The following is a 115,343-nucleotide window of genomic DNA, read 5'->3' on the forward strand; positions in this document are numbered from 1 at the left end:
GTTGTCTTCGTCATATTCGTACATCGGGAAGTCGACGATCCAGCAGAGGCGGAACACCCCATCCTCGATCAGGCCCAGCTCTTCGCCAACCTTTGTCCGCGCGGCGCCTGCGAGCTTGTAGGCGTCGCTTTTCTTGCCGGCCGAGAAGAAGATGCCGTCGCCAGCCCCCAGACCGAGCTTCTCAAGAAGCGCCGCGAGATGGGCAGGTTCGAAATTCTTCAGCACAGGATCCTGGCTGTCGACACCGCCGCCATCGGCCTCTTTTAGACGCGCATAGCCAAGTCCTGGTGCCTGCATTTCCTTCTTCGCCCACTTGTCGAGTTCGTCGAAGAATTTGCGGGATTTCTCCGCAGCCGCCTTGGGTGCTGGGATCGCGATCACGCGACCACCCCCGCCGATGATCTTCGCGAAGATGCCAAACCCAGTCTTGCTGTCATCCTCGAAGAATTCGGACACATCCGCCAGTTCGATCGGATTGCGCAGGTCCGGCTTGTCGGAGCCGTATTTCGCCATGGCTTCGGCATAGGGGATGCGCGGGAACACTCCATCCGGAACTTTTCGGCCCTTGCCTTCCCAGTTTGCGAACTCCTCGAACACACCCGCCATGACGGGCTCGATCGCATTGAACACGTCCTCCTGCGTGACAAAGCTCATTTCGATATCAAGTTGATAGAACTCGCCCGGTGAGCGGTCTGCGCGCGCGTCTTCATCGCGGAAACAAGGCGCAATCTGGAAGTAGCGGTCGAACCCCGACACCATCAGCAATTGTTTGAACTGCTGCGGCGCCTGCGGCAGCGCGTAGAACTCGCCCGGATGGATACGGCTCGGCACGAGGAAGTCGCGCGCGCCTTCAGGGCTCGACGCCGTCAGGATCGGGGTCTGATATTCCGTAAAGCCCTGTTCGAGCATGCGGCGGCGCAGGCTGGCGATCACCTGACTGCGCAGGATCATGTTCTTATGCAGCGTCTCGCGGCGCAGATCGAGATAGCGATGCGTCAGGCGGATCTCTTCCGGATAGTCCGGTTCACCAAACACAGGCAGCGGCAGCTCGGCGGCTTCCGACTGGACGGTAACTTCGCCCGCCACGACCTCGATCTCACCCGTGGCCAGATTCGGGTTCACGAGGCCCTCATCGCGGGCCACGACCTTGCCTTCCAGCGTGATCACGCTCTCCGCACGCAGTCGCTCAACCGTGCCGAAACCAGGTGAGCCCGGATTGAACACGATCTGCGTCAGGCCGTAATGATCGCGCAGGTCGATGAACATCACCCCGCCATGATCGCGGCGACGGTGAAGCCAGCCAGACAGTTTTACGGTTTCACCGACATGGGACTTGCGAAGTTCCCCACAGGTGTGGGAGCGATAGGCGTGCATCGGAAACTTTCTCCGGAAATACGGTCCAACAGAAATAAAAGCGCGAAAGGCATTCAAGCTCTCGCAATTGTCAAGGCGATGCGATACGCAAGCGCGCGATGACTGACAACACCCTGACTCCCATTACTGAGCAGTCCGCACTGGAAGATCTGTGCGGAAAGCTCGCTGAATCCGACTTTATTTGCGTCGATACCGAGTTTCATCGGGAGACGACCTACTGGCCGGAACTCTGCCTCGTCCAAGCCTCCGCCCCCGGCGTAGAAGGCCTGATCGACCCATTGGCCGAGGATTTGGACATCGGTCCCTTCCTCGATCTGATCGCCGCAGACAACCGGGTAAAAGTGTTTCACGCCGCCCGTCAGGACCTCGAAATATTCAACCGTCTGATCGGCCACCCACCCGGCCCGATTTTCGATACCCAGGTCGCCGCGATGGCGCTCGGCCTTGGCGATTCGATTTCATACGACAATCTCGTTCAGCGCGTGCTGAAGCGCCAGATCGACAAATCGAGCCAGTTCACAGACTGGACCCGCCGTCCACTCAGCCAGAAACAACTGGTCTACGCCCTTGGCGACGTAACGCATTTGCGGGACGCCTATCTCAAAATGCGCGATGAGCTGGAACAGCTTGGACGCCTGGGATGGGTGCGCGAGGAAATGGCAGATCTGGAAGATCCCGCCAAATACGATACCGACCCCGCCAAGGCATGGCAGCGACTCAAATTGCGAAAGCCGAAGAAAGACTATGCAGCCATTGTCGTGGCCGTTGCCGCCTGGCGCGAAACCATGGCGCAAGAACTGGACAAACCACGCCGCCGGATCCTGAAGGACGACGCGATTCAAGAAATCGCCAGCCAGAAACCGCGCTCCGAGGGCGATTTCGGCCAGCTCCGCGCAGTGCCAAATGGGTTCATTCGGTCGAAATTCGGCAATGGCCTGCTCGAGGCAGCAATCGATGCCATCGACAATCCAGACAAGTACGCGCCCGAGCTTGGCCCGCGGGTCCAGAACGCCCAGATCCCCGCTGGTGCGCCCGAATTGCTCAAAGTGCTCCTCAAGCATGTCAGCGAGGAGAATGACGTCGTGCCCCGCCTGATCGCAAATGCGGCCGATATCGACCGGATCGCTCGCGGTGAGACGGGTGACGAAATTGCCGCCATGTCAGGCTGGCGTTATGACATGTTCGGGAAACGCGCACAGGCCCTGCTGAATGGGAAACTGGCCGTATCTTTTGAGGGCGGTCAAGTCAGACTGTTCGACGTCTAGGCTGCTCAGCCTCAACTAATAATGACATCCGATTTCAAACGCAGCTGGCTCGCCGTTTGCGAAAGCCTGCGCTCGACCGTATCCGAAACCATCGCCTCATCGGCTTTCGACACTTTCAACTGAAGCGTATCATGCGTGCGAACCAGTCTGGCCCGCTGAAGGATCGGCCCTGACCGACCCGAGAACACAGCCCCCAGTCGCATCGCACTCCCGATCTGGCGGGCGCGCTCATCCTGCTCCGGCGTCGTGAGCGCGACATACTCATCCGGTCTCTTGAAGTCTTTCTGGTAGCGGCATCCAATGGCATAGGCGATCAGAGCGCGTTCGCCGTGCGAGACGCCGACATAAGGCGCCCTGAGCGCTTGATCATAGGCCATGATGGATCGGTGATCCGGATGGAACCGCCCGGCACTGTCAGCCATCATGCAGGCCGCCTTCTCGATTCTTATGTCCGCGGCAGGCGATCCGAACAAGTCCGGCTCGGGGGCCAGGGCCGGCGCGATGAAATCATGCAGCGCTTCGCCGAACAGGATCTGGTTCTTGTCCAGCCGCGCGAACGCGATCGCGCCATCCATCAGCGGATCGTGCAAAGGCGCGCCCAGCGCATCCCGCAGCACGCCTTCCCGCAAGCCTGCCGAGGAAATGGTCACGCCCTCCAACCGGCTGTTGCCAAGAATTTCCTGAAGCAGAATCGCCGCGACCGGCAAATGCTTGGCGCGGCGTTTGTCGACGTTTTCCAGCATCGCCCGCGCCGTCGAACTGGTTACGCTGTCGAAGCAGAGCTTTGCTGCCTTGTCGACCTGGGATTTCGACATCTGATAGCCCTGCAGCACTTTGAGCGAATAGTCCTCGATCTGCATGTTCAGCTTTGCCACGGTCCGCCATGCGCCGCCCACCGCATAGAAGCGCCCCGTCGATTTTGCCAGCACATCAGACGTCTTGAGCTCCGCCCGTATGGTACGGCGCAGCGCCTTCAGATCAATATCCCCCTCGACCAGAGAGAGCGGGCCAAGCATCAGGCTCTCCCCGTCTGCGGCCTTGCCGCCGATTTGCTTGAACTCAAGACTAGATCCGCCAAGATCGCCGATCATGCCGAGTGGCGCATGGAAGCTCGCCTCTACGCCAACGGCCGACAAGCGTGCCTCATCCTCTCCCGACAGAACCACCACGCGCCGTCCCAGCGCCTTGGACGCCAGGCTGATGAACTCCGGACCATTCTCGGCTGACCGCACGGCTGCAGTTGCCACAGCCGTGTAATGCCTCAAGTGCAAGGCTTTCAGGATCGCGCGATACCGACCAAGAGCCTTCAACGCCGATTCAACACCAGTTGGCGAAAGCTGCCCCGTCTGCATCAAGCCCTGACCCAATCCGGCCATGACTTTCTCATTGAAGGTCGGAAGGATTGAAGCGCCCAGAACATCGTAGATCACCAGACGTACCGAGTTTGACCCGATATCGATAATTGCCGCACGTTCTGATTTGGGAAACATCAAACCTAAACGCCTTCGCGAGGTTTCAGACGTGGCGGCAGGCTGACTTCGAGCGCGCTCCCGCGTCCAGACAGGCTGGGATTGTCCATGAAATATGTGTGGGCCGAGAAAGTCTCTGTATCGGGACGCAATTCCATTCGCTCATAGACGCCGTCTTCTCCCATGATCCAACTTTGTTGTTCGTCATTCAGATTGGCGACCATGATCTGGTTCAGCACCTGACGGTGAACGGTTGGATTTTCAACCGGCACCAATGCCTCGACACGTCGGTTCAGATTTCGCGGCATCCAGTCCGCAGACGAGATAAACACTTTGGCCTTGGGCGATGGCAGAACCTCCCCATTGGCAAAACAGACAATTCGGGAATGTTCCAGGAATCGACCCACAATGCTCTTTACAGAGATATTATCAGACAAGCCCGGAACGCCGGGACGCAGGCAACAGATGCCGCGCACAACCAGAATGATCGGCACGCCCGCCTGGCTGGCCGAATAGAGCGCATCAATCACTTCGCCATCGACCAGCGAGTTCATCTTCGCCCAGACGCCGCAGGGTTCGCCCCGGCGCGCCGCGTCTGCCTCTGCCTCAATCATCCCGATGAGTTTCTCTTTCATGTCGAGTGGCGACATGGAAACCTTTTCCATCACAGGACCGACAGAGGGTGGCTCGCGATAGGCCGTCACAAAGTTGAAGAGCCGATTGGCGTCACGACCCAGCGCCGCATCCGCCGTGAATAGCGACAAGTCTGTGTAGATCCGCGCATTGATCGGATGGTAGTTGCCCGTCCCGTAATGCGTATATGTGCGCAGCTCATCACTTTCGCGGCGCACCACAAGCGACACTTTCGCGTGGGTCTTGTACTCGATGAAACCGTAGACAACCTGAACACCCGCGCGCTCAAGGTCGCGTGCAAGTCGCAAATTGGCTTCTTCATCAAAGCGCGCCTTGATCTCGACCAATGCGGTAACATTTTTTCCGGCCTCTGCCGCTTCCACCAGGGCTGCGACAATCGGTGAATTCGCCGTTGTTCGGTAGAGCGTCTGCTTGATCGCAACGACTTGCGGATCGGCTGCGGCCTGCCGGATGAACTGGACTACAACATCAAACGTCTCGAATGGATGATGAACCAGAATGTCCTTTGCACGGATCGCCGCAAAACAGTCACCCCCCATCTCGCGAATACGCTCGGGGTAGCGCGGCTCATAGGACGGGAACTGCAGGTCTGGCCGATCACTGACAATCAGTTCCGATAGCTGTGCCATTCCAAGAATGCCATCATAGAGAACGATGTCGGCTTCTTCAGCGCCGATCTCATGCGTGATCAGTCGGCGCAGGTCTTCCGGCGCACTGGATTGCATTCGGATACGAACGATCCGGCCCCTGCGACGTTGCTTCAGCAACACTTCGAATTCGCGGATCAGATCTTCGGCTTCTTCCTCGATCTCGATGTCGCTGTCACGGATCACACGGAACAGGCAGCGGTCTTTCTCCTCAAACCCGGGAAAGAGTTCATCGATGAACATGCCGATGACATCTTCCAGCGCAATGAAGCGCAAATTGCCCTTGGTGCCTTTGGGCAGGCGAATGAAACGCCGCACAAAGGCCGGCAATGGAATGATGCCTACATGGGCATCTCCATTCCCCTTGGCGACCAGATTGATCGCAATCGAAAAGCCCAGATTCGGAATGAACGGGAACGGATGCGCGGGATCGACTGCGAGTGGTGTCAGGACCGGGAAGATGTTTGACCGGAAATACTTGTCCAGCTCAACCCGGTCTTTCTTGTTCAGTTCCTTCACGCCCAGCACATGAACGCCTTCGGCATTGAGTTCCTGCTTGAGGCTGCGCCAGCGCACTTGCTGTTCGGCGATCAGGTTCAGGGAAGCCTCTTCAATCCGTTCCACCTGCTCGGCTGGGGTCAAGCCATCCTGACTGGCTTTGACAACGCCGGCCCGCACCTGTTCGCGCAGGCCCGCATAGCGCACCATTTCGAACTCATCGAGGTTGCTCGCCGATATCGACAGGAACCTCAGGCGCTCAAGAAGGGGATGGTCGGTGTTCGACGCTTCTTCCAGCACACGCTGGTTGAACTCCAGCCAAGACAATTCCCGGTTCAGGAACCGCTCCGGCGAATTCATCATCTGCTTCTGGGTTCCAGACTGTCCATCGGCCATGATGCCAAACTCCGCAATTCCATTCAATTCTACAGCATGGACCTCTGATCGGGGTCGGCCCAGCCCAATTCTTCGACGACTTCCCGGGCCAATGGCACCGACGGTGCCCGGCCCGCTTCGGTCACCTTATCATTCAATTTCTCTATAAATATTTCGATAGCCTCATAAGAAAGTTCCAGTCGGGGTACCAGATACTTAATGACCTCAGGCTCAAGCTTCAGGAAATAGCGCTCGGCAGCGGATTCCAGCCGCGCCTTGAGCATTTTTTCGTCAGGCTCCCCAATCTCGATCACCGGCAGTGCCATGAGGCGGGATTTCAAGTCGGCTGACTGGGTTTGCCATTGGCTCGGATGGTGCTTTGAAGTCAGCAGGACATGCCCGCCTTCAGCCGTTGCCGAATTGATCAGTGTCAACAAATTCTCGGATTTCTTGACGCGGTCGGCATCGTCCACCGCGACAAATCCCGACGCCAGCGCCGCCAGGCCGCGTGATTTCAGACGGGAAAACTCCTTGGCGACATGATAGCTGCCTTCAAATTCCTGACACCAGGCGCGCGCCAGAACAGACAATCCGCAGCGCGGCGGCCCCAACAGGCAAATGACAGGAAACGGCCAACTCTGCGGCGCGCCGAGCACCGCCAAAGCGCTCTCATTGGCTTCCGTCACCAGAAGCGCATCAAGCGTGGGTTCTTTTGCAGGAAAGCCGAGGCTGAGCTGGCTCGGCTTGTAGGGCCTGTTCGGGTTCGCCGGGTTCACGGTTCCCCCGACGACGACACCGCGGACCGGACAATCCAGCCATAATCATTCTCGGACAGGGAAACCCCGCGCTGCAGCAGATCGTTCTGCAGGCGCGGTGGATCGCCCGCATAGGAAAAGGCAACCATCGCCCCGTCACGCGCAATCGCGTCAATGCGGAATTCCGAGATCAGAGGCGACCGGGCCAGCGCACCGCGCAACGTGTTCCACTCGATCAGAGATGTGTAGCGCACACTCGCCGTGGCCGGGGTCCGCTCGCCGCTGCGGATCACCGAGGTACGCTTCCAGTTTTCATCGAGCAGTCCGAGCATCGCATCGACTGCGCCGTCCAGCGTTTGGGCGAAAGGCGTCGTGCCCACAGGTTCAGTGCCCGCTGCCGTCACGGTCGACACCGTGACGCGCCATGCGCCATCGCGGCCAGACAGGTCCGCCAGAATACCTCGGCGCGCGCCCATGGCAGACGCCTCCGGTGACAGTTCCATCCAGCTGCTGAAGGCGCTGTATCCGGGGCTGTTCGAGGTCACATAGGGCGACAGCGTCTCATCGCGGCCTGTTCCGAGCGCTTCGCGCCAGGCAGCCTCCAGTCCGGCCGATGACGCCAACGGGATCAACAGTCCTTTGGGGCCTTGCGTGTCAACATAAGGCACCGAGAGCGATTCCAGATGCGCCCGCACCATGCGCGGATTATAGACCATCGCCAGCGTGCCCTTGTAGCGACCGTTCCCGGCCGTCTCTTCCTGCACATCCACGGCCGCTGACAAGCGGTTCGCGAGTGCGGCATCGATTGGGATGCCCCCGGCAGACACACGGTCATCGGCCAATGTGATCCGGTCGATCAGTACCCGGGCCCCTTTGATCCGGGCTGCAGCCATGGCACGCTCACGCGCCTCGATCAGCGTGCCGGCAGATTCGTCCACTTCGATATCTGAAACCGTGTAGACATCCCGCGTATCAGCGGAGGCGCCCAACCCGAGGGCAACCAGGGCGAAAAGGGACGCAATAAGGATACGAATCATGGTCAACGGCCTCCGTTTAGACCTCTTGTAGCAAGCCAGAGCTGGGGCTGGAACCGCAAGCGGCACTGGCAGAGACGTTTTCCCCATGCTAACGCGCGAGTCATCATGAGCGATACATCCAAAACTCCCCTTTCCTACCGTGATGCCGGTGTCGACATTGAGGCAGGAGAAAGGCTGGTTGAGGCCATTGGCCCGCTGGCAAAGGCAACCGCACGCGCAGGCGTCATGGGCGGGCTCGGCGGCTTCGGCGCGCTGTTCGACCTGAAAGCGTCCGGCTATGAGGATCCTGTCCTGGTTTCTGGCACAGACGGCGTCGGCACCAAGCTGATGCTGGCTTTCGAAACCGGCATCCACAACACGGTCGGCATCGACCTCGTCGCCATGTGCGCCAATGACGTGCTCGCCCAAGGGGCCGAGCCGCTGTTTTTCCTGGATTATTTCGCAACTGGCAAGCTCGAAGCCGGCATCGCCGAAGCGGTCGTCGCGGGCATCGCCGAAGGCTGCCGCCAGTCCGGCTGCGCCCTTGTCGGCGGCGAAACCGCTGAAATGCCCGGCATGTACCCGCCCGGCCATTACGACCTCGCAGGCTTCGTCGTCGGCGCCGTCGACCGCGCCAAGGTCCTTCCCCGCATGGGCGACATGGCCGCAGGCGACGTGCTGATCGGCATCGCCTCGTCCGGCCCGCATTCAAATGGCTATTCCCTGATCCGCCGCATCGTCGAGCGTGAAGGCCTCTCCTACGAGGCCGCCTCGCCTTTCTCCGACGGCACGCTCGGCGAAGCCCTGCTGACCCCGACCCGGCTTTATTCCGCAGCCGCCCTGCCGCTGATCAAGGGCAGCCTGATCAATGGCCTTGCCCACATCACCGGCGGCGGCCTGACGGAAAACACGCCGCGCATGTGCCCCGATCATCTCGTACCCCGTATTGATAGAGACAGCTGGACGCCCGGCCCGGTCTTCCAGTGGCTTCAGGAAGCCGGCGGCGTCGAGCTGGATGAGATGCATCGCACCTTCAATATGGGCATCGGCATGGTCTTCTCCGTCGAGCCGGACATGGCCGAGATCGTGATGAACCAGCTGCGCCTGATGGGCGAGACCCCGGTCGTGCTCGGAGACCTCGCCCCCGCATGACCCGCCTGAAACTGGCCATCCTGATTTCCGGGCGCGGCTCCAATATGGAAGCCATCCTGGAGGCGGCGCGGGACCCGGCCTATCCGGCCCAGCCCGTCCTCGTCCTGTCCAACCGGCCGGACGCGAAGGGGCTGGAAACGGCTACCGCCGCCGGCATTGCGACCGCCGCCATAGATCACAAGACCTATGGCAAGGACCGCGAAGCCTTTGAGCGCGCGATGCACGAACAGCTCACAGAGGCAGGCGTCGAGATCATTGCACTGGCCGGGTTCATGCGCGTCCTGACACCCTGGTTCGTCAACAAATGGCAGGGCCGGATGGTCAACATCCACCCCTCGCTGCTGCCAAAGTACAAAGGCCTCGACACCCATCAGCGCGCGCTGGATGCGGGCGATACCGAAGCCGGCTGCACCGTCCACTGGGTCAGTCCCGGTGTCGATGATGGCGAAATCATCCAGCAGGCGAGCCTGCCCATCCTGCCGGGCGACACAGCCGACAGCCTCGCCGCCCGCCTCCTGCCAGTTGAGCACCGGCTCTACCCGGAAGCGCTGACCAAGGCCTGCGCCGAAATTCAGACACGGGCCTGAGAGCACAGAGGACTCACATGTTGCTCATCCTGACCGCCAGCATCTTTTTCCTGTGCCTCATCGCAGAAAGCATCACGTCCTGGATTTTCATCAAGGGCAGCAAGAAGCGCCACCCGGTTCTCTGGGAGCACGCCGAGCATCCGACCCTGATGGGGAACGGCGACCTGATGTCGGCCTATCCGCTGATCAGGTATCTCTGGACACGGTCGTATTCCGAAGTGCCGGATCGCGGCGCGGTGGCCTTTGCTGAAAAACTGCGCCTGCCGACGACGCTCAGCTATGCGGCCGCTTGGCTCAGTATCATCCCGATGCTAATCGCGCTGTACACCTTTCCGCAGAACTAAGTCCGCTAGCGGCTTGCCAGGTGGAAACGCGTGCGCCTCTCCACCCCCTAAACGCCCTTGGTTTCCCGTTGGCGCGGGGCTCCGCCGCCACCAATCCGACCGCCCCGAGCACGCTGCTACCTTCACAGCACGATGCCAGCCTTCTCCCTCTTCCAGCCCATGCAGGGCCTGCCCCTGCATCTCTGGCTCCTCTGGCCGCTGATCTTCTGGCGCATCCAGCGCCTGAGGGCATGGTTCCAGCAGGCCGGCAGGCCCGGCTCGCAAATGCTCTGGGTCGTTACGCCGACGGGACAAGTCGTCATCGCTCAGCTATCGGATGATCTCTCCGGACGCACACCTGCGCGTTCCGGTTTCGATTTCCAGCCCTCGCGCAGATTCCGCGAGGCCGTCCACGGCGAGCCCGTCATTCTCACCCCCGATCCGTGTCCCCGGCGGATGCCGGGGCCTCCTGCAGCAAGAGATCCCGGCTTTCGCCAGGAATGCAGGCTCTATCACCTGCCGCGTCCGGACACATGACTCCGCCAGCCTTGAAGCTGATCTGGTAACCCCCGGAACGCGCCGCCTGCCCGGCCGTTTGTGCTGCGCGCAACAAAAAGGGCCCAACCTTGCGGCGGGCCCTCTCTGAATTCTCATCTGCCCGAAGGCGTCGCCTTAGCCAGCGATGTCGGCTTCGGAGAAGAATTGCGCGATCTCGATCGCGGCATTCTCTTCGGAGTCCGAACCGTGCACGGTGTTTTCGCCGATGGATTTGGCGAACAGTTTGCGGATCGTGCCGTCAGCGGCTTCGGCCGGGTTCGTGGCGCCCATGACTTCACGGTAGGCGGCAACAGCGTTCTCGCCTTCGAGGACCTGAACGACGACCGGGCCGGAAGTCATGAATTCAACCAGTTCGCCGAAGAAAGGACGCTCACTGTGAACGCCATAGAAACGCTCGGCCTGAGCCTGCGTCATCTGGATGCGGCGCTGGCCGATGATGCGGAGACCGGCTTTCTCGATGACGGCGTTGACGGCGCCGGTCAGGTTACGCTCGGTGGCGTCCGGCTTGATGATGGAAAAAGTGCGCTGAACAGCCATGATGACATCCTGCTTGAAAGGGAAAAAAGGGTTCTGGCGCGGCCTATAGCGGGGCGGGCCCAGCGGGGCAAGCATCGAAGGCCGCTATTGCGCAGGCGGCCCGAGAGGCATAGGGGCTGGGGCCTGAATTTCGACAAGGATCCGACCCATGAGCGCGCTGCCTCCCTGCCCCAATTGCGATTCCGAATACACGTATGAAGACGGCGCGCTGCTGATCTGCCCGGAATGCGCCCATGAATGGAGCGCAGACACGGCAAGTGCAACGGACGCACCAGTCATCAAGGACTCGAACGGCAACCCGCTCGCAGACGGCGACACCGTCACGGTCATCAAGGACCTCAAGATCAAGGGCTCGTCCTCAGTCGTCAAACGCGGCACCAAGGTCAAGAATATCCGTCTCGTCGACGGCGATCACGATATCGACTGCCGCATCGACGGCATTGGCCAGATGGGCCTTAAATCGGAATTTGTGAAAAGGGCCTGACGCCTACTTGCCTGCCTCCTGCCAGCCGCCACTTGGCGTCTGCTGGAAATATCGGGTCACCAGCCCGGCATCCTTGGCCGCTTTGAACTGTTGGCGGGCCAGATTGCGCGTGTCCGTGTCGCCATCATCGAACATGACCATGCAGCGCGTATAGGGCGCATCGACAGGCGCCTTCGTCCCGTCCATCAGGAACAACGCATCGGCCTTGTTCAAATTCTCCGGCTTGCCGGCCAGCAGGATCGGCTGGCGCGCAGGATCAAGCCCCGGCGCCTCGGCCTGGCCATGCGGCAGGAAAGTCTTCTCGTCGAAAGTCCAGAGGCTCGCATCTAGCGCCGCCCGGCGCTCGACACTCGGGCTGACCGCAAGGACCCGCCAACCAACATCAAGGCATTTCTGCATCAGCGGCGCCGCAGCCTGCTCCAGCGTGGTGCGGGAGAGATGGTAGAACCACCATTCAGGCTTCGGCGCCTCTGACATCACCTAGTTCTCGTAATTGTCCGCGATCCAGCGGTCGAGCAGGCGCGGGCCGAAGCCGGACGCCCAGCTCACATCGAACGCGGCCTTCTCACCCTCAACCCAGGCGACGCCCGCAATATCGAGGTGCGCCCATTTCACGCCCTCTTTCACGAAGCGCTTCAGGAATTGCGCCGCCGTGATCGAGCCAGCGGCCCGGCCACCAATATTGCGCATGTCGGCGAATTTCGACTTCAGCAGCGAGTCATATTCTGGCCCGAGCGGCAGGCGCCACACGCGCTCCCCTTCGGTCTGGCCAGCCTTGGAGAGCTCATTCGCCAGATCGTCGCTCTCAGTGAACAGGCCGGCATGGTGATGGCCGAGCGAGATCACGATCGCGCCGGTCAGCGTGGCAAGATCCACCATTGCCTTTGGCTTGAAGTGCTCCTGCGCATACCAGAGCACATCGCAAAGCACGAGACGGCCTTCAGCATCGGTGTTCTGGACTTCGATGGTCTGTCCGGAAGCCGACTTGAGAATGTCGCCCGGTCGGATCGCGTCGCCATCCGGCATATTCTCAACCAGACCCACGAGACCGATCACATTGACCTTGGCTTTGCGCTCGGCCAGCGCGCGGATTGCACCGGTCACAGCCGCTGCGCCGCCCATATCCCCGCGCATGTCTTCCATACCCGGTCCGGGCTTCAACGAGATGCCGCCCGTGTCGAAGCACACGCCCTTGCCGATCAGGATCACCGGGTCTTCGCCTTCGGCGCCGCCCATCCATTTCATCACGCCGAGCTGGCTTTCCTTGACGCTGCCCTGACCGACGCCAAGCATGGAATTCATGCCGAGTTTGGCAAGCTCCGCTTCGCCGAGCACTTCGACCTGAACACCATACTGGCCCAGCTCGCGGCACTTCTCTGCAAAGCTGGCCGGATAGAGATCGTTCGGTGGCATGTTGACCAGATCGCGCGCAAGCTTGGTGCCTTCGGCGCCCGCATTCAACGGCACGAATGCCGCTTCTGCCGCAGGCACATCGGAGACCACCAGTGTCACGCTTTCAAGGCTTGGCTTCTGGTCATCTTTCAGCTTGGTGAAATATGTATCGAAGCGATAGCTGGCGAGCTTCGCACCGAGCGCAATGCGCGCAGCATCTTCTGCAGAACCAGCATGGACCGCGAGAGATTTGAAACCGCTGCTGGAATGGGATTTGTAAAGATTGGCACCGAGGCCTTCGAGAACGCGCGCATCGCGCTTGTCCTTCTTGCCTGCACCGATCAGCACCGCACGTCGAGCATCGCTGCCCTTGGGCAGAACGATAAAGGCCTGCTGGTCCTTCTTGCCACTGAACCGGCTGCCGTCCATGGCTTCTGACAACAGACCGCCTGTGGTTTCGTTCAGCGCGGCCGCAGCTTCGGGAAGATCCCCGTCTTCATCGACCAGAAAGGCGATGATGTCGGCCTTGGCACTTTCAGCAAATGTGATTTTCATGTGTGGATTCTCCATTTGCAGCGGAAACTAAACGTCGACGCGCGTTGCGCAACTCGTTAGCTAGGGAAATATCACCCCTTTCTGAAGGATTCTGCGAAAAGCCTGCTAATCGCCTTATGACCAAAGTCCAGACATACCTGTTTTTCGAAGTCCTGAAGGCTGTGGTCATCATCATTGGCGGGCTCGCCATGCTGGCCTTGCTGGCCCAAGGGCTTTCACGCACCGATTTGATTCTGGAAAACCGCCAGTCTGCGATCACCTATTTCTATATTGTCATGCTCGGCGCACCGCAGATCATAGCGCTTCTGACCCCGCTCGCCCTGTTCGTGGCAACGGTCTGGTCGCTGAACCGCATACACAAGGATAGCGAGATCGTTGTCGCGCAGGCCGCCGGCATGACCCGCTGGCAGATCGCTTCACCGATCATGCGGCTCGCCGTGCTTTGTCTCGTCGCACACCTGACCGTGAACCTCTGGGTCCAGCCCGCCGCTCAACGCGCCATGCGCGAAACCGTGGCGACAGCGCGCGCCGATCTGGCTGCCGCCTTGATCCGGCCCGGTCAGTTTACCTCCAATGGGGACCGGCTGACCTTCTATGCGCGCGAACAGGCCGGCGGCGAACTGCGTGGCGTGCTGATCTCCGACATGACCGATCCGGAGAACCCCACTGACATTCTCGCGCGCAGCGCCGCGCTGATTGAAGTCGAAGGCAGCCCAACACTCCTGCTGCGGGATGCGACCAGCCAACAGCTCGACGCAAACAACCAGCTATCGATCCTGGAATTCGACCAATACTTGTTCGATCTGACTGACTTCATGAAAGAGGACTCAGACCTCGTCCTGAAGGCATCGGACAAATATCTCTATGAATTGTTCTTCGTGGACCGAACCAATTATTTCGAACTCAAGGAAATAGACTCCCTGCTGGCGGAAGCGCACAGTCGCCTGACCACACCCTTGCTGAACATCGTCATGACGCTGCTGGCGATCTTTGCAGTGCTCGGCGGGGATTTCAGCCGCAAGGGCTACAGCAAGCGGATTGGCTGGGCGACCGGTGGTGCCATCGGCGTTCTGATTGTGCAGTTGGTATTGCAATCGGCCGCCGCGAATGATCCGGCGCTCAATGTGCTGCAATGGCTCGTCCCGCTCGGCATCATTGCAATCCTCAGCTATATCTATTTTGCGAGAGGGCGCCACCTCGGCAAGGTCGATCGCCCACCACTTGAGTTATTCCGGAACCCGACCGGAGCCACCAGCTGATGCCTCTATTTTCCAAGATACAGAGATACATCCTGAAGGAATGCCTCATGGGACTGGCCCTTGTGCTGGGCATCCTCCTGCTGGCCATTCTCATGATCGATGTGGTCGAGCAACTGCGCACAGTGGGCGGCGATGTACGCCTCAGCATTCTTGGCGCGCTCAACCTGTCCCTGATGAAACTGCCGCAAATTGTCGAACAAACCTTGCCCTTTGCGCTGCTGATCGCCTCCATGATGGCCTTCACCCGGCTCAATCGTCGGTCGGAATTGTCCATCATCCGCGCCAGCGGCATTTCGGCGTGGCGCTTCCTGACCCCGGTCATGGTCCTCGGCGTGGTCCTCGGCCTGTTCACAATGATGGTGCTCAATCCGTTTGCGGCGAAACTGACCGAGTCCTTTGAGCAGACGCGCGACCGCCTGCTCAATGAAGGCCGTCCGACCCTTTCGGTTTCCGATACAGGCATCTGGTTGCGCCAGGGTGACGAAACCAACCAGATTGTCATTCACGCCAAGCGCGTCGCCGAAGGCGGGGTGAATCTTCAGGATGTGAAGATGATCCAGGAAGAGCGCCTCTACGCAGATGGGCGACCGACCAATGACTACGCCTTTGCCCGCCGGATCGACGCGGATAGTGCGATTCTGCGCAATGGCTTCTGGCAGCTTGAAGGCGTAATCGAAAATGTTCCGAACGCTCCACCCGAGTTCAAGGAAAATCTCGCCATCCCCACGACACTGGACGCGGTGACGCTGCTCGACAAATTTGCATCTCCCAACACGATTGGCTTCTGGCAATTGCCGCATTTCGTTCGCCAGACCCAAGCCGCCGGCCTGGACGCTTCGCGCTACAAGATGCGCCTCAACGCGCTCATGGCCCTGCCGGCCCTGTTTGTGGCGATGGCGCTGATCGGCGCCGTTGTGTGCCTGCGCCTGCAGCGAATGGGTGGAAATTCACAGCTTCTGGCCATCGGGTCGCTCGCAGCGGTCGGGCTGTATTTCTTCACTCAATTCTCTTCCAGCCTCGGGGCAACAGGTGCGGCGCCCCCCGTGATCGCAGCATGGAGCCCGCCACTCTTTGTGCTGTTCTGCACGCTCACCTTCATCGCCTATCGGGAAGACGGCTAATTACAACCCGGCCTTGACAGGGCCTGTCTCCCGACCCCATCTCTCGCCGCCTTAAAGAGGTAAGCGCATGAAACTTGTCGTCGTCGAGTCGCCCGCAAAGGCGAAAACCATCAACAAGTATCTCGGCAAGGACTATAAGGTCCTGGCGTCCTACGGGCATATCCGTGACCTTCCCTCCAAGAATGGTTCGGTCGATCCGGACGATGATTTCGCGATGGTGTGGGAGGCAGATTCCAAATCGTCCAAGCGTATCTCCGAGATCGCAGCGGCGTTGAAAGAAGCCGACACGCTGATCCTCGCGACCGACCCCGATCGCGAAGGCGAAGCCATCAGCTGGCACCTCGTGGAAGCCTTGCGCAAGCGCCGCGCCCTGAAGAAGGACACGCCAGTCGAGCGTGTCGTCTTCAACGCGATCACCAAGAATGCAGTCACGACCGCAATGGAACATCCCCGCCAGATTGATGGCGAACTGGTCGATGCCTATCTGGCGCGCCGCGCACTCGACTATCTGGTCGGCTTCAACCTGTCGCCGGTCCTGTGGCGCAAATTGCCGGGTAGCCGGTCGGCTGGCCGCGTCCAGTCTGTGGCACTGCGCATCGTTTGCGACCGCGAGAACGAGATCGAGATGTTCCGGCCGCAAGAGTACTGGAATGTGGCGGCTAACCTGCGCGCACCAGACGGCACCGACTTTGAAGCGCGCCTCTATAGTCTCGACGGCGAAACGCTGAAAAAGTTCACGCTGGGCAACAAGGGCGACGCCGACAAGGCGCTGGAAATTGTCCAGATCGGCGGCTATTCCGTCACCTCGGTTGAGGCCAAGCCGGTCAAGCGCAATCCACCCCCACCCTTCATCACGTCCACGCTGCAACAGGAAGCCTCCCGCAAGATCGGCTTCAACGCCAAGCGGACGATGCAGGCCGCCCAGAAGCTCTACGAAGAAGGTCGCATAACGTATATGCGTACCGATGGCGTAAACATGGCCGAGGAAGCCTATGCGGCAGCCCGGTCCATGATCCAGTCGAACTATGGCGCGCGTTACCTGCCGGAAAAGACCCGCCGCTATTCTTCGAAGGCCAAGAACGCCCAGGAAGCGCACGAAGCCATCCGGCCGACCAATTTCGACCTTCGCCCGGAAGATTATCATGGCGATGGCGACCTGAAGAAACTCTACACGCTCATCTGGCGACGCGCGGTCGCCTCGCAAATGGAAACCGCCCGCTTCGAGCGCACCACCATCGACATGACCTCCAAGGACAAGCGCGCGGTCCTGCGCTCGACCGGTCAGGTCCTGGTGTTTGATGGCTATATCAAGCTCTACACCGAAGGTCGCGATGAAGGCGATGATGGCGACGATGACGAAAATCGCCTGCCCAAGATGGAAGAAGGCCAGCATGCGGACCTGCTGAAGGCCGAGGCCAGCCAGCACTTCACCACACCGCCACCACGCTTCACGGAAGCCTCACTGGTCAAGAAGCTTGAAGAGCTCGGCATCGGCCGCCCGTCTACATATGCGTCGACCCTCTCCACGCTGGAAGATCGCGACTATGTCCGCATCGAGAAGAAACAGCTGATCCCCGAGGACAAGGGACGCCTCGTGACGGCGTTCCTTGAGAACTTCTTCCGGCGCTATGTGGAATATGATTTCACCGCCGGGCTCGAAGAGAAGCTGGACATCATTTCTGATGGCAAGCTCGACTGGAAAGCCTTTCTGAAGGAATTCTGGCAGCAATTCGCCGCCGATATCGACGAGACGAAAGACCTTCGTGTCTCAGCGGTTCTGGACGTTCTCAACGAGGAACTCGGAGCCTATGTGTTCCCGCGCCAAGATGCGGACGGCAATCCGATCGAGAACCCGCGCCAGTGCCCGCTCTGCAAGGAAGGCGAGCTTTCAATGAAGCTGGGCCGCTTTGGCGCTTTCGTCGGCTGTTCACGCCATCCTGAGTGCAAGTTCACCCGCCAGTTCAGCGCAGATGGCGACGCCGCCGCAGCGATCAATCCAGACGGCAACGAGTTGGGTCTTCATCCCGATACCGGCGAGATGATCTATCTGAAGACCGGTCGGTTCGGTCCCTATGTCGAAATGGCGAATGGCGAGAAGCCAAAGCGTGCTTCGCTGACCAAGGCCGAAAAGGAAAACCCGCAGGACATCACGCTCGACCGTGCAGTCGAACTGCTGATGCTGCCCCGCGAAGTCGGCAAACACCCGGAAGACAACGAACCGATCCTTGCCAATTTCGGTCGCTTCGGCCCCTATGTTCAGCATGGCAAGACCTATGCGAACCTCAAGGATCCGAACGATGTCTTCACCATCGGCCTGAACCACGCCGTCACACTGATCGCCGACAAACGCGCCAAACAGGGAGCCCGTGGCGGAGCCGCCGCTCTGAAAACTCTCGGCGATCATCCGGATGGCGGCGCAATCGAAGTCTTCGAAGGCCGCTATGGGCCATATGTGAAGCATGGCAAGACCAATGCGACCCTGCCCAAGGATGTGACACCGGATGCGGTCACGCTGGAACAGGCCATCGAGTTGATCAACGCCAAGGCATCCAAGGGCGGCAAGAAGACTCCCGCCAAGAAAAAAGCCCCTGCCAAGAAGAAGGCGCCTGCGAAGAAAAAAGCGCCTGCCGCAAAAAAGGATTAATCCATAAGGCAATGAGCTCAATCGACGGTCACCGGAACACTTTCGGTCGGCCTCCGGTTGAGGGATTGGCCTGCCAATAGTTTACTGTTCCCGCCTCGCGGAATTAGGGGTTGCATCATGCCTGTTTTAGAGAAATTGGCATTCTTGGGAGCGGTTACGCTCGCCTCGGTTCTGATCGCCCAAGAACTGGACAAGACGATTGCGGCCTTGGATCGACCGTCTGAAGTGATCGATCTGGAGGAAATCCCGCGCCCGTCTCCGGCCCCGGATATCCCGCCAACGCTCATGTCGCTTGCGCCAAGCCCGACGGGGTTTCTGGATACGCTGACGGCGTGCAAGGGGATGGCGCCGAGCATTGGAGCGAATGTCGATCAAGACCTCGTAGTCACCGACTATAAGCGCTTTGTGCTGGCGGAGGGCCATATACGGCTTGCCACCGCCCCAGTCGGCGGCGGATGCCTGTCATCCGTCTTCGGCCCCCGGAACGGTGGCCTTCACAAAGGCCTGGACTTCTACAGCCTGGATCCGGTGCCCGTATTTGCCGCCGCCGATGGCAAGATTCGCCGGCAGCGATACCGACGCGATTATGGCAACATGATCGTCCTGGAGCATGGCCGCGGCGTGTTTACGCGCTACGCGCATCTCGAAGGGTTCGCAGACACGCGGGAAGGCGATCTGGTCACAACCGGCCAATATCTTGGTACTATGGGGAATACGGCCAGCTACCTGATACCGCGCCACCTGCACTATGAAGTTCTGGTCGGCACATGGGGCGCACACGCCGGATCCTTCGCCCTTACACCCGTAGACGTGATGTCACTGCCGGAAGCCCCGTAATAATGCAGCCTTCGATAGGCAGAATTGCACACTAGCCTACGTGCCAGGAGCGGAGAATGATCTAGGATGATCACAAAACATTCTCAAATTTCTATTTAGACTATTTTTCGTTTCCCCGATAAATTATTCAAAATTTGGAGGGAAACATGCAACCTAGCCAACTCATCCGCGCCACAATTATATCGCTACTTCTTTGCGCAACACCCGCACCCGCTATGTCGCAAACTGTATGTTTGGGACTCAACTGCCCGCCAGAAGATGATTTCAGCTGGTCTACCGATGATATGTTGGACAGGTTCTTCAACGAAGACGTAATAAACCTGCGGACAAATAACGGTCAGGGATTCGGTTATGGCACCCCTGACTACCTGCATTGTGAAAAGGATTGCGACTTTTGGTATAATTCGGCAGTGGCCTATTGCCGAATTCATCCCGACCCAGCGTCACGTGCCTCTTGCTACTCAGCAGCTATAAACGCATATGGGAATTGTGAGCGGAAGTGTAGAAGCGATTTCTAGAGGTTTATTCCTTGAATACTGAGCATACATCGGAATGGCCTTGTATTCAGGTTCAGGTAAGTGAACCGTATAAGCACTCTGAGCACAATTATGCATGCCAAGTATATATACGGACTGGCAGGCTTGAAAAAACAAAAGAAGTTTTCGGTGACACTACCGACAATGCTGTGGCGTGCGCTCGTATATTATTAAGATCGTTTTTTTCCGATTAGACTGGCTGCATAAAACCCCCGCGCATTTTTCTGCGAGTCCCCCTATATGGGCGGTATGAGTTTCCCAGATAAGAAAACAGTGCTCGATTTCATTCGAGACAATCCGAACGCAACGACCAAACAGGACATTGCCCGCGGCCTGCACGTAAAAGGCCGCGAACGCGCCGTGCTGCGCGAAATCCTGAAGGAGTTGGAGGCCGATGGCACGCTGGAACGGACAGGCAAACGCGCCTGGTCCCAGGCGGATCGCCCCCCTTCGACTGGCGTTGTCCAATTCACCCATACCGACGAAAATGGCGATCTGATCGGCAAGGCGCTTGGCGACAATGGTCCGTTTGGGCCGGACATCATCTATTCCGGCCTGTCCGGTAAGCAGAAAGGTGAGGCCACCGAGCCCGGCGAAGGCGACCGCGCCCTGTGCAAGATCACCCAGGTCGATGGCGACTGGCAGGCCCGGGCCCTGACCGTGCTGGAAAAACAGCTGACCAATTCGCTCGTTGGCATGTATTCGCAAGGCCCCCGCGGCGGCAAGGTTACCCCGGCCAATCGCAAGGAGCGCCGCGAATTCCTGATTCAGGACGCTGACCGCAATGGTGCCGAGGATGGCGATCTCGTGGTCACAACGCCCAAGCCACAGGGCCGCCGGCAATATGGTCCCAATCTCGGCGTGATCCGCGAAGTGATCGGCCATATCAGCGATCCCCGCTCAGCCAGCCTGCTGGCCATTCATGCCCATGGCATCCCGGTCGACTTCCCTGAAGCGGCGCTGGAACAGGCCCGCAATCCAAAACCCGCTGCGGCGGAGCGTGAGGACCTGACAAAAACCCCGCTCATCACCATCGACCCGCATGATGCGCGCGACCATGATGACGCAGTATTCGCCGAACAGCTGGATGATGGCTGGCGCGTGATCGTCGCCATCGCCGACGTGGCGGCGTTCGTCACGCCAGACTCGCCGCTCGATCGCGAAGCGCTGAAGCGCGGCAACTCGACCTATTTCCCGGACCGCGTGGTCCCGATGCTGCCGTTTGAACTGTCAGCGGATGAATGCTCCCTGCGCGAGGGCGAGCTGCGCCGCTGCATGGCGGTAGAGATGATCTTCGACAAGTCGGGCTCCAAGCGCTCGCACCGTTTCATTCGCGGCATGATGAAGTCAGCAGCCAAGCTCTCCTATGAGGAAGCTCAGGCGGCGATTGACGGCAAGCCGGGCGGCAAGGCTGGCGACATGCTGGAAACCGTCCTGAAGCCGCTCTGGGGCGCCTATGCAGCGCTTTCCAAGGCACGGGACGATCGCTCTCCGCTGGATCTCGACCTGCCCGAGCGTCGCATCGTGTTTTCCGAGGATGGCGAAATCGAAGGCATCATTACCAAGGAACGTCTCGACGCCCACCGCCTGATCGAGGAATTCATGATCCAGGCGAACGTGGCAGCCGCTGAAACCCTGGAAAAGCAGAAAAGCCCGCTGATCTATCGTGTCCACGACACGCCCACAGATGCGAAGATCGCCGCCTTCGCCGAATTCCTGCAGACCATCGACATGAAATGGAATATCGGCCAGCGCCCGCAGACCGAGAATTTCAACCGTCTGCTTGGCGATATCCGCGATGGCGATTACGACCAGATGGTCACCCAGATGGTGCTACGCACACAGGCTCAGGCGATCTATTCGGAAGAGAATCTGGGCCATTTCGGCCTGAACCTTATCCGCTACGCGCACTTTACTTCACCGATCCGGCGCTATGCTGACTTGATCGTGCACCGCGCGCTGATCGCTTCGCTCGGGCTCGGCCCGGACGGCCTGTCCAAGGACATGTCGGTACGGCTGGAGGAGATGGCTCAGCACATCTCAGATACCGAGCGCCGTTCCATGGCCGCTGAACGCGAGGCCACCGACCGCTACCTTGCCATTTTCCTTGCGGATCGAGTTGGTAGTGAATTTGAGGGACGCATCACGGGCGTCACTGGCGCAGGGCTATTCATCGCGCTGGCTGGCTCAGGTGCAGACGGGTTCGTCCCGATTTCATCTATCTCCGATGATTATTGGGTGCATGATGACACCGCCATGCAGATTTATGCGCGGGGATCAGGCAAGACCTATGGTCTCGGTCAGATCGTTCGGGTGAAGCTGAAAGAGGTTACCCCTCTTCAAGGTGGCCTCCTGCTCGAAATGCTATCCGACCCGATGCCAGCCCCGGAAGGGCGCCGGGAGGCACGCGAGCGCCATGATACAGGCCGCGGTCGTCCCCCGCGCAGAAAGACCGGCCCCGGCAAGCCAACGGGTAAGCGCCCCGGCAAAGGGAAGTTCAACAAGAAGACGCTGCCCAAGCACAAGCGCAAGAGCCGGAAATAGTTTGGACATGAATTCGAATCCGCACTCAGATACGCTGATGGGCTCCGCATTTGACAAGGAAGATGATGGCGATGTCATCGAGACTCGCAAACGCAGTCCCCGCCCGAAAGACGCCGCCACACTCATACTGGTCCGCCGGGACGCCGCCGAACCTCGCGTCCTGATGGGTAAGCGCTCGGCGCGTCATGCCTTCATGCCAGACAAATACGTCTTCCCCGGTGGCCGTGTGGACCCACAGGATGGCAAGGCCGTCTCCTATTGCGAACTGGACGCCCAGCAGGAACGTCTCCTGCGCATCCAGACGCGCCGCAAGCCGCGTGCCTTCGCCCTGACAGCCATACGCGAAACATTCGAGGAAACCGGCCTCTTGGTGGCGCGCGACGCCGAGATGCCAGACAGGCACCCAATCGGCTGGAAACCTTTTCATGAACTCGACGCAGCGCCTCACCTGTCCCCATTGACCTTCATCGGCCGAGCCATCACGCCGCCCTATCGACCGAAGCGATTCGACGCGCGATTCTTCATGGCGAACGCCGAAGATGCTCTGATTGATGAGCGTCCGCCCGTCGACGGCGCGGAATTGTCTGACCTGCAATGGGTCACCCTGAAAGACGCACTGGCGCTCGATTTGCCTAATGTCACCCGGTTCATGCTGGGGGAAATCGAGGAAAGACTGGACAAGCCGTCGCTGAATCGGGGCCCGCCCTTCCTGCGCTGGACCCGCAGCGGACATTCGACCGACCGCCTCTAGCAGCAATGGCGCTTGACTTCCGACGCGCACATCTCCATTAAGCCGCTTTCCAGTTTCAGACGCTAACACAAGCGAGCATTCGTCATGGCCAAACCAGCCACCATCAAGATCCGCCTCAATTCGACGGCCGACACCGGTTTCTTCTACGTGACGAAGAAAAACCCACGCAACATGACCGAAAAAATGGTCAAGCGTAAGTACGACCCGGTCGCGAAGAAGCACGTCGAATTCAAGGAAGGCAAGATCAAGTAAGATCCTTGTTTTTCATGCATTGTTCGAAAAGCCCGCTCCACTAGAGCGGGTTTTTTGTTGCCTATTCTTCCGGCACGCCATGATGCAGGTCTCGTGTCTTGCGGATACCGGGGAACAGGACTGACCAAGCCGCAGCCACGCCGACGGCCGCATAGCCGCCCGCTACGACCGTGAAGACCGCGCCCCATTTGGCGGCCATGAATCCGGCCCGCGCCTCGCCCAGTTCATTGGACGCGCCCAGGAAAATCGAGTTCACGGCATTGACCCGCCCGCGCACTTGGTCAGGTGTCCAGAGCTGCAGGAGAACTTCGCGGATATAGACCGACACCATGTCGAAGGCTCCAACGAAGATCAGCGCGACGATGGATAGCCAGACGACATTCGAATACCCGAACACGACGGTGGAAATCCCGAAGAGCGCGACCGACACGAATAGTATCAGGCCGGCATGATCCTTGATCGGAAACGCCGTGATGATCGCCAGCATGATGAGTGCGCCAATGCCGGGCGCCGCGCGCAACAAGCCAAGCCCCTCTTCACCAATTTCCAATATGTCCCGCGCATAGATCGGCAGCAACGCCACGGCGCCGCCCAGCAACACAGCGAACAAATCCAGAGAGATCGCGCCCAGCACAACTTTCTGATTGAACACATATTTGAACCCGCCCAACAGCACGTTGAGTGTCGTTGGTTCGCGCTCGATACGCTGGGGAGGTTTCGGGATCGAGAAAATCAGGATGGCCGATATGGCAAACAGGCTGACAGCCGTTCCATACGCAAACCCCGCCCCGACACCATATAACAATCCACCTGCCACTGGTCCGAGGATCGACGCCGCCTGCCAGGATGATGCAAGCCAGCCCACAGCATTGGCGAAGTCTTCACGCGGCACCAAATTGACCGCAAGACTCGACGAAGCAGGCGTATAGAATGCGCGTGCGACACCAAAGACAGTGAGGGTCGCGAGAACGATCAGAGGATCAAATCGTCCCGTCAGCGCGAGCGCCAAAATCACCCCGGCGCATACCAGTTCGACGCTGACTGACGCTCCCATGACATTCCGGCGACCGAGCCGGTCCGATGCGACACCTGTCACCACGACCAACAACAGGGCTGGCAGGAACTGGACAAGGCCGATCCAACCGAGAAGCGCCGCGTTCTGGGTAACATCATACATCTGCCACGCCACGGCGACAGAAACGACCTGCGCCGCAAGCGATGTCATGAAGCGAGACAGGAAGTATCTGCGATAGGAAGAATGGCGAAACGCCGAGAACCGGTCATTCATGAGCAGCGCCTTGCGACGGGCGGCGGCTCAAGTCAATCAGGCAGCAAGACTTTCGACTCTGTTCCGGCCAGCAGACTTGGCTTGATAGAGCGCCGTATCCGCGCGCTTGGTCAGATCAGCAATCGTATCATGAGCGCCGTTAATGGTGGAAACGCCAGCGCTCAGCGTAATGGAAATTTCCCGCGCACCACTGTTCACTATGAAGGGCTCTGCCGCGACAGATCGTCGAATTCGCTCGGCTGCTGCGCAAGCGAGATCACCCGGCGTATCTGGCATAATGACCATGAATTCTTCGCCACCCGGGCGACAGACCACATCCATGACGCGGCTATTGACCTTCAGGCGCTTGGCCACTTCCTGCAGGACTTCATCTCCGACATCATGGCCATATGTATCGTTCACTGCTTTGAAATGGTCGATGTCGGCCATAACCACCGATACGGGTCGTCCGCCCATCTGGGAGCGCTGGATCAATTGTTCCAACTGGTTGTTCATGTACCGACGATTGTAGAGGCCGGTGAGCTGATCGATGACCGACAATTCAAGACCACGATCCACGCGGTCTCTCAATGCCTCGATATAGCGGGTTCGCCGTGCCTGCGTCCGGACACGAGCCAGCAATTCCTGCTTGTCGACGGGTGCAAAAATGACATCGCTTGCACCCAGATCAAGACCTTTTCCAGCCCTCGGCCGATCATCCGGATCGCAAATCAACAGAATTGAAATCGCGCGTGTCGCTTCATTCATCTTGAAGTGCGCACAGAGTTTCAGAGCGTCATAACGATCACTGAGCATGGACAGGACGAGAATATCCACGCCAAGCTCATTCAACCCTTTCATGCCGCCCGCCTCCAGCAGTGTAATGGCCGTATGACCACCAGACCGCAGGGTTTCAGCGACGCGCGACGATGATCTGGGATTGTCATCCACCACGAAGAGGCGTGCTGGCTGGTCTTTGACATTGAGACTTTCGTCGCCATCAATGCCCGCTCGCAGGCCGCTGGCCTGACGTTGGCGAAGCTCTGACGCAACAGCATTGTATCGGGTGATGGCCCCCATACGCGCCATCAAGGCAAAGTCATCAACCGGCTTGGTCAGGAAGTCTTCCGCCCCGACGTCCAGGCCCCGGACGCGATCCTCGGCATCATTCAGGGCCGTAACCATGACGACGGGTATATGCGCAGTGGCAGGGTTTTCCTTCAGGCGGCGGCAAACTTCATACCCGTCCATACCGGGCATCATCACGTCCAGAAGGATAATGTCAGGCTCGCTACGCTCCACCATGTTGAGCGCCTCGATCCCGTTTTCAGCCAGCATGACCGTATAATATTGAGCCTCCAGCTTGGCTTGCAGGAGGCGTCGGTTCGCTTCGATGTCATCTACGACGAGGACGCGTGCTGTCACGCTGCCTCCTTGGGCATCAATGCCTCAACCGCCTTGATGAAGGTTGCAATCTGGATGGGCTTGGAAAGGTACCCCTCACAGCCAGCTTCACGAACCCGCTGCTCATCCGCGCGCATGGCAAATGCCGTGACGGCCAGAACCGGAATGTGCGCGACCTTGTCATCGTCCTTGAGCCATCGCGTGATGTCGAGACCTGAAACTTCCGGCAGCTGGATATCCATGATGATGAGGTCCGGCAGTTCCTGGCGTGCAATCTCGACAGCCTTGGCACCATCGCGACATTGGAAGGTTTCAAAACCGAAAGCATCCAACAAGTCACAGAAAAGGCGCATGTTGAGTTCGTTATCCTCAACAACCAGAACTTTCCTGGTGTGCGACTTCGTCATGATTGAGTTGGTGCCTCTGATTCGGGACGATTCTAAGAGCTCTTTTGCCAGCTACACCCGAAATCGTTAACACTGGTTTACGTGTTTGCGTCCCATTGATTGCCGCGGGCGCCGGAACATGGCATGAACACGGGGCCATGTACACGCTCTGCAGAGACTGTTTTCACCTTTCAGACGACGACAGCGCTGCCTGCCCTCGCTGCGGGCGGCATCGTGTAATCCGCAATAAACACATCACAACGCTGGCCATCGCTCATCTCGATTGCGACGCCTTCTTTGCAGCCATCGAAAAACGCGACGATCCCTCCCTGAAAGACCGACCAGTCATTGTGGGCGGCGGAAAAAGGGGGGTCGTATCCACGTGTTGTTATATCGCGCGTCTCTATGGCGTCCGCTCGGCGATGCCGATGTTCAAGGCGCTCAAGGCCTGCCCGGACGCCGTCGTGATCAAGCCGAATGGCGAAAAGTACCGGCTCGCCGCCCACCAGATGCGCGAAAAGATGCAGGCGCTGACGCCCATGATTCAGCCCGTCTCGGTCGACGAGGCCTATCTGGACCTCAGCGGCACGGGCACCCTTCACAAGGCGCCGCCGGCCGTGTCCCTCGCCCGGCTTGCAGCAGAGATTGAGCGCGATATCGGGATCACTGTCTCGATTGGCCTGTCGACCAACAAATTCCTGGCCAAGACCGCAAGCGAACTGGACAAGCCGAGAGGATTTGCTGTCATCGGCGCAGACGAAGCCGAAGCCTTACTCGCACCGAGACCCATTGGATTCATTCATGGCGTGGGCCCGAAACTGGCCCAGAAACTGACCCGGGATGGGTACGATACGATCGAAGACCTCCAAAGAACGGAGTTGAAGCAGTTGATCGGGCGCTATGGCGAGACCGGAATGTGGCTGAAGAATCGGGCGCATGGCATCGACAACCGGCCGGTCCGGAATGATGAGGAGCGCAAGTCGGTCAGTTCCGAGACCACGTTCAATGACGACATGTCAGACCCGGCCTGGTTGGAAGACCAGCTCTGGCGCCTCTGCGTAAAAACGGCAGACCGTGCCAAGGCCACGGGCCTTGTCGGCAATGTCATCACGCTCAAACTCAAGACCGCTGAGTTCCGGACCCTTACGCGGCGCATGTCCCTGTCAGAGCCCACCCAGCTGGCCCAGACCCTGTTTCGGAATGCCAAAGTGTTGCTGGCCAAGGAAACCAATGGCCGGACACGCTTTCGTCTCATCGGAGTTGGTATTTCCGACCTGTCAGAGCATCGCTCGGACGCTGTCGACCTGCTCGACCCTCTCGTCGCGAAGCGCGCGGCGGCAGAGCGCGCGTCGGACCTGGCCCGGCAGAAGTTCGGCGCCGAAGCCGTGATCACAGGCCGGTCGGCGCGGGTGAAGAACGCGCCCCGGTGAACGGCGTTTGCGCACCGCCCCTTGGCGGTCTAGTGAAAACGCAACACCATTTTCAAGGAGCGCGCCATGTCGACCCCCGAAACCCGTCTTGATGAACTCGGCATCGAACTGCCGGAACCCATGAAACCGGTCGCCACATATGTCCCCTATGTCATCAGCGGCAACATGCTGTTCGTGTCCGGTCAGGTCAGCGCGTCCGCTGACGGCCTCATCAAGGGACGCCTCGGCGAGAACATGGAACTCTCCGCAGGTCAGCAGGCCGCCCGCTTCTGTGGGATCAACCTGATCGCCCAGTGCAAAGCTGCCATTGGCGACCTGTCCCGTATCAAGCGCGTGGTAAAACTCGGCGGCTTCGTGAACGTCGCGCCCGGCTTCACAGACATCCCGCAAGTCATCAATGGATGTTCAGATCTTATGGTCGACGTATTCGGCGAGGCTGGTCGCCATGCCCGATCGGCTGTGTCATGTCCCGAACTGCCTCTGGGCGTCGCCGTGGAAGTCGATGGCATCTTCGAGATTGCCGACTAGATGGCACAGGCATTCACGCTCACGGACTTCGCCTACGCACATAGAGGCCTGTGGTCCGGACGCAAAACACCTGAGAATACGATGGCGGCCTTTGATGCGGCGGCACAGTACGGGCTCGGCATGGAGTTCGATATCCGCCCCGATTTGGATGGAAACCTTGTCGTTTTCCATGATGACACACTGGACCGCCTTGCCGGGCGCCCTGACCGTGTAGAGGATCTTACGTCGGACGACCTGCAGGACATAATGATCGCCGGAATCCATGGCTTGCCGACCTTCGAACGCCTGCTTGCAAGCTGGCCACACAAGCTGCCCCTGCTGACAGAAATGAAGCTGGACGGACGCACGGACCCGGCAGATCTCGGCCGCCGAACCGGTGCGTTGCTTCAGAACTATGCAGGACGCGCAGCGGCGATGAGCTTTTCGGAAGAGGCGGTACGGGCCCTCCCATCGGACGTGATGCGCGGTCAGCTCATTGGACCGTCCCACAAGATTGGCACATCCGAGTTCGAAACAATTCTTCAACGCGCATTGTCAGACGGCATTGACTACATTGCCATCAACATCGCGGACGTCGATGGCATCCGCAAACGCGTACCGGAAGACCTCCCGATTGTGTGCTGGACGGTACGGACGCTGGATGAGGTTCGGCTGGCCGTTCATGAAAATGTGGCCATCATCTTCGAACATCTCGCTCCGGGACTGGTCTCGGCCTACGCCTTGCCCTAGATTCAGAGCATGGATGACACCGCGCTGAAATTGAGTTTTGCCTCAGCCATGGCGGAGGTCGATCCGGAGGAATGGAACGCGGTCGCCAATCCAGCCGGGGTGCGCTTCGATCCCTTTCTGAAATGGGAATTCCTGGACGCGATGGAAACGTCTGGCGCGGCCACTCCAAATACGGGCTGGATGCCGCGTCATGTATTGATCCGCGACGCAACTGGCCGACTCAAGGCTGCGATGCCGCTCTATGGCAAAACCCACTCACGCGGCGAATTCGTCTTTGACCAATCCTGGGCCGACGCCTATGAGCGCGCAGGCGGAGCCTATTATCCCAAACTGCTTGGGGCCGTGCCCTTCACGCCGGTAACCGGTCGTCGCCTGCTTGTGCGTCCGGGCCCCGATGAAATACGCCTGCAGACGGCGCTCCTGTCCGGCGCGATCCAACTGGCCGAGCAGAACGAGCTATCTTCATTGCACATCAATTTCGCTTCACCGGCAGAAGCCACAATGCTGTCGGAGACGGGCCTGCTGTTGCGCACCGACCAGCAATTCCACTGGCAGAACCGCGACTATGGCTCGTTCGATGATTTCCTTGCCGACCTCTCCTCGTCCAAGCGAAAGAATCTTCGGAAGGAACGCGCGAAGGCGCAGGAAGGATTGGACTTTGTCCACCTGCGGGGCGACGACATTACCGAAGCTCATCTCGATGCGTTCTACATATTCTACATGGACACGGGCACGCGCAAATGGGGCTCGCCCTATCTGACCCGAGACACTTTCTCACTCTTGCGAGAACGGATGGCCGACGATCTCCTCTTTATCTTCGCCATGTCAGACGGAGCGCCGATTGCCGGTGCCATGAATCTAATCGGCTCCGACACACTCTATGGCCGCTACTGGGGGTGTACCGAGCACAGATCAATGCTGCACTTCGAGACCTGCTACTATCAGGCCATCGACTACGCCATCGAGCGCAAGCTGGCTTTCGTCGAAGCAGGTGCACAGGGCGGACACAAGCTGGCCCGTGGCTATACGCCCGTCACCACCCATTCCACCCACTGGATAGCCCATCCCGGCCTTCGCCACGCCATAGCCGACTATCTGGAGCGCGAACGCGAAGCGGTAGAATCCGACATGGGCTATCTCACCGAACGAACACCCTTTAAGAAGGGCGAATGAGCGAGTCTGCCGTCCTCAGGAACTATGGCCGGGTCGAAGAGGCCCTCATCGTCTGTGCAGCGTTGCAGTATGCAGGGTTCGACGCCTCTATCGACAACTACAATCATGCGACCGTGAACTGGCTGTTGGTTCCGGCCCTTGGGGGAATCCCTGTCCGGCTTCCGACATCGCAACTGGAAGACGCGAAGGCATATCTCCGGGAAATGGTCGAAACCGCGGAGGACCGTCTCGTAGAAGCGACGGGGGAAGCCCCGGATCCGGTACGGAGAAAATATTGGCGCGCCTGGGCTGTGGCCGCCTTGTTCATGCTCGACTGGCTCTCGTTATTTGTCCTGTGGCGCTTCCTGAGAGCCACATATCTGAAACTACGGCATCCCTCCCCACACAAACTAGAAAGTTCGTCCTCGTCATGACTCTTCACGCTGCCTATGATCCCGACAATATCTTCGCCAAGATCCTGCGCGGTGAAATGCCCGCCGTCAAAGTCTATGAGGATGACGCTGCACTCGCTTTCATGGACGTGTTTCCCCAGAGCGAAGGTCACACGCTCGTCGTGCCGAAGGGCGTGGAAGCGCGCAACCTGCTCGACATGCCGGCCGACAAGCTCGGCCCCTATATGGCAGCTGTGCAGAAAGTGGCGCAGGCTGTCGAAGCTGCCTTGACGCCCGATGGCTTGGTCGTGACCCAGTTCAATGGCGCCCCCGCCGGACAAACTGTCTACCATTTGCACTTTCACATCATTCCGCGCTGGAAGGATGTGGCGCTCGGGCGGCATGGCTCGGGCGAAATGGCAGATACAGCTAAACTCGGCGTGCTGGCCGATCGCATCAAGTCCAAGCTCTAGGGGTTAGAGCCCCAGCTTCGCTTTCAGGATATCGTTGACGGCTTTCGGATTGGCCTTGCCACCGGAAGCCTTCATCACCTGGCCCACGAACCAGCCCATCGTCTTGGGCTTTTCCTTGATCTGCGCGACCTGGTCCGGATTGGCAGCCATGATGTCGTCGACGATCTTCTCGATCGCGCCGGTATCGGTTACCTGTTTCAGGCCGTGCTTTTCGACAATGTCAGAAGCTTCGCCTTCGCCTTCGATCATCCGGGTAAAGACGTCCTTCGCGATCTTTCCACTGATCGTGTCATTGGCGATCAGTTCGATCAGGCCGCCGAGGCTGGAGGCAGATACGGGGCTGTCGGCCAGCTCAATGTCCTGCTTGTTGAGATAGCCGAACAATTCCTGCGTCACCCAGTTCGCCGCAAGTTTCGGATCGCGGCCTTTGGCAACGTCCTCGAAGAAGCTGGCTTTTTCGGCGTCGGCGCTGAGGACACCCGCATCATAGCGTGACAGCCCATAATCGGTTTCAAAGCGGGCGCGCTTCTCGTCTGGCAGTTCCGGCAGGGTCGCACGGATTTCCTCGATCCAGGCCTGCTCGACTTCCAGCGGCAACAGATCCGGGTCCGGGAAATAGCGGTAATCATGCGCGTCTTCCTTGGAACGCATGGAGCGCGTCTCGACCTTCACCGGATCGAACAGGCGCGTTTCCTGGTCGATGGAGCCGCCATCCTCAAGGATCTCGATCTGGCGGCGCGCTTCATACTCAATGGCCTGCTGGATGAAGCGGAACGAGTTCATGTTCTTGAGTTCGCAGCGCGTGCCGAGATGGCTGAAATCACCCGTTTCACGGAATTTCTCATACTGGCCCGGACGGCAGACCGACACGTTCACGTCGGCGCGGAGATTGCCCTTCTCCATGTCGCCATCACAGGTGCCGAGCGCGATCACGATGGCGCGCAGCTTCTTCACATAGGCGGCCGCTTCGGCAGGTGTGCGGATGTCCGGCATGGACACGATTTCCATCAGCGCGACGCCGGACCGGTTAAGGTCCACATAGGTCGAGCTCGGGTCCATGTCGTGAATCGACTTGCCAGCATCCTGTTCCAGATGGAGCCGCTCAATGCGGCACGGGAAAGCATAGGCATCGCCGCCATGCGCGGGCTCGACATCCACCTCGATTTCGCCTTCACCGACAATCGGGTGCGCGAACTGGCTGATCTGATAGCCCTGCGGCAGGTCGGGATAGAAATAATTCTTCCGGTCGAAGCGGGAATAGGTGTTGATCTGCGCCTTCAGGCCGAGGCCGGTACGGATAGCCTGCTCGACGCAATACTTGTTGATCACGGGCAGCATGCCGGGCATTGCCGCATCGACCAGCGACACATTGCAGTTGGGGTCCGCACCAAACGCCGTGGACGCGCCAGAAAACAGCTTCGCATTGGACGAGACCTGAGTATGGACTTCGAGGCCCATGACCAGTTCCCAATCGCCGGTTTCGCCCTTGATGACATATGGTGTGCGCGCGGACATAGTGTTCCCTGCTGGCAGTATGATTTGGCGCTGTTCTAGCCGCCGGAGCGGCGCACTGTCGAGCCGTCAATACCATTCGATAGGCGCCAACCCTTCCAATTTTCGGGATATGGGCGAATAATTCCGCTCGTGGAGGAAAAAGGGAGTGCCGGAATGATTTTCAAGATGATGATGGATGCCTCGGGCGAGGATGAAAAGCCGGTGGTTCGCGGCTTTCTCAAACATCTTGTCTTGGGATTCGCTGGCGGCGTGGCTGTGGGCTCCATCCTGCTGGGGGGTATGTTGCTATCTCTCCAGAATATGGACCTCGACATGCCCCTGTTATGGATTTTCGCGATGATGCTGCAATGCGGCCCCGTAGGCGGCTTGATCGGGGTTGGCATCTACTTGTCGCGGGTCACACAGCGGGATTCTGATGAGGATGTTGACGACAAACCAAGTCCCGGCGGTAATGCGCCGGAAGAAGTAGAATTTGACCAGGTTGTCATTCGGCCAAACAGCAAGTCCGGCGGAGCACTCAAGCCATCCAAGGCGTGAGGCCTAATCAAGCTTACCTGACTCTTTTGCCCGCCGCACCCGCTCGGCACGCGCGGCCATGCGGTCCTTGATGGGGGCAGATTGGGCAACACGGACAGGACCTTCGCTTTCGGCCGCTGGTTCAGGTTCTGGGGTGTCTTCCAGCTTACCTTCCTCGACCAGTTTCTTGCGCCGTGCGGCAACCCGTGCTTCGCGCGCCGCCTGCGCCGCGCTCTTGCCGCCAAACAGGCCGGACAGCTTTGACTTTCCGGCACCGCCCGGCTGGGGGTGGTCCTCTAGTCGCCGCTTTCTGCGTGCGATGATTCGGGAAATTCGAAACGAGACGTAGCCAGCCACGAGGAATGCCACGAGCAGCATGGACCGCATTTCCGGGGCAAACAGGCTGTAGCCATATTGCGCCATCATCGCCGCCATCAGGGCGAGGCAGAAGACAAGCAGGACAGCAAAGAGAAGGAGAAAACGGGTGATGTTCATGCCCCCGAACCTACCACCACTTCTCCGCCTTGGCCACGAAACCTGCTGCGCGTTCCAGTTCGCCGCCGACGCGGAAACAGGCCGTCTCGTCGAGCGCCTTGCCGATTACCTGTAGACCGAGGGGCAGGCCGCTTGAGGACAGGCCAGCGGGCACGGAGATGCCCGGCAGGCCGGCAAGGTTGGCCGTCACCGTGAACACGTCATTGAGATACATCTCGACCGGATCGCCGCTTTTCTCGCCAAACGCAAAGGCCGGGCTCGGACAGGTCGGCGTCAGCACGGCATCACAGCTCTCGAACGCCTCAACAAAATCATTGAGGATCTTGGTGCGAACTTTCTGGGCACGCAGGTAATATGCATCGTAATAGCCGGACGAAAGAACATAAGTGCCAATCATCAGGCGGCGCTGGACTTCAGCTCCAAAACCGCCAGCCCGCGTGTCTTCATAGGTCGCGGTCAGGTTCTCCCCGGCTATGCGCGCGCCATAACGCATACCATCATATCGAGCGAGGTTTGAGGATGCCTCAGCAGGCGCAACGATATAATAGGCTGGCAGCGCATACTTCGTGTGCGGCAGACTGATATCGACGATTTCGGCGCCTGCAGCTTTCAGCCAGACAATGCCTTGCTCCCAGAGCTTGTCGATCTCGTCGGACATGCCCTCCATCCGGTATTCTTTCGGAATACCGATCCGCATGCCCTTTACGCCCTTGGACACATCGCTGCGCCAGTCTGGCGTTTCGACGCTCAATGAGGTCGAATCCTTGGGGTCGTGACTGCACATGGCTTTCAGCAGGATGGCGCTATCCTCGACCGTCTTGGAGATCGGGCCAGCTTGATCGAGCGAAGAGGCAAACGCGACCATGCCATAGCGGCTGGCGCGGCCATAGGTTGGCTTGATGCCGACCGTACCTGTGAAGGCGGCTGGCTGGCGGATAGACCCGCCCGTGTCGGAAGCTGTCGCCGCGAGACAAAGGTCTGCTGCAACGGATGCTGCCGACCCACCTGACGAGCCGCCGGGTGTCAGGCCTTGATTGTCGCCCTTGCGGCGCCACGGGTTGATCACGTTTCCAAACCGCGAGGTCTCGTTGGAGGAACCCATGGCGAATTCGTCCATGTTGAGCTTGCCCAGCATGACTGCGCCTTCATCCCAGAGGTTCTGGGTGACGGTGGATTCATAGGTTGGGGTGAACGCACCCAGGATGTTGCTGCACGCCGTCGTGCGCACACCCTTGGTGCAATACAGATCCTTGATCCCGAGCGGGGCGCCTTCCAGCTTGCCGCCCTCGCCCTTGGCCAGTCTCGCATCGGACGCGTCCGCCATGGCGAGCGCCTTTTCCGGCGTTTCGACCACATAGGCATTCAGCGTCCGCGCGCCTTCAATGGCGTCGACGAATTGCTGGGTGATCTCGCGCGAAGAAAACTCCTTGGCTTTCAAGCCATCAAGCGCTGCGGCGAGGGTAAGTTTGGTCAGTTCGGTCATCGGACATCCTGAGAAGAAATCTGCCCGCCTGCTATGACGGCTTGGCACAAAAGTTCAAGCCTTCGTGAGCCTTCTTGTCAGTTGCGCGAGAGTGGCGCAGGCTCGGTTCCAACGCCAAATTCAACGGAGACCCATCATGCGTACCCTCATGCTCAGCCTTGCTGCCCCCGTTATCCTGGCGGCCTGCGCCACTTCAGAGACACAAGAGGACCGACCACGCGGCGTCGAGCGCTATGCCGACGATCCACGACTGGGCGAAGAGGTGAGCAGCATCTGCTTTGCATCCACCATTGATGGTTTTGGCGAAACAACACGGGACACAGTTGTGGTGCGTGACGGGCGCGACCATTTCCTGATTGAAGTGTTTGGCGCGTGTACGCCGCTGGATGATGCAATGCGGATCGGAATGGACGCGACCGGCAGCTGCTTGCGAAAGCATGACGCGCTAATCGTGTCCGACTCCATTTCTGATTTCGCAGAGACCACGCCCTTTTCCAAGCAAAGATGCCTGGTGAAAGGAATCTATGCATGGGACCCAGAGGCAAAGGCGGAAGAATCCGAAGAAGAATCTGGCGAGGAAGACGCTGAATCCTGATGGCGGCGGCTTCGGCATGTGGTAATCATGCCTATGGAAAAAACCGGATACGCCTCACCCGTTGAGGTTCGCCAATCTCCCTTTCACGGTCGCGGCCTGTTCGCGGCCGTTTCCTTTGAAGCGGGCGACCTGATCGCAACCTATCCCCTCCTGGTCCTCAGCCAGGATGACACCGCCGCCATTCGCGGTACTCAGGTCCATCATTATGTCTTCCATGTGGATGAAAATGAACAAGGACAAATGCGCGCCGCGGTCGCATTCGGCCTGATCTCGATGTGCAATCACAGTGTCGAAGCCAATGCGGATTTTACCGTCGACCCGGCTGCACAAACTGTGACGCTAAGTGCCCGCACCCCCATCCTTGCCGATGCAGAAATCCTGATCGATTACGAAGAATTCGCTGACCAGATTATCTGATTGCTACCAGCGGCCAGACATCCGATTCCAGCGCCACAGAAGGTGGGCGGTCACATGATACAGGCTGCGGGATACCAGATTCAGCCCAGGCAGATTGCCCAGCCAGGCCAACCATCCATAGCCGGGCGTCCGCTGCCATATCTCAGCGACCGCTGGCCATCCTTTAACCGCGCGACCATCCGGCAAGACAACATGCAGTTTCAGGCGAACGTCGTTAAGGGAAATGCCCCGATCGCGAAAACGATCAGGTGTTTGAGAAACATCTACATAATCGACAAGGTCTGAACCTGTTCGGGTTCGCCGTTCGAAATGGCAAATTCCCTCCCGACAGACAGGACACACACTGTTGTAGAGAACTGTCAGCCGTTCCATAAGCGCGTTGTACAGCACTTATGGCACGATGGCACTGCGGCGGGCGGCTTATTCCACGGCCTTGGGCACAACGAAGAAACCATCTTCGGTGCGCGGTGCGTTTGCCAGAACCTGATCCTGGATATCGCCATCTGTGACGATATCTTCACGCATGGGCAGCGTCGTCTCAACCACGGAGGTCATCGGCTCCACGCCGTCAATATCGACCTCGTTCAACTGGTCGATCCAGCTGAGGATGCCATTCAATTCCCCAACCAGTTCCCCGACATGCTGTTCGCTGACGGCAATGCGCGACAGGCGGGCAACCTTGCGGACATCATCCTTGGTGACAGACATGAGCGAACTCCAACGCGTGAAAATGAACCGCCCGAATACGCCATAGGCAACACGGCATCAAGGCGCTATGTGGGCTATTCATGCCCATAACTGATCCTGACCATTTCCCGAAAACCGGCGCCCTGATCGGCATTGATCCCGGGACGAAGACGCTCGGTATCGCGTCGGCGGATGGCCTGCGGATGCTGGCGAGCCCGGTCGAGACCATTCCACGCGGCAAGAAGCTGGCTCCTGTCCTTGATCGCTTGTTCCACCTCTATGATGATCGAGTGGCTGTCGGCATTGTCATGGGACTTCCGCTTAACATGGACGGGTCCGAAGGCCCACGCGCACAATCTGTCCGCGCGCTGGCCTGGCACATCATGAAACGCCGCGACGTGCCAATCCTGTTTCAGGATGAACGGCTCTCAACAGTAGAAGCCGAAAATGCGATGATCGAGGCTGACCTTTCTAGGAAACGACGCGCCGAACGAATCGATGCCTCAGCTGCTGCGGTAATCCTGAATGACGCCCTTCAAAGACTGGCTCGAACCTGATGTCAGGGTTTCTCTACGCCCTCCTGCCCGTCATCGCGATCGTCACGCTCGGCCATGTCCTGTCTGCCCGCAATTGGATTCCGACCGATAGCTGGCGCGCCATCGAACGCCTTTCCTATGTGGTGCTCTTCCCGGCGCTCATCCTTCGCACCTTGGCCAATGCACCATTCGAAGAAGCGCCCTGGGGACTCGCTGCCGCGCTGATCTTCGCGCAGTTCGCCCTCGGTGGCATAGGATGGCTCGCCCGCTTCCTGCCCAATATGCCTGGCCCGGCCGTCGGCTCTGTCATCCAATCCAATGTTCGCTGGAATACGATGATCGGCCTGTCCATCGGCAGCCTCCTGTTCGGTGAAGAGGGCCTCGCGCTTGTCACCATCGCCGCCGCCGTGATGATTCCCACCGCCAACATTCTATCAGTCTACGCGCTGATCGCACACGCGGATACTCCGCACGGACCAAAACCCAATCCGTTTATGGCATTGTTCAAGAATCCGATCGTCATCGCGTGCATTGGAGGATTGGCACTGGCGGGCGCTAGCGTCACGCTGCCCCGTCTGCTCGATGACAGCCTCCGCATCCTGGGTGACGCGGCCCTTGCCCTCGGCCTGCTCTCTGCTGGCGCGGGCGTCGATCTGTCCGCCCTGAAGCGCGCCGGCTCCCGCACACTTACATGGTCGCTCGTCAGGCTGCTGGGCCTGCCAGCCTTCGCGGTAGGCTTCTGCCTCCTGCTCGGCGTAACCGGTACACCGCTTGTCATCGCACTGATCTGCGCCGCGACCCCGACAGCGACCAGCTCATATATCCTCGCCAAGGAACTGGGGGGCGATGCGGCACTCTCGGCCAATCTGATCGCCGTTGAAACAGTGCTCGCCATGGTCACGATCCCCACGCTGTATCTGCTTCTCACGCTCTGAACCTCTTGCCCCAACTCCGAAACGCGCCTAAACCGCCAAAAATCGAAAGGGCCTCCATGAGCAAGGCGGCATATCACTACTCCTTCGACCACGAGCATTTGCTGGGCATTGATGGCCTTCACCCGCTCGATCTCACTCATATTCTCGATCTGGCAAACGACTATGCCGAAGCGACACGGACGGGCCAGCGGGCAGATCCGGTCTTGTCTGGAAAGACAGTCGTGAACCTGTTCTTTGAAAATTCCACTCGGACGATGAGCAGTTTCGAGATTGCCGCCCGCCGATTGGGCGCCGACGTCGTATCGATGCCAGTAGCACAGTCTTCCGTGAAGAAGGGTGAGACACTGATCGACACAGCAATGACCCTGAACGCCATGAAACCGGACGTGTTGGTGGTCAGGCACTCGGCCTCGGGCGGCGCAAAGCTGCTCTCCCGCAAGGTCGATTGCGCCGTGATCAATGCCGGGGACGGCACGCATGAACACCCGACTCAGGGCCTGCTCGACACGCTGACCATCCGCCGCAACAAGGGCCGGATCGAAGGGCTCAAAGTCGTCATCTGCGGCGACATTGTCCATTCGCGCGTCGCGCGCTCTACGACGATGGCGCTGCACCTGCTGGGCGCCGAAGTACACCTGTGCGCACCGCGAACACTCATGCCATCGGGCACGGAAACCTGGGGTGCCGCCTCAGCCACATCCGACTTCGACAGAGCCCTTCAAGGCGCAGACGTCGTGATGATGCTGCGCCTCCAACTCGAGCGCATGGATGGCGCGTATTTGCCAAGCCGCCGCGAATACTTCCGCTATTTCGGCCTGACACAGGAACGGCTTGCGCTTGCAAAGGACGACGCGATTGTCATGCATCCCGGCCCGATGAATCGCGGCATCGAGATCGAAAGTGCCATTGCTGATGGTGAGCGCTCGGTGATTACAGAACAGGTGGAAATGGGCGTCGCTGTGCGAGAGGCCGTGCTCCATTTGCTGGCAGGAGGCCGCCCATGAGCCTGTCCATCTTCAACGCGCGCCTATTGGATCCGGCATCCGGACTGGATGAAATCGGCGGCATCCTGATCGAGGATGGTTTCATTACCGCAATTTCGCCAGGCGCTACGGGCGCCGTTGGCAATGCAAATGAAGTCATCGACGCAGGCGGACTTTGTCTCGCACCGGGCCTAATTGATCTGCGTGTGAAAACGGGTGAGCCAGGCGACGAGCAAAAGGAGACGCTCGCAACAGCATCTCGAGCCGCCGTTGCGGGCGGTGTGACCAGTCTCGTCGTCATGCCGGACACCAAGCCAGTCGTGGATGACGTCGCACTGGTCCGTTATATTTCAGATCGTGCCAAAGTCAGCGCGAAAGCCCGCATATACGCCGCCGGCGCACTCACCGTAGGCTTGGAAGGTCACGCCATGGCCGAGATAGGCATGATGGCGGATGCTGGCGCGGTCCTGTTCACCAATGGTGATGCGCCCATCTCAAATCCCTCCATACTCAAACGCGCGATGACTTATGCGGCCAGTCGCGGTGCCATCGTCATGTCTCGCCCGGATGATTGCGCGTTGAAGGGCTCTGGCGTGATGAATGCCGGGGCCTTCGCCGCCCGCAAGGGTCTCGCCGGAATTCCAGAAGAAGCTGAGTGGATCGGCGCGGCGCGCGACCTGATGCTTGCGGAAGCAACTGGCTGCACCCTGATCCTCGATCAAGTATCAACCCCCCGCACACTGGAACTGGTCTCAGATTCCCGCGCCCGGGGCGCCAACGTCTTCACGACCATCGCCGCACATTCGCTTTTCTTCAACGAGATCGACGTCGGCGACTACCTGACCTATTGCAAGGTCAATCCGCCCTTCAGGGACGAGGAAACACGCCAGGCCATGATTGCTGCGTTGAAGGCAGGCGAAATCGATTCCGTGGTGTCCGCACACGACCCGCAACCCCCGGAAGAAAAGCGCCTGCCATTTGGTGAGGCGAGCTTTGGCGCGGCAGGCCTCGAGACCACGCTTTCGGCACTACTCAGCCTTGTTCATGATGGCCCGCTCACCCTGCTTGAAGCGCTCGCGCCGATTACCTCCAAGCCGGCGGACATGATCGGGTTGCCTGAAGGGCGACTGGCTGAAGGGGCGCCTGCAGATGTCATTCTGTTTGATCCAAACAAACCCTGGCTCTGTGAACGTGAACACCTTCTTTCCAGATCAACCAATTCGCCTTTTGATGGGCGGCGCCTGCAAGGCCGTGTGCTGCGGACATTTGTGGGTGGAGTGCAGGTTTTTGAGCGATAGCCCAGACTGGCCTTGCCCACCGCCGGTTCCATTCGTAGAATTTTCAATTGGGAATTGAGGAGATCGACATGACAGCTGAGCTGGCATTCCCCTTGGCCGCACTTTGCGGCTATCTCGCCGGTTCGATCCCGTTTGGCTTGCTCATCACCCGCGCTGCAGGTCTTGGCGATATCCGATCCATTGGCTCCGGCAATATCGGAGCAACAAACGTGTTGCGTACTGGCCGCAAAGACCTCGCGCTTGCGACGCTGCTTCTCGATAGTCTGAAGGCAGGCCTACTGGCGCTAGCATTTGGAATGCTTGCCAGCAGGGAAGTCGGCTTCGTGGCCGGCGCATTCGCCTTTGTCGGCCATTGCTACCCAATATGGCTCGGATTCAAGGGTGGTAAGGGGGTCGCGACCTATGCGGGACTGCTGCCATTCGTGTCCCTGCCCGGTTTCTATATCGCCGCACCGGTTTGGCTCGGCCTGTTTGCAATTACCCGCATTTCTTCTCTCGCCGCGTTGACCGCTGCGACATTGGTGCCGCCCGGCGCATGGCTGCTGGGCGAACGGAACATGTTCATCATTGGCGGGCTCGCGCTGTTGTCGCTCTTCGTGTTCTGGACTCACCGCGCCAATCTAAGCCGCCTATTGAAGGGTGAGGAGCCCAAGTTCGGCTCCAAAAAAACGGTAGACCCGACCACATGAGTCCGGCGCGCGCGCTCAATGATGCAGAACGCCTGGATTGGGTGAGGCTCGCGCGCACCCCGAATATCGGCCCGGTCACTTTCTTCCAGCTGATACGCAAGTTCAAATCAGCGGGCGCAGCGTTGGACGGTCTACCGGAGTTGACCCGGAAGAGCCGCAGAGGCCGTGAACTCGTCCCCCCGGATGTCTCCGATATCAAGCATGAGCTGGACCGGACCCGGAAGTATGGCGCACACATAATCGCAAGCTGCGAACCCGCTTATCCGCCCTTGCTTAAGGCACTCGATCCCCCGCCGCCCGTCCTGACAGCGCTCGGCAAACTCGATCTGGCCGCCAACCCCACAGTGGCCATCGTCGGCGCGCGGAATGCATCCGCCGCCGGACGAAAGCTCGCCCGCGATATGGCTTCCGCGCTTGGCGGCGCCGGGTATGCTACGGTTTCCGGTCTCGCCTTGGGCATAGATGGCGAGGCACATGCCGCCAGCCTGGGCACTGGCACAATTGCTGTGCTGGGCGGTGCGGTGGACCATGTCTACCCGCCCCAGCATGACCGACTCTATGCCGAAATCGCGGCGCAAGGACTCATCGTATCTGAAAGTCCGTTCGGATATCGCGCCACAGCAAAGGATTTTCCGCGACGCAACCGCATCATCACCGGCTTGTCGCGAGGGGTGGTCGTTGTGGAGGCCGCCGAAAGGTCTGGCTCCCTGATTTCGGCTCGAATGGGGGCAGAGCAAGGCCGTGATGTCATGGCGGTGCCCGGCTCACCGTTAGATCCCAGATCAGCCGGGACAAACCATTTGATCCGGCAAGGCGCGACGCTCGTGCGTCATGCCGACGACGTTCTGGAAGTTTTGGAAAGTCTTTCCTTTTCAGGCGTGTCCGCGCCCAGAGAGTTGTTCGAAGGATCGCCAGAGCATGATTTGCCAACCGACTTGATTGAGCGAATCCAGCAAGCCTTGTCGCCCCATCCCATGCCCCTCGATGAAATCGCAAGAGCAGCCGGGGCTACACCGGCACAATGCGCCGCAGCCTTGATGGAACTGGAGATTGCTGGTGAGGCAATCACCCTTCCCGGTGGTCTGGCATCCCGCGCGGTTTGAACCGAGCTGTGCTGTCAGTGCATCGGCAGAAACATGAAAAATCAGCCGGAATGGTCTCATGGCTGGACGATTCCCGCCTTCCTCTCTAAGCCTCCAAAGGGAAATGAGTGTAGGCGGAACGCGGCGCGCGTTCGGTTCGACGCCCGAAAACAGCTGTAAGGGTACGCGTTTTGGCAAAATGGCATCATGTTGCAGCTGCACTTGGACTGGCAGCTTCTCTTCCTTGGTACGCCATCGCCCAGGAAAACACGGGCGCTCCGCAACCAGCCGAGCAGGATGAGCGGGTCGTTCTCGAAGCCGACTATGTTTACGAAGTTCGAGATGAGAACAAACTTGTTGCCGAGGGCAATGTTGAGGCGCTGTATCAGGGCCGCATCCTGCGCGCTGACAAGATCGTCTACGACCGCACGACCGAGAAAGTCCGGGCCAGTGGCAATGTCATTATCATCGATGAAACCGGCAGCCAGCAATTTGCAGACGAAATCGAGGTCAATTCCAACCTGGAAGACGGCTATGCAATCGGCTTTTCAGCGCGGCTGGATCAGGGCGCAACGGTCGCCGCCAATTCTGCGATCCGGCAGTCAAATGGCGTGAACGCGCTGGACCAGGTGGTGTATACCGCTTGCCCGGTCTGCGAAGAGGACAAGACACCCACTTGGTCCGTCCGCGCCCGCCGGGCTGTCCTTGACCAGGAAAGCCAGATGATCTCGTATCGCGATGCCGTGATCGAAGTCGCCGGCATTCCCGTATTTTATTTTCCGTTTCTGGCTCACCCCGATCCGTCATCTGACCGACGGTCGGGTCTCTTGATCCCCTCTGCCGGTAACTCGTCCAAACTCGGCTGGTTCTACCAACAGCCCTATTACTGGGCCATTTCGGATTCGTCCGAGCTGACGATCTCGCCCATGGTCACGCAAAATGTGAACCCCATGCTGGAACTAGATTACCGCAAGAAATTCTATTCTGGCGCGATCAACATCAATACGAGTTTTACCAGCGAACAGAATTTCGACAGTGACGGCGAACTTTTCGGAGAAGAAAAATTACGCGGACACGTTTATGGGAGCGGTCTGTTTGCTATCAACAACCAATGGAAATGGGGCTTTGGTGTCGAGCATCAGACAGATGACCTCTATGATCGCCGATACGATCTGGACGGGCAAGATGAACAGCGCGGCCTCTATGCCAGCCAGCCCCGCCGCCTCCTGACGCAATTGTTCGCCATCGGCCAGGGCGACGACTATTACACTGACGTCGCCCTGTTGAAGTTCCAGGGACTGCGCGAGAATGACGACGATGGCGAATTGCCCACCGCCCTACCTGTGTTCTATGGCGAGAAGTATTGGGACCTTGGCAATATGGGCTTTGCCAGCGTCAACGCGTCGAGTGCCATCCTTAGTCGGGATTTGGGGGAAGACAGTCACCGGGTCAGCGTTGGCGCGGACTGGACCGATCTCAACATCTTACCCGGCGGCTTCACATTCGAGCAATTTGCCGAAGTTCGTGCCGATTATTACGGTTTGGACGAAGACGTTTCCGGTGAGGAAAGCGTCTCCCGCGCCGTTGGCAATATCGGGGGCAAGCTGGCTTATCCCATGATCCGGCCCGGGAAAGTCATTGATATCATGGTCGAACCGGCAGTCATGGCGGCGTGGGGCCTCTCCAACGTCAATGATGACGCCATCCCGAACGAAGACAGCCTGCTTTACGAGGCCGACGAAGCCTCGCTGTTCGATGCCAACGGCTTTGGTGCCTTCGATCTCTATGAAGGGGATGGAAAGCTCGCGGCGGGGATCACTACTCGCGCGGTTTGGAAAAGCGGTCCCAGCCTCAGCGCAACGGTCGGTAAACGATGGCGGTCCAGACCAGATAATGCGTTTGATCCGGTGAGCAATCTTGATGGGACATCATCGGATTGGATCATCGCTACGACGGCAGATCTGGGCGAATTGTTACGTGTGGATGCACGAGCTCGCCTGGATGAAGACGGGTTTAGCCTAAATAGGATCGACGCGAAATTATCTTCATCTTACAAACGGTTCCGCGCTATTGCGCAGTACTACAAAGTTGACGAGCGGATCGCAATCGTGGGCGGTGGAGACGAAGGCGTGTTGCTACGCGGCGACATCAAGGTGACCAGCCAGTACTCGGTCTTCTTCGGTCAATTGAGAGATATCCAATCCAATTTGAATGCTCGGCAGGAATACGGCATCGCCTTCGAAGACGAGTGCTCGCGGTTTGAACTGGTCTATATGCGGTCGGAATTACAGGATCGTACGCTGGGACCGGAAGAAAACATCCAGATTCGATTCTCGCTCAAGACCATCGGCGACTTCGGCTCCAGCGAGTTCGATTGATTCGGGGTATGAGGGCGCGATATTGCCCGATGTCATATCCTAAATTTCCGTAAGAATTCAGGGATGACTGCCCTGATGCGTTGCGCGCGATTGCAGGACTTGTATGGTCCGGCAGTATAATTGCCACGGGGCCCGGCTGGGCACTCAATGGAGGCCATTCATGGTTCGTCAGATTTTCGCAGCTGTCCTTCTTGCAGCCATGCCTGTTGGCCTTGTTGCAGCAGCGCAGGAAGCAAGCGCACCAGAACGGCTGGCGCTGGAAGGTGTCGCCGCCATCGTAAATGACCAACCTATTTCCTATTCAGATGTTCGCCAGCGCGCACGACTACTGCTGCTCAGCCTCGGTGGTCAGCAGCCGTCCCAGGAACAGATTCAGCAGATCACAGGTCAGGCTCTTGAACAGCTGATCGATGAGCGCCTCCAGCTGGAGAAGGCCGCCGAATTCGAAATGGAAATTGCGCCGGAAGAGATCAACGGGGCCGTAGACGACATGGCGCGCCAGTCCGGCGCAACGGGTGATCAGCTGAAGCAACAATTGCTGGCCGCTGGCGTGAACCCCACCAGTCTTGAAGAGCAGATGCGTGCCGAGATCGCCTGGAGCCGCGTGATGAGCGGATTGTACGGCTCACGTATCCGCATTTCGGACAACCAGGTGGAAGACCAGCTTAACCGCGTGCGCAGCTCCCTGCAGCAGACCCAGTACCGTGTTTCCGAAATCTTCCTCTACGCACCGGATCCGGAAACCAAGGATCAAGCCCTGCAAGCCTCCAGTTCGATTATCGAGCAGTTGAATCAAGGCGCCGATTTTCGCATTGCGGCACAGCGTATCTCTTCTGCGCCAACTTCGGCCACAGGGGGAGATATGGGGTGGATCACAATAGGTGACCTTGACCCTGTGCTCGCACAAGCCGTCGAAGACTCAGCTGGACCCGGCATCGTCGGTCCGCTCGCAGTCGAAAATGGAATTTACATTCTGAATATTGCCAGCAAACGTGAGCCAGCCAAACTGACAACCAAGGTCGACCTTATTCGCCTGCAAGTGACAGACGGCGATGAAGCCGTCCTCACAGAAGCCATGGAAGCCATCTCCAGCTGTGATGATGTTCAAAGCGTTTCCAATTCGAAATCGAACTTGCGGCATGCTGACCTGACAGACATAAACGTCGACGAGCTGGGCACTGAGGGCAAGGACCTCGTGCTTGCGGCAGACGTTGGCCAGCCCACAGAAATCTTTGCCGCCGGCAGCGGCCTTGCAGTCATGTATGTCTGCCGCCGTGAGGATGGTGCCGAAGCCCTGCCATCGCGCGATGACCTCAAGAGCCGCCTGAAAGATCAGGAACTCAGCATGATTTCGGAGCGAGAGCTGCGCGACATGCGCCGCGAAGCGACGATTATCTATCGCTAGGCCTTGCATGGCCGGCTGTTTGGGTGAAGACCCCCTGAGTGACCGATAAAAGCCGAACTCCACTCGCATTGACAATGGGCGACCCTGCGGGTGTAGGCCCGCCGATCACAGTGTCGGCGTGGAACGCGCTAAAGCATGATCCGTCTTGCTGTTTCTTCGTGATTGGCGCGCCACGTTTGTATGCTCGGGACATTCCGGTGCAGGAAATTTCCAGCCCGGCAGACGCACAAGAGATATTCGCTCATGCGCTACCCGTCATTCCGTTGGAAGGGGTACCGGACATCCAGCCTGGACAGGCAGACGACCGCGCCGCCGCATCCATCATCAAATCCATCGAACTGGCCACCACCTTGTGCCTTGATCGCTCTGCAGACGGCATGGTCACCAATCCAATCAACAAGGCGCTGCTCTATGGGACGGGCTTTCGTCATCCGGGCCATACAGAATTCGTGGCCGCGCTGTGCGCGGAAGGCTCTCAGACTTCGTACCTACCGGTCATGCTGTTGACCGGAGGTGGTCTGCGCGTCGCACTCGCAACCATTCATGTCGCTCTGAAAGATGTGTTCAGTCATCTGAACACCAAAGACCTCGCCACACTTGGAGAAATTGTGGCGGAGTCAATGCGTGCGGACTTCGGCATTGCCTCGCCCCGCCTCGCCTTCACCGGATTGAACCCACACGCTGGCGAGAACGGTACGATAGGGCGCGAGGAAGTCGATATCATCAATCCTGCAGCCAGCGCCCTGCGCGCCGCCGGCATCGACATGTCAGACGCGCGGTCAGCTGACACAGTGTTCGCCGAATCTCTGGACGGACGGTTCGATGCCATCATCGCCATGACCCACGATCAAGGGCTCATTCCGGTCAAGACGCTGGACATGTGGGGCGGCGTCAACACGACGATTGGCCTCCCCATTGTACGCACCAGCCCCGATCACGGCACCGGCTATGATGCCGCCGCGAATGACACAGCTCGGCCTGACAGCCTGATCGCCGCAATCCGCCAGGCCCGAATGATCGCTAATAACCGAAAGAAAATTTCATGAGCCGTGACGAGACGCCGCCAGGCCTGACACAGGCAACTGCGCGCAAGGCGCTAGGTCAGCATTTCCTTTTCGATCCGGACATTCTGAAGCGAACGGCACTGGCCGCAGGACCGATAGAAGGCCGGACAGTCATCGAGGTTGGCCCAGGTCCGGGCGGGCTCACGCGCGCCTTGCTGGACAATGGCGCCGCCAAGGTCATCGCCGTGGAGGCTGATGAGCGATTTGCCCAGGCACTACAATCATGGCCAGAAGCCAAAAGCGGTCGTCTCCACGTAATCCTGAAAGACGCACGCAAAGTTCGCTGGGAAGAAATGCTGGCAGAACTTGGCGGCACCACACCAGCCATGATGATTTCCAATCTTCCTTACAATGTTGGCACGCCATTGCTCGTAGCCTGGCTGAAGTCAGGCCCCTGGCGTGGCGAGATGGCCCTGATGTTCCAAAAGGAAGTGGCTGAGCGCGTGTGCGCCAAACCGAATACGGATCAATATGGTCGCCTCGCCGTCCTGACCCATGCGGTTACCGATCCCCATATTGCCTTCACGCTGCCGCCGGGTGCGTTCCGACCCCCGCCGAAAGTGGACAGCGCCGTAGCCGTTCTGCACCCGTTGCCGCCGGAAAAAGTCTTTCCCCATCTCGACAAGCTGGAAGAAGTGGCCGGTGCGGCGTTCGGACAGAGGCGGAAGATGCTGCGAGCGGGCCTGAAACCGCTTGCCAAGCGTCATGGGCTCAAAGCGGTGGAATGGCTCCAAAGCCTCGACATTGACCCGACGGCCCGTGCCGAGACGCTCAGCCAGGACGAATTCCGGCGGATGGCCGCCTCCCTCGTCAAATAGAAAACGGCGCCCCGGTTTCCCGGAGCGCCGCGTTTTAGACAATCTGTAACCAACTAGTCGCGTTCAAGATCGAACCGATCGGCTTCCATGATTTTCGTCCAGGCCGCGACGAAATCGTGCACGAACTTCTCTTTCGCATCATCCTGGGCGTAAGTCTCCGACAGGGCCCGCAGTTGTGAGTTCGAACCGAAGACGAGATCAACTCGCGTGCCGGTCCATTTCACTTCTCCGGTATTGCGATCACGTCCTTCGAAGACATCCTGCTTCTCAGTGGCTGCTTTCCAAGCGACGCCCATGTCCATCAGGTTCACAAAGAAGTCGTTCGACAGCGTGCCGGGGCGATCCGTGAAGACGCCATGCTTGGAATTTGCATGATTGGCGCCGAGTACACGCAGGCCGCCGACGAGAACCGTCATTTCTGGTGCAGTCAGAGTCAGCAACTGCGCCCGATCCAGTAGCAATTCTTCAGTCGGAACCGAGAATTCGACCTGAAGATAGTTGCGGAAGCCATCGGCTTTCGGCTCGAGGAAGGCATAGGATTCAACATCCGTTTGCTCCTGCGAAGCATCCATACGGCCCGGCGTGAACGGTACCGAAACATTGATGCCCGCATCCTTGGCGGCCTTCTCCACGGCAGCAGAACCACCGAGCACGATCAGGTCGGCCATCGACACCTTCTTGTTGCCTGTCTGGGCGTAATTGAAAGCGCGCTGAACGCTTTCGAGCAGACCGAGAACCTTGGCAAGCTTTTCAGGTTCGTTGACTTCCCAGTTCTTTGCCGGGTCCAGGCGGATACGGGCGCCATTCGCACCGCCCCGCTTGTCGGAGCCGCGGAACGTGGAAGCTGCGCCCCATGCCGTCGAGACCAGTTCGGACACAGACAAGCCCGAAGACAAGATCTTCTCTTTGAGATCAGCAATGTCACTGGCGTTCACCAGTTCATGGTCAACTGCCGGAATTGGGTCCTGCCAGAGCAATTCTTCGCTTGGAACTTCCTCACCAAGGTACCGAACGGCTGGCCCCATATCGCGATGGGTCAGCTTGTACCAGGCGCGGGCGAACGCGTCTGCAAACTGATCCGGATTTTCGTGGAACCTGCGAGAGATCTTCTCGTATTCCGGATCCATCCGCATGGCCATGTCGGCCGTGGTCATGATGGTGATCTGCTTCTCGGACGGATTGTGAGCCTTTGGCGCCATGTGCGCCTCGTCTACATCCTTTGGCTGCCATTGGAACGCGCCAGCGGGGCTCTTCACAAGTTCCCACTCATAGCCGAACAGCATATCAAAATAGCCATTGTCCCATTTGATCGGGTTTGGCGTCCATGCGCCTTCGATGCCGCTGGTGATCGTGTCATCGCCATGGCCAATACCGAACTTGCTCTGCCACCCAAGCCCTTGTTCGGCGATGTCGCCGCCTTCAGGCTCTGCACCAACCATCGCCGCGTCACCCGCACCGTGGCACTTGCCAAATGTGTGACCGCCAGCAGTCAGCGCAACAGTTTCTTCGTCGTTCATGGCCATCCGGGCAAATGTTTCTCGGATGTCCTTTGCCGAAGCCAGCGGATCAGGATTGCCGTCCGGGCCTTCGGGGTTCACGTAGATGAGGCCCATTTGAACGGCTGCGAGCGGGTTCTCGAGCACACGCTCGCCGCTATAGCGGCTGCCGGGCTTATCGCTGGTGGCCAACCACTCTTCTTCCGTGCCCCAATAGATATCTTTCTCCGGCTCGAAAATGTCTTCGCGGCCGCCGCCAAACCCAAACGTTTTACCGCCCATGGATTCAATGGCGCAATTGCCCGCAAGGATCATGAGATCGGCCCAGGAAATCTTGTTGCCGTACTTCTTCTTGATCGGCCATAGCAAACGGCGGGCCTTGTCGAGATTGGCATTGTCCGGCCAGCTGTTCAGCGGCGCAAAGCGCTGCGACCCGGAAGTCGATCCACCCCGGCCGTCACCTGTGCGATATGTACCGGCGCTGTGCCAGGCCATACGGATGAAGAACGGACCATAATGGCCGTAGTCCGCAGGCCACCAATCCTGGGAATCCGTCATCAGCGCGAAGATGTCCTGTTTGATCGCCTTCAGGTCGAGTTTCTTGAATTCCTTGGAATACTTGAACGTCTCGCCAAGTGGATTACCGACCGGCGGGTTCTGGTGAAGGATGCTGAGGTCTAGCTGGTTGGGCCACCAGTCGCGGTTTACGCGCCCTCGCAGCGAATGCATTACGGGGCACTTGCCCTCTGGAGCTGCGTCATTTCCGTCCATATTCATCTCCCTGGATTGGTCTGGCCTGAGAGCAGTCCCTCCCGGAACAACCCTCCTGATTTCACGGTCGCCGAGAGAACATCAGCGCGGAGTAGGCGCAGTCCTTTGACGACAGTCTTGAGGCTACGCAATCATTTTGAATAGAACCAATCAATAGAAGCCTACTCCGGTATCGATATTTTCTATGCATTGAATTAGTGGTACAAAATCAAAGGCCCCGGCACTTTCGCACCGGGGCCTTCCATAAAAAATTCATTCAACTAGTGGCCTGCGAGGACCGCGAGCATGAGCAAGGCCACGATATTTGTGATCTTGATCATCGGATTCACGGCCGGACCGGCAGTATCCTTGTAGGGATCGCCAACCGTGTCTCCGGTTACAGCGGCCTTGTGAGCTTCTGAGCCCTTTCCGCCGTGATGACCATCCTCGATATACTTCTTCGCATTGTCCCAGGCACCGCCTCCGGACGTCATCGAGATGGCCACGAACAGGCCTGTCACAATCACACCAAGGAGCATCGCCCCAACCGCCGCGAGGGCCGCGCCTTTGCCGGCAATCGCAAAGATCACGCCGAACAGGACAATCGGTGACAACACTGGCAGGAGTGACGGGACGATCATTTCCCGGATAGCGGCCTTCGTCAGAAGATCGACCGCCCGGCCATAATCAGGCTTCACTTCGCCTTTCATGATGCCCGGCATTTCGCGGAACTGTCGACGAACTTCCTCAACCACCGCTTGCGCAGCGCGTCCGACGGCCATCATGGACAGGCCTCCGAACAGGAATGGCAACAGGCCACCGAACAGAAGGCCGACCACCACATATGGGTTCGCAATCGAGAAATCAGCCGTTGCATTGTAGAAGAAGTCCCCTTCCACGGCGCGTGCCGAGAAGTATTTGAGATCTTCCGCATAGGCCGCGAACAGAACGAGTGCGCCGAGCCCGGCCGAACCAATGGCATAGCCCTTGGTCACAGCCTTCGTGGTGTTACCAACCGCATCGAGTGCGTCCGTTGTCTCGCGAACTTCCGACGGAAGCTCCGCCATCTCGGCGATGCCGCCCGCATTGTCCGTAACGGGTCCAAAAGCGTCGAGCGCCACGATAATCCCGGCAAGCGCCAGCATGGTCGTGGTGGCAATCGCAATGCCGTAGAGGCCTGCGAGGTTGAACGTCAGGATGATGCCCGCAATGATCACGATGGCCGGAAGGGCAGTCGATTCCAGCGACACAGCGAGGCCCTGGATCACGTTCGTCCCATGACCAGACTCTGATGCCCGCGCGATGGAGCGTACCGGACGATATTTGGTTTCGGTATAGTAAGCCGTGATCACGACGATCAGTCCCGTCACCACGAGGCCGACCACGCCGCAACCAAACAGCATCCAACCGGACACGTCATTGGCGAGGCCAAGCCGTTCGCCGGCATCGTCGAGCACGCCGAAACCATTCGGCAAGACCGTTGCGATTGCGATTGCGAGGCCGCCAATGGACAGCACGCCCGTCACGATCAGGCCTTTGTAGAGCGCCCACATGACATCCGTCTTGCCGGGTGCTAGGCTCACGAAATAGGTGCCGACAATCGACGTGACGATACAGACGGCGGCAATCGCCAACGGCAGCATCATGATTTCGACGATATATGTTGCGCCAGAGAAATAGATTGCACCGAGCACCATCGTCGCCACCAGCGTGACCGCATAGGTCTCGAACAGGTCGGCCGCCATGCCGGCACAGTCGCCGACATTGTCTCCCACATTGTCTGCAATCGTCGCAGCGTTGCGTGGATCATCTTCCGGAATGCCGGCTTCGACCTTGCCGACCATATCACCGCCGACGTCCGCGCCCTTGGTGAAGATACCACCACCAAGACGCGCAAAGATCGAGATCAGCGACGCGCCGAAGCCGAGGGCCACGAGCGAGTCGATGACGAGACGTTTCTCGCTTTCAACGCCCAGATTCAGTCCAACGACCATGGTGAGCAAGCCGTAATAGACAACGATGCCCAGAAGAGCGAGGCCAACCACCAGCATGCCCGTGATGGCACCTGACTTGAAGGCCAACTTCAGACCTGCGTTGAGGCCAGACTTGGCCGCTTCAGTTGTGCGCACGTTTGCCTGCACCGACACTTTCATGCCGATGAACCCGGCCGCGCCGGAAAGCGCGGCGCCGACGATGAAGCCGAGCGGCACCTGCCAGTTTCGGAACAGAATAAGTAACAGAACGACGACAACGACGCCGACGATCGCAATTGTACGATACTGGCGCCCAAGATAGGCATTTGCGCCTTCCTGGATCGCTTGAGCAATTTCGCGCATACGCGCATCACCAGCCGGGGCCTTCATGATCGAATTGATCTGGAGCCAGCCATAAAGGACTGACAAGACCCCCGCCGCGAGAGCGAGATAATACCACATGGATTACGTTTCCTTCCCTTAAAACAGAACTTCGACGCCAGGTTATTCCTGATCATGCACTGTTTATTATAGGTGACCAGCCTGCCCGGCCCTTGGGAAATAGGCAATATGCCTCCCGTCAGGGGCGAGTCAGCCCAGTCCCACTTCAGCCATGCTCAAAGCCGAGAGTTTCCGGGAGGTTAATGGGCGAACTTCGCAGGGTGACGGAAAGTCCTCCTTCGGGTCGGGTTTCGCCGATAAGCGTAATAACTACGCCAGATCTGCCCGCATCCGCCAGGATTTCATCGCGCCGCGTTTTTTCTGAGGTGAAGAGCAGTTGATAGTCGTCTCCCCATGTCGACAGGCGGATCATTTCGTCCACATCGGTTGCATTCCCCGCAAAGGGCACGGACTCAAGTGCTATATGGACGCCAATTTCGGACGCGCTGGCGAGACTCGCGGCATCCCCCAACAGCCCGTCGGAAACATCCATCGCCGCCGTCGCGAACTGCGCGACAAGATGCGCGGCGGCAAGCGGTTGGACCTGCGGCACCCGATACGCCTCAACCTCGGCGCTTTCAACCGCCCCTTTCTGGATCGCGTCAAAGCCCAGATACGCCGCACCGACACGACCTGTGACCCAGATATCTTCGTCGGGCCCAGCGCCCATCCGCCGAACAGGTGTTTCACCAAGACAAGTCCCGGTCATGGTGAGTGACAGGAAAAGACCACCCGGGCTGCGCACGGTATCTCCGCCGATCAGGTGGATATCGAATGCATCCAGTTCTGCCCCAAGAGCAGATGCGAATTCAGCAAGGTCGGATTCCGGTCGTTCCTTGGGCCATCCGAGCGTGAGCAAAGCTTCAGAGGGCAAGGCTCCGGCGGCGTAGACATCAGACACGTTCACGCGCACAAGCTTTTGGGCAACGGACGCCACCGGATCAGACGCGAGAAAATGCACGCCCTCGACCAACGCATCAACCGTGATGACCGTCGGAGACTTGCTGTCGGCCAACTGCGCAAGATCGTCCCGCAAGCCAGCTGCCCCGCCCGCTCTGGCGAGCGGCGCAAAATATTTGGCGATCCAGTCTTTCTCAGCCATTGGGTCAGCGCCCCATGCGCCTCATGGCGCTACAACCCTTCGCGGCCGATGGCGTAGAAACGCTCCTTGCGCTGGGTGCGCAGTTCGGACGGGCTCAGGCCTTCCAGTTCCTGCAAGGCCTCATCAAGCGCTTTTGCGGCAGCAGCCATCGCCCGTTTCGGGTCACGATGTGCGCCGCCGACTGGCTCCTTGACGACACCGTCGATGACTTTGGTTTTCAACAGGTCCGGCGCTGTGATTTTCATGGCGTCAGCCGCATCCTTCGCCTTGGCAGCGTCGCGATAAAGGATCGAAGCGCAGCCTTCCGGAGAGATCACCGAATAGATGGCGTGCTCCATCATCAGGACCTTGTTGGCCGCCGCGATACCGATCGCGCCGCCCGACATGCCCTCGCCGATGATCAGCGTGACGAACGGCACGCCCAGTGACAGGCCGCGCTGTGTGCCGCGCGCAATGGCTTCAGCCTGCCCACGCTCTTCGCCGCCCTTGCCGGGATATGCCCCCGACGTGTCCGGAAAGCTCAGGACAGGCAAATTGAACTTCTCGGCCATGTCCATCAAGCGCACCGCCTTGCGATAGCCTTCAGGGTGGGCCATGCCGAAATTGTGCTTCAGGCGCTTCTCGATCGTGCGGCCCTTCTCATGGCCGATAATGACCACGGGACGCCCCTTGAAGCGTGCCAGTCCGCCCATAATGGCTTCATCATTCCCAAACACACGGTCGCCCGCGAGTTCCTCGAAATCGTCGAAGATGTTCTCGATGAAGTCAGACAAATGCGGCCGGTCTGGATGGCGGGCCACAAGAGTCTTCCGCCATGCGCTGAGATCGGAATACATGTCCTTCAGCTGCTTGCTCGACTTGGCCTTCAGCTTTTTCAGCTCGTCGGTGATCGATGGCCCTTCCTTGCTGGAAGCAAGCGCTTCCAGTTCGGAGATCTTCGCGTCCAGCTCCGCAATGGGCTTTTCGAATTCAAGATAGGTCGTTGTCATAAGGCGCAAGTTAGCAATGACGGGCTGACTCGCCTAGCCGGGAATTCACTAAAGTGCGCCTTGCACCTTTACCACAGCCGGCAGGATCAAAACGCCGAGCAGGACGGGAAAAACGAATATAATCAATGGCAAAGTCAGCTTTGCTGGCAGCGCCATGGCCTTTTCCTCCGCCATCAGGATGCGACGCTTGCGCATATCTGCCGAGAAAACTCGCAAAGTCTGGCCAAGGCTGGTGCCCATTTCCTCTGCCTGACGGAGCATCGTGGCCAGAGAACTCGCCTCTTCAATGCTCATCCTATCAGCAAAAGCGCGCCAGGCATTCTTGCGCGCCTTGCCCGCGCGCAGCTCCAGCGACAGCTTTTTCATGTGCCCGGCAATGATCGGATGCCGCAATTCCAACTCTTCGCCGACCCTCTGAACCGAGGCATCAAGACTGAGACCGGCTTCTACACAGGCAACCATCAGGTCCATCATGTCGGGAAAGCCAGCCGAGCATTGCTGCTGGCGCGCTTTGGTACGGCGCGAAACGAGCATGTCAGGCGCGAGCAAGCCCGCAATGATCAGGCCAATGCTGAGCATGATCAGGTGTTGCTTCGAAAAGCCACCGAGATGAGGCAAAGCCACCAGCAGAGCGAGCTGAGGCAACACGACGCAAGCAATTCTGGCTATGTAATACCGCCCCACCGCCGACGGGTTAGTGAACCCCGCGAGCAGCAATTTGGCGCGCACCTCGCTGACCGCGTCCTCGTTCGAAGGGGTCGCGCGATTGGCAAGCCCGATGACCGCCCGACCTATCCGTGTATCGTTCCGGCTCTCTTCCTGCACCGCAGGACGTGACTCGCGTCGCTCCAACCGACGCTCAAGATCTTCCTTGGCCTTCCAGCTTCTCACGAAGGCCATAATCGCAGGCACGGCGAGGAAGCCGGCAATGGCCAGCATAATGATGGGCAGAAGAGCAGATGCGGAGAAGGGCATGGGTTTGCTTGGGGCCTACATCTTGAAATTGATCATCTTGCGCATGACAAAATTGCCAATCGCCATCCATACAAACAGGATCGGGAACACCACCCGCACTAGCGGCTCATCGATCACTTCGCCGTAAAATTCCGGGCGCAGCACGTGGATGCCAGACATCACGATGAAGGGTGCCGAGGTAAGGATCATCGCCGAGGCCCGGCCCTCTGACGAAGCTGCCTTCACTTTCAGACGCATGGTCTGACGCTCACGGATGGTTGTCGTGTTCGCTTTCAGGAGTTCGCAAAGGTTGCCACCAGTCTTTTCCTGCAGGCGTACCGTGGCGACGAACAGCTCGACGTCCGGGTCGCCCGCCCGCTCGGCCATGCGCTGGACCGCATTGGTCAGCGACATGCCGTATGACACTTCATCCGCCGCCATGCCGAACTCTGTTCCAATCGGGTCGGGCATCTCGCGGGCCACCAACGACACGGCTGTCGCAACCGGATGCCCGGCCTCCAAACTGCGGCAGACAATCTGGAGTGCGTCGGGCAATTGTTCCGACATTTTCTTCATGCGCCGCCCAGCAACCATTTTGAGCCAGACGATGGGTCCGAGCACAAGAATGAGCGCGGCAATGCCGACAGCCGGTCCGGGCCCGCCAACAAAACGCCAATAGGCTAGCCCCGCGACCAGGCCTGCCCCGGCTGACATCCCGAACCAGCGCAATGGCTGAAACTTCAGGCCAGACCTGACCACCAGCTGATTGAACCAGCGCAACGGCATGGCAAGATTGCCATTCTTGTCGAGGCCACGACTTTTGCGCAGCTCGACCATGGCTTCACTCGTCGTTTCAAACCGTTCCTTGAACTGAAGACGCTTGTTGACCACGCGGCGGGTTTGGGCTTCCGTCACCAGCCCCATAACCGACTGGATCGCCAGAAATACCGCGCCGATCGCCATGATCACAGGGATCAGGACAGTCAGGCTGATATTGGTGATGTCAGGCATCCACGACAAGAAGCTCGTCTCCTAGAATCGCGTAGAGGGGTCAAACATGCCTTCCGGCATGGGAACGCCGCGACGTTCCATCTCATCGAGGAATTTCGGACGTAGACCGGTCGCGGCGAAGTGCCCCTCGACCTTGCCCTCATCGGTTGTGCCAGTGCGTTCAAAGCGAAAGATTTCCTGCAATTGAACGACTGAGCCTTCCATGCCCGTCACTTCGGAGATTGATACGACTTTTCGCGAGCCATCTGACAGGCGCGTGGCCTGGACGATAAAATTGACGGCCGAAGCAATCTGTCCACGGATCGCCGTCTCGGATATTTTCATACCACCCATCATCACCATCTGCTCCAGACGGGTCAGTGCATCGCGCGGATTGTTAGCGTGGATCGTCGCCATAGAGCCTTCGTGGCCCGTATTCATGGCTTGCAGCATGTCGAACGCTTCTTCTGAGCGAACCTCGCCCAGGATCACGCGGTCAGGCCGCATGCGCAGCGCGTTCTTCACCAGTTCGCGCTGACGGATTTCGCCCTTGCCTTCAATATTGGGCGGGCGGGTTTCCATGCGCGCAACATGAGGCTGTTGCAGTTGGAGTTCGGCAGCGTCCTCAATCGTGATGAGGCGTTCATCTTCATTGATAGCGGCTGATAGCGCGTTGAGCAGGGTTGTCTTCCCCGACCCGGTGCCCCCGGAGATAACGGTAGAGGCCCGGCATTTCACCGCCCCGAGGATGAACTTTGCAACAGGCTCAGGAATTGCGCCAAAGCCAACCAACTTCTCCATTGTCAGTGGCGATTTGGAGAATTTCCGGATGGAGACAAGCGGCCCATCAATGGCAATTGGCAAGACAGCGGCATTGACACGGCTGCCATCCAGAAGGCGTGCATCAACCAAGGGCTGGCTCTCATCGACACGTCGGCCCACAGCCGCCACAATCCGCTGCACAATGCGAAGCAAATGGTCATTGTCCGCAAACCGGACCGGTGCCAGTTGGAGCTTGCCGTGCCGCTCGACATAGACCTGGTCAAAACCATTGATCAGGATGTCGGCAATCGAGTCGTCCTTCAGTAGCGGCTCGATGGGCCCAAGCCCCGTCATCTCGTCCATCACAGCATCGGCAAAGCTTGCCTCTTCTGTGGCCGAGAGCGCCATCTCTTCCTTCTTGATGATCTCCGAAACGATCCCCCGCACACGGCGCCGCATGGTTTCATCATCCAGCTTGTCGAGAACGGACAAATCCAGTTCGTCGATCAGCTTGGCATGGATACGCAATTTGGCATCGAGCTGGTCAAAAGCCTTGGTGTCGGCAGGAGCGGGCGGCGCGGGCTTCGGCGCAGTTGGCTCAGCCACTTCAGGCGCGTTGACCGGTTCAGGCTTGGCGGCGGCGTTCGAAAATCCAAAACGGCTCATTTCGCTTTCCTCTTACCGGCAACTTGTTGAACGGGCTGCCTCGCGGCGTCGGGCATCATCTTGTCGACCAATGTCGAGACATCTGCGACGAGCGCGCTTTTCGGTTTCACGTCACCAATCGGCTTTCCGAGATTTACCGCCGTGCGGGCAGCATCCCAGTCCGACGTGATCGTTGCATCAATCTGACGGTCGATGGCCTTTTCGGCCTTGTCGACGGCAAACTCGGCACGGAACTTCTTTTTCGGGAACATACGGTTCAGTACGAGCTTGGCCTTGCGATCGGGCCCACGCAGCATATCAACTTCGCGCGCCATATCCGCAGCAGCGTGCAGGCTTGGCACGGTCAGCTCACTGATAATGATCGCCTCATCAACCGCGCCCAGTATGGGCTTGGTCCAAGGCATCATGTGGCGAGGCATGTCCACCAGAACAAATGGGAACTCGGCGCAGGCAACGTCCAGCAATCTGAGGATCGCCGCTTCCGTGGCCAATGCATCTGCGTCCGGATTGCGCGGCGCCGAAATTGTCGAAACACCATCCTCGTGTTGCCAGCACCATGCGGCCAGCAAGCGCGCATCAAGGCGCTCCGGCGCAGCGGACAAGGCTGCAAGGTCGAGCTTTGGCACTGCTTCCAGAAACGAACTGACCATGCCGTCAGACACATTCAGATCAACAAGGCATACCTTGCCGGGTCCGACTTTCTCACAGATGGCAAACGCGCTCTCAATAGCCAGAGTTGAGACACCCGCACCACCGACAGCGCCCCGAAACGCCCAGCATACGGCGGACGCTGGTCCGTCACCGCCACTCTCTGCGGCTTCTGCAGCGGCGCGGATGCGTTCCACGGACTCCAGGATTTCGTCCGCACCGGCGCTGACCGGAAGGATGTCCGACGCCTCAATTTTCATTAAGGCTCTAACGATGTGAACTGGCAGATTGTCTGACACCATCAAGACGGCACTGTCCGGTTTTTCCACCGCCAGCCCCAGCACAACCTGTTCCGCGCCTGTTTGTCCTTGTTCCAACAGGATCAGTGCACCACCGAACTTTTCGACAATGTTCGCAGGGTCCATTGAAGAAAGGTCAATAACATTCCGGCAGATCGACTTGAGCTGCATCAGCCGTTCAGGCCCCGCCAATGCGGCGATCGCAGGGATCATCGCCGGAGCGGATGCCGGAGGGGCTCCATCAGACAGTTTTCGCGCTGCGCCTGACATCAGCTGCCTCCCGACGCGCTGACCGAGGAATCTCGCAAATCTTTGGTCTTGCCTTCATTGAGGGCCTTCACGGCATTGGCTGCACGCAGGCCAGACGTGGACTCGACGGCCTTGGAGTTGCTCAGATTGACGTCACGAACCGATTGCTCACGTATGTTGCTGGCATTGGCTTCACCCAGCAGAAATTTGTCCTGATTGTCATAGCTTGCACATCCGACGAGGAACACGCTCACCATCATGGCACTCATAATACGGCGCTTGAAAGTCATGTTCAGTCTCCTTCGCCGACCAGCGGCGCATGAGTGGTTTGGTTCATGAGGAAGAGTTCTTCTTCCGTCGGTTCAGCAAATGCGTCGAGCGGAGTCCGAAGCATGGAAGGGTGTGGAGTAGGTTGAACCAGACGCGGAATGATGATGATCACCAATTCGCTTTCCTGACGCTGGTAGCGTTTAGAAGAGAACAAGGCGCCCAATACCGGCACATTTCCAAGCCACGGTGTCTGCCGAACATCATTGGAATAATCATTCTGCAACAGGCCCGCGATGGCAAAGGCCTGTCCGTCATGTAGCTCTACCGTTGTATCGGCGCGACGGACGGAAATACCGGGAATCTCGATGTCCTGCGCTCGGATACCATTGTTCCGGTCAAGCTGGGACACTTCCGGACGCACCCGCAAGTTCACAAGCCCACCACCCAAAACGGTCGGAGTGAAATCGAGGCTCACCCCAAACTTCTTGAACTCGACCGATACTTGGCCATTCTCGCTCGAGACCGGAATGGGGAACTCGCCCCCGGCCAGGAAGCTCGCCGTGTCGCCTGACAGGGCCACCAGATTGGGCTCAGCCAGCGTACGCACGATTCCCTTCTCTTCAAGGGCGCGCAGTTCGACATCAATATTCTCTCCACCGACATTGGTGAACAGGGCAACCGTCTTGGCGGCCAGTCCGGACACGGTCGATGGCTCCGTGAACGCAACCGCGTCGCGCCCATCCATGGAGTTTCCAAATCCGATTTCCTTCACCGCACTACGGCTGGCTTCGAGAAAACGCACCTCCAGCAGGACTTGCTGACTCTGGCCAACAGACAATCCATTGGCCACACCACCCGGAACATAGCGCTCGGCCACTTGCACCGCCATCTCCGCAGCTGCAGCCGTGGTCAGCTTGCCATCCAGGAACACGCCATCATGCACGGGGTATACTTCAATACGTTCGCCTGGCAGCAGATTCCCCAAATCGGCGCGCAGTTCATCAAGGCTCAGCTCAACTTCGACATCAATCAGTTCAGAGATCTCGCCCTCTGCATTGTAAATGAGCACGGTGGTTGAGCCGGGCACTTTGCCACGCAGGAAGAAGGACCGGTTGGAGGTTGCCATCGCTTCGGCGATATCAGGGTCGGCGACGACGAGCGTCGAAAATCCCTGATCGGACTCGATGACGGTCGAGCGTCCCTTTTCAAGCATGAGCACCTTGGCATCAGGGCCGGTCGTGCGCTCGGTCCAGGCATGCGCCGGCGCAATTGCGACGATGCCAACAACCAGGAAAAGCAGGATATAAGTCAGTTTAGGCATCAGTTCGCCTCCTCGGTCAGCGGCTTCGGCTGCGCGACAGGCGCGGTCACACTTGTTTCACGATCCCCATTTATGATGCGCACGGTCGCAGTCGTTGCGCGCTTGGGCGCAGCACGACGAACAATAGGGACCTTTTTAGGCTCCGCCTTTACCAGCGTGATGACATCAGCGTCTTCTTCGCGTCCGATCAATGCCAGTCCCAGCGCGCCTTGCATGCTGACCGCACCCAAGCGGAGTGCACCTTCTGGCGTCACTTCCAGCGTTACCGTGCTGGAGGGACGTGCGCCCTCAAGATTCGATTCAAATGTCTGATCGACCGCCAGCACTTTCACTCGCTTGAGCACAGGCCGCGCTATCAGGTCTGATGTGACCCGTACGGCATCGCTGCCAAACGAGTTTGCAGACTGGCCAGGTTCGCGCTGGATGAACTCGTTCACGTCGACCCGGTCACCGGGCAGGACGAATCCAGCAACTCCGGTATCACTCCGTACCGTGATGGCCACGGCACGCATGCCGGGCTCGATTGCAGATGCCAGGGTAAGCAGGTTTCCGGCCGCGTCGAGCTTTTCCAGCATGATTGGTTCGCCAGGCAGGATCGGGCCACGTGCATAGAGGATTTCCGACAGTTCCTCCGTCGAGGCCAGAACACCCTCAGGAACAGAGTCACTTGGCCATTTAATGGCTTTCACATTGCTGGCCGAGACCTCCTCACCTGCTTCGATCGCCGCAGATGCAACGAGAACAGACGACATCTGGACCGCAGGTGCGGCAATCTGGGCTGTCGCGTCATTGGAATTTGACGTCATGTAATAGCGGCCAAGAAACACAGCTGCGATTCCCAGTACCGCAGAAAGACCAAGACTGATCAGGGGTGCGAGTTTCATTCTGAATGCCCTCTCCCGCGCAAAATACGCAATCATCAGCATTCATGATTAATCTTCAGGCGATAAGGTCTCTTGAAGACTTGTAGGGAAATCTAAATCACGAACAGAACCGCGCATTAACCATGCCGCAACTGTTTCGCGGCCAGTTCTTAAAATTCAGCACACGCATGTTAATCTGCTAGGCCGATTTAGCCTCTCAAGACAGTGGAGAACATGTCTGCGTCGACGTTCCCGCCCGTGATAAGCACGCCGACCCGCTGTCCGTGCATCTCGGATGGCAAGCCCTGCACTGCGGCCGCCAGCGCGGCTGCCCCGCCCGGTTCGGCAACGACCTTCAAGTATCGGAAGGCCAAGCGCATCGCCTCACGCACCTCGTCATCCGACACGACCAGCCCACCACTCAACAAGCGCTTGCCGAGGGCAAAGGTGATCTGGCCGGGCATGGGCGTCAGAATGGCATCGCAGATCGACCGCGTTCCGGGCAGATTGCTGCGCAGTTCGCCCGCTGCTAGCGACTGCGCCCAATCATCATGTGCTTCTGGCTCGGCCGTCCAAATACTTGTTTGCGGCGACAGTTCGGCCATCGCGATCGCCACGCCCGTGATCAGCCCGCCGCCGCCAGCACAACAGATCAGATGGTCCAATGGCTCACCGAATGCTTCCATCTGGTGCGCAAATTCGAGCCCCGCGGTGCCTTGCCCGGCCACGATGTCTTTGTCGTCAAAACTCGGCACGACGACCGCGCCGCGGTCTTCGGCGATCCGGGTCGCGATCTCCTCACGACTTTCGGTCTCCCGGTCATAGAAGTGAACCACGCCGCCATCTGCCTCGACGCCTGCCACCTTTATCCGGGGCGCATCAGATGGCATGACAATTACCGCGGGCATACCCAGCAAACGCGCGGCCCGCGCAACGCCCTGCGCATGATTGCCAGAGGAAAAAGCCACCACACCCGCTGCGCGTTGCGCCGCCGGGATTTGTGACAGGCGATTCATCGCGCCGCGTATCTTGAAGCTGCCGGTCACCTGTAGGCATTCAGCCTTGATGAACAGTGATCCGCCAGCCAGGGCGTCCAGCGCTTCATGTGTCAGAATCGGCGTCTCACGCGCAACACCGCGCACACGTTCAGCGGCGGCAAGCACATCTTCGAAATCCGGTAGCGCGTCAGCAGCAGTCATGCCGGTGGCCTAAACCGAACCGGCATGCCCTGCAATGCAATAGGATCGACTAGAGTTTGTCGAGCATTGCCTTGGCAAGTGCCTTGGCGTCTTCGCCTATCTCTTCATTGGCAAGCGCATAACCCAGAACAGCTTCGAAATAGCCAAGCTTCGAGCCACAATCATAATCCTGCCCTTCATACTCGTAGGCATAGAAGGACTGGACTTCCATCAGGCGCGCCATGGCGTCCGTCAGCTGGATCTCGCCGCCGGCGCCCTTGCCCTGGCTTTCGAGCAGGCCAAACACTTCGGGCTGGAGAATATAACGACCCGTGATCTTGAGGTTCGATGGCGCGTCGGCGACGGGGGGTTTCTCCACCATGCCCGTCATCTCGATCAGGCGTCCGTCGCGATCATTCCCTTTCGGAGCAATGACGCCATAAGATGACACGCGATCCATCGGCACCTGGTCTACGGCCACGATATTCCCACCGACCTTGTCATAGGCTTCCACCATCTGCGCGAGACAGGAGGGGCTGCCCTTGACCAGAACATCCGGCAGCAACACGGCGAACGGCTCGTTGCCGACGATATCTCGCGCACACCAGACGGCATGGCCAAGTCCCAGAGGCGATTGCTGGCGCACAAAGCTGGCGGAGCCCGCTGGCAAAGTGGTCTGCTTGACCTGTTCCAGAATGGCCTTCTTGCCCTTGGCTTCGAGCGCGACTTCAAGCTCGTAAGGGATGTCAAAATAGTCTTCGATCGAACCCTTGTTGCGCCCGGTCACGAAAACGATGTGCTCAATCCCGGCTTCCAGCGCTTCATCAACGACATATTGAATGGCCGGCCGGTCGACGACGGGCAGCATTTCTTTCGGGATAGCCTTCGTCGCGGGCAGGACTCGCGTGCCAAATCCGGCCACAGGAAGAACAGCTTTTCTAACGCGCATGAACAGGAAGCTCCTTGGAATTCAACATCGGGACCGCGAAAGGCCACCTATGCGGGTTTCTAAGCAGACTTGGACTTAAATCGCGTTAACTCAGAGCAATAAAATGGCCGTAAGTCTAAATCCAGCCAAGGCTGTACAAGCTTAACGCACCAACGCTGCACGCGAGTGACAAAACGAGCACTGTGGCCATGGACCGTTTGACGGAGGGTGCACGTGTCCCACGCATTTCGGCTTCGAGCAGGCTCTGCAAACGACGCGCAGGAGATAGCGTGGGCGGATAACGCGGCTCAGATAGGCTGGCGTCCTGCATATTCGCTGCCGCCAGGTCTGTGGATTTCGCGGCTTCCTGGGCGGTAGATTCGTCTTGAATCGCTGGCTTGCTTTTCGGAAGGGCCATCTGAATTCTCCGGTATCTTCCAGAGAGTGTGCCAGATGAGAGCTAACCGATAGCTAACAAAATCGGATGTACTGAAGTCAGTCCGGAACCGGTCCGAAGAAAACGCCACCGTCTGGCGCTTCATAGCCATTTGAGCAGCGCAACGTGCCATCAGAACCGCGGTCGTCCAGAACGACGAAAGTCTTTAGACGGGATTCTCCGAATTCGCGCGCTTGCGATATCGACTCGCCGCCATCGCTGCGCACTGTCGTCGCCGGTGCGAGGCTTCCCGAAATCATCACGGCGACACCGGTGGACAAAATTTCTTTGAGCATGTTTCGGCCTTTTGGGGGTTACCCGAAATTTACCAACGATAAGGGAGGGAGCGCCGCCTATATTCGTCTGACCGGAAAACTTCAAGAGTTAAAGCGGGGTCAACGTATGACCGCCATCCACAACCAGTGTGGCGCCCGTCATGTAGCCGCCCTGCTCCGACGCCAACAGCAGAAGCGGACCAGACAATTCGTCATAGTTTCCGAACCGACGCATCGGGACGCGCTTTGCCATTCTCTGACCCGCTTCCGATTCGAGGAACTCATCATTTATTGCTGTCTTGAAGTATCCAGGCGCAATCGCGTTAACGCGGATCCCATGCCGAGATGCCTCAAGTGCCATCGTGCGAGTCAGATGATCCACCGCAGCTTTCGACGCTGAATAGGCAGAGATCATGTTTGACGGCCTGAGCGCCGTAATTGACGCAATATTTATGATCGCGCCGCCACAGCCCGCATCGATCATGGCCTTGGTAGCGTATTTGGCAACTCGCCAGACACCGGTGAGATTGGTCTCGATGACAGTGTCCCAATCCTTTTCGGGCATGTCCCAGAACCACCCCTCACGCGACATACCGGAATTGTTGACGAGAACATCGCACGGACGACCAAGCGCTTCGCGAATCTCTGCAAACGCTCCCGTCACGCTGTCGTCGGAAGTGACGTCCATCTGTACAGGCAGCGCCTTTCCACCGCGCTTCTCAATGCTTTCTGCAACTTCTTCCAATCGGTCCAGGCGGCGCGCCGCGAGCACGACATAGGCCCCGGCATCGGCCAGAACATGGGCGAAATGCTGGCCCAAACCGCTTGATGCTCCCGTGACCAATGCCGTCTTATTAGTTAAACTGAACAATCTCATGCCCTCCAATTAGAAAATTCGTGTTGCGCGCCGCAATATTTTTCCTCTATCCCAGCGATATGAAAATATCTGTTCTGAGGGAGCGACGAGCTGGTGAGACCCGTGTGGCGGCTACACCAGAAACCGTCAAGAAGTTGGTGGCCTCCGGCCACTCGGTAACAATTGAGTCCGGAGCGGGCACTGTCGCAGGCTTTCCTGACGACAGCTTTTCTGAGGCGGGGGCCACCCTTGCACCAGACGCGGCCGCGGCAACCAAGGGGGCCGACATTGTCTTCAAGGTGCGCGCACCGGAAGACGGCGAATTTAGCGCCCTGCCCGACGGCGTCGCGCTCATCGCCTTGATGGACCCCAGCAACCTGGATGCGACGCCGCTCAATGGGAAAAAGATCGCGGCTCTTTCCATGGAATTCACCCCCCGCATCACGCGCGCACAAAGCATGGACGCCCTGTCGTCCCAATCAAACCTTTCCGGCTATCGCTCAGTCATTGAAGGTGCGCAGATCTACGGCCGCGCCATGCCGATGATGATGACCGCTGCCGGCACGATCGCCCCGGCCAAGGTCTTTATCATGGGAGTAGGCGTCGCTGGCCTTCAGGCCATTGCCACGGCGCGCCGCCTCGGCGCGGTCGTCACCGCAACCGATGTGCGTCCCGCTGCCAAGGAACAGGTCGCCTCGCTCGGCGCGAAATTCATCGCGGTCGAGGATGAAGAGTTCAAGGCGGCTGAGACCGCTGGCGGTTATGCCAAGCAGATGTCGCCGGAATACCAGGCCAAGCAGGCCGAACTGACGGCCAGCCACATCACCAAGCAGGACATTGTGATCACGACCGCCCTGATTCCCGGCCGCGCCGCGCCGGTCCTCGTCACCGAGGAGATGGTGAAAACGATGAAGCCGGGCTCGGTCATTGTCGACATGGCGGTTAGCCAGGGCGGCAACTGCCCGCTCTCCAAACCTGATGAGATCGTGGACGTGAACGGCGTGAAAGTGGCCGGGTTTTCGAACCTGCCCGCGCGCCTGCCCGCAGACGCCTCGTCCCTGTTTGCCAAGAACCTCCTCGCCTTCCTGCCGCTGGTCACAGCCGAGGATGGCAGCCTCAATCTCGACACCGATGACGAAATCGTCACCGCCATGCTGCTCACGCGCAATGGCGAGACGGTGAACGAAAGGATCCAATCATGAAGCGCGCACTCCTGACGCTTTCTGCGGCCAGCTTTGCGCTGCCCGCCTTCGCAGATGCCGGTGGCATCGACTCAACCGTCTTCCTGGCTGCCATCTTCGCACTGGCCTGCTTCGTTGGCTACTATGTCGTCTGGTCGGTCACCCCGGCCCTGCACACGCCATTGATGGCTGTGACGAATGCCATTTCGTCCGTGATCATCGTTGGTGCGCTCGTCGCAGCCGCCACGATGGGGCTCACCTCCGACAATTGGGTCTCCAAGATTCTCGGCACGGTCGCCGTGATCCTTGCCAGCGTAAACATCTTCGGCGGCTTCCTCGTCACCCAGCGTATGCTCGCCATGTACAAGAAGAAGGGAGACTAAGACATGGACTCCTTCCAAACCACTTGGGCGCCGCTGCTGTATCTCGTCGCTGGCATTCTCTTCATTCTGGCCCTGCGCGGTCTCTCCAGCCCGGCGACCAGCCGCGCTGGCAACCGCAATGGCATGATCGGCATGGCCATCGCCGTCGGCACCACGCTGGCGCTGGTCTGGTCACAGCTTGACCTGCAGACCTGGGGCCTGATCCTCGGCGGCGTCGCCATCGGCGGCACGATTGGCGCGATCATCGCCCGCAAGATCCCGATGACAGACATGCCGCAGCTCGTCGCCGCCTTCCACAGCCTCGTCGGCCTCGCCGCCGTGCTCGTGGCGGCTGCCGCGCTCTACTCTCCGGTCAGTTTCGGCATTTCCGGCATCGCTGGCATCAAGGCAGCGTCCCTGATCGAACTCGGCCTCGGCTCCGCCATCGGTGCGCTGACCTTTACCGGCTCGCTGATTGCGTTCGCCAAGCTCAATGGCAACATGTCCGGCTCGCCGATCATGCTGCCCGCCCGTCACCTGCTGAACATCGCCCTAGCTGTCGGCATCGTGGTCCTGATGGTCATCCTGATCCAGTCAAACGGTTCGGCACAATGGGCTTTCTGGGGCGTCACGGTGCTTGCCCTGATCCTCGGCATTACTCTGATCATCCCGATTGGCGGCGCGGACATGCCGGTCGTCGTCTCGATGCTGAACTCCTATTCTGGCTGGGCTGCAGCGGCGCTCGGCTTCACGCTGGGCAATTTCGCGCTGATCATCACCGGCGCGCTCGTCGGCTCGTCGGGCGCGATCCTGTCCTATATCATGTGTACGGGCATGAACCGGAGCTTTATCTCGGTCATCCTCGGCGGCTTTGGCGGCGACGATGCGGCCACCGGTGGCGCAGGCGCGGATGCAGACCGTCCGTTCAAGCGCGGCTCGGCCGAAGACGCGGCTTTCATCATGAAGAACGCCTCCAAGGTCATCATCGTGCCCGGTTACGGCATGGCCGTCGCCCAGGCCCAGCACGCTCTCAAAGAGATGTGCGACAAGCTGAAGGAAGAAGGCGTTGAAGTGAAATACGCCATCCACCCCGTCGCGGGCCGGATGCCGGGGCACATGAACGTCCTGCTCGCCGAAGCGCAGGTGCCGTATGATGAAGTCTTCGAACTGGAAGATATCAACTCGGATTTTCGCCATTCCGAAGTTGCCTTCGTGATCGGTGCCAACGACGTCACCAACCCGGCCGCGAAGACCGACAAGACCAGCCCGATCTATGGTATGCCCGTTCTCGATGTCGAGAATGCGGGAACGGTCCTGTTCATCAAACGCTCGATGGGCTCCGGCTATGCCGGCATTCAGAACGAACTCTTCTTCCGCGACAACACGATGATGCTGCTCGCCGACGCGAAGAAGATGGTCGAGGACATTGTGAAGAACCTCTAGGCGCTTCGCAGCGACGCAAACCGACGCGTTGCCGCCTCATCCAATACACACATCTGATCGGCCGCCTTCTTCTTGAGGGCGGCCGATTTGCTTGTCACAGTGCCATCTTCCAGAGCCCAGTCCGGCGCAATCTCCGCCAGCGGCTCCAGCACGAACCGGCGCTCCGCCATGCGTGGATGCGGGATGGCCAGCGTCTCGGTGTCGAGCGTCACGCCCTGCATCAGCAACACGTCCACATCCATCTCACGCGGACCCCAGCGCAAACGTTCCTGTCGCCCCAGTTCGGCTTCCATGGCCTTGCAGGCATGCAGCAATTGCAGCGGTCCAAGACCTGTCTCGATCAGCACGCAAAGATTCAGGAAATCCGGCTGGTCCGTAACACCCCAAGGCGCGCTGCTGTAGAGATTGGAGACGGAAGCAAGCTCAATACCCGGCATTGCGGCCAGCAAGTCCACCGCCTGCGCCAGCGCCGCCTCGCGGTCGCCCAGATTGGTGCCGAGGCCGAGCGCAGCCTCAGCCATTGCGGCTGCGTGTGATCGACACGCCGACATGGTCCACCAGATGTCGAATTGGCGCCGACGGCTTGCGCACAGTAACGGTCACTTCCTCGACAATGACCCACTTGGCCAGGATCGCATCGGCGATACGTTCGGCGAAGGTTTCGATCAGATTGAACACAGTCTTCCCGGACAGGTCTTCGGCAAGGTCACAGACCTCCCCATAATGGACCGTCTCTTCCATCTGGTCGGTTGACGTCGCGGGCTGGCCGAGGCGGCAGTCGATGTCGATGAAGAATTTCTGTCCGAGGGATTTCTCCGCCTTGTGGACCCCATGGAAGCCATGAAGGCAAAGATTTGAAACAAAGATGCGGTCGGTCAATTGGCGCTCCCAATGGCTTGAAACATGTCGAGCGCCTCGCGGTGCGCGGCGACATCATGGACACGAAGAATCGTTGCGCCCCGGTAGACGCTGTCGAGCCCGGCGGCAAGCGTCCCGACAAGACGATCCTCCACGGGCTTGCCCGTCATGCGTCCGATAAAGGACTTCCGGGAGACTCCGACCAGGACCGGACATTGGGTATCGACGAGCACATTCAGGTGCGCGAGCACACCGAAATTCTGATCATACGTCTTGGAAAAGCCGACACCCGGATCAAGCAGGATGTGCGTGCGGGGAATGCCGGCGCGGTCGGCCATGTCGAAGGCGCGCCCGAAGAACTCCGCCATGTCCTCGCGGAGGTCTATGTCGCCATCCGTTTTACCGCGATTGTACGTGATGCAGACAAGGCTTTCAGTCTCGGCCACGGCGTCGGCCATGCCCTCATCCTTGGTCATGCCCCAGACATCATTCACAAGCACCGCGCCCGCCTCGGCAGCGCGCCGGGCGATCTCGGCCTTATAGGTGTCGATGGAGAGCGGCAAGGCGTCCGGCCCGGCAAGGCGTGTAATGGGCTCACGCACGCGGGCCCATTCGTCTTCGAGGCTCACCGGATCACCTCCGGGCCGTGTCGACTCACCGCCAATGTCGAGAATGTCTGCGCCGTCCTCGGCCATTTGCCGGGCATGCGCTTGCGCAGCGAACAGGGTGTCATGCGCGCCCCCATCGGAAAAAGAGTCAGGGGTCACATTCAAGATGCCCATGATCAGCGGCGTCGGGGCCGCGAGCCGCTCCAGCAGCCGGTCTCGAACCGCTATCCGCGCGAGCCTGTCCATAAACGCATCCTTTCCGCTTGGCAGCGTTAACGCCTCAGCAGGGCAGGAACAACGGTTTCGCTGCCACTATCCCCCACGGCTTCCAGATTTTACTGAGGCTTTTCAAAGGCCCCAAAGTCCTGAATCCGACCGGGTCGCCAGATGTATACACTCCACCTGTCGGCATCCTGCGATGAAAGTGCCGACGAAGGTCCGGAGCGCGAAGAGGATTGTCGTCTCTTCTTGGCACTCCCGGCGGATGGACGGAGCCTCGCGTGCACTCGGGGTCATTTCATTCCATCCAACTCACTAAAAAGGCCCCAGCGTCCGGAGCTTTGCTCCATCCGCCAGGACCCGATAGAAAAACCGGACGGGTTTTACCCCAGTCCGGCTCTTTTTGCTGTTTTACTGTTTGGTCTCCACCCCCGGATCGTTCTGGGAATAGGCGTCTTCGAGTTCGTACGTGTCCGGGGACTGTTTCAACGCGCCCGCCTTTGTGTCTTCGGCCCCTGTATCAGCATTAAGCGTCTCGGGTGCATTTGGATGACGCCCATCACGCGGCATCAGAACCGGGTTCTTGCCCTCATCTAGGCGTTGGGCACGTTCTGCGGCGGTACCGGGTGCGTCTGGGCGGTCCTTCTGACCGTCATCCCGCAAGAATCCGTGCTCGCCGTCCTGCGGCTGGTCGTCCGTGCTGCGGTAGCCAGCCTGATTCGTATCCTCGCGGCCGGGGGTCTCGCCATCACCTCGCTGCTGGCTGAGGTCGTTCTGGCGCTGGGTATCGATATCTGTTTCTTGCTTGTTCATGATGAGTCTCCTTTCGAAAAACCAACGGGCGACAAGCGCGAGATGTTCCGAGGAGAAGTGGCCGGCGGGGTTAAATCGGGGTAACTGGAAAGGCGCAGATATCTCAGCTACACCTCAATCATTCTATTCCGATTTTCGCTTCACAGGATCGAAAATTTTTGACTTCGTCAAAAAAGGAAAAGAATGGTGTGCCCTACAGGGTTCGAACCTGTGACCTACTGATTAAAAGTCAGTTGCTCTACCAGCTGAGCTAAGGGCACGCCGGAACGCGCGATTTAGGCGACCAGAACCGAGCGGTCAACCGCCTCTTGCATTGTATGGCTTGAAGTCGCCACAATTTTCGCATCACCCTCGCCGCATGAGACGTATATTCCCCCTTTTCCTTACACTTGCAGCAGTTGGCGCATGCGCCAGCCAACCTGCCCCGACAACACAAAAAACCGCATCGAACGGCAACCTGACCGAAAATGTCAGCGACGCGGCAGGCAGCGCCTACACGCAGACCCGCTCGGGCCTGTCGGATGCTGCTCTGTCGCCATTGGAAGACTTCAACCTGCGCCGAGAAGAAATCCCTCCCATTCTCAAAGGGGTACAGAGCCCCTACGAGCTTCCAGAGAAAATGAGTTGCGAGGAAATCGAACAGCGATTGGCTGACCTTGATGCCGTGCTTGGCCCTGACTGGGATACGCCGGTTCCGGATGAACGCCTTCGCACCGAGAAACTGGCGGATTCAGCCGCCGATGCGACGCTTGGCGCAATCGCCTCCGAAGCCCGCGGCCTGATTCCGTTCCGGGGTATCGTTCGCAAAGCTACAGGCGCGGAAAGCCACGAGAAGAAGTATAATCTCGCCTACAAGATCGGTGCGCAACGACGGGCATATCTGAAAGGCATGGGCCTCGCCATGGATTGCCCCCTGCCCGCTCGTCCGGATTTCGCCGCAGAGCGCGACCCAACGGCGGTCACTTTCAAGGGCGATGCGCCGACTGTGCCGAATTCAGGCGCGTATGACGCCTATCAACAAAAGCAACTCGACAATCTTACCCCTGTTGGTCCTTCGGAGCCGACCTCGTCGACGCCCACGCCGTCTGAAGTCGATGACGCAGGGCTTCAAACCGTCCCTCCGCAATACTGAGTCGTATCTCGGCCATGAGCGCCTGGAAGAAAGCCGTATTGTGCCAGCTGAGCAGCATGGGCCCGAGATACTCACCCGCCTTGAAAAGGTGGTGATAATAGGCGCGTGAATAGTCCTGACTGGCCTTGCAGTTTACTGCCTCGTCGAGCGGTGAAGTGTCTTCTGCGAACCGCGCATTCTTGACGTTCACCGGCCCGTCCCAGGTCCAGGCCTGACCGTGGCGACCGGACCGCGTGGGCAGGACGCAGTCGAACATATCGATGCCACGCGCGACGCTTTCCACCAGATCGATCGGCTTGCCGACGCCCATCACATAGCGTGGCAAATGGCCCGGCAGGTGCGGCACCGTCATGTCGATGGTGGCGCACATCTGGTCATGCCCCTCACCCACAGCGAGCCCGCCCAATGCGATGCCGCCAAAGCCTTGCGAGACGACGCCTTTGGCGGACTTCTCGCGAAGGTCTGCGAAGTTTGATCCCTGCACGATGCCGAACAGGGTCTGGCCCTCGCGGTCGCCAAAGGCGTCCAGGCTCCGCTGACCCCAGTCGAGCGACAGGTCGAGGCTCCGCTCGGCCTCCGCGTGCGTGCAGGGATAATCGGTGCATTCGTCGAGCTGCATGGAAATATCGGCGCCAAGCAGATCCGCCTGAATTTCGATGCTGCGCGCGGGCGTCAGCCTATGCGTGGAGCCATCAATGTGGCTCTGGAAGGTCACACCATCGGCATCCATCTTGCGCAATTGCGCGAGCGACCAGACCTGAAAGCCGCCACTGTCGGTCAGCATCGGGCCGTCCCAGTGCGCAAAGCTATGCAGGCCGCCGAGACGCTTCACGCGCTCTGCGCCGGGTCGCAGCATCAGATGATAGGTGTTGCCGAGGATGATATCCGCCCCGGCCTCCTTTACCTGGTCCATATAGAGCGCCTTGACCGTGCCGGCCGTGCCCACAGGCATGAAGGCGGGCGTGCGGATTTCGCCGCGCGGTGTCTTGAGCGTGCCCGTACGGGCCTTGCCCTCGGTCGCCTTGATCTCGAATGGAAATATCGTCATGGGCCGAGGCCTATAAAGTCAATGCAGGCCTCTGCCTAGGCGTGGCTACAGCCGGTAGATGCGCCGCGCGGTTTCCGTGAACAGCGCGCGTTGCTCCACTTCGGAGTATTTGGCGGCGATCTTCTTCAAACCATTCCACAGGACCGGGTAGCTGATGGACCAGCGATCCACCGGGAAGTTGCTCTCGAACATGCAGCGGGCTGCACCGAAACAGTCGATCATGTGATCGTAATAGCGCTGTTGGGCCAGCACGAATTCGTCCGAGGTCGGCGGCGTTTCGCGCTCATGCCAGCCCCAGCCATTGTCTGGCATGGCAAGCCCACCCAGTTTGGCCACCACGTTCGGGCAATGGGACAGGTCGGCCATGTCGTCCTGCCACTGCTCGAATATCTCTTCGCGCTTGTCGGCATAGGGGCCGATACCGATGGGCGTCCCGAAATGGTCGAGCACCATGGTCGTATTCGGCACCGCCTTCACCAGGTCGAGATAGTCCCGGTTCTGGTGGTGATAGTGCCATGTGTCATAGGACAGGTCGTGCTCGCCCAGCAATTGCACGCCCCGGCGAAAATCTTCATCCGCATAGAGACGCTCAGGCGCCCGGCCTGGAATGCGCAACGTAGCGCCGCTCGTATCACGTGAGCCCGCATGACGGATGCCACGGAACAGGCCGTTGGCAGCGTCCCTGTGAGCGTCGAGCACGTCCTCCAGATGCGGCCCCCGAAGATCGGCATGCCCGACGATCCCTGCGATATAGGGACCGCCCTTCGCCTTCATTTCGGCTGCAGCGGCGGCCACGAACTCGGTCTCGCCGACGGGTTTGAGATGATCCGGTCCATCCTCGCGATAGGCCGCACCGCACTCCATGAACACAGTCTGGACAACATTGTGCCCGCTGGTCAGGTCAGCGAGGAATTCCGGCACATTGTAGTACATGTCCGCCTGGGGCCAGAGATGGTGGTGCGGATCGATGATCTCGCGATCAGGATCGACAATGTCTTCCTTAACCTGCGCCAGCCAGTCGCTATTATTGAACACCATCTGCGCTTCCTCCTGTTTTTAGGAGGAGTGTGAGCCCCTGAAACGCGAAAAGCCAGCCCCCGAGGCTGGCCTTTCATAAAATCCATTTCCCAACAGATCAGAATTCGATTTCGGCGCCGACCAGCTCTGGTAGCTGCATGATGATCAGCAAATCGCGCATCTCCTGACGGGCGGCAACATGGCTCATGGTGAAGGAGATATTGGAGCCCTTCTCCGTGAGATCCAGCAGGGTCAGACCGGCCGGGAACAGTTCGCGATAAATCACGCGCTCAGAGAGGCCTGGCGCAAGGCGGAAACCGATCCGCTTGGACAGGTTGGTCAGCGCTTCGCCGACGCGCTCCTTGTTACGTGCCGCCAGGGGCGACATGCGGTTGCGCATCACGATCCAGTCAATCGGACGGCGCGACGTCTGGGCCTTCTTCTTGCGACAGGACCAGACCATTTCTGAGTAGAAGCTCGGGCGCAATACTTCGAGCGTCTGCGGGTTCACATCACCCAACAGGTCGAAATCGACAAAACTGTCATTCAGCGGCGTGATCAGCGTGTCTGCATTCACATGCGCAAGACGCGAGAGATAGGTGTCGCCGCCAGGACCATCGATGATGATGAAATCGCAGGCTTTCTTGAGGCGCGCCACGCTGCTGAGAAAACGCTGGGTCTCCTCGGATTCAGCCTTGTCGAGATCGCGCTCTGTCGAAGCATCCACGCGCACGATTTCCGGCATCGGAAGTTTCGCACCGGTGGATTGCATCCAACGGAGACGATTTTCGAGATATCGGGTGAGGCTGCGCTGGCGCACATCAAGATCGATAACCCCAACCTTCTTGCCCATCCGCATCAGAGCGACGGACAAGTGCATGGAGACCGTCGACTTGCCCGCTCCACCCTTTTCATTGCCCACGACAATGACGCGGGCCTCGCGCTGCTGCGCTGACAGGTCCGGGCCGCTAACCGTTTCAAGCGGGGCGAATCCATCAGCGGGCATTACGGGCGACTCCTTCAGAGGTATTTCAGTTCGTTAGGGATCAGGCGACGTGAGACATCTCGGCGCCAGCAGACTTGCTGCTGGAAACCACGTCCATGAAGAGATCAGCGTCTTCAGCCGGTACGTCACCATAATGCGCAGCCATCGGCTCCCCATCGAACAGGACATCGTCCGACATGATTGGACCAAAGGCAGCCTGCAAGGGCAGCTCGGCGCTGACGGGGGCATGTGCCGCAATGTCAGTGAGCAATGCGCGAAGGCTGGAAAGCGTATTTGAGACACGTCCGAAGTCGCGGGAATAAAGCGTTGCCGCTTCGGTTACCGGGCTGCCGTCGCGATCAAACATCCATTCGTCGACCGCATTCGGGTTCAGATATTCGCGGATCGGCTCTGGAACAGCCGTTTCAGCGAGTCTGGACTTGCCTGCTGCCAGTCGGAGACCGATAGAAAGCGCGAAGGTTTTTAGCGGAGCGAGAATGCGATGTGTCATGAGTTTGAAATTCCTCCGAATGGGTTAACAACGCGTTTACGAAATCCTTTGGCGAGACGTTTTAAACAATCCTCATACGGGAAGTTTTCATAGTGAATTCCATGACAGGTAAGTTAACGGAGGCCGTCCACTCGCGGGCCGAGCTGCAACAACAGATTCGAGCATGGCGCCAAGCCGGTGAAACTATTGGATTTGTTCCCACAATGGGCGCCCTTCACGGGGGGCACCTTTCCCTTGTGCAGAAGGCACGCACCAAAGTGACAAAAGTGGTCGCGAGCATCTTCGTAAACCCCACACAATTCGCACCCGGCGAGGATTTCGACACATATCCGCGCGACGAATCGGCCGATCGGGCCAAACTCGATTCGGCGGGATGCGATCTCGTCTACCTGCCTACGGTCGAGGAAATGTATCCGGAGGGCACCCGCACCAATGTCCGCGTCGAGCAGATGTCAGACCTGCTGGACGGGATCTACCGCCCGCACTTCTTCTATGGCGTCGCGACCGTGGTGGCTCGCCTCTTCCTGCACGTCCAGCCGGATGTCGCCGTGTTCGGGGAGAAGGATTACCAGCAGCTCCAGATCATCCGGCGCATGGTGGAAGACCTCGGCTTTCCAATCGAAATTCTTGGTGGCGAAACCACGCGGGATGGTGATGGGCTCGCGCAATCTTCGCGCAATCTCTACCTCTCGCCCGAACAGCGCCGCGCAGCCGGGGCGATGCAGGCCGCTTTGCACCGGGCCTCGGTCCGCCTGTCGCTGGGCGCGACGCCGTCAGACGTGCTGGAAGAAGCCCGGCGCCTGATCATGGCGTCCGGATTCACGGAGATGAACTATGTCAGCCTCGTCGACCCAGCCTCCCTGGAAGACCTGCCCGACGCGCCCCTGTCATCTGGCACGGTTGCGCGGCTGCTCGGCGCGGCATGGCTCGGAAAGACGCGCCTGATCGACAATATCAGCGTGACGCGGTGAACTCTTTCAGCGCGTCCAGGACCGCCTGATTGTCGTCGGTCGAGCCGACTGTAATCCGCAATCGTTCCGGCAGGCCGTAGCCCCCAACAGCGCGGACAAGGATGTTGCGCGCCTTGAGGAAGTCGTTCGCCGCCGCAGCGCGCTCTGAGGAGCCGAACTCCGGCAGCACGAAGTTCGCGTCGCTGTGCGGGGTCGGAAGGCCCATCGCATTCAAGGCTGCGGTCATGCGGGCGCGCCAGTCGGTATTATGGTCCCGGCTTTTCGTCAGGAAGTCGGTATCCTGAATGCTGGCCATGCCGGCTGCCACAGCGAGACCATTCACGTTGAAGGGGCCGCGAATACGCTGATAGGTCTCAGCGATCTCGGCAGGCATGTACCCCCAGCCAAGACGCAAGGCCGCAAGCCCATGGATCTTGGAGAAGGTCCGCATCATCACCGTATTGGCTTTCCGGTCCACGAGGTCCCGAATTTGCGCTTCATATTCCGAGCCGACATATTCGGCATAGGCACCGTCGACGACGAACAAGACATGCGGCGGCAGGCTGTCCTGCAGCTGTTCCAGCGCCTCGACGGGCAGCATCGTGCCAGTCGGATTGTTCGGATTCGCGAGGAACAGGATTTTCGTCCGCTCCGAGACCGCGCCAAGGATGGCGTTGACGCCCGCGGTCAGATCGGTTTCCGGGACAGTCACTGGCGTTGCGCCGTGCGACAATGCCGAAACGCGATACATGGAAAAGGCGTGCTCGGTGAACAGGATTTCGTCGCCCGGTCCGGCATAGCTCTGGGTCAACAAGTGAATGATCTCGTCAGACCCCGCGGAAACCATCACACGGCTTGAATCGGCAATGCCGACCGCCTCGGCAATCGTCTCCCGCAGGGCACGATATTCCGGATCAGGGTAGACGTGCACATCGCCCGCCACCGCCTTCATCGCCTCAATGGCTTTCGGGCTGGGGCCGAACGGATTCTCGTTGGAGGCCAGCATGATGACGGAGCCACTCGCGCCAGCGAGCTTGCCGCCGGGCACATAGGGCTTGGTCTGGGCGATATGCGGAAGAGGCGTAATCTTGGTCATCGCCGCGCGACTTACACGAAAGCGGCTGACTGGGAAACTCGCGATTTGCGCGTCATGCGCGTGGCGCGGCAGTGGATTCCCGTAGCATCAACTTGTATTCGAGCAACTTGTGGCGGGGCGCATCGCCGGTAGGGGCAGCCTCTTCCAGCAACATGCTGACGGCCTCTGCAGCAAGTTCGCGACTTGGCTGGTAAATCGTCGTCAAGGACGGACTGATTGTCGTGGCCAGCGGCGTATCGTCGAAACCCACGACGGAAAGGTTGGCTGGTACATTTACCTGGCGGCGATACGCCGTCGCGAGCACACCGGCAGCCATGTCGTCATTACTCGCAAATATCGCGGTCGGACGGTCAGGCAATGACAAGAGTTTCTCAGAGCATGAGACACCGGAGTCAAACGCGAAATCACCATCCTCGATTAGATCAGGATCGAGGGAGATGCCCTCTTCTTCCAGTGCCTGCCGGTAACCGGCAAAACGCCGGACAGCCTGCGCATGAGAATCGGCCCCCTTGATGAAGCCGATCCGCCGATGGCCTAGTCCGATCAGATACTCCGTCATCTCTCGCGCAGCCGCAGCATCGTCGATGGCGACATCCTGACCATGTTCGACGTCTTCTGCGGGCGCAATTCGAACGAATGGAATACCGCGATTTTCGAGTTCAGAGATAAGGTTTTTATCGTCCGACAATGGCGGCGTCAGGATCGCTCCGGCCAGTTTGGTTTCAGCCCTCAGCGCAAGCAGCGATGTATGATTGTCGCTGCAATCCTCGGTGATAAGGCTGTAACCATAGGCTTGGCAGCGTTGCAGGGCGCCCAACTGCACTTCACCAATATAGTTGCGTGATGGGTTCGCATAGAAAAGGCAAATGATGTGACTATGGCGAGCCCGCAGATTGCGCGCATTGTGATTGGTCCGATAGTTCAGCGTCTTGACGGCTTCGAGCACCTTCAAACGGGTCTCTTCGCGCACATTGGTCTCGCCATTCAGCACGCGACTGACCGTCTTGAAGGACACGCCTGCTTCGCGGGCAACATCAATGATGGTGGCAGGCCGGACATGTCCGGAAGTCCTATGCGCTTTTAGCCCGTCAGTCATCGCGGCTCCTCGGTTAGAACCCTTGTGAGCAAGCCAATCGCGCAGCAGAAATCCGCCGCCAGCTAGTTTGTCCGCTCATAGGGGTATGGCGGACAAACCTAGCTTCTTTTTCCCTACAGTGACAAGGCCTTGCTCGCGTTCATTACGCCCGGCAAGGCCTGCCGCTGTTCAGTTTATTTCAGGCTGCGGTTCACGAGGTTTTCCAGCATTTCCTGACGTCCGCTTGTATGGGACGGATTTACACCCGACTCGACGGCCTTGTTGGCGATGCTTTCAAGGCTCGCGCCTTCCGACAGCATCGTCTTGCCGAGGTCGGAATTCTCCCAGCCAGCATAACGTTCCGTCTTGAGCTTGGCGATCTCGCCCTTTTCAAGGATGTCGGCCGCCGACAAAAGCGCACGGGCCAGCGCGTCGACGCCGCCGACATGGGCGTGGAACAAGTCATCGACCGTGCTTGACTGACGGCGCACCTTGGCATCGAAGTTGAAGCCGCCGGTGTCGAGGCCGCCGGATGGCAGCAATTCGATCAGCGCCAGCGTAATGTCGCGGATGTCGAGATTGAACTGGTCGGTATCCCAGCCATTCTGGTAGTTGCCGCAATTGATATCGATCGAGCCCATGATGCCGAGCGAGACAGCCGTGGCGATCTCATGGGCGAAACTGTGTCCTGCCAGTGTGGCGTGGTTCGGCTCAATATTGACCTGGACTTCATCTTCGAGGCCGAAGCGCTTCAGGAAGCCATAGACGGTCGCGGAGTCGAAATCATACTGGTGATACATCGGCTCGTGCGGCTTCGGCTCGATCAGGATTTTTCCTTCGAAGCCGATCTTGTGCTTGTGATCGACGACCATTGCGAGGAAGCGACCGAAATTGCCGAGTTCGCGGTCGAGATCAGTATTCAGCAGGGTGTCATAGCCTTCGCGGCCACCCCAGAGCACATAATTCTCGCCGCCAAGCGCCTGCGTCACCTCCATACAGTCGCGGATCTGGCGGACCGCAACCGCGGCGACTTCGGGGTTCGGATTGGTCAGGCCACCGGCGCCGAAGCGCGGATTGCTGAACAGGTTGGCGGTGCCCCAGAGCAGCTTGATGCCGGTCGCTTCCTGATAGGCTGCGAGACGGTCGGCCTGGCGCTTGAGATTGTTCGACAGATCGTCCGGTGTCGGAGAGTCCTCAGTGACATCCACGTCGTGGAAGCAATAGTAAGGCAGGCCGAGCTTGCTGAAGAATTCGAAAGCTGCGGCCATCTTCGCGTCAGCTGCGGCGCGGTCATTGGCGGCACCGTGCCAAGGACGGTTAAACGTGCCACCGCCAAAGACGTCAAAGCCATCCCAGCAGAAGGTATGCCAATAGCAAACAGCCATGCGCAGATGGTCTTCCATCCGCTTGCCCATGACCATTTGGTCCTTGTTGTAATAACGATAAGCCAGCGGGTTGTCGCTGTCTGGTCCCTCAAACTTGATTGGGTCGATGCCCTTGAAGACGGGTTCGCCGCCTACATTGATCTGTCCATCAGCCATGTCTTTATTCTCCTCAGAAGGCATCTTTCAGTATACGGTACAGTGTACCGAATTTCTCGTATTTCGGGGCCAGCCGGTCGCGGTCGCTTTCTTTTGGCTCAACAATCTGCAGCACTTCGGGTGCTTCGAACATTTCCTCGACTGAACCGCCCATGCTGGCGTAGCGAGCCAGGCGCGCAGCGCCATAGGCCGGGCCAGTGGCCGCGCCGTCGCGGTAAACCATCGGGCGGTCCAGCACAGCAGACAGGATACGCCCCCAATAAGTGGATTGTGCGCCGCCGCCGATAACTGAGATCGAATGTACGTCCACACCCGATTCCACAAGGGCGCGGAAACCATCCGCCATACCGAAGGCGACTCCCTCAAGCACGGCTTGGCCGATCTGCGCAGACCCGGAATCATGGGTCAGACCGAACAGGACACCCGACGCATGGGGATTGTTATGAGGTGTGCGCTCGCCAGACAGATAGGGGAGGAATTGCTCAGACCCGGCTAGGCCTGCCTCTGTCTGGGCGAGCTTCACAAGCTCTCCCGCGTCAGATGTCCCGGTCAGTTTGACGGCCCAGTCGAGGCAGCTCGCTGCACTCAACATGACCGACATCAGGTGCCACCGATCCGGCAAAGCATGACAGAATGCATGCGCCGCAGAATCGGGATTTGAGCGGAACGTATTCCCCGCCACGAAAATCACGCCGGACGTACCGAGCGACAGCAGCGCTTCACCCTCATCGATCACGCCAACACCCGCCGCTCCGGCCGCATTGTCGCCGCCGCCAGCAACCACCGGCACGCGGTCCATGCCCCATGCTTCAGCCGCTTCCTGGCGAAGCACACCGGTCACTTCATGGCCTTCATAGAGCTTTGGCATATGGTCGATCGTGAGACCGCAAGCGGCAAGCAATTCCTCTGACCAGGTCCGCGCCTCGACATCCATCCAGAGCGTGCCCGAGGAATCCGACATGTCGGAGGCGAGATCGCCAGTCATCCGAAGGCGGACATAATCCTTGGGAAGGAGTACCTTGTGCACTTTCTCGAATGCACCTGGCTCATGCCGGCGCACCCATTCGAGTTTCGGCGCGGTAAAACCAGGCATGACAAGATTACCGCCCTTGGACACAAAGGCTGGTGTACTCTTTTGAAGGTCGCGGCACTCTTCAAAGCTGCGCCCGTCGTTCCAGAGGATCGCCGGCCGAATCGGAGCAAGAGATTCATCCAGAAGCGTCGCACCGTGCATCTGTCCGGACAGGCCGACCGCCTTCACCCGATGACGGCGGTTCACGTCCAGCTTGGCGACGGCCATGTTCGTGGCGGTCCACCAATCAGATGGATTCTGTTCGGACCAGAGGGGTTTGGGACGCGAAATCGGAAGTTCCGCCTGGCTGACTTCAACCTGGCGCCCTGCCTCATCAATCAGCGCTGCCTTCACGCTGGATGTGCCTATGTCGATCCCTAGAAACACGTTCCGAATGTCCTCCCTGGCAGCCCGTCTGAGTGCGGCTGTCCACTAAATGATACCGCTATCATTTCAGCTTTGCCATCGCAAGAGCGGAATATCAACTTGCCGAGACGCAGCAGATCCGCCTCTGTCGCAGCGTCAAGTACCGGTGAAAAGACCGATCCTACTTTCCATGTTAGCGTTAGCATGCTTTTTAGCCAACACTTGCGGATAAGGGAGACCGGGGTTTGGCCGATTCAACAGCGCTGTCGCGCCTCATACTCGAAACCAAAGCCATGAAGCTGACCTTGCTGCCCGACCTTGGCGGCAGTGTGGGCGGGTTGACCTACATGGCCCAGGACATTCTGCGTCCATTTGCGCGCACTGCGGATGAAAGCCCGCTACAGACTGCGGGCTTCCCCCTTTTTCCGTTCTCGGGCCGAATTTCCGAAGGCCGTTTTGCCTGGAATGGCCGTGATGTGTCCCTCGCGCCGAACTTTCTTCCAGAACCGCACGCCATTCACGGCCAGGCCTGGCACGCGGCCTGGCAGGTTGCAGAGCATGGCAGCAATCATGCACGACTGGTGTTTGACTACAGGCCCGAAGATTGGCCGTGGGCCTATCGCGCGGAGCAGGACTTCAGGCTGCGGGATGACGGTCTGGACTTGATGCTTCGCCTGACCAATCACGGGGACGACTCCATGCCCGCGGGGCTTGGCTGGCACCCCTATTTTCCCCGTCTGGATGCGCGCGTGAAAGTACCGGTCGACCGGGTCTGGATGTCGGATGAGGGCATGATCCCCGACAGGCTGGTTATGCCAGCCGCTGGTGCCGATCTGTCAGACTGGCGTATCGTTGATGAGCTCGACCTCGACAATGCCTTCACCGTGTCAGACCAGATAAGTTGTATCGAATGGCCAGGCCGGAACCTGCGCGTAGAAATGGTCTCGGACGCAGAGCTTGGTCACATGGTGATCTACACGCCGAAGCAACAGGAGTTCTTCTGCGTTGAACCTGTAAGCCACGCTCCCGACTCGGTGAACAGCCAGCATCCGGCCGAACTGACAGGGCTGCATAGCCTCGAGCCCGGTGAAACGCTGTCGGCTCAGATAAGCCTGACCATTCGCGAGATCTAAGGCGTCTGACTTCAGACTTTGATGACCGAATCCCGCTCAATGATCGCAACATCCAGAATCGGATTCAGCTCGCCCAGCTCGGCTTCGTGGTCCGAAATAAACGCAGCAAGTAAATCGACGGACTGATAGCCCATTTCCGCAATTGGCTGGCGCACAGTAGTCAGCTGCGGCCAGATCGCGCTGGCGATGGGCGTATCATCATATCCGACCACGGAAATGTCTTCCGGCACGCGCTTACCGTGACGGAAAGCCGACGCGATCACGCCGGCGGCCATATCATCATTGCTGGCAAAGATGGCCGTAGGCTGGTCGGCGAGATCCAGCATCCTGTCGGCCGCCTCCATGCCGCTGCGATACGTAAACCGACCGCGCCGGACGAGATTTGGATCAATGTCGAGGCCATGTTCCTTCATCGCCAGCTGGAACCCGCTATAGCGGCGATGCGACGATATCTGGTCTTCGGCGCCAATCACAAAGCCGATCCGAGTATGGCCACGTGCGATCAGATATTCCGTCATGCGCTTGGCTGCGGCTTCGTCGTCGATCGCGAGGCTTGTTCCGGATTTCGGCGGAGTTTTTGGGGCAATAAGGACGCAAGGAATGCCCGCCTCCTCCAGCCTGGATAGCAGGAGGTCATCTTCGCTGAGCGGGGGAACGACGAGAATGCCGTCCAGACCGGCGCCGCTGACGCGGCCCACAAGCTCATCTACATCGGAAGGGTCTTGGTATGAGGAGAAATCCTCGAGCACGAGGTGGTGCCCCGCTTCCCGGCAGCGGTTCATCGCACCGATGAGCAGTTCACTGAGATAGGAGTTGCTGGGGTTGTTGAAAATCATTCCGATGAACAGGGAGCTCCCACCCGCAAGGCTGCGTGCGAGTAAGTTCGGTCGGTACTTCAGTTCGCGGATGGCATCTTCAACACGCGCCCGGGTAGTTTCACGCACGACATCTCGGCGATTGAGCACACGCGAGACCGTCATCTGTGAAACGCCAGCGAGTTCGGCGACCTCCTTGATGGTCGCGTGCTGGCGACGTCCCAACTTTGTAATTTTTTCGGACATACTTGTTCTTCTTATCCCGTGAGCAGGGTTTCCGTCCTGCTTTTCATTCTATGTCTTGCGCCGACTTAACACCCAAACCTCAAGCCTTTATGTAATTTTTTCAAGACGATTCAGCCAGATGGGGTAATGTGGCGCAGTTCACGCACGGGTTGGCGCAGCCTTGAGCGCGGCCGCGACAGCGTCACGCATCAGCTTGGGGCGATAGCTGGAATCGTAAAGAGTCGGTCGTTTCTCTATCCCGTCTTCGCGCGGTTTGAATCCCTGCAACCAGCTGTGACTATCCGCCAGACCCCACATCAACAGATCCTTGGTCTCCCGATAGCTGAACATCATGTCGAGATAGTCCCGCGTAAACGCGGCAATCTCCTGGTCGCGCTGAACAATGCCAGGAGCCATCATCGAGTCATTCACATCGAATTCGGTGAGGTAGATGTCCAACCCCATACCGATGGCCTCTTCCACGAAGTCCCGCCAGATTTTTTGCTGGGTCGGCGTAAAGGCCGAAGGCGGCGCATCATTGGAATGACTTTGAATGCCAAGTGCATCAATGGGTGCGCCGTTGCGTTTCAAACGCTCGAGCATGCGCAGCACGCCTGTGCGATGTTTTTCGTGGCTGGGCTCCCAGCTCATATAGTCGTTGTACGCCAGCGTTGCGTCCGGCGCTGCTGCGCGTGCCGTGCGGAACGCGAACTCCAATACGTCCGGCCCCATGACTCGGGTAAAAGAGGTTTCACGGATATCGCCGGTTTCCGGGTCAATAGTCTCGTTCACGACATCCCAGGAATAGATGAAATCAGCATCCCGCGACGCCACCGCTGTGATGTAACCGCCCAGGACGGCCTCCGCTTCCGAGGCGTTCGCAAAATCTGAGTCATTGATCCAGTCCGGGAGCCATTGCGGATGCTGCCACAGCAGAGTGTGGCCCCGCATACCGAGATTGTTCGCTTTCGCAAACGCCACCAGCGTATCGCCCGGCGTCCAGTTCATGGCATCCGGGGTTGGCTGAATCGTGTACATCTTGTGTTCGTTTTCGGCTACGATGACGGCGCAATCTCGCAAGACAATATCGAGATAAGCTGGATCGGAGACCTCGCGCACATCCATGGCCGTGCCGAAACGGATGCCCTTTGCGGCGGCCAAATCCTTCAACGGCTCGGAACCAGTCCCAAGTTGCACGGCTGGCCCGCCTGCCGACGTGCACGCTGCACCCGTTGCCGACGCCATCAGAGCGAGCGCATGGCGTCTTGTAAATTTGGACATCGAATTCCTCCCGGTTGATTTCGGCTCTTGGCGGCCTTGGCATAGCGATAATGATAACGCTATCATATCGTGAATTGAAACCGGGTCCATACCGGTAGAACGACAGAGGGAGTCGGAAGCGTGATTATTCAAATGCGACATTGGAAGGCGTTTGCCAGTTTCGGGGCGATCGCGATCGCAGCATCGTGCGGCAGTGTCAGTGCGCCTGCGCCGCTGGAAACATCGGAAGCCCGCTTCTCCTATCTGACATATAGCGGCACTGACCCGATCTTTGACCTGCCCGTCTCCGACAGTCAGGCTCGGAATCCGATCCTGGCCGGATACTATCCAGACCCCAGCATCGTGAAAGTCGACGCCGACTACTACCTCGTGAACTCATCCTTTACCCACTATCCGGGTATCCCGATCTTCCACAGCCGAGACCTGATCAACTGGACCCAGATCGGAAATGTGATCGACCGGCCGGACATGCTCGACTTTTCCGGGCTGACCGTGTCGCGAGGTGTGTTTGCGCCGACAATCGAATTCCATGGCGGCGTCTTCTACGTGATCAATACCTGCGTGGATTGCGGTGGCAATTTCGTCGTGACGGCTACCGACCCTGCCGGGCCATGGTCCGACCCGATCTGGCTACCCCATATTGGCGGGATCGACCCGTCGCTTTTCTTTGACGAGGACGGCAAAGTCTACATCCTGAACAATGACGCCCCTGAGGGCGAACCCCGCTATGAGGGGCATCGCGCGGTCTGGATCCGCGAAGTTGATGCACAAACGTTCGAACCGGTTTCGGATGCGGTCGTAGCGGTGAATGGCGGCGTGGACTTGTCCGAACAACCCGTCTGGATCGAGGGGCCGCATCTCTACAAGGTTGATGGCAAGTACCTGCTTAGCGCTGCTGAAGGCGGAACAGGCCCGCAGCACTCGCAGGTGATCCTCATCGCGAAGTCCCCCTTGGGGCCGTTTACGCCCCATCCCGATAACCCGATCCTGACGCAACGCGACCTACCGGAAGACCGTGCCGAACCGATCACTTCGGTTGGCCATGCTGACTTCACCCAAGATTCTGAGGACAATTGGTGGGCCGTATTCCTTGGCACGCGCCCCTATCAAGGCAACGAATACAATACCGGCCGCGAAACTTTCCTCATGCCGGTGTCATGGGACAATGGTATCCCACGCATCACCAAGCCCGGCGACGTCATCCCGCACGTCATTGATCGTCCCGCCCTGCCGGCGCAGCCGAAGGCTCCTTTGCCGCTGACTGGCAACTTCACCTATACGGATGAGTTTGAGGAAGAAGTACTTCCGCTGCACTGGCTGACGGTCAGAATACCTGCCCAGAAAGCGTATCGACTGGAAAATGGCGAACTCGTTCTGGAAGCGCGCGCAGACGGAGTCGGCAGCCCTGGACAGCCTTCCTTTCTCGCGCGGCGGCAGCAACACACAAATGCTGAAGCCTATACTGAGGTCTCTTTCGTGCCGGGAGATAATGACGACGAAGCGGGAATTGCCGCTTTCCAGAATGATGTGGCCTACTATGCGCTCGGCTTGTCGATGAGTGAAGACGGGAAAGCGATTGTGCGGCTGCGCAAGCGCGCGGGGGACGCGACAGACAAGGACGGCGAGATCGTCGCAGAGGTCCCTGCAGCCACGCCTTTGGGGGCCTCCCTCAAACTGCGGATCGTATCACGGGGCCCTGAGATCGACTTCTATCAGGCTGCCCGAGGCGACGACTGGGAGCCCGTGGCACTCAGCGAAGACAGCACAATTCTGAGCACGGAAAAGGCTGGTGGGTTTGTCGGTACGCTTCTCGGTGTTTATGCCCAGTCCGCCGGAGACTGATCATTAAAAATGAAAATGGCGGCCTTCGAATGAAGGCCGCCATTTGATTTCAGACTTATCTTTCAGGCTGGCGCTATTCAGAGCAACCTTGATCACTCTCGGAAGGTTCGAAGCGGATGTCCGCCACTGCCACTGTCCCAGCATCCATCGTTCCGATAACCGCCGGGATCTGCACGGCAGTAAGGTCAGTCAGACCGAGACAGGCCGCAGGCGCTCGGTATTCCGCCCAGTCGGAACCTGTGACGGTGATCTGCTCAACGGCTTCGCAATTGCCAATCTGGTCGCAAGAGCCACTGACGGATATGACGTGCTCCCCGCCATCCGGCACCTTGGCTGCAACTACGATGTCCAGCGCGGCGTCGCCAGCCGCATTCAGATTGACCGGATTGGCAAAGGAACCAATAGACAGGACGCCAGTCGGATCCGACCATGAAAGCACCAGTCCATCCTCCTGAGTTTCGTAGTCCGTCCGACTGATCGAAAGGCCCGCCAGTTCGGTAAGCCCCGGCTGCAGCGTCGTGTAAGCCCCCTCAAACGCGAGGAGCGCGCCCCAGCGGTCTCCTGGGCGTCCGCGCCTGAACAAGGTCCGCGGATCCGCATTGCCCATGAGGTCTTCGGACAGACCCGGATCTTCACTCAGCTCTCCAAGCTCGGTTGCGTCAGAGGCATAGCTGAGGCCGTACCCGTAAGCGAATAGCGGCTCATAAGGTGTGTCTTCCGAATTGAGACGTGACGGCTGGGCTGTCGCCGGCCATGAGAAGGAGAGACGTCCCGTAAAGTCGTAGTCTGGTTCCGTCTGGAATAGCACATCGGCAATCCCGGCACCTTCGGAGCCCGGGAGCCAAGCTGCTACGAACGCATCGGAGTCATTGAGTTCGGGATTTACCCAAAGCGGCCGACCCGACAGGAAAACCGACACGACCGGCACGCCCTTGTCCTGGAAGGCTTCGAGCTTGCTTGTGTCAAAACCATTCGGCACAAAATCCATCGTCCGAATATCGCCGATGCCTTCAGCGTATGGATTTTCTCCGTACACAGCAATTACAACATCCGCATCTACATCGGACTCTCCTGTGGGGTCGAAGATCAGCGTTCCGCCGCCCGGCAGCAGCGCATCCTCAATACCTTCCAGAATGGACTGTCCATTGGGGAAGTGGCCATTGTCATAACCACCGCCCTGCCAGGACAAGGTCCAGCCACCAGCGGCCTTGGTGATACTGTCTGCGCCATCACCGATCACGAGAATGGTTTGCTCCGTGCTGAGCGGAAGGAGATTGTCATTGTTCTTCAGCAAAACGAGCGATTCCCGCACGGCGCGGCGGGCGATCTCTCGGGCCTCGGGCGTTGCCATCAGGCTCTCGTCGTTCGCTCCAGGGCGTTCGCTTGGCGCAGGCTTGTCGAAAATGCCATAGGCGAGCTTCACACGCAGGATACGGCGCACGGCATCGTCGAGACGCTCCATCGGGATGTTGCCATCCTTGGCGTGCTGGAGCGTACTTTCATAGAGCCCCTTCCAGCTGTCCGGTGCCATGTACATATCGAGCCCAGCATTCAACGACTGTGGACAGTCGGTATTCGTACAACCCGGCACCTGGCCGTGACCATTCCAGTCACCGACGACAAAACCAGTGAAACCGAGGCGGTCTTTCAGCACTTCGGTCAGCATGACGTGGCTGCCATGCATCTTGACTCCCTGCCAGCTGGAGAATGACGACATGACGGTCTGCACACCGGCTTCAAGCGCGGTGAAATAGCCTTGAGCGTGAATGTCGATGAGTTCCTGTTCGGTGGCGAGCGTCTCGCCCTGATCGATGCCATCTTGTGTACCGCCGTCGCCGACATAGTGTTTGGCACTGGAAATGACACGGCCCTCGCCGAGAAAGTCCTCATCATCCGGACGGCCCTGCAATCCGTAGACAATCCGTTCGGCATATTCGCGGACAATTTCAGGGCTTTCTGAATAGCCCTCATAGGTGCGGCCCCAGCGGTCATCGCGCGGAGTGGCGATGGTCGGGGCAAATGTCCAATCATGGCCGGAGACAATGAGTTCCTCGGCGGTAATGCGGGCAATGTCTTCGATCAGGTCCGGATCATTGGCAGCGCCAAGGCCGATATTGTGCGGGAAGATGGTCGCACCAAACAGGTTCGCATGGCCATGCACGGCATCGATGCCCCAGATGACGGGGATGGCGATTTCAACACCTTCTGGATCGACCGAGGCGTGCCAATAAGCGTCCGCATCCGCGAGCCACGCGTCCATGGACGCGAACGGTTCGTCACCGGGCGCCGAGCTGCCACCACTGAGAACGGACCCAAGGCGATAGGCCTTTACTTCTTCGGGGGTCACACTGTCGCTGTCCGCCTGGATGACCTGACCGACTTTCTGCTCCAGAGTCATCTTCGCCATGATCTCGTCAATGCGCGCTTCGATCACAGGGTCGAGATCCGGCACAGTGATTTCGGGCCAAAGTTCTGGTGTTGCGACGAGATCGTGCTCAGTCATGAGCGCGGTCTGCACGGGCTCTGCAGCTACCATGGTTTCGTTGGCATCGGCATCGGTCGGCGTATGGCTACACGCGGCAATGAGCGCCACACTAGCCACGCCGCCGAGCAGCGAAATGATTGACGATTTCCGGACAGCCTTGGCCATCGCGACCTCCCTTGTTCAGTTTTTAAAAAAATGCCCTCGCCGACAGATCGGCGAGGGCGGAATGTATATGCCGGGCCTAACCCTGCATTTCCTCGAGTTCGAGACCTTTGGTTTCCCTGACCGCCTTGAAGACGAAGAAGACGGAAATCAGCGCACACACAGCGTAGAAACCGTAAGCACCCGCCAGACCGATACCAGCCGTTGCCAGCATGATCGGAAAGGTCATCGTGATCGCGAAGTTGGCGATCCATTGCGCAAAGCCGGAGATGGCGAGACCTGCGCCGCGAACTTGGTTCGGGAACATCTCACCAAGGGCGACCCACATGACAGGGCCCCATGACGCGTTAAAGAACACAACATAGGCATTCGCGGCGAGCAGAGCGATCAAGCCAAAGCTGCCGGGCAGACTGACTGCCCCATCAATCGTGACCGCTTGTGAGAAGCAGAATGCCACGATGGCAAGTGTGACCGTCATACCGACCGAGCCGATCCACAATAGTGGTTTGCGACCGATCCGGTCGATCAGCAGCAGCGCAATGATCACGGCAATAATCGAGACCGCACCGGAAATGATGTTGATCAGCAAGGCGTCGCTTTCGGAGAAGCCAACCGCCTGCCAGAGCACGGCGCCATAATAGAAGACGACATTGATACCAACAAGTTGCTGGAACACGGCAAGACCGATACCGACCCAGACAATGGGTTTGAAACCGAATTGACCAAGCGCGTCCTTGAGGGACGGCTTGTGATCATTGGCAAGCGACTGCTCGATCTCGTCGACCTTGCGGTGAGCGGCCTTGGCACCAGAGAGACGCGAGAGCACCGAACGCGCCTTGTCTGTAGAACCTTGTGCCACGAGGTAGCGCGGGCTTTCCGGAATGAACAGAAGAGCCACGAGGAAGAATGTAGCCGGCAGCAATTCCATCCAGAACATCCAGCGCCACGCTTCAAAGCCGAGCAGCCATTCATTCATGGCAGACCCGCCAGTTGCTTGCGCGATCAGATAATTGGACACGAATGCCAGAAAAAGCCCGCTGATGATGGCGACCTGCTGGATCGACGTGAGGCGACCGCGATATTTGGCCGGAGCAACTTCGGAAATATAAGCTGGTGACATGACGCTTGCGGCGCCGACCGCAAGACCACCAATGATGCGATAGACGACAAATTCCGCCGACGAGCCCGCTACACCGGAGCCCCATGCGGAGATTATGAAACAAACCGCAGCAACGATCATCATCGTGCGACGACCGAACGCATCCGACAATGTGCCTGCCAGTGCCGCGCCAACTGCACAGCCAAGCAGCATGGAGGCAACGTTGAAACCTGTGCCCATTTCTTGCGAGTTGAAGGCAACACGGAGACCATCAACAGTTCCGTTGATGACGCCTGAGTCAAAACCAAAAAGAAATCCGCCGATCGTGGCGACGGCGGTGATCAGCAGAACCTGGCCAAAACTGCCCTGTCCTGTATCCATATTTACAGTCGATGATGCGTCGCTCATACCGCGCGCCCTCCCTTGTTTCGCGGCAGGCAACCCCCTGCCCGCTTTTTACTTATACCGAAGTCTAGCCTCGAATGTTATCGCCAACAAGAAGTCTATCAAAATTGAGTTGTCAACGTTGACAAGTGTTTCTGCTGCAACGGCTCCTACGAGTCGGGGCGACGACGATGCGCCAGTTGCGCATCATCGCAGGCTGAGGTCCAGCACGAATGGAGAAGGGAATTGCCGCCTATTTGGCGGTGGCGCAGCTCTGATTATATGAGGCAATGTCCTGATTGAACTGGCGTGCAACGGCTTGCAGCCCACGCTCTTTTGCCATCAGCTCCTTCCTGGCAGTCTGATAGGCAGACTTGGTCTCATCAGCTGTCGCAGCGTGCGCAGGCGAGGCCAAGCGATGGATTTCAGCGTCTTCCCAAACCTCACCCAACTCTTCCACACGGATCGCCAATTCATCACGTATGGCCCGCAGCGTTTCGATCTCCGCCTTCTTCGGCGCCATGGTTGCCGCCATGGCATTGCACCGCTTCACGTCCGCAGTCGTCATCGCCTGAGCGACGGCTGTTTGTGCAGCAATGACAAGCATGAAACTGGCGACAATGGATTTCATCATGAAACGGGACCTCTTGCTAAGTTCACGCTTTTTATGGCGGAAAGTCACTGAAGCAAAGCTGAACGCTGTTGCCCCCGAACCGCCTCATTTGAACGATCTCAGTCGCGCACCTGGCCTTCACGGGCACGACCGATAATGACAGCATCCATGATGCGGAATATGGCCGCAAAATCAGTCAGCAATTCCCGCACGCGATCCACACTATCGAGGGGTTTGAACATGCTGCCAGGCTCAAACAGGTTCCCTCCCTCCAGTGTGATGAACATCTCTCCACCATCAAAACACGCCTTCAGCCGACCGCCGTGGAATGCCTTTTCCAAGTCGACAAGATTTTGCATGAGGTCCGGCGTCAGGAGGTAGCGGCTCTCCACCTGATCGGTGGTGTAGACCTCAAATATCTTTTCAAACACCGGGTCTTCCAGCATGGCACGGGACATGCCCTTTCCCCCGCCAAATCGGTTGAAGAAGCCCGAATCACGCGTGATCAGCGTGCGGCCATAGAAGCGCTTGGAAAACTCGAAGCGCAGGCATTGGCCCTTGAAGACCGTTCTCCAGCGGGTTTGCGTATTGCCTTTGGAATCGGTCGACGTACTGCGCTCTTCGAGATGCGCCTCGAACAATTCGAAATCCACGCCTTTGCGCCGTCCCGTCAGCCGATCCTCATAATTGGCGCGGTCCCAGCTGGGCACGATTCCAACATCATGATGCTTGTAGATAGAGTCGACAGAGCCGGGCTCCGCCAAGAATTGCAGACCAAGCTTTCGCACAACGGGCAGGACAATCAGATCCTTGGCTTCCTTGCCCAGTCGACGCACATCACGGCCTCCCCAGTACAGATAGCCCACACCGACCACCACAGCGATGATTGCTGCGAAGGGATGCCGAACAAGAAACACGCCAGCAAGCGCACCGATAACAGCAACCGCGATCCCCACATAGCGGGCTTGTCGCGCCTTCGCGACGGCGACTTGTCGTTCGGCCTCACGAGTCAAAAGTGCTGGCCTGATCTCATCCTGGAACAGGCGGGGAAACTCCCGGAATTCCTCTGGAAGATCACCCAATGCCTTTACAACATCCGGATCGACAGGAGGTTGTGACGGGAGTGGATCGGTCGATGGCATATCCTGACTCATCTGGGGCGGCCTCTCATAAACAGACCGCCCCAGTCAAGCTTGGATTCCGTGACAGGTAAAACCTGTATCAGATATCGGCGTAGACGTGCCGCTCACCCGCGAAGCCCGGATGGGTCGTCGCGCCCTTGTGTGCAGGGCCGACCAGCGCGGCAAATTTTTGCAGCGCACCGGAGCCGTAGGCCGTAATACGCGGCTTCCACTGACGTTTGCGGTCTTCCAGCTCAGCAGGCGTCAGGCGGACATCAATCGTGCCTTTTTCGGCATCGATCGTGATGATGTCGCCATCCTTCAGCAGGCCGATGGGGCCGCCTTCCTGCGCTTCCGGTCCGACATGGCCAATGCAGAAGCCACGCGTTGCGCCGGAGAAGCGACCATCAGTAATCAGGGCCACCTTGTCACCCATGCCCTGACCGTAGATCGCGGCAGTGGTCGACAGCATCTCCCGCATACCGGGGCCACCCTTGGGGCCTTCGTATCGGATGACGAGAACTTCGCCTTCCTTGTAGTCGCGGTTGGACACGGCTTTGAAACAGGCTTCCTCGCCATCAAAGACGCGCGCCGGCCCGGAGAATTGCAGCGTGTGCAGTCCGGCCACTTTCACGATCGCGCCATCGGGGGCGAGCGATCCCCACAGGCCAACGACACCGCCGGTTGGCGAGATCGGATCGGTTGCCGGATGGATGACCTTCTGGTTCGGATCCCACTCGATGTCTTCGAGGTATTCTGCCCAGGTCTGTCCGGTGACGGTCAGGCAGTCGCCATTGATCAGGCCGGATTCGTGCAGCGTCTTCATCAGCATGGGCACGCCGCCCGCTTCGCCGAAATCCTTGGCAACATAGTCGCCACCGGGTTTGAGGTTCGCGATGTAAGGCGTCTTCTGGAAGATCTTCGCGACGTCTTCGAGATCGAACTGAACGCCGCACTCATGCGCCATGGCTGGCAGATGAAGCGCCGCATTGGTCGAGCCGCCGGTCGCGGCGACGACGATGGCCGCATTCTCGAAGGCTTCCCGCGTGCAGATGTCGCGCGGGCGCAGATTCTTCTCGACCAGTTGCATCACCACTTCACCACTGGCCACGGCATAGCCGTCACGGTCGGTGTAAGGCGCTGGCAGCGCCGAGGAGAGCGGCAAGGCGAGGCCGATGGCCTCAGAGACGCAGGCCATCGTGTTCGCCGTGAACTGGCCGCCGCACGCCCCGTCGCCAGGACAGGCGACCTTTTCCAGCGCGTGAAGTTTCTCGTCGGTCATCTCGTTCGAGCCAGCGGCATGCGCGCCCACAGCCTCGAACACGTCAAGCACGGTGACATCGCGGCCCTCATAGGAGCCCGGCAGGATTGAGCCGCCATAAAGGAAGACGCTGGGCACGTTGAGGCGCAGCATGGCCATCATCATGCCCGGCAGGGATTTGTCACAGCCAGCAATGCCGACCAGCGCGTCGTAGGAATGACCGCGCATGGACAGTTCGACCGAGTCCGCAATCGTGTCGCGGCTGACCAGCGAGGACCGCATGCCCTCATGCCCCATCGCGATGCCATCGGTCACTGTGATGGTGCAGAATTCGCGCGGAGTGCCGTCGCCCTTCTTGACGCCTTCGGAAGCCGCATGCGCCTGGCGCATCAGGGCTGTGTTGCACGGCGCCGCCTCGTTCCAACAGGACGCAACGCCAACGAGGGGCTTCTGGATGTCCTTGGTCGACAGGCCCATGGCGTAGAGATAGCTGCGATGCGGCGCGCGCTCCGGCCCTTGCGTAACGTGGCGGGAGGGCATTTTCGATTTGTCCCAAGTCTTGCTCATGACGGTCCTATCCTGTGTGTTCTGCAATGCCCCTAGCGCGCAATCCTGTTGCGGAAAAGGGACTATTCGCCGCCATAGATGGCAGTTCTTGCCCCTGAAGCATCCACGACCCCACGATACATGCCTTCGGAGTTGAAGACGAAGGCATATCCACCGTCACCATCTAGGACGATCACGCCACCATCGCCGCCGAGTTCTGCGACTTCTGCGAGCGCGGATTCAGCGGCCGATTCAATCCCGTCGCCCGCTAGTTTCACCCGGTCGCAAATGGTCTTTGCCACGCCCACGCGGATGAAATATTCGCCGTGTCCAGTTGCAGACACGGCGCAAACGCCGTTCTCGGCATAGGTCGCTGCGCCAATCAGCGGCGAGTCCCCAATCCGGCCCGCTGCCTTGGCTGTCATGCCGCCGGTCGTCGTCGCCGCGGCAAGATTGCCGTCCTGATCGATCGCGACCGCGCCGACGGTGCCATGACGGTCGGCGGCTGTCCGAACGCGCTCTTCGAGCACGCGCTCCAGAGACTGCCTGCGCCGGTCCGTGTCGAAATAGGAATTGTCGACCATATCGAGGCCCTGCGCTTCAGCAAAAGCGTCGGCCCCTGATCCGGCGAACATCACATGTTCGGACTTGTCCATCACGGCGCGCGCCGCCTTGATCGGGTTACGCACGCGGGTGACGCCAGCGACGGCGCCGGCATTGCGCGCACGGCCGTCCATGATTGATGCGTCGAGTTCATGAGTACCCGCCGCGGTGAACACGGCGCCGTGGCCGGAATTGAAGAGCGGATCGTCTTCCATCGGGATGACAGCCGCCTCGACCGCATCCAGCGCGCTACCACCGTTTCGGAGCACGGCTGCGCCAGCTTCCAACGCAGTCTCGAGCGCTGCGGTGTAAGCCGCTTCCTTTTCCGGGCTCATGCCTTCGCGGGTGATCACGCCTGCACCGCCATGGACCACCAGCCGCCACTCGGTCATGGTGGGCCCAGGGTCCGGGGTCGCAGCGCACGCGCCGAGGAGGACCGCCGACGCGATCACCAGTTTGCGGAAATTCATGAGAGCAACTCCTGTTCATGCTGAAACAGGATGCCCGCATTGGTCAGAGACCTTCAAGCCCCTTGCGGGCAGCTTTCAGCTTTTCCCTGCGCGCGGACCAGTCACGGATCCGCTCACGATTCTCTTCAACAATCTCTGGCGGGGCGCGCGAAACGAATTTCTCGTTTGAAAGCTTGCCCTCGGTGGATTTGATGTCCTTGTCGAGTTGGGCCAGCTCCTTGTCGAGCCGATTGCGGGCCTCGTCGATGTCGACAATGTCGGCCACCGAAAGCGCAGACATGGTCTCGCCGATGACCGCAGTCACCGCACCTTCGGGGGTCGCATCCGTCATCGAGATGTCTTCAAGGCGCGCAAGGCGCTTCAGGACGTCCTCATGGCTCATCGCGCGGTTTTCGATTTCCGCCCCGGCATTGACCAGGGTCAGCGGCAGCTTGGAGCCCGCCGGAACGCCCAGATCGTTCCGGAGCGAGCGCAGCTCGGTAATCATGTCGATCACCCAATTGATCTCTTCCGCGGCGGCCTCATCCGCGAACGGCTCAGTCGATGGCCAAGACTGGTGCATCAGGAAGCCCTTGGCCTCAGCGCGGCCCTCAGCGCGGCGTTCCCACAATTCTTCGGTGACGAAGGGCATGAAGGGGTGGAGCAGCTTCAGCGATTCATCCAGCACATAGCCGCAGACCATGCGGGTTTCCTGCTTGGCGGCATCGTCCATGCCTGCCAGCAGCGGCTTGATCAGTTCGAGATACCAGTCGCAGAGCGTGTTCCAGATGAATTTGTAGAGCGCGCCCGCAGCTTCGTTGAATTTGTAGTCCTCAATGCCCTTGCTGACTTCTGCCGCGCATTGGGAGAGTTCGGACAGGATCCAGCGGTTCACCGGGCTTTCGACCCTGGCATAGTCGATCTCCCCCGGCGCGCCGCACTCATTCATCTCGGCAAAGCGGGCGGCGTTCCAGAGCTTGGTGGCAAAGTTGCGGTTGCCTTCGACGGCCTGTTTGGAGAGGCGGATGTTGCGTCCCTGCCCGGCCATGCGGCCCATCGTGAAGCGTAGCGCGTCGGCGCCGTACTCGTCGACCAGTTCCAGCGGGTCCATGGCATTGCCCTTGGACTTGGACATTTTCTGGCCCTTCTCGTCGAGCACGAGCGCGTGGATGTAGACGTCCTTGAACGGAACTTCCCCCATGAATTCGAGGCTCATCATCATCATCCGGGCGACCCAGAAGAAGATGATGTCGAACGCGGTGACCAGCGTTGCCGTCGGGAAGAAGGTTTTCAGATCGTCCGTCTGCTCCGGCCAGCCCTGCGTCGAGAACGGCCAGAGCGCGGAGGAGAACCATGTGTCGAGGACGTCAGTATCTTGGACTAGATTTATCCAATAAGGCTTGGTTCCCCCAATATGTGATACTGAAAAGCCTTTTGGCTTTCCTGAGTCACAAAATACACTGAACTCCTCGCCGTAGTATTCTTCTGCTTGAATTATGGCCTCAGCCTCGTTGATTGCGCAGAATATCTTTTGCGCATGTCGTTCATCCGATAGACGGTCTCCGGTCGGGGTTTTATCATCAACACTCTCATCCGTTTTCAAGGTAGGACCATACCAAACCGGAATCCGGTGTCCCCACCAGAGCTGGCGGGAGACGCACCAGGGCTGAATGTTTTCCATCCAGTTGTAATAGGTCTTTTCCCAATTCTCCGGGACGAATTTGGTCTTGCCCTCTTTCACCGCGGCGATGGCAGGCTTGGCCATTGTCTTGGCATCGACATACCACTGGTCCGTCATCCACGGTTCGATGACGACATTGGACCGGTCGCCGAAGGGCTGTTCGATCTTGAGGTTCTCGATATCCTGTAGCAGCTCCGCGTCCTCGAAAGCCGAGACAACTTTCCGGCGTGCGTCAAAGCGATCCAAGCCGCGATACTCAGCCGGAATGCCGGCCGTGTCAGCCTCTTCGCCGTCCACGATATGCGCGGTCGCATTCAGGATGTTCAGCGGTGTGTGGCCCGCGCGCTTGCCGACTTCAAAATCGTTGAAATCATGCGCGGGGGTGATCTTCACGGCGCCAGAACCCTTGTCCGGATCAGCATACTCATCCGCAATGATCGGTATACGACGGCCAACAATCGGCAGTTCGACAAACTTGCCAATCAGGCCTGCATAGCGCGGGTCTTCCGGGTGCACAGCGACGCCGGTATCGCCGAGCATGGTTTCCGGGCGGGACGTGGCAACGACAATGTAGTCGCGCATATCCTGATCCACGACATTGCCGTCTTCATCCTTGACCGGATGCAGATAGGTGACGCCATCGGCGAGCGGGTAGCGTAGATGCCAGTAATGGCCCGGCACTTCGCGCTGGTCGACTTCAAGATCCGAGATCGCAGTCTGAAAGTGTGGGTCCCAGTTCACGAGCCGCTTGTCGCGATAGATCAGCCCCTTCTTGTGGAGCTCGACAAAGACCTTCGTCACTGCGCGCATCATGCTGTTGTCGGGATCGTTGCGGTCGCCCATTGTGAAGGCTTCTTTTGACCAGTCGCAAGACGCGCCGAGACGTTTCAGCTGGCCGACAATGGCACCGCCGGATTCCTCTTTCCAGTTCCACACGCGATCGACAAAGGCTTCGCGGCCCATGTCGCGGCGGGTGACATTGTCACCGGACTGAGCCATCTGGCGCTCGACCACCATTTGAGTCGCGATGCCGGCATGGTCGGTGCCCGGCTGCCACAGCACATTCTTGCCGCGCATGCGCTCGAACCGGATCAGGACATCCTGCAACGTATTGTTCAAGGCGTGGCCCATATGCAGCACGCCGGTGACATTCGGCGGCGGGATGACGATGGAATAAGCTTGTGCAGACGTGTCGCCGGAGGGTTTGAAGCATCCGTTTTCTTCCCAGGCCTTGTACAGGCGGGGTTCGGCTTCGGCGGGGTCAAATCTTTGGTCGAGCATCGTTTCAGGCGTATTCCATCTAAAAGAAAAGGCGCGCCAGTGACGGCGCGCCCTTCCCTATAACGTATTTGTCAGGAGAGGCTAGCGCGCCATGCGGGCGATGCGCTGTACTTCGGCCTCCACCTTTTCCTCGACGATCTTTGCAAGGTTGGCATCGAGCCAGTCCTTCATCATCGGCTTGAGCATCTCGCGTACGAGGCCCTCAATCGTATTGTCGCCGCCCATATCCATTTTGGAAATGAGTTTGCCGAGTGCACCAGCGGCCACATCGGCAGTCTGGTCGTCTGTCAGGATGGTTTGCTGATAACGTGCGGTAGCCGCCATGTCTTCCTCCACGGATACGGATGCAGCCACCGGTTCGGGGGCAGCGGGTTCAGGTTCAAGCTCTGGTTCGGGCTCCGGAGCGACTTCTTCAACGAGCGCTTCGGGAAACACTTCTTCTACGACTTCCTCAGCCTCTTCGGCCTTGGGGGCCGCCACGACAGCGCGCGCCGCGCCAAGCATTTCTTCGAAGCTTGGCGGCTCGCTGACTTCGTCGGCGCTGGAGTCGAATTGCTCGAATTCTACTTCAAAGGCGTCTTCGTCAGCCACGACCTCTTCGGCAGAAGCCTCGTCCGCTGCCGGTTCGTCCTCGAACATGACGTCATCAATATCGTGCAGATCATCCTCATCGAATGAGGCTTCAGCCTCGACAGGCGCGGAAGTCTCTTCGGCGTGCGCCGATTCTTCCGCCTGTGGAGCCGTGTCATCATCTGAGATGATCTTGCGAATCGACGCGAGGATTTCCTCCATCGTCGGTTCTTTGTGTGCTTCATTGGCCATGGCCAGCCCCTTGATATTTGGTGCAGTGCGAATCCCTATGCATTAACCGCTACGGGGATTGTGTTAACAACCGTTTATCGTCGTTAACGCGAGTCTCAGCCCGCGCCATCCAGAACCAGCATGTTCGGAGACAATTGTCCGGTCGCGCGCAGGAGATTGTGAGCGGCGACATAGGAGTCCCGCTCGGCCTGCACGAGGGCAAGCCGGGCTTCGAACAATTGCTGTTCCTGGTCCAACACATCCAGCGTAGTGCGAATGCCCACGGCCAGCTCTTCCGTGGCGCCGTCATAGGCGATCTGGGCTGCGTCGACCTGACGTTCGGAGGCCGAGATGGAGCGCAAGGAAGCTTCATAAGCGAACCAGGATTGTGCGATTTGAGCGCGAATGCTGCGCTGAAGCGTATCGATCTGGCGCTGCGCCTGAGCGCGCTGCAGCTTGGCCGATTTCACCTGGCTTTTGATCAGGCCGCCTGAAAGCAGCGGGATGGTGCCTTGGGCCACAGCTGAGACGCTCGAATCGCGCTGAGTGAAGTCATTATAGGTTTCCTGGCGCGCCGCAGTGCCCACGATGCTGATCTGAGGCTTGTACTGACCGCGGGCAACGTCAATTGCCTCGCGAGCCGCACGTTCAGCATGGCGGGCGGCGATCAGGTCCGGGTTCGTGTCGAGCGCGATCTGGACTGCTTCGTCCAGCGAGGCCGGAAGGGGCGGCAGCGGCGGCGGCGGCGCGAGATCGTCCGGCGCAAGACCGGTGAGGAACTGATAATTTGCAATATCTGCTTCGAGAACTGCTTCGGCGCCGGCCAGAGCGGCGCGCGCGCCTTCGAGGCGAGCTTGAGACAGCGAAACATCGGTCCGCGTCACCACGCCCACGTCGAACCGGTCAGACGCCGCACGGACCTGCTCACCGGTCACTTCGACATTGTTTTCGCGAATCGAAACGGTTTCGAGGTCGCTGCGCACATCGACATAGGCCGTTATGACCTGAAGGATGAGATCCTGGACGGCGGCATCATATTGCGATTCAGCGGCGTCCACGCCGGCCTTTGCCTGACGGATGCCGGCATTGATACGTCCTCCGGTATAAATGGGTTTGGCAGCCTGAATCTGGGCGCTGGCAATCGGACGGTCGCCATTCGTGCCGGAGAGCGACGCAAAAGCTGCGTTTGAATCTGTGTACTGGTAGCCAGCACTCCCAGTCAGATCGACCGTGGTACGCCCCTGTGAGCGGGCCTGCTCCACACTCTCACGAGCAATATCTGTCTCAACTCGCTGAGATTGCAGCCCCGGATTGGTTGCGAGCGCTGCATTGATGGCGTCGGCGAGTGTGTCTGCTTGTGCTGCGGTCATCCCGGTCAGGCCGAGGGCAAAAAGGCTGACAGAGAGGGATCGGTGGAAATTCATGCGGCGCTCCTTGAGACCCAGACCGACTGAGCCCCTTATATGCTTGATCCCTAATATAAGGGCTCTGACGGCATTAGTGAACACTGTTCACTTTTCTGGAGTCTTAACAAATTGTCGCGGCCTGTCGCTTGTCAGAAGACAAATGACTTCTTGCGGTCGAATGCAGGGAATTTTGGTGGAAAAGCATCGAATCCTTCGCGGGCCGATACTGTGTCGCCTGCGCGCGTGTAAACCTTGCCGCGTCCAAGCCCTTCCCGCTCGAGCGTCACGACGGCCAGTCGACCGCCCTCAGCCAACTGCGAAGTCCAGGCTTCTGGAAGTGTTTCGACCATGCCGCAGACATAGATAACGTCGAAAGGCGCCTGGTCAGGCAATCCTGCAGCGAGATCACCTTCGACGGCAACCGCCTGATCGATCCCAAGCGCTGCAAAGCGCTCTGACATGGCGTCCACGCGCGCATCGGTATCGTCGAGCGCGATAACGGTTTCGGCCAAATGACTGATGAGCGCCACCTCGTAGCCAGAGCCAGCACCAATCACGAGCACAATGTCGGATGGTTTGATGTCGGCCAGCTTGACCAATTTTCCCGTATCGCGCGGCGTCCAGAGGGCACGGCCCACGGACGTCTCGATTTCCAGTTCAGAATAGGCAACCGATTTGCGCGATGTCGGCACAAAGGCTTCGCGAGGCGTTTTCAGGAAAGCCGAGACGATATGCGGGTCAGAGACATCATTCGGGCGCACTTGCGTGTCGACCATGATCTCACGGGCTTTGTCGTAGTTCATCTCGATTCCCTCTCGGGCTTTGTTATAGCGCGCTTTCCCTGCCCTTTAACATGGGTTTTCGGGGGCGCAATGCGCGATAAACGCACGCCGCATGAAAAGGACAGATTGCAAGCTACGAAGTTCGTTGCTAAGTGACGCGCCTTCTGGGACGGCTCTGTGGCGGAGTGGTTACGCAGCGGATTGCAAATCCGTGTACGCCGGTTCGATTCCGGCCGGAGCCTCCAGACTTTCAAATGACCACTCCTATCCGCCACACGCCTGACCAGCGCGCCCCCACAGGTGCGCCAGCACCCCGACGCCCATGATTTCGGAGTCGTAAACGCGATCCGGCAAATTTTCCCTCACACATTTGCAAACCGTTTACAGCCCGTTAACCAATTTGAGGGATTGTGTACCTGTCTTCTCATGGAGACACCCACCATCACCCAACGCCTCGGCGGGAGCTTGTCTCCCGCCTTTTTTTTGCGGAATCTGCAAGTTTTTATGACTTCGCAGCATGTGGGGGCTTGAACGGGTATTCGGGTCTGCTATTCACCCGTCTCCGGCTGTTCCGCGATAGCTCAGTTGGTAGAGCAGGCGACTGTTAATCGCCCGGTCGTAGGTTCGAGTCCTACTCGCGGAGCCACTTCATCCTCATAAGCTCTTGTTATTGTTGTATTTTTACGGTGATTGAGCGCACTCACCCACCATAAAACCCACCAACGATTTTAAACGCCGGACGCTGCGAAGGAACAAACTGCATCATACTAGGTGTCAGCCTTTGCGCGGCTGTTCAAAAAAGAAGCGCGCTCGTCAGGCGACGCTTGAACGCGTCTTCGTTCTCCAAATCAGCGGGAAGGACGGAGAAAACCGGTCCAACACTATCACGCAAATGCGCTGCGATAGAAGCATCCTCGTATTGCGCCTCTACAAACAGGGACGTCGTTCGCACTTCTCCGGTTATTGTGGAAGAAACCTCTATCATGATGTCGGGGCGGACAGGACCGCCTGATGTTTCTAGAGCAAATAGCGGCATCTCCAACGAAATGCGCAAATCAGACCTTCGCTTCGCCAGCGACCATCGTATGGAATTCAAGGATTTCACAAGCGATCTGCCGAGCGTCGTCATTACCGGCATGAATTGGGTCGCACTATAAATCGGCTGCGCATACGCCCGCAGCGCGGCTAGACCGCCCTGCCCGGCACGATCCCCAATCACCGCTAGGATCAGGAAGGGGCCATCATCCACCAAGCCAATGCCCGGCGCGGTTACGACCCCGCCTTCAAGCTGAATATCCGCCCCTTCCGCGCCATGTATCGTTTCCTGTGAGGCAGACCGGGCAAACAGCGCCAGAAACCCTTGCAGTGGTGCCTCGTTGCTTGACGCTCTTTGGACCTGGCGGATCTGCGCGAACAACCGATTGCTGGTATACGCTTCCGGATGCGTCCCCAGAACCCGGGCAAGAGGAACACCTTTCGAAACCAGGACGTTCTCAGCGGCCGCGCGCAATCGCGAGAATTCCGCGGAGATGGACGGCGGCGCAGATGATTGTACCGGCGGCAGGTGATTAAGACGGGCCAATCTCATGAGACGCCAAAGCTGGCGCGCAAGCGGCGGCGGTGTGTATTGGCGTACTGAAGTGATCGACCTTAGTTGATCTCTGCCACCTGCAACCTTCCTGGCAGCCTCGTGATCTATGACCGAAAAGAACCCATCCGGTGGCCTGGCTGATGACGGTGCCCCTCGGACGCGACCTAATCCCGGTTCGGGGCGTTCCCTGAAAAACGGGCAGCTCACGGCGTGGAGCGGTCGTTTCGGCCCGACCAGTCGGCGTAAGTAATAAGTCTTGGCCGATGTTAGGTAGGCGGGTGCAATAAGCGGATAGATGTTTTCATCTGCGCGGCAATCGCACGCAAACCACTGATGGCTCTCTCGCGCGCTGCGGACTGCTTCAATGGCGCGCGTCATCTCCTCGTCGCTTGCTATTCCGGCATAGGCAGACCGAAGGGCGTTCGCCGTCTCTGCGGAGATCTCAAGATCGCCAGAAACGAGCGATCCGATATCGCGATCGATCAGACGCATGACCCATGGGCCGCGCGGAAGGAAAAATAAAGTTTCATCTTTTGATCGGCAAGCAACGTGCGCGCCAAATCCTAAGTGGCAGACCTATTTCACCTTGAATCTCGGCTCGTCTTCGTCGTCCGCGTTCTGGTCGGCAACGCGCACACGACCATCTGCGCGCATTTGGAAACATTCAAGTCCAGCCGCATCCTCAACGGTGAGGTCGTAGGTTTCGGCGATATGCCTCAAAAACTGGAGTGCGACCACGACGCCATGATAAACAGTCGGCAGTTGATATCGCTTGGTCAGCTCGGTCACCATGGGATCGGCGAGAACATGTTTCTGCATACTGGTCGCCCAATCAGCGAGCCCATCAACCCGGTTGGCGCTGTCCTGAGCTTGCACGAAATAGTCGATGGCGGCGATCTGGTCCTCAGTCAGCCAAACTTCGATTGGGCGCAGGCCCTTTTGACGCAGATGCTGTCGGCGTTCTTTAGCATGGGTTTTCGCCCGTCTGATTTCTGGCCGTTCTTCGGACATGAGGCACACCAATAGGTCGTGTTCTGCAATGGAATTTCGCCATCACCGCGCATTAACTAAACGCAATAAATGAAAGCGTCCATGCAATCATACTAAAAACTGTATCAGAATATGACATCTTATTGGAGCGCGCCGCGCAGATATCTTACCCCCTACGAAACGCCCCCATGACGGAAGAGACGAAAACCTTCGCGGTAAACACGGCCTCAAGTGCTTGGTTCACCAACCGGCCGCCCATAACCAATGGCGGGCAGCGCCTCGACCCAAGCCTCGACCTCTTCGCTCTTCCAGCGCGTCGCATTCGCACTGAGCGCGATGGGCGCCGGGAATTCACCGGATTTGACCCTTCGCCACAAAGTGGTGCGGCTTTTATATCCGGTCATCACCAGAACTTCTTTCGCGGTCAGTAACTTTACTTGCCCAGTCATCACTCATTCTCCTTGTTTGGACGGGCTCAGTGTGACGCCATGGACAAGGATGTGTCGCGCTAAAACGGAGGTAATTCGGGGGTAATGGTCTATAAACACAGGGTACTGGCAACATTCATAAGATCGCTGGCTCGATCGCTTCCAATAGTTTGTTGAGCGGCGCATATCGACCCTGATCGATTTGGCGAACTTGTTCTTTGCTGACGCCCTGCTGCTCAGCAACATGACTGCGGCGCAGTTCGGCTTTCGGGAAAGCCCGGCGATCCACAGCGCGCAAACTTGCGATTATTTCAAACCAACGCCGGACCCGGGTCTCATCATTGTTGCTTGGATCTAGTGTTTTCAAACAGGCCGCTTCAATGGCTCCTAACGCCATGTCGCTGGCTTCGGTAATGATCCAGACGCCATTGACCGTTTCCTGTGTGCGCAGCTCTGCCATGCCGTCCAGGTCCAGCACCTGTTGAACGGCGCTCATCTCTGCGCGTGTGGACGTGCTGCGCACCTCAGGCTCTTGAACCGCGCACGCCATTGTCTTGGCCTCTACCGCTTTGGGTAAAACAATCTGTCCTCTTTCGCTGGTGCATGCTTGGTGCCCAGAGGAGACGAATTCATCCGAACCATGAGCATGCGGGTCGCTGGCGAGCTCTGGATTTCCGGATACGTATCGTAAAGCCAATGCTGCGATCCCAAGACAGATCGCATAGCCCATAAGCACTGCCCCGCCGCCCGCGCCTATGCCATATAACAGTCCGAGCGCGCCGGCGCTTGCACTCATAATAAGCGAAAGGATGAGGATGCAGCGGATATTCATGCTAGCATTCCGACTAGGCCAATCCCTGCTAGATTGAAGAGGCCATGAGCGATGAGGGCGATCGCAAAGACGAGCCAGACGCCCGCGCCGCGTCGCTGCCGGGCCGCCGTCCAAAAGGTCAGCGCGATATGGAGCGCGGCTCCACTGGTCAAGGCGACAAGCAATAGTATGATCGCCAATTGATCGCCGACTTCAGCCCGTGCCGCAGGAAAGAGTGAGAGATCATACAAGAGCTCTCCAATGACGAACACCGCGGCCAAGGATAGAACAACCCGTCGCCGCCGTCCGCGATCCCCCAAATAGAAGAGATAGCTCGACCGGATGGCTTCCTCACAGAAGGCCGGCACCAAAGCGCTTGCGAGAAATCCGGTCGGCATCAGCTTATCCCCCCTTTCGCCGCTTTCAGCTTTAGGGTTCCGATCACGCCCCAGACAATGGCTGCGGGGAGCGCGATCAGCATGCCTGGAAGAGACACGACGAAAGACAAAGCGCCAGTGATTGGGGTCAACCAGGATGGAACACGGTCAGCCAACCTCCCTTCAGTGAGGAAATCCTGACGCGATGGGACAAGATGAAAAACGCTGAACGCCATCAGAGCCGGCAGGACATAATCATCGGTCATCGTCCAGCTCAGCCAGATCAGAGCCATCAGGGTCGCGAGAATTAGGGTCTGCATGAGCGTGACGAGCCGTAAATCCTCGACTTTGGGCGGGCTTTCACTGTCCCTGAAATAGAGCCCATATGTTCGGGCAATGGTTCTTGAACTCACTTCAGTGAGCGAGACTGAGAATCTCTCACGCAGCCAATCTGATCCGTGAACATGGCGAAACGGCCAGCGCGCCACATAGGCCGTCATGGCAGCGATCGCGGCCAAAGGGCGATCTGGCGGATGCGAGGTGTCGGTCATAAGGGGCTCCTTTGCGTGAGCGTTGCGGGAAGGCATGGCGAAGACAGGCGTGGGGAACGGGTCATGAGGCGTCCCCGCTCGAAGCGCTGCGAAGGACGAGCACGCGCGCGACATAGTCCTGTGTTTCAGGATAGCTCGGCACGCAGCGGCATCGATCGACCGCAGGCTCGCCGGCATTATAGGCGGCGAGCGCGAGGCGTTCATCGCCGCGATATTTGCTCAGCAGAACACGTAAGTGCCTGGCGGCGCAGTCAATGTTCTGGACGCGGTGGAAGCGATTTGTGACCCCGCACCAATTGGCGACGACGGGCATCAGCTGACCAAGCCCGATCGCGCCGTCTTCTGAAACCGCGCCTGGATCATAGGCGCTTTCCTGAGCGACGAGCGCGCGCAATAGATCAGCATCAACGCCATGCAAGTCAGCAGCGCGCTGAATAAGCGTGAGCACCGATGGCAATCGTTCTGGCAATGCTGCTGGCTGCGCGCTGGGCCGGGACAATGGCGCAAGGTCAGCAGAGGCGAACGCCCCCTCCACCCACCACGGCCTGATCGGTTCAGCGAATGCCTGAGCGGCGCTCATCCAGAGAGCGAGAGTGATCAAAAGCACTTTCAATCTCCCACCTCCCGATCAGGCTGCAGGTCCGGGGTGACTTCGTCTTCAAGTTCGAGTTCGTGATCGCGGTCGAGATCGGCGGGCCGCTCCTCCGACATGGGCGTCTCAGACGCGCCGCCGCCGGGTGTGCCCTCCGCTCTATCTTCGCGGACACGAGCGCCCATGTCCGGCTCTGCCGGTGATTCGTCGAAATCGGGGTTGGCGTGTTGGCGCGCCGCGTCCATTTCGGTCCGGGCCCGGTCGATAAAGTGTTCGACTTCGAGATGATCCATAGCCGTATGGGCGCTCATCTGGATGCCGGGATTGTGCGCCACGGCGTCCATCGCGCGCTCAAGGCTGTCCGTGATGATACTGAGCGCTTCTTTGGCGCGCGATCCAATGACGTAGAGATTGGCGAAAGAGGTCATGATGGACTGGCTATGAAAGCCCGCCAAAACGCGGAGCGCGCTGAGGCCCTGAGCGGCATAGACGGTGCGCGAATAATCATGATCGATCATCATGGCGGTGGTGGACCCGGCTTGCAGACGCAGCGTCCGGGTCTCTCCAGCGGTGTCCTCGCCCGGCTCGGACACCCGCCCGGTGACTTCCAGGCCGCGCCCGTCTTCGCCAGTGATCGTCAAATCGGTCAGCCCGTCAGCGAGATTGCGGGGATCGCCGGGAAGAATTCGGATACGGTCACCGATTGCGAACGCGGCGCTGGTTTCACGAAAGACTTCAAATCGAGGCAGCTTTGAACGGCCATCCGACAGGGACAGCGTATGAGGCTCGCCCTTCGTATCGCGCAAAGCCAGCTGGTTCGCGTCCCGGTCGACCTGGTCCACGCTGAAGCGGGCGCCAGGCCGCGCCCCGATACGTCTCACCATTTGGGAAAAGACAAGCACATCCCCGCTGGAATAGTTTCCGGCGCGGTCTTTTTCAGCCTGCCCCATGGGTTTGGGCCTTAAGACCTGCCGGTCTTTGTCCTCGCCAATGATTTCGCCTTCTTGCTTGAGCGTTTGGCGAACTTCATCATGAAAGAGCGCCCGCAATTCATGGGTTGGAAACACGACGAGGGTTTCGGCGCGCTCTTGTGGCGACAGCGCCTGCCATTTCCCGGCAACGCTGGCCGCGATGGCTTGAAGCTGCTCCGCGCGGCTGTCTTTATCCCTTGCCCGCTCAAGTCCGAGATCTGTAATCGCATCGGCTTTTGTCCAAGCTGCGACCGCTTTGGAAAGCCGTGTCGTCACATCACGCGGTCCGCCGATTGGCTTATAGGTATTCGGCGCGCCCGAAACGGGCTTCGCCCCAACCAACTGTTCAATCGCCTCGCGAAGATCTGGATTTGTCTGGCGAACAATGTCGGACAGGGTGACGGTAAAGCCATGGCTCAGCTTAGAAATAAGATCGGGCACATTGCCTGCGGGAATGGCGGGTAATTGATCGCGGTCGCCTTGGGCCACAAAGCCGCGCACGCCTAACTTATCAGCGATCGCCATGGCGGCTTCCATGTCGGCGTTCCCGGCAAAGGACGCTTCATCAAACAGCAAGACCGTGTTTTCCCAATCGGCCTTGTCTTCGCCTGTCGGAAGCACGCCGGTATGAAAGTAGCGGGTGAAGCGCGACAGGAAGGAGGCTGTGGTGCGCGCTTCAATCCCCTGCGCGCGGACTTCGTCACGGGCGGATTTGGTATTGGCGACGCCGTAGAGGCGCACATGGCCAGTCGCCTTTGTATTACTTTTCAGGATGCTTTGCGCCGCCCGCAGCGCGGTTGTCTTGCCCGTGCCAGCAACGCCTTGGACCGAGACGAACCGATCTTTGGAGGACAAGATCGCGGTGACCAGCTGGCGCTGCCCATCTGTCAGCTTGTGGGCATCCGCCTCATAGGCATGGATGGCCCGTTGAGCGGGGTCTGGCGCAAGCACCGGAACCGACTGGCCTTTGCCCCTTTCAGTATGTTCGTGAATCCTTTGCTCGCGTTCCAGCTCGAGACCGGTTGCGGTGTAGAGGGATTTACGATCCCGCCCGACGACAAGCAGGCCTTCGGAAACAAAGTCTCGCGCCGCACCTAGAACTTGCGTCTCAGTCACGCCGGGCAAGTCTTCATTCAGGCCCGAGATCAAAGTCGGCAAGACCACATCGTGCAAAGTGAAAGCGGCCTGGCGTTCAGAAACCCTACGGATTTGATAAGCGAGTTCATGGCGCGCCGCGAGGCGTGTGGCAGGATAGTCTTCGGGGGGCCGAAAAACATCGGGGCGCGGTCTGCTATCTGAGAGCTGAGGCGCCGGATAGCCGGTCCGGGCGTATTTGTCGGTGCTGCGCGACTGATCGCTCAGCTGCGCCCAGATCTCGGTGATCGCGGCGCCTGCGAGCCGCACCAAGCGCTTCGCAAAGCCCGGCGCGTCGCCCGGTGGCGTTGATGACGGCTCTCCGGGCGTTTTGCCCGACTGCTCCGCGAGCGTCTTGGCGACAAAACCCAGCAAGGCGCCATCGACGCGGGCGGCCATGGCGTCTTTCAAAGAGAGATGCGTATCTGGCACCAGAGCACGGATTTGATCCGGCCCAAATCCTTTGGCCTCGGCAACGGCTTTGGCATGGGTGAGAAGATCAGCTGTATCGGGCGATTTGGCCTCGCGTGTCGCCCGCACCACAGCGACCTCCCCCTGGCGCGTCGCAACGCCGAGCCGATCGATTTCCGAGCGAACTTCGTCGCGGCGGGTCGACAGGGCCTCGCTGACCGCGCCTAGGCCCTCGGGCGCGTTCTCCAACACGGCCATGCCTTTATCATCAAGTCCAACCTGATACCCGTCGCGCCGCGCCGTATGCGCAAAATTGGCATGCACATATTGGCCAATCAGTTTGGCGTGCTTGTAGGCGTGCTGGAGATCGACCGCGCGCAGCTTGCCCCGCTTGGTCACCCCGATGGCGGACGCCACCATATGGACATGGATGGACGGCTCATTGTTGCGATTGGCATCATGCAGGAACGCTCCTCCAATTAGTCTCGCGCCGACTACATCGCGCGTGACGCCTTTCACGGTCTCTCGATAGGTGGCGAACCGTTCGACATAATCAAAGGCGCGCTTTGCGGCGGTCTGCCAATGGGCGGCAAGACGTTTGTCCTCACCGAGCGTGATCAGAACTGACGCCCATTTTGGCGCTGAAATGGTCATGTCCCAGCCTTTGCGCACGCCGGATAGCACACGGACAGGATCGCTGCCCGGCTTTGGCACCTCGCCATTCATCAACTGTGTGAACGCTGCCGGATCGACCGGCCCTTTCAAACCGATCGCCGCCGCGCCTTGCCCGACCCAATTTGAAGGCGCTTCGCCGCCGAGATAGTAATTGGCCTGGGTGCCATAATAGCCCCCGGCATCATCTCCTTTGACCTGAACGATATTGAACATGCCGATAGCCTTCTCAGAGATCCGGCTCATCAGGCTCAAGCGCGATGTCGATCTGATCGCGCCGCACACTGTCTCGCATATGACGCGCCGCCATCAGCTCGCGTTCACGCTCCAACCTTGCTTCATGGGCTTGGCGTCGCTTCTCTTCAGCCGCTTCATCCTCTTCCAGAATGGATTGAAGGATTTGCGGATCATCCGACAGGGTCAGCGTTTCACCAGCTTCTTGCGCCATGCCGCCGCTCGCAGCTGCGTCGCCCTCGTGTTGCTCCTCAGAGGCGTCCTCAGGGGTCCCGCGCGCGCCCTGTTGAGACAGGCACGCTTCAGGGCCTGAAGCGCTTCCCGCCCGTCTCAGGCGATGTAGACGGCGTTGATGGGCGGCGTCATGGGAAAGCAATGCGGCGGCAGCAGGATCGAGTGGTGCCTGGGCGTCCGACTCTGAGGGTTGCGGCCCGGATGGTCCCTCATCTAACGGAGCCGGACCGACCTCGCTGCCATGCTCGGGGCCCGGGTCTTCTGGCAGCGAAGGGAGCACCAAAGTGCCATCCGATGCCACATCCACACCACCTGGCGGCGTGACCGGCGACGGCGGGGTTTTGCGCAAGAGGAAACCCGGTGCGCAGGGGTCGCCCTGAAAGGGCGCGATCGTGATCGAGGCCACTGGAAAGGCTTCCGGATAGGACAGGAAGCCGTGCAGGTCGGGGAGCTTAAAGATTTGTTCTGGCAGCACGATATGGGTGAGCTCGGTCCGAGAATGCACGCCGATGGCGTCACGGACATCATTGGGGCCATAGGTCATCGATTGTTCGGCGCGCAGGGTTTCGGCCTGACCAATCCAATCTGCACAGTCGCGGGCATTGTGATAATTGCCGGTGCCATAGATCACTTTGGTTCGGCAGAGCCCGGTAATCGCTTGAGTGAGGTCGGCGCCATAACGATCCCGCACCAGAGCCGGGTCCTGCACACCAAGCACGAAGGCGCCGCCATATTGACGCGCTTCCTGAAGGCCCTCGACCAGCGAAGGGATCGCGTGCAACGCGGCGAACTCGTCCAAAATGAACCAGATCGTCCGGCCGGGTTTTCGTTCCTGGCTGAGCAGTGATTTGATCGCGGTATCAAACCAGAGCGTGATCAGACCGCGCATGGCTTTCATCTGATCGGACCGGGCCGAGAGGAAGAGACAATTCTCGGCATGATCATCGCCAATCCATTCGCGGATTGAGAAGGGGTTTTTGTTGGCCACCGGCAAAAGCGTCAGGGGCCGGATGCTGGGCGCGAGTACGGCCATAATGTTGCCGCTGGTCTTGCCAAGATCGCCTGAGATCGAGCGCGCCGCGAGTGTGCCGGCGAAGAAGGCGTTGAGCTGGCGTTGATTGGCCTTGAGCAAAAAGTCGATCACTGTGCGCGTCTCCGTCACGCCTTTCGCCTTGAACTTAGCGAGCGCGGTGGCGAGGACTGAGCGGGCGCTTTCTGGCCAGAACCGGTCTTGCGATTTGTCGTCGGGAATAATGGCATGGGCCATCGTGTCGAAATCGGTATCAACCTCTGCTTCGGCAATCATGGACCAGGGCGCGCAGCGGGCATCCAGCGGGTTTAGAATCCGGTCGTCAGAGCGCTCATTGTAGAAGCGTTCAATGAAGGCGCCGGTCTTGTCAAAGATGATGGCGCGGTCACTATTCGCCCGGATCTGCGCCATTAAGTCGAAAAGGAATTGGCTCTTTCCGGTGCCCGTCGTGCCAGCGACCATGACATGGCGGTGATGTGCCCCGAGCGGCATTGCTACCCCGGCGAGACGATAGGGTTTGTTGCCTGCAAAAAACGGCTTGGTGGCGAGTTTGGCATTCGATCGCGAGACCAGGTGATCCAAGTCCTTGGCGCTGACCACTTCCGCGCCGCGTGTGCGACGTTCCTTGATCAAATCTTGGCCAAACTTTTTGAACCAGATGAAAAGGAAAATCATCGCCGTCACGGCAAGGCCGAGCGACACCCAGAACGCGTCCGTGGCGGCGCTCGCCACCCGTCGCCAGCCGGCGCTGACAGACGGGTCGGCGAGGCACCATTTCAGTTCGATATTGATGCGGCTGCCATCGGGTTTGGGACAGGAGAAAATCTGGTCCGGATTGGCATTCATGGCTTCCAGGATTTTGATATGGGTGAAGCTCAGAAAGCTATTCCGGTCGACGCCATCTGTCGTCCAGAGCACCCAGGCGGTGAACACCACAAAGCCAAGCCCAAGCGAGACCAAGAGCATGATCTTGACCAGATGGATGGTCTCGCGGACTTGTAGATTGATGGTCTGGCCGCCGCGCACAAACCGGTCCATCGGCGTGCGCATCCAATTGTTGGTCGTGTCATGTCTCGGGGAGTGACGGTTACTCATCGGATCAACGCCTCGCCTTGTGCTCAATCGCGCGCAACCTGGCAAAGTGCTCGGCCTCGCCGATCCGCTCCGCTTCGACGTCGGAGAGCATCATACGAACGAGTTCATCCAAGATGAGCAGCCGATCGACGACGAGATCTAAAGTCTCCTCGACCGAACCCTTATGGATCGCCTCGTCGAGGATCCGGCGAGCCACCACAGACGGTGACAGACCTTGCTGGGCGGCATAGCGCGCCAGCACCGAATAGGTCTTCGCCGAGGCGCGAAACATGATGCGATTGGCGTTCCCCGCCGGGATTTCCTGGACCGCCATCACATAGACCGCCCACTGTTTTTATTAAGTTTTTTATTGCTATGCAAAGTCGTCGACAGACCGTCGACACTGCCCAAAACGTCTAATGTTTTGATTTCGCAACAAAAACAGGCCCGAAAGGGCACTGTGTCTTGTGCATTCCTCCAGACACCGCGACGGCGGCAACCCACTCGGCGCTGCAAAACAACGCACTGAGTCGAGGGTTTTTCAAAGCGTTTCAAAGATATTGGAAAGGTAATTGTCTGGGTCATCTACAGTTCTCCTCAAAGGTGAGAACCGGATGGAAAGCCCGCGACGTCAGCCCCCTTAAGATGCCGACGGGGCCGGATTTGTCAACTCTATAGTCAGGGCGCACCCGGCGAGCGACCGAAAAAGAAAAGCGCGGCGCAGCCCTGATCGGGCCACGCCGCGCCTGGTCTGCGAGGGTGATTTCAGCTCGCCAATCCGCATCGTTTGACGGGCAATCCCATCTTGCGTGCGGTCTCTACGGCATGCCGTGTGAAGGCCGATTTTTCACTGAAGACCAAGACCCCTTTGGGGGCTTCAGACAGCATGCGCTCGTTGCGCCGGAAGTAGCGGTCAGAGGCATGACCTTCGAGTTTATAGATCACCACATCCACGCCGTTTGCCTTAGCCCAGGACATGGCGCAGGCATCCGCGCCGGTCTTCTGACCGGTCAGCAAAAGCGCCATACGCCCATGCTTGTTTTTGACCTTGTCGAGCACGGTAGCAACCTTGGTATAGTCACTGTCATTTCGGTCCCCGAACAGGGCGATTTTCGCGCCCTCAATGACCCGGCCTTCGGCGGCCAAGATCTTCCGAGACCGGGAGAGATCCCGGGCGTCAATCATGGCCGATGTGATGATCTTTGAGGACGGCCTGGACCCGTGCATGGGACGCCATAATGTGGCGCATCTCGCCTCGTAGGTTGAGGCCCCCGCATCGCGCATCACCGACACCGCCTCCACCGCGTTTTGCAGCGCGCGAAGTCGGTCTGTTTTGCGTTCCAGTTCGACGCTCATGACTTCTGAATAGTCCTGCGCCGCGGCCGCCTCTTTCATGTCAAGCTCGGCCCGATCGGCCTGCTTTTCCAGACCTTCAATCGTGCGGTGAAGCACGTCTGTCCAGCCTTTCAAAATCCGCTCCAGCGACCCAGCCAGCGGGCCGTCTTCGAGCGCATCTGCAAGTTCGCCATAGGCGGCGCTGACAATATGGATCAGCGCCTCATCGGGCGGGATCGCCCCGGCGAAGTCTTCTATGCCTGGCGGGTTTTGCATCGCTGCCAGCACGCCGACCAGGACATCATTTTGCGTTTCCATTGGACATCTCCTTTTAGTTGGAAAACACCCCGTCTTCGGATTTCGAAAACAGTGGACACCCCTCACCCAAGTGCGCAGACAGCCGGGTCAAGGACGCGCCAAAGGCGCGCTTCGCTGTGGGGGAAACGATTTTTGGGAGCCTCCGCCGATCGCGCCGCCAGGCCCTGTTATCTCCTGCAGGCGCGTATCCTAAGTCCGCGCTGATCAGGCTGATCGGAGGATCACAAAAATGGTGGGGCCCCGCAGTCCTTGAGGCGGCGCTGCTGCACCTTGGTAGACTACCACCACAGTTGAGAGAGAGACCATCCGATGGGCCCGCGCCCGGGACTTGGGCCGCATGGCCCAGCCCGGTTAACAGCGCGGAAGCAGCCCGTCGGATTCAGTTGAAAAAAGCCGCGTCTGCGGCTTGTCAGTGTCACTCACAATCCTTGTGCGTGGCCTTCACAGGCTTTGCCGGTCTGCGCCACGCGCCCGCGCCAGCCGAGGCAAAGCCGAGGGCATGATCGTTACCCGCAGGGACAAGACCCGCGCAGGCGGGGCTTGGGGCGCGTCAGCGCCTAGAGCACGGCCCGGAGCGAAGCGCAGGGAGGCGTCCAGCCCATGATGGAGATGCACGAGGCAACCACGCTATGAATGAACCGCAGCGCTCATCACC

The 115,343-nt window shown here is 59.0% G+C and carries 106 protein-coding genes and 3 tRNA genes (1 of these 109 running past the window's edge); 41 read left to right on the forward strand and 68 right to left on the reverse strand.

The features are described 5' to 3' along the window. Positions 1-1,374, reverse strand: the 5' portion of a protein-coding gene (gene aspS, locus B3527_RS06310; RefSeq protein ID WP_290479116.1) for an aspartate--tRNA ligase. Its footprint begins 459 nt before the window's first position; the window shows 1,374 of its 1,833 coding nt (coding positions 1-1,374); the start codon lies at positions 1,372-1,374; its stop codon lies beyond the left edge, outside the window. Positions 1,375-1,472: 98 nt separating this feature from the next. Here aspS and rnd point away from each other — a divergent pair, with 98 nt between their 5' ends. After that, positions 1,473-2,639 (forward strand): ribonuclease D, encoded by a 1,167-nt coding sequence (gene rnd, locus B3527_RS06315; RefSeq protein ID WP_034813294.1) that lies wholly within the window; start codon positions 1,473-1,475, stop codon positions 2,637-2,639. 11 nt (positions 2,640-2,650) lie between these two features. Here the strand turns inward: rnd and B3527_RS06320 are convergent, their stop codons facing one another. Genes B3527_RS06320 through B3527_RS06335 form a run of 4 tightly spaced genes read right to left on the reverse strand, consistent with a single transcriptional unit; the run spans position 2,651 to position 8,074 of the window. Beyond that, a complete protein-coding gene (locus B3527_RS06320; RefSeq protein WP_206993063.1) occupies positions 2,651-4,129 on the reverse strand; it encodes a Ppx/GppA family phosphatase in 1,479 nt (492 codons plus the stop codon). Between the two features lie 5 nt (positions 4,130-4,134). Continuing rightward, positions 4,135-6,303, reverse strand: coding sequence for an RNA degradosome polyphosphate kinase (locus B3527_RS06325; RefSeq protein ID WP_206993062.1), 2,169 nt, complete (start codon positions 6,301-6,303; stop codon positions 4,135-4,137). Between the two features lie 29 nt (positions 6,304-6,332). Beyond that, positions 6,333-7,058, reverse strand: a complete 726-nt coding sequence (locus B3527_RS06330) for a DnaA ATPase domain-containing protein (RefSeq protein WP_206993061.1) — start codon at positions 7,056-7,058, stop codon at positions 6,333-6,335. After that, the gene (locus B3527_RS06335) at positions 7,055-8,074 is read right to left on the reverse strand and encodes a hypothetical protein (protein ID WP_290479117.1); all 1,020 of its coding nucleotides are present in this window, start codon (positions 8,072-8,074) and stop codon (positions 7,055-7,057) included. Before B3527_RS06335 ends, B3527_RS06330 begins: the two co-directional genes overlap by 4 nt. A gap of 105 nt (positions 8,075-8,179) precedes the next feature. Here B3527_RS06335 and purM point away from each other — a divergent pair, with 105 nt between their 5' ends. The 4 genes from purM (at position 8,180) to B3527_RS06355 (ending at position 10,652) form a co-directional block, all read left to right on the forward strand. Further along, positions 8,180-9,205 carry a phosphoribosylformylglycinamidine cyclo-ligase gene (gene purM / locus B3527_RS06340; protein ID WP_290479118.1) on the forward strand — a complete coding sequence of 342 codons (1,026 nt, stop codon included), beginning with the start codon at positions 8,180-8,182 and terminating at the stop codon, positions 9,203-9,205. Further along, entirely contained in the window at positions 9,202-9,792 is a 591-nt protein-coding gene (purN, locus tag B3527_RS06345) for a phosphoribosylglycinamide formyltransferase (protein WP_290479119.1), read from the forward strand. The genes purM and purN overlap by 4 nt, the downstream gene beginning before the upstream one ends. A 17-nt stretch (positions 9,793-9,809) precedes the next feature. Then, a complete protein-coding gene (locus B3527_RS06350; RefSeq protein ID WP_290479120.1) occupies positions 9,810-10,136 on the forward strand; it encodes a hypothetical protein in 327 nt (108 codons plus the stop codon). A 132-nt stretch (positions 10,137-10,268) separates the two neighbouring features. Next, positions 10,269-10,652 carry a hypothetical protein gene (locus B3527_RS06355; RefSeq protein ID WP_290479121.1) on the forward strand — a complete coding sequence of 128 codons (384 nt, stop codon included), beginning with the start codon at positions 10,269-10,271 and terminating at the stop codon, positions 10,650-10,652. A gap of 135 nt (positions 10,653-10,787) precedes the next feature. Here B3527_RS06355 and ndk read toward each other — a convergent pair whose 3' ends face one another. Beyond that, the gene (ndk, locus tag B3527_RS06360) at positions 10,788-11,210 is read right to left on the reverse strand and encodes a nucleoside-diphosphate kinase (protein WP_034814231.1); all 423 of its coding nucleotides are present in this window, start codon (positions 11,208-11,210) and stop codon (positions 10,788-10,790) included. A 148-nt stretch (positions 11,211-11,358) separates the two neighbouring features. Here ndk and B3527_RS06365 point away from each other — a divergent pair, with 148 nt between their 5' ends. Beyond that, a complete protein-coding gene (locus B3527_RS06365) occupies positions 11,359-11,694 on the forward strand; it encodes a zinc ribbon domain-containing protein YjdM (protein WP_290479122.1) in 336 nt (111 codons plus the stop codon). A gap of 3 nt (positions 11,695-11,697) precedes the next feature. Here the strand turns inward: B3527_RS06365 and B3527_RS06370 are convergent, their stop codons facing one another. Next, positions 11,698-12,171, reverse strand: a complete 474-nt coding sequence (locus B3527_RS06370; RefSeq protein WP_290479123.1) for a DNA polymerase III subunit chi — start codon at positions 12,169-12,171, stop codon at positions 11,698-11,700. Between the two features lie 3 nt (positions 12,172-12,174). Then, on the reverse strand, positions 12,175-13,641 hold the full coding sequence (locus B3527_RS06375; RefSeq protein ID WP_290479124.1) for a leucyl aminopeptidase: 1,467 nt from the start codon (positions 13,639-13,641) through the stop codon (positions 12,175-12,177). A gap of 116 nt (positions 13,642-13,757) precedes the next feature. Between B3527_RS06375 and B3527_RS06380 the strand changes: the two genes are divergently transcribed. The 7 genes from B3527_RS06380 to rpmG all read left to right on the forward strand — a co-directional run bounded on the left by B3527_RS06380 (position 13,758) and on the right by rpmG (position 23,585). Next, positions 13,758-14,900: an LptF/LptG family permease gene (locus B3527_RS06380; protein ID WP_051607661.1), complete on the forward strand. Its 1,143-nt coding sequence runs from the start codon at positions 13,758-13,760 to the stop codon at positions 14,898-14,900. After that, positions 14,900-16,021: an LPS export ABC transporter permease LptG gene (lptG, locus tag B3527_RS06385; RefSeq protein WP_034813312.1), complete on the forward strand. Its 1,122-nt coding sequence runs from the start codon at positions 14,900-14,902 to the stop codon at positions 16,019-16,021. Before B3527_RS06380 ends, lptG begins: the two co-directional genes overlap by 1 nt. A 67-nt stretch (positions 16,022-16,088) precedes the next feature. Beyond that, positions 16,089-18,665: a type I DNA topoisomerase gene (gene topA / locus B3527_RS06390; protein WP_290479125.1), complete on the forward strand. Its 2,577-nt coding sequence runs from the start codon at positions 16,089-16,091 to the stop codon at positions 18,663-18,665. A 117-nt stretch (positions 18,666-18,782) separates the two neighbouring features. After that, positions 18,783-19,502 carry a M23 family metallopeptidase gene (locus B3527_RS06395; RefSeq protein WP_290479126.1) on the forward strand — a complete coding sequence of 240 codons (720 nt, stop codon included), beginning with the start codon at positions 18,783-18,785 and terminating at the stop codon, positions 19,500-19,502. 785 nt (positions 19,503-20,287) lie between these two features. Next, on the forward strand, positions 20,288-22,582 hold the full coding sequence (gene rnr / locus B3527_RS06400) for a ribonuclease R (protein ID WP_290479127.1): 2,295 nt from the start codon (positions 20,288-20,290) through the stop codon (positions 22,580-22,582). 7 nt (positions 22,583-22,589) lie between these two features. After that, positions 22,590-23,333, forward strand: coding sequence for an NUDIX hydrolase (locus B3527_RS06405; RefSeq protein WP_242517523.1), 744 nt, complete (start codon positions 22,590-22,592; stop codon positions 23,331-23,333). Between the two features lie 84 nt (positions 23,334-23,417). Next, complete coding sequence (rpmG, locus tag B3527_RS06410; RefSeq protein WP_034789743.1) at positions 23,418-23,585, forward strand: 50S ribosomal protein L33; 168 nt, start codon at positions 23,418-23,420, stop codon at positions 23,583-23,585. 61 nt (positions 23,586-23,646) lie between these two features. Here the strand turns inward: rpmG and B3527_RS06415 are convergent, their stop codons facing one another. The 3 genes from B3527_RS06415 to B3527_RS06425 are packed head-to-tail and all read right to left on the reverse strand — an operon-like array spanning position 23,647 to position 26,663. Then, positions 23,647-24,873: an MFS transporter gene (locus tag B3527_RS06415; RefSeq protein ID WP_206993049.1), complete on the reverse strand. Its 1,227-nt coding sequence runs from the start codon at positions 24,871-24,873 to the stop codon at positions 23,647-23,649. Between the two features lie 36 nt (positions 24,874-24,909). Continuing rightward, positions 24,910-26,277 (reverse strand): PleD family two-component system response regulator, encoded by a 1,368-nt coding sequence (locus tag B3527_RS06420; RefSeq protein WP_290479128.1) that lies wholly within the window; start codon positions 26,275-26,277, stop codon positions 24,910-24,912. Further along, the gene (locus B3527_RS06425) at positions 26,274-26,663 is read right to left on the reverse strand and encodes a response regulator (RefSeq protein WP_034813323.1); all 390 of its coding nucleotides are present in this window, start codon (positions 26,661-26,663) and stop codon (positions 26,274-26,276) included. Before B3527_RS06425 ends, B3527_RS06420 begins: the two co-directional genes overlap by 4 nt. Positions 26,664-26,800: 137 nt before the next feature. Here B3527_RS06425 and B3527_RS06430 point away from each other — a divergent pair, with 137 nt between their 5' ends. The 6 genes from B3527_RS06430 to B3527_RS06455 all read left to right on the forward strand — a co-directional run bounded on the left by B3527_RS06430 (position 26,801) and on the right by B3527_RS06455 (position 31,346). Further along, entirely contained in the window at positions 26,801-28,072 is a 1,272-nt protein-coding gene (locus B3527_RS06430) for a DNA polymerase IV (RefSeq protein ID WP_290479129.1), read from the forward strand. Positions 28,073-28,138: 66 nt separating this feature from the next. Then, on the forward strand, positions 28,139-28,600 hold the full coding sequence (locus B3527_RS06435; protein ID WP_290479130.1) for a RidA family protein: 462 nt from the start codon (positions 28,139-28,141) through the stop codon (positions 28,598-28,600). Continuing rightward, complete coding sequence (locus B3527_RS06440) at positions 28,601-29,329, forward strand: glycerophosphodiester phosphodiesterase family protein (RefSeq protein ID WP_290479131.1); 729 nt, start codon at positions 28,601-28,603, stop codon at positions 29,327-29,329. Positions 29,330-29,338: 9 nt separating this feature from the next. Beyond that, entirely contained in the window at positions 29,339-30,502 is a 1,164-nt protein-coding gene (locus B3527_RS06445; RefSeq protein WP_290479132.1) for a GNAT family N-acetyltransferase, read from the forward strand. Then, positions 30,499-30,915: a hypothetical protein gene (locus B3527_RS06450; RefSeq protein ID WP_206993043.1), complete on the forward strand. Its 417-nt coding sequence runs from the start codon at positions 30,499-30,501 to the stop codon at positions 30,913-30,915. The genes B3527_RS06445 and B3527_RS06450 overlap by 4 nt, the downstream gene beginning before the upstream one ends. Next, positions 30,912-31,346 (forward strand): HIT family protein, encoded by a 435-nt coding sequence (locus B3527_RS06455; RefSeq protein ID WP_290479133.1) that lies wholly within the window; start codon positions 30,912-30,914, stop codon positions 31,344-31,346. Before B3527_RS06450 ends, B3527_RS06455 begins: the two co-directional genes overlap by 4 nt. Positions 31,347-31,349: 3 nt before the next feature. Here B3527_RS06455 and gatB read toward each other — a convergent pair whose 3' ends face one another. Continuing rightward, positions 31,350-32,861, reverse strand: a complete 1,512-nt coding sequence (gene gatB, locus B3527_RS06460) for an Asp-tRNA(Asn)/Glu-tRNA(Gln) amidotransferase subunit GatB (RefSeq protein ID WP_290479134.1) — start codon at positions 32,859-32,861, stop codon at positions 31,350-31,352. Positions 32,862-33,014: 153 nt separating this feature from the next. Between gatB and B3527_RS06465 the strand changes: the two genes are divergently transcribed. Next, positions 33,015-33,398 carry a hypothetical protein gene (locus B3527_RS06465; protein ID WP_290479135.1) on the forward strand — a complete coding sequence of 128 codons (384 nt, stop codon included), beginning with the start codon at positions 33,015-33,017 and terminating at the stop codon, positions 33,396-33,398. A gap of 3 nt (positions 33,399-33,401) precedes the next feature. On the opposite strand, the gene B3527_RS06470 is transcribed toward B3527_RS06465, so the two are convergent. Together B3527_RS06470 and gatA are read right to left on the reverse strand one after the other, a co-directional pair. Beyond that, complete coding sequence (locus B3527_RS06470) at positions 33,402-33,872, reverse strand: hypothetical protein (RefSeq protein WP_290479136.1); 471 nt, start codon at positions 33,870-33,872, stop codon at positions 33,402-33,404. Positions 33,873-33,882: 10 nt separating this feature from the next. Beyond that, the gene (gene gatA, locus B3527_RS06475; protein WP_290479137.1) at positions 33,883-35,355 is read right to left on the reverse strand and encodes an Asp-tRNA(Asn)/Glu-tRNA(Gln) amidotransferase subunit GatA; all 1,473 of its coding nucleotides are present in this window, start codon (positions 35,353-35,355) and stop codon (positions 33,883-33,885) included. Positions 35,356-35,491: 136 nt separating this feature from the next. On the opposite strand from gatA, the gene B3527_RS06480 reads away from it, so the two are divergent. Both B3527_RS06480 and B3527_RS06485 read left to right on the forward strand, forming a co-directional pair. Continuing rightward, the gene (locus B3527_RS06480) at positions 35,492-35,950 is read left to right on the forward strand and encodes a DUF6491 family protein (protein ID WP_290479138.1); all 459 of its coding nucleotides are present in this window, start codon (positions 35,492-35,494) and stop codon (positions 35,948-35,950) included. A gap of 27 nt (positions 35,951-35,977) precedes the next feature. Beyond that, on the forward strand, positions 35,978-36,367 hold the full coding sequence (locus B3527_RS06485) for an SET domain-containing protein (RefSeq protein WP_290479139.1): 390 nt from the start codon (positions 35,978-35,980) through the stop codon (positions 36,365-36,367). 3 nt (positions 36,368-36,370) lie between these two features. Here B3527_RS06485 and B3527_RS16915 read toward each other — a convergent pair whose 3' ends face one another. Together B3527_RS16915 and gatC are read right to left on the reverse strand one after the other, a co-directional pair. Beyond that, positions 36,371-36,739 carry a thiol-disulfide oxidoreductase DCC family protein gene (locus tag B3527_RS16915; RefSeq protein ID WP_366008019.1) on the reverse strand — a complete coding sequence of 123 codons (369 nt, stop codon included), beginning with the start codon at positions 36,737-36,739 and terminating at the stop codon, positions 36,371-36,373. A gap of 48 nt (positions 36,740-36,787) precedes the next feature. After that, positions 36,788-37,075: an Asp-tRNA(Asn)/Glu-tRNA(Gln) amidotransferase subunit GatC gene (gene gatC / locus B3527_RS06490; RefSeq protein WP_290479140.1), complete on the reverse strand. Its 288-nt coding sequence runs from the start codon at positions 37,073-37,075 to the stop codon at positions 36,788-36,790. 80 nt (positions 37,076-37,155) lie between these two features. On the opposite strand from gatC, the gene ruvX reads away from it, so the two are divergent. The 10 genes from ruvX (at position 37,156) to rsmA (ending at position 48,242) form a co-directional block, all read left to right on the forward strand. Beyond that, the gene (ruvX, locus tag B3527_RS06495) at positions 37,156-37,611 is read left to right on the forward strand and encodes a Holliday junction resolvase RuvX (RefSeq protein ID WP_206993033.1); all 456 of its coding nucleotides are present in this window, start codon (positions 37,156-37,158) and stop codon (positions 37,609-37,611) included. Continuing rightward, the gene (locus B3527_RS06500) at positions 37,611-38,525 is read left to right on the forward strand and encodes an AEC family transporter (protein ID WP_290479141.1); all 915 of its coding nucleotides are present in this window, start codon (positions 37,611-37,613) and stop codon (positions 38,523-38,525) included. Before ruvX ends, B3527_RS06500 begins: the two co-directional genes overlap by 1 nt. Before the next feature lie 56 nt (positions 38,526-38,581). Next, on the forward strand, positions 38,582-39,529 hold the full coding sequence (locus B3527_RS06505) for an aspartate carbamoyltransferase catalytic subunit (RefSeq protein WP_290479142.1): 948 nt from the start codon (positions 38,582-38,584) through the stop codon (positions 39,527-39,529). Next, positions 39,526-40,806: a dihydroorotase gene (gene pyrC, locus B3527_RS06510; RefSeq protein WP_290479143.1), complete on the forward strand. Its 1,281-nt coding sequence runs from the start codon at positions 39,526-39,528 to the stop codon at positions 40,804-40,806. Before B3527_RS06505 ends, pyrC begins: the two co-directional genes overlap by 4 nt. Positions 40,807-40,874: 68 nt before the next feature. Continuing rightward, positions 40,875-41,495: a glycerol-3-phosphate 1-O-acyltransferase PlsY gene (gene plsY, locus B3527_RS06515; protein ID WP_290479144.1), complete on the forward strand. Its 621-nt coding sequence runs from the start codon at positions 40,875-40,877 to the stop codon at positions 41,493-41,495. Further along, positions 41,492-42,598, forward strand: coding sequence for a DNA-processing protein DprA (dprA, locus tag B3527_RS06520; RefSeq protein ID WP_206993028.1), 1,107 nt, complete (start codon positions 41,492-41,494; stop codon positions 42,596-42,598). Before plsY ends, dprA begins: the two co-directional genes overlap by 4 nt. 170 nt (positions 42,599-42,768) lie before the next feature. After that, positions 42,769-44,955 carry an LPS-assembly protein LptD gene (locus B3527_RS06525; RefSeq protein WP_206993027.1) on the forward strand — a complete coding sequence of 729 codons (2,187 nt, stop codon included), beginning with the start codon at positions 42,769-42,771 and terminating at the stop codon, positions 44,953-44,955. Positions 44,956-45,115: 160 nt separating this feature from the next. Further along, positions 45,116-46,360 carry a peptidylprolyl isomerase gene (locus B3527_RS06530; RefSeq protein WP_206993026.1) on the forward strand — a complete coding sequence of 415 codons (1,245 nt, stop codon included), beginning with the start codon at positions 45,116-45,118 and terminating at the stop codon, positions 46,358-46,360. A 38-nt stretch (positions 46,361-46,398) separates the two neighbouring features. Then, entirely contained in the window at positions 46,399-47,406 is a 1,008-nt protein-coding gene (pdxA, locus tag B3527_RS06535; RefSeq protein ID WP_290479145.1) for a 4-hydroxythreonine-4-phosphate dehydrogenase PdxA, read from the forward strand. After that, positions 47,403-48,242 (forward strand): 16S rRNA (adenine(1518)-N(6)/adenine(1519)-N(6))-dimethyltransferase RsmA, encoded by an 840-nt coding sequence (gene rsmA / locus B3527_RS06540; RefSeq protein WP_206993025.1) that lies wholly within the window; start codon positions 47,403-47,405, stop codon positions 48,240-48,242. The genes pdxA and rsmA overlap by 4 nt, the downstream gene beginning before the upstream one ends. Before the next feature lie 53 nt (positions 48,243-48,295). Here rsmA and katG read toward each other — a convergent pair whose 3' ends face one another. The 16 genes from katG to B3527_RS06620 form a co-directional block, all read right to left on the reverse strand. Continuing rightward, positions 48,296-50,509 (reverse strand): catalase/peroxidase HPI, encoded by a 2,214-nt coding sequence (katG, locus tag B3527_RS06545; RefSeq protein WP_290479146.1) that lies wholly within the window; start codon positions 50,507-50,509, stop codon positions 48,296-48,298. A 260-nt stretch (positions 50,510-50,769) separates the two neighbouring features. Further along, complete coding sequence (locus tag B3527_RS06550; RefSeq protein WP_290479147.1) at positions 50,770-52,923, reverse strand: sodium-translocating pyrophosphatase; 2,154 nt, start codon at positions 52,921-52,923, stop codon at positions 50,770-50,772. Between the two features lie 145 nt (positions 52,924-53,068). Next, positions 53,069-54,004 carry a thiamine-phosphate kinase gene (thiL, locus tag B3527_RS06555; RefSeq protein ID WP_290479148.1) on the reverse strand — a complete coding sequence of 312 codons (936 nt, stop codon included), beginning with the start codon at positions 54,002-54,004 and terminating at the stop codon, positions 53,069-53,071. Positions 54,005-54,033: 29 nt separating this feature from the next. Then, a complete protein-coding gene (locus B3527_RS06560; protein ID WP_206993021.1) occupies positions 54,034-54,993 on the reverse strand; it encodes an acetyl-CoA carboxylase carboxyltransferase subunit alpha in 960 nt (319 codons plus the stop codon). Between the two features lie 48 nt (positions 54,994-55,041). Next, entirely contained in the window at positions 55,042-55,968 is a 927-nt protein-coding gene (locus tag B3527_RS06565; protein ID WP_206993020.1) for a type II secretion system F family protein, read from the reverse strand. A 15-nt stretch (positions 55,969-55,983) separates the two neighbouring features. Beyond that, positions 55,984-56,958 carry a type II secretion system F family protein gene (locus tag B3527_RS06570; protein WP_290479233.1) on the reverse strand — a complete coding sequence of 325 codons (975 nt, stop codon included), beginning with the start codon at positions 56,956-56,958 and terminating at the stop codon, positions 55,984-55,986. Between the two features lie 21 nt (positions 56,959-56,979). Continuing rightward, entirely contained in the window at positions 56,980-58,365 is a 1,386-nt protein-coding gene (locus tag B3527_RS06575; protein ID WP_290479149.1) for a CpaF family protein, read from the reverse strand. Continuing rightward, a complete protein-coding gene (locus B3527_RS06580) occupies positions 58,362-59,582 on the reverse strand; it encodes an AAA family ATPase (RefSeq protein WP_290479150.1) in 1,221 nt (406 codons plus the stop codon). Before B3527_RS06580 ends, B3527_RS06575 begins: the two co-directional genes overlap by 4 nt. Further along, positions 59,582-59,851: a hypothetical protein gene (locus B3527_RS06585; protein WP_206993017.1), complete on the reverse strand. Its 270-nt coding sequence runs from the start codon at positions 59,849-59,851 to the stop codon at positions 59,582-59,584. The genes B3527_RS06580 and B3527_RS06585 overlap by 1 nt, the downstream gene beginning before the upstream one ends. Positions 59,852-59,853: 2 nt before the next feature. Beyond that, a complete protein-coding gene (locus tag B3527_RS06590) occupies positions 59,854-61,152 on the reverse strand; it encodes a type II and III secretion system protein family protein (RefSeq protein WP_290479151.1) in 1,299 nt (432 codons plus the stop codon). Further along, the gene (gene cpaB, locus B3527_RS06595; RefSeq protein ID WP_290479152.1) at positions 61,152-62,036 is read right to left on the reverse strand and encodes a Flp pilus assembly protein CpaB; all 885 of its coding nucleotides are present in this window, start codon (positions 62,034-62,036) and stop codon (positions 61,152-61,154) included. The genes B3527_RS06590 and cpaB overlap by 1 nt, the downstream gene beginning before the upstream one ends. Before the next feature lie 188 nt (positions 62,037-62,224). Beyond that, a complete protein-coding gene (locus tag B3527_RS06600) occupies positions 62,225-63,214 on the reverse strand; it encodes a threonine ammonia-lyase (RefSeq protein WP_290479153.1) in 990 nt (329 codons plus the stop codon). Between the two features lie 49 nt (positions 63,215-63,263). Then, complete coding sequence (gene galU / locus B3527_RS06605) at positions 63,264-64,142, reverse strand: UTP--glucose-1-phosphate uridylyltransferase GalU (protein ID WP_290479154.1); 879 nt, start codon at positions 64,140-64,142, stop codon at positions 63,264-63,266. Positions 64,143-64,257: 115 nt separating this feature from the next. Beyond that, a complete protein-coding gene (locus B3527_RS06610) occupies positions 64,258-64,539 on the reverse strand; it encodes a hypothetical protein (protein WP_206993012.1) in 282 nt (93 codons plus the stop codon). Positions 64,540-64,616: 77 nt separating this feature from the next. Beyond that, entirely contained in the window at positions 64,617-64,853 is a 237-nt protein-coding gene (locus tag B3527_RS06615; protein WP_206993011.1) for a hypothetical protein, read from the reverse strand. 88 nt (positions 64,854-64,941) lie between these two features. Continuing rightward, a complete protein-coding gene (locus B3527_RS06620) occupies positions 64,942-65,709 on the reverse strand; it encodes an SDR family NAD(P)-dependent oxidoreductase (RefSeq protein WP_206993010.1) in 768 nt (255 codons plus the stop codon). Between the two features lie 59 nt (positions 65,710-65,768). On the opposite strand from B3527_RS06620, the gene B3527_RS06625 reads away from it, so the two are divergent. The 3 genes from B3527_RS06625 to B3527_RS06635 are packed head-to-tail and all read left to right on the forward strand — an operon-like array spanning position 65,769 to position 68,674. Then, entirely contained in the window at positions 65,769-66,890 is a 1,122-nt protein-coding gene (locus B3527_RS06625; RefSeq protein ID WP_290479155.1) for a Re/Si-specific NAD(P)(+) transhydrogenase subunit alpha, read from the forward strand. Then, positions 66,887-67,252 (forward strand): proton-translocating transhydrogenase family protein, encoded by a 366-nt coding sequence (locus tag B3527_RS06630; RefSeq protein ID WP_206993008.1) that lies wholly within the window; start codon positions 66,887-66,889, stop codon positions 67,250-67,252. Before B3527_RS06625 ends, B3527_RS06630 begins: the two co-directional genes overlap by 4 nt. Positions 67,253-67,255: 3 nt before the next feature. Then, a complete protein-coding gene (locus B3527_RS06635; protein ID WP_290479156.1) occupies positions 67,256-68,674 on the forward strand; it encodes an NAD(P)(+) transhydrogenase (Re/Si-specific) subunit beta in 1,419 nt (472 codons plus the stop codon). Here the strand turns inward: B3527_RS06635 and folK are convergent. The 5 genes from folK to B3527_RS06660 all read right to left on the reverse strand — a co-directional run bounded on the left by folK (position 68,671) and on the right by B3527_RS06660 (position 71,432). Continuing rightward, positions 68,671-69,195: a 2-amino-4-hydroxy-6-hydroxymethyldihydropteridine diphosphokinase gene (gene folK, locus B3527_RS06640; protein ID WP_206993006.1), complete on the reverse strand. Its 525-nt coding sequence runs from the start codon at positions 69,193-69,195 to the stop codon at positions 68,671-68,673. The genes B3527_RS06635 and folK overlap by 4 nt on opposite strands. Next, a complete protein-coding gene (gene folB / locus B3527_RS06645) occupies positions 69,188-69,553 on the reverse strand; it encodes a dihydroneopterin aldolase (protein ID WP_206993005.1) in 366 nt (121 codons plus the stop codon). The genes folK and folB overlap by 8 nt, the downstream gene beginning before the upstream one ends. After that, positions 69,550-70,386, reverse strand: a complete 837-nt coding sequence (gene folP / locus B3527_RS06650) for a dihydropteroate synthase (RefSeq protein WP_290479157.1) — start codon at positions 70,384-70,386, stop codon at positions 69,550-69,552. The genes folB and folP overlap by 4 nt, the downstream gene beginning before the upstream one ends. 384 nt (positions 70,387-70,770) lie before the next feature. Beyond that, positions 70,771-71,172 (reverse strand): hypothetical protein, encoded by a 402-nt coding sequence (locus tag B3527_RS06655; protein WP_290479158.1) that lies wholly within the window; start codon positions 71,170-71,172, stop codon positions 70,771-70,773. Positions 71,173-71,356: 184 nt separating this feature from the next. Continuing rightward, positions 71,357-71,432: transfer RNA gene (locus tag B3527_RS06660), tRNA-Lys, on the reverse strand. Between the two features lie 98 nt (positions 71,433-71,530). On the opposite strand from B3527_RS06660, the gene B3527_RS06665 reads away from it, so the two are divergent. Continuing rightward, complete coding sequence (locus B3527_RS06665) at positions 71,531-72,304, forward strand: hypothetical protein (protein ID WP_290479159.1); 774 nt, start codon at positions 71,531-71,533, stop codon at positions 72,302-72,304. Here the strand turns inward: B3527_RS06665 and tgt are convergent. From tgt to B3527_RS06685, 4 genes are all read right to left on the reverse strand, one after another. Beyond that, positions 72,210-73,352, reverse strand: coding sequence for a tRNA guanosine(34) transglycosylase Tgt (gene tgt, locus B3527_RS06670; RefSeq protein ID WP_290479160.1), 1,143 nt, complete (start codon positions 73,350-73,352; stop codon positions 72,210-72,212). The genes B3527_RS06665 and tgt overlap by 95 nt on opposite strands. A 45-nt stretch (positions 73,353-73,397) precedes the next feature. After that, entirely contained in the window at positions 73,398-74,390 is a 993-nt protein-coding gene (locus tag B3527_RS06675; RefSeq protein ID WP_290479161.1) for an amidohydrolase family protein, read from the reverse strand. Positions 74,391-74,487: 97 nt separating this feature from the next. Further along, a complete protein-coding gene (locus tag B3527_RS06680) occupies positions 74,488-75,375 on the reverse strand; it encodes a division plane positioning ATPase MipZ (RefSeq protein WP_051607668.1) in 888 nt (295 codons plus the stop codon). A 40-nt stretch (positions 75,376-75,415) separates the two neighbouring features. Continuing rightward, entirely contained in the window at positions 75,416-75,865 is a 450-nt protein-coding gene (locus B3527_RS06685; RefSeq protein ID WP_290479162.1) for a hypothetical protein, read from the reverse strand. Positions 75,866-75,966: 101 nt separating this feature from the next. Here B3527_RS06685 and panC point away from each other — a divergent pair, with 101 nt between their 5' ends. Beyond that, a complete protein-coding gene (gene panC, locus B3527_RS06690) occupies positions 75,967-76,836 on the forward strand; it encodes a pantoate--beta-alanine ligase (RefSeq protein ID WP_290479163.1) in 870 nt (289 codons plus the stop codon). Here the strand turns inward: panC and hisC are convergent. The 4 genes from hisC to xylB all read right to left on the reverse strand — a co-directional run bounded on the left by hisC (position 76,820) and on the right by xylB (position 81,986). Next, positions 76,820-77,911, reverse strand: a complete 1,092-nt coding sequence (hisC, locus tag B3527_RS06695) for a histidinol-phosphate transaminase (RefSeq protein WP_290479164.1) — start codon at positions 77,909-77,911, stop codon at positions 76,820-76,822. The two genes, panC and hisC, sit on opposite strands and share 17 nt — an antisense overlap. Before the next feature lie 52 nt (positions 77,912-77,963). Further along, positions 77,964-79,007, reverse strand: a complete 1,044-nt coding sequence (locus tag B3527_RS06700; RefSeq protein WP_206992997.1) for a LacI family DNA-binding transcriptional regulator — start codon at positions 79,005-79,007, stop codon at positions 77,964-77,966. Between the two features lie 173 nt (positions 79,008-79,180). Next, the gene (xylA, locus tag B3527_RS06705; RefSeq protein WP_290479165.1) at positions 79,181-80,527 is read right to left on the reverse strand and encodes a xylose isomerase; all 1,347 of its coding nucleotides are present in this window, start codon (positions 80,525-80,527) and stop codon (positions 79,181-79,183) included. Between the two features lie 13 nt (positions 80,528-80,540). Continuing rightward, positions 80,541-81,986, reverse strand: coding sequence for a xylulokinase (gene xylB, locus B3527_RS06710; RefSeq protein ID WP_290479166.1), 1,446 nt, complete (start codon positions 81,984-81,986; stop codon positions 80,541-80,543). A gap of 224 nt (positions 81,987-82,210) precedes the next feature. Here xylB and B3527_RS06715 point away from each other — a divergent pair, with 224 nt between their 5' ends. After that, the gene (locus B3527_RS06715) at positions 82,211-83,098 is read left to right on the forward strand and encodes an aldose 1-epimerase (RefSeq protein WP_290479167.1); all 888 of its coding nucleotides are present in this window, start codon (positions 82,211-82,213) and stop codon (positions 83,096-83,098) included. Positions 83,099-83,109: 11 nt separating this feature from the next. Here B3527_RS06715 and B3527_RS06720 read toward each other — a convergent pair whose 3' ends face one another. Continuing rightward, entirely contained in the window at positions 83,110-84,159 is a 1,050-nt protein-coding gene (locus B3527_RS06720; RefSeq protein WP_290479168.1) for a LacI family DNA-binding transcriptional regulator, read from the reverse strand. 138 nt (positions 84,160-84,297) lie between these two features. Beyond that, positions 84,298-85,419, reverse strand: coding sequence for an endo-1,4-beta-xylanase (locus B3527_RS06725; protein WP_290479169.1), 1,122 nt, complete (start codon positions 85,417-85,419; stop codon positions 84,298-84,300). Positions 85,420-85,551: 132 nt separating this feature from the next. On the opposite strand from B3527_RS06725, the gene B3527_RS06730 reads away from it, so the two are divergent. Continuing rightward, entirely contained in the window at positions 85,552-87,261 is a 1,710-nt protein-coding gene (locus tag B3527_RS06730; protein ID WP_290479170.1) for a glycoside hydrolase family 43 protein, read from the forward strand. Between the two features lie 73 nt (positions 87,262-87,334). Here the strand turns inward: B3527_RS06730 and B3527_RS06735 are convergent, their stop codons facing one another. The 10 genes from B3527_RS06735 to B3527_RS06780 form a co-directional block, all read right to left on the reverse strand. After that, a complete protein-coding gene (locus B3527_RS06735; RefSeq protein WP_290479171.1) occupies positions 87,335-89,911 on the reverse strand; it encodes a glycoside hydrolase family 3 protein in 2,577 nt (858 codons plus the stop codon). Between the two features lie 76 nt (positions 89,912-89,987). Further along, complete coding sequence (locus B3527_RS06740) at positions 89,988-91,415, reverse strand: sugar porter family MFS transporter (protein ID WP_290479172.1); 1,428 nt, start codon at positions 91,413-91,415, stop codon at positions 89,988-89,990. 229 nt (positions 91,416-91,644) lie between these two features. Next, a complete protein-coding gene (locus B3527_RS06745) occupies positions 91,645-92,025 on the reverse strand; it encodes a hypothetical protein (protein ID WP_290479173.1) in 381 nt (126 codons plus the stop codon). 98 nt (positions 92,026-92,123) lie between these two features. Then, the gene (locus tag B3527_RS06750; protein WP_290479174.1) at positions 92,124-93,158 is read right to left on the reverse strand and encodes a DUF3137 domain-containing protein; all 1,035 of its coding nucleotides are present in this window, start codon (positions 93,156-93,158) and stop codon (positions 92,124-92,126) included. Positions 93,159-93,225: 67 nt separating this feature from the next. Beyond that, positions 93,226-94,953, reverse strand: coding sequence for a dihydroxy-acid dehydratase (ilvD, locus tag B3527_RS06755; protein ID WP_290479175.1), 1,728 nt, complete (start codon positions 94,951-94,953; stop codon positions 93,226-93,228). Between the two features lie 62 nt (positions 94,954-95,015). Then, positions 95,016-96,005 carry an isoaspartyl peptidase/L-asparaginase family protein gene (locus tag B3527_RS06760; RefSeq protein WP_290480663.1) on the reverse strand — a complete coding sequence of 330 codons (990 nt, stop codon included), beginning with the start codon at positions 96,003-96,005 and terminating at the stop codon, positions 95,016-95,018. A gap of 43 nt (positions 96,006-96,048) precedes the next feature. Then, positions 96,049-98,946, reverse strand: coding sequence for a valine--tRNA ligase (locus B3527_RS06765; RefSeq protein ID WP_290479177.1), 2,898 nt, complete (start codon positions 98,944-98,946; stop codon positions 96,049-96,051). Positions 98,947-99,027: 81 nt separating this feature from the next. Beyond that, entirely contained in the window at positions 99,028-99,768 is a 741-nt protein-coding gene (locus B3527_RS06770) for a DUF2497 domain-containing protein (RefSeq protein WP_206992983.1), read from the reverse strand. A gap of 95 nt (positions 99,769-99,863) precedes the next feature. After that, positions 99,864-101,171 (reverse strand): TolC family outer membrane protein, encoded by a 1,308-nt coding sequence (locus B3527_RS06775; protein WP_290479178.1) that lies wholly within the window; start codon positions 101,169-101,171, stop codon positions 99,864-99,866. A gap of 131 nt (positions 101,172-101,302) precedes the next feature. Next, complete coding sequence (locus B3527_RS06780; protein ID WP_206992981.1) at positions 101,303-101,956, reverse strand: protein-L-isoaspartate O-methyltransferase family protein; 654 nt, start codon at positions 101,954-101,956, stop codon at positions 101,303-101,305. Positions 101,957-102,106: 150 nt separating this feature from the next. Between B3527_RS06780 and B3527_RS06785 the strand changes: the two genes are divergently transcribed. Further along, positions 102,107-102,180 (forward strand) — tRNA-Cys (locus tag B3527_RS06785). A gap of 325 nt (positions 102,181-102,505) precedes the next feature. Then, a tRNA-Asn gene (locus tag B3527_RS06790) sits at positions 102,506-102,581 on the forward strand. Between the two features lie 147 nt (positions 102,582-102,728). On the opposite strand, the gene B3527_RS06795 is transcribed toward B3527_RS06790, so the two are convergent. From B3527_RS06795 to B3527_RS06845, 11 genes are all read right to left on the reverse strand, one after another. Beyond that, positions 102,729-103,523, reverse strand: a complete 795-nt coding sequence (locus tag B3527_RS06795) for a hypothetical protein (protein WP_051602715.1) — start codon at positions 103,521-103,523, stop codon at positions 102,729-102,731. A gap of 579 nt (positions 103,524-104,102) precedes the next feature. Next, positions 104,103-104,537 (reverse strand): antitoxin MazE-like protein, encoded by a 435-nt coding sequence (locus B3527_RS06800; protein ID WP_035552414.1) that lies wholly within the window; start codon positions 104,535-104,537, stop codon positions 104,103-104,105. Between the two features lie 206 nt (positions 104,538-104,743). Further along, on the reverse strand, positions 104,744-104,965 hold the full coding sequence (locus B3527_RS06805; RefSeq protein ID WP_290479179.1) for a helix-turn-helix transcriptional regulator: 222 nt from the start codon (positions 104,963-104,965) through the stop codon (positions 104,744-104,746). Positions 104,966-105,080: 115 nt separating this feature from the next. Beyond that, complete coding sequence (locus B3527_RS06810) at positions 105,081-105,776, reverse strand: hypothetical protein (protein ID WP_035552417.1); 696 nt, start codon at positions 105,774-105,776, stop codon at positions 105,081-105,083. Continuing rightward, positions 105,773-106,153 (reverse strand): hypothetical protein, encoded by a 381-nt coding sequence (locus B3527_RS06815; protein WP_035552419.1) that lies wholly within the window; start codon positions 106,151-106,153, stop codon positions 105,773-105,775. The genes B3527_RS06810 and B3527_RS06815 overlap by 4 nt, the downstream gene beginning before the upstream one ends. Continuing rightward, entirely contained in the window at positions 106,153-106,683 is a 531-nt protein-coding gene (locus B3527_RS06820) for a hypothetical protein (protein WP_035552421.1), read from the reverse strand. Before B3527_RS06820 ends, B3527_RS06815 begins: the two co-directional genes overlap by 1 nt. Before the next feature lie 61 nt (positions 106,684-106,744). Then, positions 106,745-107,290, reverse strand: coding sequence for a lytic transglycosylase domain-containing protein (locus B3527_RS06825; protein ID WP_290479181.1), 546 nt, complete (start codon positions 107,288-107,290; stop codon positions 106,745-106,747). A gap of 2 nt (positions 107,291-107,292) precedes the next feature. Continuing rightward, positions 107,293-110,709, reverse strand: coding sequence for a MobF family relaxase (gene mobF, locus B3527_RS06830; protein WP_290479182.1), 3,417 nt, complete (start codon positions 110,707-110,709; stop codon positions 107,293-107,295). Then, positions 110,693-113,056, reverse strand: coding sequence for a type IV secretion system DNA-binding domain-containing protein (locus tag B3527_RS06835; protein ID WP_290480664.1), 2,364 nt, complete (start codon positions 113,054-113,056; stop codon positions 110,693-110,695). The genes mobF and B3527_RS06835 overlap by 17 nt, the downstream gene beginning before the upstream one ends. 4 nt (positions 113,057-113,060) lie before the next feature. Next, a complete protein-coding gene (locus tag B3527_RS06840; RefSeq protein ID WP_035552430.1) occupies positions 113,061-113,369 on the reverse strand; it encodes a hypothetical protein in 309 nt (102 codons plus the stop codon). A gap of 431 nt (positions 113,370-113,800) precedes the next feature. Continuing rightward, complete coding sequence (locus tag B3527_RS06845; protein WP_290479184.1) at positions 113,801-114,688, reverse strand: DUF2493 domain-containing protein; 888 nt, start codon at positions 114,686-114,688, stop codon at positions 113,801-113,803. Between the last annotated feature and the right edge of the window lie 655 nt (positions 114,689-115,343).

Origin of the sequence: Hyphomonas sp. UBA4505 (genome assembly GCF_002388685.1) — a bacterium.
Taxonomy (GTDB): domain Bacteria; phylum Pseudomonadota; class Alphaproteobacteria; order Caulobacterales; family Hyphomonadaceae; genus Hyphomonas.

Excerpts from the sequence above, each read along its gene's own strand:
- rnd (WP_034813294.1), top strand. The coding sequence starts at position 1,473 with ATGACTGACAACACCCTGACTCCCATTACTGAGCAGTCCGCACTGGAA.
- B3527_RS06320 (WP_206993063.1), bottom strand. The coding sequence starts at position 4,129 with ATGTTTCCCAAATCAGAACGTGCGGCAATTATCGATATCGGGTCAAAC.
- B3527_RS06325 (WP_206993062.1), bottom strand. The coding sequence starts at position 6,303 with ATGGCCGATGGACAGTCTGGAACCCAGAAGCAGATGATGAATTCGCCG.
- B3527_RS06335 (WP_290479117.1), bottom strand. The coding sequence starts at position 8,074 with ATGATTCGTATCCTTATTGCGTCCCTTTTCGCCCTGGTTGCCCTCGGG.
- purM (WP_290479118.1), top strand. The coding sequence starts at position 8,180 with ATGAGCGATACATCCAAAACTCCCCTTTCCTACCGTGATGCCGGTGTC.
- purN (WP_290479119.1), top strand. The coding sequence starts at position 9,202 with ATGACCCGCCTGAAACTGGCCATCCTGATTTCCGGGCGCGGCTCCAAT.
- B3527_RS06350 (WP_290479120.1), top strand. The coding sequence starts at position 9,810 with ATGTTGCTCATCCTGACCGCCAGCATCTTTTTCCTGTGCCTCATCGCA.
- B3527_RS06355 (WP_290479121.1), top strand. The coding sequence starts at position 10,269 with ATGCCAGCCTTCTCCCTCTTCCAGCCCATGCAGGGCCTGCCCCTGCAT.
- ndk (WP_034814231.1), bottom strand. The coding sequence starts at position 11,210 with ATGGCTGTTCAGCGCACTTTTTCCATCATCAAGCCGGACGCCACCGAG.
- B3527_RS06365 (WP_290479122.1), top strand. The coding sequence starts at position 11,359 with ATGAGCGCGCTGCCTCCCTGCCCCAATTGCGATTCCGAATACACGTAT.
- B3527_RS06370 (WP_290479123.1), bottom strand. The coding sequence starts at position 12,171 with ATGTCAGAGGCGCCGAAGCCTGAATGGTGGTTCTACCATCTCTCCCGC.
- B3527_RS06375 (WP_290479124.1), bottom strand. The coding sequence starts at position 13,641 with ATGAAAATCACATTTGCTGAAAGTGCCAAGGCCGACATCATCGCCTTT.
- B3527_RS06380 (WP_051607661.1), top strand. The coding sequence starts at position 13,758 with ATGACCAAAGTCCAGACATACCTGTTTTTCGAAGTCCTGAAGGCTGTG.
- lptG (WP_034813312.1), top strand. The coding sequence starts at position 14,900 with ATGCCTCTATTTTCCAAGATACAGAGATACATCCTGAAGGAATGCCTC.
- topA (WP_290479125.1), top strand. The coding sequence starts at position 16,089 with ATGAAACTTGTCGTCGTCGAGTCGCCCGCAAAGGCGAAAACCATCAAC.
- B3527_RS06395 (WP_290479126.1), top strand. The coding sequence starts at position 18,783 with ATGCCTGTTTTAGAGAAATTGGCATTCTTGGGAGCGGTTACGCTCGCC.
- rnr (WP_290479127.1), top strand. The coding sequence starts at position 20,288 with ATGAGTTTCCCAGATAAGAAAACAGTGCTCGATTTCATTCGAGACAAT.
- B3527_RS06405 (WP_242517523.1), top strand. The coding sequence starts at position 22,590 with ATGAATTCGAATCCGCACTCAGATACGCTGATGGGCTCCGCATTTGAC.
- rpmG (WP_034789743.1), top strand. The coding sequence starts at position 23,418 with ATGGCCAAACCAGCCACCATCAAGATCCGCCTCAATTCGACGGCCGAC.
- B3527_RS06415 (WP_206993049.1), bottom strand. The coding sequence starts at position 24,873 with ATGAATGACCGGTTCTCGGCGTTTCGCCATTCTTCCTATCGCAGATAC.
- B3527_RS06425 (WP_034813323.1), bottom strand. The coding sequence starts at position 26,663 with ATGACGAAGTCGCACACCAGGAAAGTTCTGGTTGTTGAGGATAACGAA.
- B3527_RS06430 (WP_290479129.1), top strand. The coding sequence starts at position 26,801 with ATGTACACGCTCTGCAGAGACTGTTTTCACCTTTCAGACGACGACAGC.
- B3527_RS06435 (WP_290479130.1), top strand. The coding sequence starts at position 28,139 with ATGTCGACCCCCGAAACCCGTCTTGATGAACTCGGCATCGAACTGCCG.
- B3527_RS06440 (WP_290479131.1), top strand. The coding sequence starts at position 28,601 with ATGGCACAGGCATTCACGCTCACGGACTTCGCCTACGCACATAGAGGC.
- B3527_RS06445 (WP_290479132.1), top strand. The coding sequence starts at position 29,339 with ATGGATGACACCGCGCTGAAATTGAGTTTTGCCTCAGCCATGGCGGAG.
- B3527_RS06450 (WP_206993043.1), top strand. The coding sequence starts at position 30,499 with ATGAGCGAGTCTGCCGTCCTCAGGAACTATGGCCGGGTCGAAGAGGCC.
- B3527_RS06455 (WP_290479133.1), top strand. The coding sequence starts at position 30,912 with ATGACTCTTCACGCTGCCTATGATCCCGACAATATCTTCGCCAAGATC.
- gatB (WP_290479134.1), bottom strand. The coding sequence starts at position 32,861 with ATGTCCGCGCGCACACCATATGTCATCAAGGGCGAAACCGGCGATTGG.
- B3527_RS06465 (WP_290479135.1), top strand. The coding sequence starts at position 33,015 with ATGATTTTCAAGATGATGATGGATGCCTCGGGCGAGGATGAAAAGCCG.
- B3527_RS06470 (WP_290479136.1), bottom strand. The coding sequence starts at position 33,872 with ATGAACATCACCCGTTTTCTCCTTCTCTTTGCTGTCCTGCTTGTCTTC.
- gatA (WP_290479137.1), bottom strand. The coding sequence starts at position 35,355 with ATGACCGAACTGACCAAACTTACCCTCGCCGCAGCGCTTGATGGCTTG.
- B3527_RS06480 (WP_290479138.1), top strand. The coding sequence starts at position 35,492 with ATGCGTACCCTCATGCTCAGCCTTGCTGCCCCCGTTATCCTGGCGGCC.
- B3527_RS06485 (WP_290479139.1), top strand. The coding sequence starts at position 35,978 with ATGCCTATGGAAAAAACCGGATACGCCTCACCCGTTGAGGTTCGCCAA.
- B3527_RS16915 (WP_366008019.1), bottom strand. The coding sequence starts at position 36,739 with ATGGAACGGCTGACAGTTCTCTACAACAGTGTGTGTCCTGTCTGTCGG.
- gatC (WP_290479140.1), bottom strand. The coding sequence starts at position 37,075 with ATGTCTGTCACCAAGGATGATGTCCGCAAGGTTGCCCGCCTGTCGCGC.
- ruvX (WP_206993033.1), top strand. The coding sequence starts at position 37,156 with ATGCCCATAACTGATCCTGACCATTTCCCGAAAACCGGCGCCCTGATC.
- B3527_RS06500 (WP_290479141.1), top strand. The coding sequence starts at position 37,611 with ATGTCAGGGTTTCTCTACGCCCTCCTGCCCGTCATCGCGATCGTCACG.
- B3527_RS06505 (WP_290479142.1), top strand. The coding sequence starts at position 38,582 with ATGAGCAAGGCGGCATATCACTACTCCTTCGACCACGAGCATTTGCTG.
- pyrC (WP_290479143.1), top strand. The coding sequence starts at position 39,526 with ATGAGCCTGTCCATCTTCAACGCGCGCCTATTGGATCCGGCATCCGGA.
- plsY (WP_290479144.1), top strand. The coding sequence starts at position 40,875 with ATGACAGCTGAGCTGGCATTCCCCTTGGCCGCACTTTGCGGCTATCTC.
- dprA (WP_206993028.1), top strand. The coding sequence starts at position 41,492 with ATGAGTCCGGCGCGCGCGCTCAATGATGCAGAACGCCTGGATTGGGTG.
- B3527_RS06530 (WP_206993026.1), top strand. The coding sequence starts at position 45,116 with ATGGTTCGTCAGATTTTCGCAGCTGTCCTTCTTGCAGCCATGCCTGTT.
- rsmA (WP_206993025.1), top strand. The coding sequence starts at position 47,403 with ATGAGCCGTGACGAGACGCCGCCAGGCCTGACACAGGCAACTGCGCGC.
- katG (WP_290479146.1), bottom strand. The coding sequence starts at position 50,509 with ATGGACGGAAATGACGCAGCTCCAGAGGGCAAGTGCCCCGTAATGCAT.
- B3527_RS06550 (WP_290479147.1), bottom strand. The coding sequence starts at position 52,923 with ATGTGGTATTATCTCGCTCTCGCGGCGGGGGTCTTGTCAGTCCTTTAT.
- thiL (WP_290479148.1), bottom strand. The coding sequence starts at position 54,004 with ATGGCTGAGAAAGACTGGATCGCCAAATATTTTGCGCCGCTCGCCAGA.
- B3527_RS06560 (WP_206993021.1), bottom strand. The coding sequence starts at position 54,993 with ATGACAACGACCTATCTTGAATTCGAAAAGCCCATTGCGGAGCTGGAC.
- B3527_RS06565 (WP_206993020.1), bottom strand. The coding sequence starts at position 55,968 with ATGCCCTTCTCCGCATCTGCTCTTCTGCCCATCATTATGCTGGCCATT.
- B3527_RS06570 (WP_290479233.1), bottom strand. The coding sequence starts at position 56,958 with ATGCCTGACATCACCAATATCAGCCTGACTGTCCTGATCCCTGTGATC.
- B3527_RS06575 (WP_290479149.1), bottom strand. The coding sequence starts at position 58,365 with ATGAGCCGTTTTGGATTTTCGAACGCCGCCGCCAAGCCTGAACCGGTC.
- B3527_RS06580 (WP_290479150.1), bottom strand. The coding sequence starts at position 59,582 with ATGTCAGGCGCAGCGCGAAAACTGTCTGATGGAGCCCCTCCGGCATCC.
- B3527_RS06585 (WP_206993017.1), bottom strand. The coding sequence starts at position 59,851 with ATGACTTTCAAGCGCCGTATTATGAGTGCCATGATGGTGAGCGTGTTC.
- B3527_RS06590 (WP_290479151.1), bottom strand. The coding sequence starts at position 61,152 with ATGCCTAAACTGACTTATATCCTGCTTTTCCTGGTTGTTGGCATCGTC.
- cpaB (WP_290479152.1), bottom strand. The coding sequence starts at position 62,036 with ATGAAACTCGCACCCCTGATCAGTCTTGGTCTTTCTGCGGTACTGGGA.
- B3527_RS06600 (WP_290479153.1), bottom strand. The coding sequence starts at position 63,214 with ATGACTGCTGCTGACGCGCTACCGGATTTCGAAGATGTGCTTGCCGCC.
- galU (WP_290479154.1), bottom strand. The coding sequence starts at position 64,142 with ATGCGCGTTAGAAAAGCTGTTCTTCCTGTGGCCGGATTTGGCACGCGA.
- B3527_RS06610 (WP_206993012.1), bottom strand. The coding sequence starts at position 64,539 with ATGGCCCTTCCGAAAAGCAAGCCAGCGATTCAAGACGAATCTACCGCC.
- B3527_RS06615 (WP_206993011.1), bottom strand. The coding sequence starts at position 64,853 with ATGCTCAAAGAAATTTTGTCCACCGGTGTCGCCGTGATGATTTCGGGA.
- B3527_RS06620 (WP_206993010.1), bottom strand. The coding sequence starts at position 65,709 with ATGAGATTGTTCAGTTTAACTAATAAGACGGCATTGGTCACGGGAGCA.
- B3527_RS06625 (WP_290479155.1), top strand. The coding sequence starts at position 65,769 with ATGAAAATATCTGTTCTGAGGGAGCGACGAGCTGGTGAGACCCGTGTG.
- B3527_RS06630 (WP_206993008.1), top strand. The coding sequence starts at position 66,887 with ATGAAGCGCGCACTCCTGACGCTTTCTGCGGCCAGCTTTGCGCTGCCC.
- B3527_RS06635 (WP_290479156.1), top strand. The coding sequence starts at position 67,256 with ATGGACTCCTTCCAAACCACTTGGGCGCCGCTGCTGTATCTCGTCGCT.
- folK (WP_206993006.1), bottom strand. The coding sequence starts at position 69,195 with ATGGCTGAGGCTGCGCTCGGCCTCGGCACCAATCTGGGCGACCGCGAG.
- folP (WP_290479157.1), bottom strand. The coding sequence starts at position 70,386 with ATGGACAGGCTCGCGCGGATAGCGGTTCGAGACCGGCTGCTGGAGCGG.
- B3527_RS06655 (WP_290479158.1), bottom strand. The coding sequence starts at position 71,172 with ATGAACAAGCAAGAAACAGATATCGATACCCAGCGCCAGAACGACCTC.
- B3527_RS06665 (WP_290479159.1), top strand. The coding sequence starts at position 71,531 with ATGAGACGTATATTCCCCCTTTTCCTTACACTTGCAGCAGTTGGCGCA.
- tgt (WP_290479160.1), bottom strand. The coding sequence starts at position 73,352 with ATGACGATATTTCCATTCGAGATCAAGGCGACCGAGGGCAAGGCCCGT.
- B3527_RS06675 (WP_290479161.1), bottom strand. The coding sequence starts at position 74,390 with ATGGTGTTCAATAATAGCGACTGGCTGGCGCAGGTTAAGGAAGACATT.
- B3527_RS06680 (WP_051607668.1), bottom strand. The coding sequence starts at position 75,375 with ATGCCCGCTGATGGATTCGCCCCGCTTGAAACGGTTAGCGGCCCGGAC.
- B3527_RS06685 (WP_290479162.1), bottom strand. The coding sequence starts at position 75,865 with ATGACACATCGCATTCTCGCTCCGCTAAAAACCTTCGCGCTTTCTATC.
- panC (WP_290479163.1), top strand. The coding sequence starts at position 75,967 with ATGACAGGTAAGTTAACGGAGGCCGTCCACTCGCGGGCCGAGCTGCAA.
- hisC (WP_290479164.1), bottom strand. The coding sequence starts at position 77,911 with ATGACCAAGATTACGCCTCTTCCGCATATCGCCCAGACCAAGCCCTAT.
- B3527_RS06700 (WP_206992997.1), bottom strand. The coding sequence starts at position 79,007 with ATGACTGACGGGCTAAAAGCGCATAGGACTTCCGGACATGTCCGGCCT.
- xylA (WP_290479165.1), bottom strand. The coding sequence starts at position 80,527 with ATGGCTGATGGACAGATCAATGTAGGCGGCGAACCCGTCTTCAAGGGC.
- B3527_RS06720 (WP_290479168.1), bottom strand. The coding sequence starts at position 84,159 with ATGTCCGAAAAAATTACAAAGTTGGGACGTCGCCAGCACGCGACCATC.
- B3527_RS06725 (WP_290479169.1), bottom strand. The coding sequence starts at position 85,419 with ATGTCCAAATTTACAAGACGCCATGCGCTCGCTCTGATGGCGTCGGCA.
- B3527_RS06730 (WP_290479170.1), top strand. The coding sequence starts at position 85,552 with ATGCGACATTGGAAGGCGTTTGCCAGTTTCGGGGCGATCGCGATCGCA.
- B3527_RS06735 (WP_290479171.1), bottom strand. The coding sequence starts at position 89,911 with ATGGCCAAGGCTGTCCGGAAATCGTCAATCATTTCGCTGCTCGGCGGC.
- B3527_RS06740 (WP_290479172.1), bottom strand. The coding sequence starts at position 91,415 with ATGAGCGACGCATCATCGACTGTAAATATGGATACAGGACAGGGCAGT.
- B3527_RS06745 (WP_290479173.1), bottom strand. The coding sequence starts at position 92,025 with ATGATGAAATCCATTGTCGCCAGTTTCATGCTTGTCATTGCTGCACAA.
- B3527_RS06750 (WP_290479174.1), bottom strand. The coding sequence starts at position 93,158 with ATGAGTCAGGATATGCCATCGACCGATCCACTCCCGTCACAACCTCCT.
- ilvD (WP_290479175.1), bottom strand. The coding sequence starts at position 94,953 with ATGAGCAAGACTTGGGACAAATCGAAAATGCCCTCCCGCCACGTTACG.
- B3527_RS06760 (WP_290480663.1), bottom strand. The coding sequence starts at position 96,005 with ATGAATTTCCGCAAACTGGTGATCGCGTCGGCGGTCCTCCTCGGCGCG.
- B3527_RS06765 (WP_290479177.1), bottom strand. The coding sequence starts at position 98,946 with ATGCTCGACCAAAGATTTGACCCCGCCGAAGCCGAACCCCGCCTGTAC.
- B3527_RS06770 (WP_206992983.1), bottom strand. The coding sequence starts at position 99,768 with ATGGCCAATGAAGCACACAAAGAACCGACGATGGAGGAAATCCTCGCG.
- B3527_RS06775 (WP_290479178.1), bottom strand. The coding sequence starts at position 101,171 with ATGAATTTCCACCGATCCCTCTCTGTCAGCCTTTTTGCCCTCGGCCTG.
- B3527_RS06780 (WP_206992981.1), bottom strand. The coding sequence starts at position 101,956 with ATGAACTACGACAAAGCCCGTGAGATCATGGTCGACACGCAAGTGCGC.
- B3527_RS06795 (WP_051602715.1), bottom strand. The coding sequence starts at position 103,523 with ATGAGATTGGCCCGTCTTAATCACCTGCCGCCGGTACAATCATCTGCG.
- B3527_RS06800 (WP_035552414.1), bottom strand. The coding sequence starts at position 104,537 with ATGTCCGAAGAACGGCCAGAAATCAGACGGGCGAAAACCCATGCTAAA.
- B3527_RS06805 (WP_290479179.1), bottom strand. The coding sequence starts at position 104,965 with ATGACTGGGCAAGTAAAGTTACTGACCGCGAAAGAAGTTCTGGTGATG.
- B3527_RS06810 (WP_035552417.1), bottom strand. The coding sequence starts at position 105,776 with ATGAATATCCGCTGCATCCTCATCCTTTCGCTTATTATGAGTGCAAGC.
- B3527_RS06815 (WP_035552419.1), bottom strand. The coding sequence starts at position 106,153 with ATGCCGACCGGATTTCTCGCAAGCGCTTTGGTGCCGGCCTTCTGTGAG.
- B3527_RS06820 (WP_035552421.1), bottom strand. The coding sequence starts at position 106,683 with ATGACCGACACCTCGCATCCGCCAGATCGCCCTTTGGCCGCGATCGCT.
- mobF (WP_290479182.1), bottom strand. The coding sequence starts at position 110,709 with ATGAGCCGGATCTCTGAGAAGGCTATCGGCATGTTCAATATCGTTCAG.
- B3527_RS06835 (WP_290480664.1), bottom strand. The coding sequence starts at position 113,056 with ATGAGTAACCGTCACTCCCCGAGACATGACACGACCAACAATTGGATG.
- B3527_RS06840 (WP_035552430.1), bottom strand. The coding sequence starts at position 113,369 with ATGGCGGTCCAGGAAATCCCGGCGGGGAACGCCAATCGCATCATGTTT.
- B3527_RS06845 (WP_290479184.1), bottom strand. The coding sequence starts at position 114,688 with ATGGAAACGCAAAATGATGTCCTGGTCGGCGTGCTGGCAGCGATGCAA.